The sequence below is a fragment of the Blastococcus sp. SYSU DS0541 genome (assembly GCF_054050875.1).
Map to the genome: position 1 here is coordinate 57,236 of NZ_JBJHAD010000004.1, position 115,343 is coordinate 172,578.

The 115,343-nt window shown below is 72.3% G+C and carries 92 protein-coding genes and 1 tRNA gene (1 of these 93 cut by a window edge); 62 read left to right on the forward strand and 31 right to left on the reverse strand.

Annotated features, from left to right (window positions below; genetic code table 11):
• Nucleotides 1-250: 250 nt before the first annotated feature.
• Entirely contained in the window at nt 251-466 is a 216-nt protein-coding gene (locus ACI794_RS06255) for a hypothetical protein (RefSeq protein WP_456615893.1), read from the forward strand.
• A 68-nt stretch (nt 467-534) separates the two neighbouring features.
• Here ACI794_RS06255 and ACI794_RS06260 read toward each other — a convergent pair whose 3' ends face one another.
• Together ACI794_RS06260 and ACI794_RS06265 are read right to left on the reverse strand one after the other, a co-directional pair.
• Nucleotides 535-1,056 carry a hypothetical protein gene (locus ACI794_RS06260; protein WP_456615894.1) on the reverse strand — a complete coding sequence of 174 codons (522 nt, stop codon included), beginning with the start codon at nt 1,054-1,056 and terminating at the stop codon, nt 535-537.
• A 29-nt stretch (nt 1,057-1,085) separates the two neighbouring features.
• Nucleotides 1,086-1,853: a hypothetical protein gene (locus ACI794_RS06265; RefSeq protein ID WP_456615895.1), complete on the reverse strand. Its 768-nt coding sequence runs from the start codon at nt 1,851-1,853 to the stop codon at nt 1,086-1,088.
• 310 nt (nt 1,854-2,163) lie between these two features.
• Here ACI794_RS06265 and ACI794_RS06270 point away from each other — a divergent pair, with 310 nt between their 5' ends.
• The 6 genes from ACI794_RS06270 to ACI794_RS06295 all read left to right on the forward strand — a co-directional run bounded on the left by ACI794_RS06270 (nt 2,164) and on the right by ACI794_RS06295 (nt 8,288).
• Nucleotides 2,164-2,628, forward strand: coding sequence for a hypothetical protein (locus ACI794_RS06270; RefSeq protein WP_456615896.1), 465 nt, complete (start codon nt 2,164-2,166; stop codon nt 2,626-2,628).
• Nucleotides 2,629-2,845: 217 nt separating this feature from the next.
• A complete protein-coding gene (locus tag ACI794_RS06275; protein WP_456615897.1) occupies nt 2,846-4,054 on the forward strand; it encodes a hypothetical protein in 1,209 nt (402 codons plus the stop codon).
• Nucleotides 4,055-4,206: 152 nt separating this feature from the next.
• Nucleotides 4,207-4,782, forward strand: coding sequence for a hypothetical protein (locus tag ACI794_RS06280; RefSeq protein ID WP_456615898.1), 576 nt, complete (start codon nt 4,207-4,209; stop codon nt 4,780-4,782).
• Between the two features lie 445 nt (nt 4,783-5,227).
• Nucleotides 5,228-6,424 (forward strand): hypothetical protein, encoded by a 1,197-nt coding sequence (locus tag ACI794_RS06285; RefSeq protein WP_456615899.1) that lies wholly within the window; start codon nt 5,228-5,230, stop codon nt 6,422-6,424.
• The gene (locus ACI794_RS06290) at nt 6,421-7,698 is read left to right on the forward strand and encodes a hypothetical protein (protein ID WP_456615900.1); all 1,278 of its coding nucleotides are present in this window, start codon (nt 6,421-6,423) and stop codon (nt 7,696-7,698) included. The genes ACI794_RS06285 and ACI794_RS06290 overlap by 4 nt, the downstream gene beginning before the upstream one ends.
• A gap of 71 nt (nt 7,699-7,769) precedes the next feature.
• Nucleotides 7,770-8,288, forward strand: coding sequence for a hypothetical protein (locus tag ACI794_RS06295; protein WP_456615901.1), 519 nt, complete (start codon nt 7,770-7,772; stop codon nt 8,286-8,288).
• Between the two features lie 363 nt (nt 8,289-8,651).
• On the opposite strand, the gene ACI794_RS06300 is transcribed toward ACI794_RS06295, so the two are convergent.
• Entirely contained in the window at nt 8,652-8,906 is a 255-nt protein-coding gene (locus ACI794_RS06300) for a hypothetical protein (protein ID WP_456615902.1), read from the reverse strand.
• 260 nt (nt 8,907-9,166) lie between these two features.
• Between ACI794_RS06300 and ACI794_RS06305 the strand changes: the two genes are divergently transcribed.
• Entirely contained in the window at nt 9,167-10,897 is a 1,731-nt protein-coding gene (locus ACI794_RS06305) for an NERD domain-containing protein (protein WP_456615903.1), read from the forward strand.
• A gap of 6 nt (nt 10,898-10,903) precedes the next feature.
• Nucleotides 10,904-11,932 (forward strand): hypothetical protein, encoded by a 1,029-nt coding sequence (locus tag ACI794_RS06310; protein ID WP_456615904.1) that lies wholly within the window; start codon nt 10,904-10,906, stop codon nt 11,930-11,932.
• A 105-nt stretch (nt 11,933-12,037) separates the two neighbouring features.
• On the opposite strand, the gene ACI794_RS06315 is transcribed toward ACI794_RS06310, so the two are convergent.
• The 6 genes from ACI794_RS06315 to ACI794_RS06340 form a co-directional block, all read right to left on the reverse strand.
• On the reverse strand, nt 12,038-13,267 hold the full coding sequence (locus ACI794_RS06315) for a 5-methylcytosine restriction system specificity protein McrC (RefSeq protein WP_456615905.1): 1,230 nt from the start codon (nt 13,265-13,267) through the stop codon (nt 12,038-12,040).
• Nucleotides 13,224-15,905: an AAA family ATPase gene (locus ACI794_RS06320; protein ID WP_456615906.1), complete on the reverse strand. Its 2,682-nt coding sequence runs from the start codon at nt 15,903-15,905 to the stop codon at nt 13,224-13,226. The genes ACI794_RS06315 and ACI794_RS06320 overlap by 44 nt, the downstream gene beginning before the upstream one ends.
• A gap of 2 nt (nt 15,906-15,907) precedes the next feature.
• Nucleotides 15,908-19,879 (reverse strand): Eco57I restriction-modification methylase domain-containing protein, encoded by a 3,972-nt coding sequence (locus ACI794_RS06325; RefSeq protein WP_456615907.1) that lies wholly within the window; start codon nt 19,877-19,879, stop codon nt 15,908-15,910.
• The gene (locus ACI794_RS06330; RefSeq protein ID WP_456615908.1) at nt 19,876-22,743 is read right to left on the reverse strand and encodes a helicase-related protein; all 2,868 of its coding nucleotides are present in this window, start codon (nt 22,741-22,743) and stop codon (nt 19,876-19,878) included. The genes ACI794_RS06325 and ACI794_RS06330 overlap by 4 nt, the downstream gene beginning before the upstream one ends.
• Nucleotides 22,740-27,956 carry a DEAD/DEAH box helicase gene (locus ACI794_RS06335; RefSeq protein WP_456615909.1) on the reverse strand — a complete coding sequence of 1,739 codons (5,217 nt, stop codon included), beginning with the start codon at nt 27,954-27,956 and terminating at the stop codon, nt 22,740-22,742. Before ACI794_RS06335 ends, ACI794_RS06330 begins: the two co-directional genes overlap by 4 nt.
• Before the next feature lie 271 nt (nt 27,957-28,227).
• Complete coding sequence (locus ACI794_RS06340) at nt 28,228-28,581, reverse strand: hypothetical protein (RefSeq protein WP_456615910.1); 354 nt, start codon at nt 28,579-28,581, stop codon at nt 28,228-28,230.
• A gap of 1,144 nt (nt 28,582-29,725) precedes the next feature.
• Between ACI794_RS06340 and ACI794_RS06345 the strand changes: the two genes are divergently transcribed.
• Together ACI794_RS06345 and ACI794_RS06350 are read left to right on the forward strand one after the other, a co-directional pair.
• Nucleotides 29,726-30,166 (forward strand): helix-turn-helix domain-containing protein, encoded by a 441-nt coding sequence (locus ACI794_RS06345; RefSeq protein WP_456615911.1) that lies wholly within the window; start codon nt 29,726-29,728, stop codon nt 30,164-30,166.
• Entirely contained in the window at nt 30,166-32,724 is a 2,559-nt protein-coding gene (locus ACI794_RS06350; RefSeq protein ID WP_456615912.1) for a hypothetical protein, read from the forward strand. Before ACI794_RS06345 ends, ACI794_RS06350 begins: the two co-directional genes overlap by 1 nt.
• A gap of 153 nt (nt 32,725-32,877) precedes the next feature.
• Here the strand turns inward: ACI794_RS06350 and ACI794_RS06355 are convergent, their stop codons facing one another.
• Nucleotides 32,878-34,203: a hypothetical protein gene (locus ACI794_RS06355; RefSeq protein WP_456615913.1), complete on the reverse strand. Its 1,326-nt coding sequence runs from the start codon at nt 34,201-34,203 to the stop codon at nt 32,878-32,880.
• A gap of 104 nt (nt 34,204-34,307) precedes the next feature.
• Between ACI794_RS06355 and ACI794_RS06360 the strand changes: the two genes are divergently transcribed.
• Nucleotides 34,308-34,502, forward strand: a complete 195-nt coding sequence (locus tag ACI794_RS06360; RefSeq protein ID WP_456615914.1) for a hypothetical protein — start codon at nt 34,308-34,310, stop codon at nt 34,500-34,502.
• Nucleotides 34,503-34,691: 189 nt separating this feature from the next.
• On the opposite strand, the gene ACI794_RS06365 is transcribed toward ACI794_RS06360, so the two are convergent.
• Together ACI794_RS06365 and ACI794_RS06370 are read right to left on the reverse strand one after the other, a co-directional pair.
• Complete coding sequence (locus ACI794_RS06365; protein ID WP_456615915.1) at nt 34,692-34,838, reverse strand: hypothetical protein; 147 nt, start codon at nt 34,836-34,838, stop codon at nt 34,692-34,694.
• 792 nt (nt 34,839-35,630) lie between these two features.
• Nucleotides 35,631-36,701 carry a tyrosine-type recombinase/integrase gene (locus ACI794_RS06370; RefSeq protein WP_456615916.1) on the reverse strand — a complete coding sequence of 357 codons (1,071 nt, stop codon included), beginning with the start codon at nt 36,699-36,701 and terminating at the stop codon, nt 35,631-35,633.
• A 56-nt stretch (nt 36,702-36,757) separates the two neighbouring features.
• On the opposite strand from ACI794_RS06370, the gene ACI794_RS06375 reads away from it, so the two are divergent.
• From ACI794_RS06375 to recD, 8 genes are all read left to right on the forward strand, one after another.
• On the forward strand, nt 36,758-36,979 hold the full coding sequence (locus tag ACI794_RS06375) for a hypothetical protein (protein ID WP_456615917.1): 222 nt from the start codon (nt 36,758-36,760) through the stop codon (nt 36,977-36,979).
• A gap of 819 nt (nt 36,980-37,798) precedes the next feature.
• Complete coding sequence (locus tag ACI794_RS06380; RefSeq protein ID WP_456615918.1) at nt 37,799-38,698, forward strand: PIN domain-containing protein; 900 nt, start codon at nt 37,799-37,801, stop codon at nt 38,696-38,698.
• A 438-nt stretch (nt 38,699-39,136) separates the two neighbouring features.
• A complete protein-coding gene (locus ACI794_RS06385) occupies nt 39,137-40,327 on the forward strand; it encodes a hypothetical protein (RefSeq protein WP_456615919.1) in 1,191 nt (396 codons plus the stop codon).
• Between the two features lie 252 nt (nt 40,328-40,579).
• Entirely contained in the window at nt 40,580-41,617 is a 1,038-nt protein-coding gene (locus ACI794_RS06390; protein WP_456615920.1) for a DUF2726 domain-containing protein, read from the forward strand.
• Between the two features lie 101 nt (nt 41,618-41,718).
• A complete protein-coding gene (locus tag ACI794_RS06395) occupies nt 41,719-43,509 on the forward strand; it encodes an SIR2 family protein (RefSeq protein ID WP_456615921.1) in 1,791 nt (596 codons plus the stop codon).
• Nucleotides 43,510-43,739: 230 nt separating this feature from the next.
• Nucleotides 43,740-46,961, forward strand: coding sequence for an exodeoxyribonuclease V subunit gamma (recC, locus tag ACI794_RS06400; RefSeq protein ID WP_456615922.1), 3,222 nt, complete (start codon nt 43,740-43,742; stop codon nt 46,959-46,961).
• Nucleotides 46,958-50,215: a UvrD-helicase domain-containing protein gene (locus ACI794_RS06405; protein ID WP_456615923.1), complete on the forward strand. Its 3,258-nt coding sequence runs from the start codon at nt 46,958-46,960 to the stop codon at nt 50,213-50,215. Before recC ends, ACI794_RS06405 begins: the two co-directional genes overlap by 4 nt.
• Nucleotides 50,212-51,957: an exodeoxyribonuclease V subunit alpha gene (gene recD / locus ACI794_RS06410; RefSeq protein WP_456615924.1), complete on the forward strand. Its 1,746-nt coding sequence runs from the start codon at nt 50,212-50,214 to the stop codon at nt 51,955-51,957. Before ACI794_RS06405 ends, recD begins: the two co-directional genes overlap by 4 nt.
• Nucleotides 51,958-52,351: 394 nt before the next feature.
• On the opposite strand, the gene ACI794_RS06415 is transcribed toward recD, so the two are convergent.
• From ACI794_RS06415 to ACI794_RS06430, 4 genes are all read right to left on the reverse strand, one after another.
• Nucleotides 52,352-53,593: a reverse transcriptase domain-containing protein gene (locus ACI794_RS06415; protein WP_456615925.1), complete on the reverse strand. Its 1,242-nt coding sequence runs from the start codon at nt 53,591-53,593 to the stop codon at nt 52,352-52,354.
• A gap of 118 nt (nt 53,594-53,711) precedes the next feature.
• Nucleotides 53,712-54,296 (reverse strand): SLATT domain-containing protein, encoded by a 585-nt coding sequence (locus tag ACI794_RS06420; protein ID WP_456615926.1) that lies wholly within the window; start codon nt 54,294-54,296, stop codon nt 53,712-53,714.
• 719 nt (nt 54,297-55,015) lie between these two features.
• Nucleotides 55,016-55,103 (reverse strand) — tRNA-Leu (locus ACI794_RS06425).
• 57 nt (nt 55,104-55,160) lie between these two features.
• Nucleotides 55,161-56,189, reverse strand: coding sequence for a GGDEF domain-containing protein (locus tag ACI794_RS06430; RefSeq protein WP_456601800.1), 1,029 nt, complete (start codon nt 56,187-56,189; stop codon nt 55,161-55,163).
• A 96-nt stretch (nt 56,190-56,285) separates the two neighbouring features.
• Between ACI794_RS06430 and ACI794_RS06435 the strand changes: the two genes are divergently transcribed.
• From ACI794_RS06435 to ACI794_RS06445, 3 genes are read left to right on the forward strand one after another with little or no spacing between them, the layout of a single operon-like run.
• Nucleotides 56,286-57,611, forward strand: coding sequence for a M20/M25/M40 family metallo-hydrolase (locus ACI794_RS06435; RefSeq protein ID WP_456601664.1), 1,326 nt, complete (start codon nt 56,286-56,288; stop codon nt 57,609-57,611).
• A 19-nt stretch (nt 57,612-57,630) separates the two neighbouring features.
• Nucleotides 57,631-58,440, forward strand: a complete 810-nt coding sequence (locus tag ACI794_RS06440; RefSeq protein ID WP_456601663.1) for an SDR family oxidoreductase — start codon at nt 57,631-57,633, stop codon at nt 58,438-58,440.
• Between the two features lie 38 nt (nt 58,441-58,478).
• Complete coding sequence (locus ACI794_RS06445) at nt 58,479-58,925, forward strand: SRPBCC family protein (protein WP_456601662.1); 447 nt, start codon at nt 58,479-58,481, stop codon at nt 58,923-58,925.
• Here the strand turns inward: ACI794_RS06445 and ACI794_RS06450 are convergent, their stop codons facing one another.
• A complete protein-coding gene (locus ACI794_RS06450) occupies nt 58,926-59,498 on the reverse strand; it encodes a class I SAM-dependent methyltransferase (RefSeq protein ID WP_456601661.1) in 573 nt (190 codons plus the stop codon).
• Nucleotides 59,499-59,665: 167 nt separating this feature from the next.
• Between ACI794_RS06450 and ACI794_RS06455 the strand changes: the two genes are divergently transcribed.
• Nucleotides 59,666-60,577, forward strand: coding sequence for an NADPH:quinone oxidoreductase family protein (locus ACI794_RS06455; RefSeq protein ID WP_456615927.1), 912 nt, complete (start codon nt 59,666-59,668; stop codon nt 60,575-60,577).
• 52 nt (nt 60,578-60,629) lie between these two features.
• Here the strand turns inward: ACI794_RS06455 and ACI794_RS06460 are convergent, their stop codons facing one another.
• Nucleotides 60,630-60,833, reverse strand: coding sequence for a DUF5703 family protein (locus tag ACI794_RS06460; protein WP_091934805.1), 204 nt, complete (start codon nt 60,831-60,833; stop codon nt 60,630-60,632).
• A 133-nt stretch (nt 60,834-60,966) separates the two neighbouring features.
• Here ACI794_RS06460 and ACI794_RS06465 point away from each other — a divergent pair, with 133 nt between their 5' ends.
• The 3 genes from ACI794_RS06465 (at nt 60,967) to ACI794_RS06475 (ending at nt 62,684) form a co-directional block, all read left to right on the forward strand.
• Nucleotides 60,967-61,239: a hypothetical protein gene (locus ACI794_RS06465; protein ID WP_456615928.1), complete on the forward strand. Its 273-nt coding sequence runs from the start codon at nt 60,967-60,969 to the stop codon at nt 61,237-61,239.
• A 257-nt stretch (nt 61,240-61,496) separates the two neighbouring features.
• Nucleotides 61,497-61,802, forward strand: coding sequence for a hypothetical protein (locus ACI794_RS06470; RefSeq protein WP_456615929.1), 306 nt, complete (start codon nt 61,497-61,499; stop codon nt 61,800-61,802).
• Nucleotides 61,803-61,880: 78 nt separating this feature from the next.
• On the forward strand, nt 61,881-62,684 hold the full coding sequence (locus ACI794_RS06475; RefSeq protein WP_456615930.1) for a DUF2470 domain-containing protein: 804 nt from the start codon (nt 61,881-61,883) through the stop codon (nt 62,682-62,684).
• Here the strand turns inward: ACI794_RS06475 and ACI794_RS06480 are convergent.
• Nucleotides 62,681-64,633, reverse strand: coding sequence for an AAA family ATPase (locus tag ACI794_RS06480; RefSeq protein WP_456615931.1), 1,953 nt, complete (start codon nt 64,631-64,633; stop codon nt 62,681-62,683). The genes ACI794_RS06475 and ACI794_RS06480 overlap by 4 nt on opposite strands.
• Nucleotides 64,630-65,610 (reverse strand): aldo/keto reductase, encoded by a 981-nt coding sequence (locus ACI794_RS06485; RefSeq protein WP_456615932.1) that lies wholly within the window; start codon nt 65,608-65,610, stop codon nt 64,630-64,632. The genes ACI794_RS06480 and ACI794_RS06485 overlap by 4 nt, the downstream gene beginning before the upstream one ends.
• Before the next feature lie 161 nt (nt 65,611-65,771).
• Here ACI794_RS06485 and ACI794_RS06490 point away from each other — a divergent pair, with 161 nt between their 5' ends.
• Nucleotides 65,772-66,638: an undecaprenyl-diphosphate phosphatase gene (locus tag ACI794_RS06490; protein WP_456601655.1), complete on the forward strand. Its 867-nt coding sequence runs from the start codon at nt 65,772-65,774 to the stop codon at nt 66,636-66,638.
• A gap of 54 nt (nt 66,639-66,692) precedes the next feature.
• Here the strand turns inward: ACI794_RS06490 and ACI794_RS06495 are convergent, their stop codons facing one another.
• A complete protein-coding gene (locus tag ACI794_RS06495) occupies nt 66,693-68,252 on the reverse strand; it encodes an AMIN-like domain-containing (lipo)protein (RefSeq protein WP_456615933.1) in 1,560 nt (519 codons plus the stop codon).
• A gap of 195 nt (nt 68,253-68,447) precedes the next feature.
• Here ACI794_RS06495 and ACI794_RS06500 point away from each other — a divergent pair, with 195 nt between their 5' ends.
• The 4 genes from ACI794_RS06500 (at nt 68,448) to ACI794_RS06515 (ending at nt 71,042) form a co-directional block, all read left to right on the forward strand.
• Nucleotides 68,448-69,146 carry a histidine phosphatase family protein gene (locus ACI794_RS06500; protein ID WP_456581391.1) on the forward strand — a complete coding sequence of 233 codons (699 nt, stop codon included), beginning with the start codon at nt 68,448-68,450 and terminating at the stop codon, nt 69,144-69,146.
• 70 nt (nt 69,147-69,216) lie between these two features.
• Complete coding sequence (locus tag ACI794_RS06505) at nt 69,217-69,768, forward strand: DUF3090 family protein (protein WP_456601652.1); 552 nt, start codon at nt 69,217-69,219, stop codon at nt 69,766-69,768.
• Nucleotides 69,738-70,517: an SCO1664 family protein gene (locus tag ACI794_RS06510; RefSeq protein ID WP_456601651.1), complete on the forward strand. Its 780-nt coding sequence runs from the start codon at nt 69,738-69,740 to the stop codon at nt 70,515-70,517. Before ACI794_RS06505 ends, ACI794_RS06510 begins: the two co-directional genes overlap by 31 nt.
• 141 nt (nt 70,518-70,658) lie before the next feature.
• A complete protein-coding gene (locus ACI794_RS06515; protein ID WP_456601650.1) occupies nt 70,659-71,042 on the forward strand; it encodes a VOC family protein in 384 nt (127 codons plus the stop codon).
• Nucleotides 71,043-71,060: 18 nt separating this feature from the next.
• Here ACI794_RS06515 and ACI794_RS06520 read toward each other — a convergent pair whose 3' ends face one another.
• A complete protein-coding gene (locus tag ACI794_RS06520) occupies nt 71,061-71,777 on the reverse strand; it encodes a maleylpyruvate isomerase family mycothiol-dependent enzyme (RefSeq protein ID WP_456601649.1) in 717 nt (238 codons plus the stop codon).
• Between the two features lie 106 nt (nt 71,778-71,883).
• Here ACI794_RS06520 and mshC point away from each other — a divergent pair, with 106 nt between their 5' ends.
• Together mshC and ACI794_RS06530 are read left to right on the forward strand one after the other, a co-directional pair.
• Nucleotides 71,884-73,134: a cysteine--1-D-myo-inosityl 2-amino-2-deoxy-alpha-D-glucopyranoside ligase gene (gene mshC / locus ACI794_RS06525; protein WP_456601648.1), complete on the forward strand. Its 1,251-nt coding sequence runs from the start codon at nt 71,884-71,886 to the stop codon at nt 73,132-73,134.
• The gene (locus ACI794_RS06530) at nt 73,134-74,219 is read left to right on the forward strand and encodes an HD domain-containing protein (RefSeq protein WP_456601647.1); all 1,086 of its coding nucleotides are present in this window, start codon (nt 73,134-73,136) and stop codon (nt 74,217-74,219) included. The genes mshC and ACI794_RS06530 overlap by 1 nt, the downstream gene beginning before the upstream one ends.
• A gap of 65 nt (nt 74,220-74,284) precedes the next feature.
• On the opposite strand, the gene ACI794_RS06535 is transcribed toward ACI794_RS06530, so the two are convergent.
• Nucleotides 74,285-75,154, reverse strand: coding sequence for a PAC2 family protein (locus ACI794_RS06535; protein ID WP_456601646.1), 870 nt, complete (start codon nt 75,152-75,154; stop codon nt 74,285-74,287).
• Nucleotides 75,155-75,369: 215 nt separating this feature from the next.
• Between ACI794_RS06535 and metH the strand changes: the two genes are divergently transcribed.
• Nucleotides 75,370-79,170: a methionine synthase gene (metH, locus tag ACI794_RS06540; protein WP_456615934.1), complete on the forward strand. Its 3,801-nt coding sequence runs from the start codon at nt 75,370-75,372 to the stop codon at nt 79,168-79,170.
• 28 nt (nt 79,171-79,198) lie between these two features.
• Here the strand turns inward: metH and ACI794_RS06545 are convergent, their stop codons facing one another.
• Together ACI794_RS06545 and ACI794_RS06550 are read right to left on the reverse strand one after the other, a co-directional pair.
• Nucleotides 79,199-80,575, reverse strand: a complete 1,377-nt coding sequence (locus tag ACI794_RS06545) for a copper resistance D family protein (RefSeq protein ID WP_456615935.1) — start codon at nt 80,573-80,575, stop codon at nt 79,199-79,201.
• Complete coding sequence (locus tag ACI794_RS06550) at nt 80,572-81,171, reverse strand: copper resistance CopC family protein (protein WP_456615936.1); 600 nt, start codon at nt 81,169-81,171, stop codon at nt 80,572-80,574. The genes ACI794_RS06545 and ACI794_RS06550 overlap by 4 nt, the downstream gene beginning before the upstream one ends.
• Before the next feature lie 294 nt (nt 81,172-81,465).
• Here ACI794_RS06550 and ACI794_RS06555 point away from each other — a divergent pair, with 294 nt between their 5' ends.
• From ACI794_RS06555 to ACI794_RS06565, 3 genes are all read left to right on the forward strand, one after another.
• A complete protein-coding gene (locus ACI794_RS06555; RefSeq protein ID WP_456615937.1) occupies nt 81,466-82,236 on the forward strand; it encodes a hypothetical protein in 771 nt (256 codons plus the stop codon).
• Between the two features lie 70 nt (nt 82,237-82,306).
• Nucleotides 82,307-83,026 carry a class F sortase gene (locus ACI794_RS06560; RefSeq protein WP_456615938.1) on the forward strand — a complete coding sequence of 240 codons (720 nt, stop codon included), beginning with the start codon at nt 82,307-82,309 and terminating at the stop codon, nt 83,024-83,026.
• A gap of 251 nt (nt 83,027-83,277) precedes the next feature.
• Nucleotides 83,278-83,982, forward strand: a complete 705-nt coding sequence (locus tag ACI794_RS06565) for an HAD family hydrolase (RefSeq protein ID WP_456615939.1) — start codon at nt 83,278-83,280, stop codon at nt 83,980-83,982.
• A 23-nt stretch (nt 83,983-84,005) separates the two neighbouring features.
• On the opposite strand, the gene ACI794_RS06570 is transcribed toward ACI794_RS06565, so the two are convergent.
• On the reverse strand, nt 84,006-84,953 hold the full coding sequence (locus ACI794_RS06570) for a RecB family exonuclease (protein WP_456615940.1): 948 nt from the start codon (nt 84,951-84,953) through the stop codon (nt 84,006-84,008).
• Nucleotides 84,954-85,048: 95 nt separating this feature from the next.
• Between ACI794_RS06570 and ACI794_RS06575 the strand changes: the two genes are divergently transcribed.
• Entirely contained in the window at nt 85,049-85,984 is a 936-nt protein-coding gene (locus tag ACI794_RS06575; RefSeq protein ID WP_456601638.1) for a tRNA (adenine-N1)-methyltransferase, read from the forward strand.
• A gap of 267 nt (nt 85,985-86,251) precedes the next feature.
• Nucleotides 86,252-88,027: a proteasome ATPase gene (gene arc, locus ACI794_RS06580; RefSeq protein WP_456581374.1), complete on the forward strand. Its 1,776-nt coding sequence runs from the start codon at nt 86,252-86,254 to the stop codon at nt 88,025-88,027.
• A gap of 215 nt (nt 88,028-88,242) precedes the next feature.
• On the opposite strand, the gene ACI794_RS06585 is transcribed toward arc, so the two are convergent.
• Nucleotides 88,243-88,851 (reverse strand): transglycosylase family protein, encoded by a 609-nt coding sequence (locus tag ACI794_RS06585; RefSeq protein ID WP_456615941.1) that lies wholly within the window; start codon nt 88,849-88,851, stop codon nt 88,243-88,245.
• A 290-nt stretch (nt 88,852-89,141) separates the two neighbouring features.
• Between ACI794_RS06585 and dop the strand changes: the two genes are divergently transcribed.
• From dop to pafA, 7 genes are all read left to right on the forward strand, one after another.
• Nucleotides 89,142-90,647, forward strand: coding sequence for a depupylase/deamidase Dop (gene dop, locus ACI794_RS06590; RefSeq protein WP_456615942.1), 1,506 nt, complete (start codon nt 89,142-89,144; stop codon nt 90,645-90,647).
• A 116-nt stretch (nt 90,648-90,763) separates the two neighbouring features.
• Entirely contained in the window at nt 90,764-90,973 is a 210-nt protein-coding gene (locus ACI794_RS06595) for a ubiquitin-like protein Pup (RefSeq protein WP_456615943.1), read from the forward strand.
• 22 nt (nt 90,974-90,995) lie between these two features.
• A complete protein-coding gene (locus ACI794_RS06600) occupies nt 90,996-91,655 on the forward strand; it encodes an endonuclease VII domain-containing protein (protein WP_456615944.1) in 660 nt (219 codons plus the stop codon).
• A gap of 99 nt (nt 91,656-91,754) precedes the next feature.
• Nucleotides 91,755-92,612, forward strand: a complete 858-nt coding sequence (gene prcB, locus ACI794_RS06605; protein WP_456601633.1) for a proteasome subunit beta — start codon at nt 91,755-91,757, stop codon at nt 92,610-92,612.
• Between the two features lie 3 nt (nt 92,613-92,615).
• Nucleotides 92,616-93,479, forward strand: coding sequence for a proteasome subunit alpha (gene prcA, locus ACI794_RS06610; protein WP_456601632.1), 864 nt, complete (start codon nt 92,616-92,618; stop codon nt 93,477-93,479).
• 27 nt (nt 93,480-93,506) lie between these two features.
• The gene (locus ACI794_RS06615; protein WP_456615945.1) at nt 93,507-93,854 is read left to right on the forward strand and encodes a hypothetical protein; all 348 of its coding nucleotides are present in this window, start codon (nt 93,507-93,509) and stop codon (nt 93,852-93,854) included.
• Between the two features lie 55 nt (nt 93,855-93,909).
• Complete coding sequence (pafA, locus tag ACI794_RS06620) at nt 93,910-95,268, forward strand: Pup--protein ligase (RefSeq protein WP_456581366.1); 1,359 nt, start codon at nt 93,910-93,912, stop codon at nt 95,266-95,268.
• A 151-nt stretch (nt 95,269-95,419) separates the two neighbouring features.
• Here the strand turns inward: pafA and ACI794_RS06625 are convergent, their stop codons facing one another.
• A complete protein-coding gene (locus tag ACI794_RS06625; RefSeq protein ID WP_456615946.1) occupies nt 95,420-96,541 on the reverse strand; it encodes a DUF3866 family protein in 1,122 nt (373 codons plus the stop codon).
• Between the two features lie 76 nt (nt 96,542-96,617).
• On the opposite strand from ACI794_RS06625, the gene ACI794_RS06630 reads away from it, so the two are divergent.
• The 8 genes from ACI794_RS06630 to ACI794_RS06665 all read left to right on the forward strand — a co-directional run bounded on the left by ACI794_RS06630 (nt 96,618) and on the right by ACI794_RS06665 (nt 104,655).
• A complete protein-coding gene (locus ACI794_RS06630; protein WP_456601629.1) occupies nt 96,618-97,610 on the forward strand; it encodes a helix-turn-helix transcriptional regulator in 993 nt (330 codons plus the stop codon).
• The gene (locus ACI794_RS06635; protein WP_456601628.1) at nt 97,607-98,590 is read left to right on the forward strand and encodes a helix-turn-helix transcriptional regulator; all 984 of its coding nucleotides are present in this window, start codon (nt 97,607-97,609) and stop codon (nt 98,588-98,590) included. The genes ACI794_RS06630 and ACI794_RS06635 overlap by 4 nt, the downstream gene beginning before the upstream one ends.
• Nucleotides 98,591-98,599: 9 nt before the next feature.
• A complete protein-coding gene (locus ACI794_RS06640; protein WP_456601627.1) occupies nt 98,600-98,806 on the forward strand; it encodes a hypothetical protein in 207 nt (68 codons plus the stop codon).
• Between the two features lie 111 nt (nt 98,807-98,917).
• A complete protein-coding gene (gene tatA, locus ACI794_RS06645) occupies nt 98,918-99,247 on the forward strand; it encodes a Sec-independent protein translocase subunit TatA (RefSeq protein WP_456581361.1) in 330 nt (109 codons plus the stop codon).
• A gap of 25 nt (nt 99,248-99,272) precedes the next feature.
• Nucleotides 99,273-100,187, forward strand: coding sequence for a twin-arginine translocase subunit TatC (tatC, locus tag ACI794_RS06650; RefSeq protein ID WP_456615947.1), 915 nt, complete (start codon nt 99,273-99,275; stop codon nt 100,185-100,187).
• Between the two features lie 5 nt (nt 100,188-100,192).
• Nucleotides 100,193-101,095: a diacylglycerol/lipid kinase family protein gene (locus tag ACI794_RS06655; protein WP_456601625.1), complete on the forward strand. Its 903-nt coding sequence runs from the start codon at nt 100,193-100,195 to the stop codon at nt 101,093-101,095.
• 105 nt (nt 101,096-101,200) lie between these two features.
• Nucleotides 101,201-104,038 carry a DEAD/DEAH box helicase gene (locus tag ACI794_RS06660; RefSeq protein ID WP_456615948.1) on the forward strand — a complete coding sequence of 946 codons (2,838 nt, stop codon included), beginning with the start codon at nt 101,201-101,203 and terminating at the stop codon, nt 104,036-104,038.
• Nucleotides 104,039-104,124: 86 nt separating this feature from the next.
• Nucleotides 104,125-104,655: a DUF4333 domain-containing protein gene (locus tag ACI794_RS06665; protein ID WP_456615949.1), complete on the forward strand. Its 531-nt coding sequence runs from the start codon at nt 104,125-104,127 to the stop codon at nt 104,653-104,655.
• Between the two features lie 8 nt (nt 104,656-104,663).
• Here the strand turns inward: ACI794_RS06665 and ACI794_RS06670 are convergent, their stop codons facing one another.
• Nucleotides 104,664-105,581, reverse strand: coding sequence for a 5'-3' exonuclease (locus tag ACI794_RS06670; protein WP_456615982.1), 918 nt, complete (start codon nt 105,579-105,581; stop codon nt 104,664-104,666).
• Nucleotides 105,582-105,717: 136 nt separating this feature from the next.
• Here ACI794_RS06670 and ACI794_RS06675 point away from each other — a divergent pair, with 136 nt between their 5' ends.
• The 4 genes from ACI794_RS06675 (at nt 105,718) to ACI794_RS06690 (ending at nt 110,198) form a co-directional block, all read left to right on the forward strand.
• Nucleotides 105,718-106,872, forward strand: a complete 1,155-nt coding sequence (locus ACI794_RS06675; RefSeq protein ID WP_456615950.1) for a M24 family metallopeptidase — start codon at nt 105,718-105,720, stop codon at nt 106,870-106,872.
• On the forward strand, nt 106,847-107,314 hold the full coding sequence (locus tag ACI794_RS06680) for an Lrp/AsnC family transcriptional regulator (protein ID WP_456601621.1): 468 nt from the start codon (nt 106,847-106,849) through the stop codon (nt 107,312-107,314). The genes ACI794_RS06675 and ACI794_RS06680 overlap by 26 nt, the downstream gene beginning before the upstream one ends.
• Before the next feature lie 90 nt (nt 107,315-107,404).
• Nucleotides 107,405-107,971, forward strand: coding sequence for a dihydrofolate reductase family protein (locus ACI794_RS06685; protein ID WP_456601620.1), 567 nt, complete (start codon nt 107,405-107,407; stop codon nt 107,969-107,971).
• A gap of 91 nt (nt 107,972-108,062) precedes the next feature.
• On the forward strand, nt 108,063-110,198 hold the full coding sequence (locus ACI794_RS06690) for an intein-containing Rv2578c family radical SAM protein (RefSeq protein WP_456615951.1): 2,136 nt from the start codon (nt 108,063-108,065) through the stop codon (nt 110,196-110,198).
• A 10-nt stretch (nt 110,199-110,208) separates the two neighbouring features.
• On the opposite strand, the gene ACI794_RS06695 is transcribed toward ACI794_RS06690, so the two are convergent.
• A complete protein-coding gene (locus ACI794_RS06695) occupies nt 110,209-111,054 on the reverse strand; it encodes a hypothetical protein (RefSeq protein ID WP_456615952.1) in 846 nt (281 codons plus the stop codon).
• Between the two features lie 156 nt (nt 111,055-111,210).
• Here ACI794_RS06695 and ACI794_RS06700 point away from each other — a divergent pair, with 156 nt between their 5' ends.
• The gene (locus ACI794_RS06700; protein WP_456615953.1) at nt 111,211-112,389 is read left to right on the forward strand and encodes a carboxylate-amine ligase; all 1,179 of its coding nucleotides are present in this window, start codon (nt 111,211-111,213) and stop codon (nt 112,387-112,389) included.
• A gap of 9 nt (nt 112,390-112,398) precedes the next feature.
• A complete protein-coding gene (locus ACI794_RS06705; RefSeq protein WP_456601616.1) occupies nt 112,399-113,259 on the forward strand; it encodes a lysophospholipid acyltransferase family protein in 861 nt (286 codons plus the stop codon).
• A gap of 9 nt (nt 113,260-113,268) precedes the next feature.
• Here the strand turns inward: ACI794_RS06705 and ACI794_RS06710 are convergent, their stop codons facing one another.
• Nucleotides 113,269-113,796 carry a GNAT family N-acetyltransferase gene (locus ACI794_RS06710; protein WP_456581349.1) on the reverse strand — a complete coding sequence of 176 codons (528 nt, stop codon included), beginning with the start codon at nt 113,794-113,796 and terminating at the stop codon, nt 113,269-113,271.
• A gap of 119 nt (nt 113,797-113,915) precedes the next feature.
• On the opposite strand from ACI794_RS06710, the gene ACI794_RS06715 reads away from it, so the two are divergent.
• Nucleotides 113,916-115,343 carry the 5' portion of an amidohydrolase gene (locus ACI794_RS06715; protein ID WP_456615954.1) on the forward strand. Its footprint extends 93 nt past the window's final position, so only the first 1,428 of its 1,521 coding nucleotides appear in the window; its start codon is at nt 113,916-113,918; its stop codon lies off the right edge, out of view.

Here is a 115,343-nt window from a genome sequence, read left to right on the forward strand (position 1 = left end):
GCGGCCCCTTCCATACGGCTGATCGCCGGGCCCCTCGACGTGCGCATGGCGCCGTGTTCGCACCGGCCGTGCGCCGATTCGGCGTGATGCACTGCGTGTGTCTCGTCTCCCGACGAGGGAGGCGGCTGTGCTTGAGCGAGTTCGGCAGCAGAATGAGGCGGTGGGTATAGATGCGGCCCAGCAGTCACCTGACCACAGGGCCCACGGCCGTGCCGGCTCGGCGCCATCCACCGAGGCCCGTCGCCGGGTCATGGCCGCAGTCGCCGGTGGGTTGGACGAGCGGGAGATGAACGCCGACGAGCGGGTAGCGTTCAACGCCGCGCTCGACGCGTCGATCTCCGAGGGGGTCAGCACCATCGCCTTCGGCGAGGTCCTCGCCGCCCGCGGTGTCACGACGGTCGGCCTCGACGAGCACGCCCGACTAACCCGCTACCACCCCGACGGCGCCGCCAGCCCGCTCGAGTAGCCCACAGCGAGCGTGGCTCCGTGCCGCCGGTGCTGAGGACTCAGCGCGGTGTGGTCAGGCCGCGACCGTCACGACCGGGGCCGGAACTTGTGCCAGCACCACAGCGCACGGTCGAGCTGGCGCAGATCGGTGCCGACCGCGTGCGCGATCGCACGGCAGCGCTCCAGATAGTCCACATAGCCGGGCCAGCCCGGGCCGAGCTCCCCATGCGCCTGAAGCGCCTCGACCGAGCGGTAGTCGATCACGGTGAACTGCTTCGGATCGGCGACCATGAGCAGGGCGCTGGCCGTCGGTGTCCGCACGCCGGCGAGCAGCGCGAGGATGCGGTGCCGGAGCCGTTCCGGCGCGGCCAGTGCCGTCTCGGTCAGATCTTGGACGTCCTCGGCGGTGTTGGTGGCGACGCTCCTGGTTGTGCGTCGTGTCTTCCATCGGCAGACGGCGAGGAACTCGTCACGGGTGTAGAAGTCACGCTCGGCGACGGCCGGACCGATCACCTTGAGGACCTGGTGGTCGTAGTCCGTCGCGTACCGGGCGCTCCAGGTGTCGGCGAACTCGCGAGTGATCCGCTGACCGGACCCGGACGCTGTCATGCGCTGATGTGACGGCAATGGGGCACCGGTCAGAGCCCCTGGAAGACGTCGACGTAGGTCTCCACCGTGGTGGTGCCGGCGGGCACCGACAGCCAGCCGGACAGCGACATGGTGGCCTGGCCGCCCGCCGGGACGCCCGCCGGTAGGTAGCCGCCAGCACCGCCGACGATGGCGCCCTGCGCGTCACGGAACAGCAGGTGCAACGGATTCCCGCTGTCCACGTCCCAGCTGAGGGTGGAGGCGAAGGTGGCACTCACCTGAGCATCGAAGCCGGGACCGCCGCGGATCTGCGTTGTGGCGGTGACCGTCCCGGTCACCGGAGGGTTGTTGGCTAGGTAGGACACCCCGGGGCCGGAGATGGTGACCTGCACGTCGGTGACGCCCGCGGCGTCGTTGAAGCTGCCGCCCACGGCCATCTGCCCGGTGGGCAGCCGTCGTACCGTCACCTGGTCAGTGCCGAGCGCGAAGCCGGTGGCGTCCACGGCGGTCGCCGAGACGTCCACCAGCCCCCAGTCCCCGCCGGTGTTGTTCAGTACCGCACCCCAGGACGCGGTGTCGAACGCCGAATCGTAGGACCAGCCGCTCTCGACGACGGCGATCGCCGGGCCCCCTGGCGTGCGGGTGGGCGTCGCGGTCGGGGTTGGGACGGGTACGGCGCTCGGCAGCGGAGACGGCGCTGTGCTGCTGGTCGTCGGGGGGCTGGTCGGGCCGGCTTCCGCGGCAGCGTCGCCACCACAGCCGGCCAATAGGGCCGCACCTACCAGTGCTGCGGTCATCAAGACCGTCCTGCGTGCCATCCACGTCCCCCGTCCTCGGCTGTCCGCGGCACAGCGTCCGGTGCCTAGAACTCATGGGTCCAGGGCTCCGTCGACGACGTCACCCGCGTGGGGTGGCAACGGTTCGAGAGGTCGCCCTGGAAGTGATCGGCGTCTCACCTGTGCGACATGGCTGAACGGGTTCTGGCTGCCCCCTGCGGCCCATTCGGGAAGGCGCAGCGCCACTACCTCGCGTCTCACCTGTCTGCCAGTGACTCGCTACGGATGACAACGCTGACGCACACGAGTATTATGTGGCCATAGCAACTCGCTACGAATCATAGGAGATCACGTGCAGATCGCGATCACGTTCGACCCCGAGCGGGACGCCGCCGAAGACGTCGCCCTGGCGCTCGCCTACGCGTACGGCTACGAGACCGTCGAAGACCTCCTGCAGGGGACCGACGAGTTCGAGCTCGTCGACGACGAGCCGGAGAGCCCACCCGCCACAGCCGGCACCGTCCACGGCTGGACGAAGCCGAAGATGAAGCGCTACGTCTCCGCGCTGCGCCCGACCGCCCGCAAGATCCTGCGCGCGATCGCCGAGGGGGCACCGGAGGTGAGCCTGGAGCAAGCGCAGGAGGCCGCCGGGCTGGACGCCTACAAGTACGCCGGCGCCATGTCCTCCTTCGGCTTCGCGGCCCGCAACACCCGCGGGGTCAAGGAGAAGCCGTTCACCAAAGACGGCAAGACCTACCTGATCCAGCCCGCGGTGGCCGATGTCGTGCTCGCGGCCATGGACGAGCTGGGCTTCTGACCGGCGAGCCCCGGGTGTCGTTGCCACTGCCCGGGGCCGCCGCCGTCCGGTTCTGTCCGGGCCGCACCGCTTCACGGGCCCCGGCCCACCCGGCACACACAGCACCGCCATCCCGTCAGCGCCTCGGCGAAGGGAACCGCTCATGCCTCGCACCCCGCAGCCTCCCGCCCCGACCCCCGGCACGTTGTTCGGCGCACCACCCGCCCGCCCTCGGCGGGTGTCCCACGAGCTCAGCACCGCCCACGCGGCCGAAGAGCGGGACTGGGCACACGGGCAGCTGCTCGAGCGCCACGGCGACAGCGGCGGTGCGCCGGTGCCCACATTCGGCGGCATTATCGCGCCGCTGGGCCCGCCGCCGGAGCGGCAGATCCGCCGCGTGTTCGTGGCGAAGTTCGACCCGTCGGCATCTGGCCCCACCGGCCGGTTCGCTGCGTCCGACCCGCTGGCGGTCGACGACCTGTGGGACTTCACCGCACCGCCGCAGAACTGGATCGGTGACGCCCCGGCCGCGCCGGGGCAGTCGCCGCGGACGCGACACACCGACGCGCACGACACCATCGCCGCCGGCGACCTCGTGATCGTGTTCCGCGGCGCCGTCCGCGGCGGACCGCGCACTGGCCGGCTAGACAGCGGGCCCCACCTGGTGGGGGCGTGGTGGGTCACCCATGTGCACCGCCGGCGGCTGGCCCGGCCGACGAACCGGTCGGTGACGGACGTCTGGCACGCCCCGCTGTCCCGATTCGCCAGCAACGAAGTCGACGTCAAGACCATCAGGACCAAGCATCCTGAGCTGACCCACCTGCCGGCTTTCATCGACACCCGCCAGCAGGCGCTGCTGGGCACCACGCCAGCCGAGGCGGCCGCGCTGACCGCAGCGTGTGGGCTGCCCGGCTGGGTGCTCACGGATCCCGACCCGGTGGTCATCGCCCACCGGCTCGGCTCGGTTCGCACCGGGATGCTGCCGGCCGACCGCAGGCACCTGTACCAATCCCGTGCCGCCTACGAGTTCATCCATGCGGTGGAGGTCGCCGCCAGTGACCGTGTGCAGGCTGAACTGCTCGATGCCGGCTGGTCGGTCATCAGCCGAGAGCGGTGCCCGCGCTGGGGCGCCGACCTCGACTGCTGGCGGACCGTCGCCGGCCGGAAACAGCGGCGAGCCGTGGAGGTCAAGGGCACCTCGGGCACGAACTGGCGCACCGTCACCGTGCAGCAGTCGCAGTACGACCGCGCACGGGGCAGCGCCGCCGCCGGCGATGACGAGTGGTGGCTGGCCATCTGCACGCAGGTGCTGGAGCCCGCGCCGCCGCCGATGCGGCAGCTGCCCGCCAGCTGGGTCGCCACCCACTGGCCGGCCAACCGGGTCCGAGTTGCCGCCCCCGCTCGCGGCCGGGCGCGCGCCGCGGCACCGGTCGCCGCCGCCGGATAGCCCGGCGAGCCAACACGAACGTCGACGCCTGCTAGCCCCACGGGGCCCGGCCGTGGGCGAAGTCCGTGTCCTACCCCGACGGGGGGATTGTGACCTGACCAGTCCGGCATCAGGGTCGAGCCCATGCCATGCGCAGTGCCGCTGAGGCCCCGGTGACGTTCGCCGAGGCCATGGGCTACACGCTGGCCGGGCTGGCCATCGCATTCGTCGTGGGACTGCTGCTTTGGCTGGCCGTGGCGGCGCTGCCGCTGGTGCTGGCTTTCCTGACGATCGCCGCGGTCGTGTGGGTGCTGAGCAGCGACGCGACGACTGAGGTGCTGGGGGCGGTCATCCTCGTCGGGCTCGCCGCGGCCGCCATCGTTTTCGTCGCAGCGATCGTCACGGTCGAACGGAACGCACGTGAGGACAAGCGGCGAGCCGCGGCCGGCGAGCCCTCGGTCGCCGAGGAACGCGCCGCTCGCCAGGCCTCCAAGGACGCCGACTGGATCCGCGGTGTGCAGGCCAAGCAGAAGCAGCTGCGCGCCAAGCACGGGGCGCCGGCCAAGGCCGCCGACTGCCGGCACTGCGAGCGCCGGATCAAGCACATGAGTGCCCACAGCGTGTGCCTGCAGCTGCACAAGCCAACCGAGAAGACGCCGGGGACGTACGTGCGGGCCGGCTTCTGCGCCGGCAGCGGCGGGGCTGGCAGGTGGCGGGACTACCCGCTCCGTGACGTGCTGCTCTCCTGACCGCGCACCCGCCGATCCCCCATCGGCCGCCCGACCCATCAAGCCTGATCGCCCGGGCAGTCGGGTGACCAGCCCGGCACGCAGTTCGGTGCACGTCTCGGGGGTCAGAATCGGCAGGCTGAGGGTCAGGTGGCGCGAGCCGACGACCAGCACACCGGACTCCCGCTGCGGCCGTAGCCGCGTACCTAGAACGATCAGCGCCTCGGGGTCCTCGGTGAGCAGGCTCAGCTGCAACACGGGCTTGAAGGGCCTCCTCGGTTCCGCGGCTCGTGGCCGGGCCTGGCGGCTTTGGGGCCGGGCGAAGCGGCCCGTAAGCCGCAGTGACCTCTGCGGCGACTGGGACGGCGGTGCGATGCGTGACCGCCGTGGACGATGTGCCTCGGAAGTGTGGCCAGCCCCCTCGATGTGGCCTGTTCCGTCGGGTGAGGTCATTAGCGTCAGCAACATGGACGCTGCGCAGGTGGGCACAAAGCTCGAACTCTCGGCGGATGAGGACTTCATCCTCACTGCGTGGCAGTACCGGATGATGCAGCGTGATGTCGCAGCTTCCAAGGGGAAGCACCTCACGGCCAAGCGCGAGGTCCGGAACCAGTTCCGCACGGCGGCCGTCGAGGCGATCGCACAACGCAACGGAGACGAGTGGTCGTCCGTTGTGGCGGAGGTCGTCGACCGGTTCGTCCCCGCAGGCACGGCCCCAGATTTCGAGACGCTCGAGGACGCCGGGCCGGAGATCTCGTCAGTCGTGCCCAGGCGGTCGCGAGCCCTCCTGCTCCTCATCGACTTGTACGGCTTCGAACCGTGGGGCGAAGGCAAGTGGGACAAGGGCGCGCGCGCCGAAACCCTCGCCGAAGCCCTCGGGGCGATGAAGGAACTTCATCCCCAGGACCTGGACGCAGTCGAGACCGCCTACAAGGACGCGATCAAGAAGCTGTCCAAATCAGTCTCGTGGGCGAGGGTCGCCCTTCTCGCCGGCGCCGGCCTGGGTCTCGGGGTCTTGACCGGGGGGCTCGCTGCACCGGCCATCGCCGGCGCATACGGAACCATCGTCCTCGGCTACTCGGGTGCGGTCGCCACCACTGCCGGTATGGCAGCCCTTGGTGGTGGATCCATCGCCGCGGGCGGTCTCGGCGTGGCCGGAGGCGCGGCCCTCATCACCGGACTCACCGGGGCGGCAGGCGCTGGCGCAGCAACAATCGGAGGCAGGGCGACCGGCTTCACCGCCGCCCGCGTCGCCGCCGACGCAGTGCGCCTGCACGTCGTCACCCAGCTCGTACTCCGCGACGTCGACGGGGACGAGGAAGCAGCCAAGGCAGTCATCGTCAGCCTCCGCGAGCGGGTCGCCAACATCGGTAAGACCGTCGCCGAGCTGGTCGAGAAGATCGAGGAACAGAAAGCGGAGCTCCGCACCAAGCAGGCAGAGGCCGACGCAGAGCGCCAACGGCGCTTGGCGGCCGAGGACCAGCTCGCCCGCTTCCGTGCTGTCACTGACCGGCTCAAGGAGCGCATCACCGGCCCCGCGGATGAAGAACTCCAGGCGCTGTTGGCCGGGCTGGAAGAACTCGAAGGCAAGAAGAAGGCAGCCGAAACTGTCGCCGAGGGCGTCGCGGTCCTGGCCGACGACCTCGAGGACAAGGCGGCGTGACCACCGGGGACAGAGGCCTCGAGGGTCGGAAGTCGCCGGTCGGTGCCGACTACATCGCGAACCTCGACGCCGTGACCAAGGATCTCGTCGACATCGAGGCGCTCGCGTCAGCCGCGCTCCGGGACGACCCCATCGACCCGACAGCCGTAGCACGTCTCGCGGCTGCCCCGACCGCCCTCACCTACGACGCGCTCACCGAATACAACGCTGAGCGCCGGCGGGCCGAGGCGTGGGGCGAAGCCGAGACGGCAGACATCCTCGACCCGATCGCCCTTGCGCAACTGGACGGATGGCAGCAGGCGCAGCGCCTCCCGTGGGAACGGAGCGACCTGGTGGTCGTCGGGGTCGCCGGGCTCGTCGGCGCTCTGGCGAACCTGTTCGACACTCAGATCGACGCCACCGTCCTCGATGGCCTGTCGTATCTGAAAGAGAGCGACCTCTTGCAGCAGTGGGAGAAGGATGCAGCCCGGCTGCCCATCGACCACACCGGACCGAACTTCGGCGGCCCAGCCCACCGGGTCCGATCAGCTGGCCACGACATCGGCCGGTTCTTCACTGCGCTCAACCAGATCCGCACCGGGACCTTCGAGGGAATCCGGTGGGAGGACGGTCGTCGGATCGTCGAACAGGTCACCACGACGCCCTCGGGACTTCCGTTCGCGCAGGCGTCGGAGCCTCATCTCGCAGTGGCGCTGCTGCTGAAGCACTGGGCGGCGGACTTCGTCACTCCCATGAGTCTCCCGCTGCCAGGCTGGTCATTGCTGTACGAGATGCCGAACCGCGATCTGCGGAAGTTCGCGCACGACGCCTACGCGGGCTCGAACTCAGGCGATGGCCTGAACCTGCGCTCAGGGTTGCTCAGTCCGGGGCTCGGGATGGTGGCGACGGAAGTGATCGTCCGAACGCACACGCATCTGGCGGCCTACCGCGAGAGCGGGAGTCCTCGTCTCGGCAAGCCTGCAGCCGCGAAGCGCAACGAAATGCTTCTGGCCGCCCACGCCGCTGCTGGTGCGGTCAGCCTGTCCAAGACCGCTGCGGTGGCCGTCGCGGGTGAAGGGGTCATGGCGGTCCGCCACCTCAACCTGCCGGTGCTGATGCGGGTCGGCATGCTCGCGCTGAAGGTCCGGTCAGACGCGGCCTTCCGCGCCGCCGCCGGAGCGCCGTCCTGGGGAGAACTTCTGGAGGACGATGCGGCGACCTGGACTCTCCCCGAGGCGGTCACGATCGCAGAACTGCTGGCGGATGCCGGGCCCGCGACGATCGCACCGGGCTGATTGCTGGTTCTGGCGGGCCGCGCACGGTGTCCGGCGTCGTGCACCATCCCGTCTGCTTGAGGAAGTCCGTCATGTCCGCGCTGTTTTCGCCGCTGACCCCCGAGGAGCGGCTCGCCGCCCGCGCTGCCAGCCGCCGCGCCCACGCCGTGGATCTGCGCTGGGCCGCCCGGTGCGAGGAGATGGAGGCCGTCCTCGACGACCTCGCCGCCGCGCTGCTGCCCCGCCCGGACATCACCCACGTCGTGGGCTACACCTGCGAGGGCATCGACTGCCGCTACGACAAGGGCTTCACCCCGACCGACCACGACATCTTCCCGCACCTGCATCTGGACGCCGTTGTCTGCACTGCCGCCGGCGGCGGCCTCATGCTCGTCGACGGGGACGAAGTTCCCGGCGCGCTCCGCGTCGCCGACCTGGAGGAGGACCTCGAGGGTCGCCACCCGGACAGCCGTGGCTGGCAGGTCGACGCTCCGTACCGCACCGACCCGCCGGCCGGCTTGGACGAGGTGGACGAGGCTGCCGTGGACGTCGACGAGGTGTGGCTGGACGCCGCAGCGCTGCGGGCCCGACTCACCTACCTGCCGACCTGATCGCAGCCCATCACAGCGCACACCGGCCCTGCCCCGGCCCTCGCAGGGGCGGGGTAGGGCCGGTGTGCGCGTCCGGGGGATTGAGTGGGAAGGCCGGCTGGACGAGGTCGAGGACGCGCTGCTGCTGATCACATGCGAGGGGAACCACGGACACGTCGTGGTGCCCCTTGAGGACGTCGACTCCGACCCGTCGCCGGTCCGGTCCGGTCGCAGGGTCCGGGGCCAATGCCGCAGCTGGCGCCGCCGACTCACCGGCCTCCGACTGGCAGGCGGGATCGGTGTCTGTCCGGCGCACCGCCCCAGTTCCGCACCCGGCCTCCGCTGCCCTCGCGGGTCCACCCCGCCGATGCCGCTGGCCGCCGGCTACGGGGTCCGGCATTGCAGGCCGGCCTCGACGGGGACCTTCAGCACGACGGCGCCCTTCGTGACTCGGTCCTCAACGTCGACGACGATGCCGTCTGCGAGCTCGCGCTGAAAATCGGGGGATCCGGTACCCGCCTCGTCATGCACCAGGTCGTCACGCGCACCGTTGATCAGCGAACGCCAGATGCCCCGTTGGTCGGTGAGCCGGTGCGGAACTGTCTCGCTTCCGATTGGGCCGACGTCGCTGGTAGTCACCGGCCACCAGCGACGTGCTGATAGTTGCTTGGCGGCTCAGGGCTCCGGTCTGCCCACAGCGGAGTCCTGACCAGTACATCCGTGCGTCCTCGCGCCCCTGCGATCACGCGAGAGAAGCCTCTCGTCTGCCGACACGCGGTCAGCCTGCCATGTCGCCGGTCCGCCGCTGTTCAGTATCGCTACACACAGTCCAGACGGTCGGAGGAACGGAGAGGGTTATGGCGCGACTGATTCCAGCCGCCTTGGGGCCGGATGCGCCCATGTCCGAGCGGGCCGTCTTCGCGGCCCTCGGCGGACTACCTGACTCCTGGACGGTGCTGTGGGATGTCCCGGTCGGCTTGTTCGGCCGACCTCGCGCGGATCTGCGCCAAATCGACTGCCTGCTCCTGCATGAGCGGCTCGGGCTGCTAGTTGTGGAGGTCAAGGGCGGCGCCATCAAGGTTGAGCGAGGGGAGTGGTCGACGCGGCCGATGGGGTCGCAGGAGTGGATAGCCCTGCAGCGGTCTCCGTTCAAGCAGGCCGCCGATCAGCGCTACAACCTGCAGCGCTATCTGTCGCGTGAACTGCGGATAGATCCGCGGTCGTTCGGGCATGCGGTCGCTTTTCCGGGGTGTGACATCACGGCGGACCTCGGCCCCGACGCTCCGCGTGAGCTGGCCATCGACGCAGGCGATCTTCGCAATCCCTCCGCAGCCTTGCACCGCGTGCGAGCGCACTGGGGTGATTGCCCGCCGTTGACTGGAGGGTTGATCGAGTCCGTTGTCGACAGGCTGAGGCCGTCGTTCGAAATGACCATTCTTTCCGCTTCGGCCGCCGCAGCCACGGCGGAGGCGCTGGAGCGGGAGACCCGCCGGCAGGCGCAGATGGTCGAGAACCAAATCGAGGCATACCGAACGCTACTGTCGACGGATCGGGTCGTGACGCTCGGTGGCGCCGGCACCGGCAAGACAGTCGTCGCCGCCCAGCTGGCTCGGCAGCTTTCCTCAACGGGCAGTCGAACACTGCTGTTGTGCCACCGCGGCGGTGTCCAGGCGTTCCTGTCGACCCTCCTAGGGATCCGGTCGACGCACCGCTCGTATGACGGGCAGTCACCCGAACCGCTCCACGTCGCTGCATGGATCAAGGTTGCCGGCGCCGTCGCCGAGGCCGTAGGTCGGTCTTCGGTGCGGCCTGCCGATCCAGCGTTGAGTGAGTACTTTCTCGAGTTCCGCGATGCCCTGCCCGCGCCCTATGACGCGCTGGTGGTCGACGAGGGTCAAGAGTTCACGCCGAACCAGATTGAGGCGCTCACTTGGCTATTGAGCGACCCGGACAGCAGTCCCGTCTACATCTTCGCCGACCCGTTCCAGCATAGTGGGATCTTCTCCACCCCCACCCGCGATCGGCTCGAGAAGAAGGTCCGCTACAAGTGGACGTCGCCTATCAGCAGCGAAACGGTGATGTTGACGACCAACTGTCGAAACAGCAGTCAGATCGCAGAAATATCCTCAAAGTTCTACCCCCATACCGCACCGCTCCCCGTCGCGGATGGTCCGGATCCGCAGTTTCACCAAGTTCAACAAACGAGTGTTCTGTCAGAGGCGTTCCGGCTGGTTGCGAAGCTGACGAACGAGGAGGGTCTCCGGCCGAATCAACTCTTGGTGGTGCTCATCGGGTTCGCGATGAAGGAGGCGGAGCAGGCGGCGCGGCGGTCGCGAGTATCGACGGTCGCGCTTGATCAGATCTTCCGGTTCCCGCTCACCCCCAAGGACCTGCGTGTGGCGTGCGGACGGCCCGATGACGCCCAGGGACTCGAGGCCGACGCCATCGTCGTCGCTTATCGGCCCGACCCAGGAACTCCCGGAACGCTGCGTGAGATGTACATTGCGACCAGTCGCGCCCGATCGGTCCTGCATGTGGTATCCAGTCTGTCGCCGGATGACATTCTTGCATCCGAGACGGCACGGACCGAGGATGCCGATCCTGCCGTGGCAGTCGGAGAAGCTGAGTGAGGCCAGGTGGCTGACTGGCGAATGACGTTTGTCGGAACGGGTTCGTTGGCGAGTGCCAGCCACCGGGCCTTTCCGGCAACGCTTCTGGAAGCGCCAGGCCTGACGGTGCTGGTCGATTGCGGCGATGGAACAGTGGCCCGTCTGCGGTCCCTGGGGAATCCGTCCATCGACGCCGTGGCCGTGACCGGGCTGTCAGTTTCTGAGCTCGGTGGGCTGCTGACCCTTGCGGAAGTTCAACGCCGATCACGACGTAGGGCGCTGCGTGTGTTCGGCCCACCCGGCCTCGAGCAGGCGCTGGCCAGCCTGTCGACCCTGTCGGCGATGAGCACGGGCGAGTTGTTCGATGCCGAGGAAGCCACAGCGGGTCGGGTTCTGTATGAGCAGGCCGGAAAACACCTCGAGGCGGTCGAAGTCGACTTAGGCGAAGGCTTAGCCGGGTTTGCCTACCTCATTTACGAGTCCCCCTTGCCCGGGCGGGTTGACGCGGCGAAGGCCGCGGCGCAGGGAATCAAGGGAAGTGATTTCTGGCGCCTGCAGGCGGGGCAGACGGTCCGGGGAGTTCGCCCGGGCGACGTGATCGGGCCTTTGCGCCCCGGTCGCCGTGTCATGGTCGCCGGTCGCGGCCGGGTGACGGACGCGCTGGAAGCTAACCTTGACGGCAGTGATGCCGCAGTCTTCGCTGCACCATTCATGGATGAGCGACTCGAAATGGCTGAAGATGCTCACTACTTCACCGGTTGGGAGGCGGCAGAGCTGGCCGCCCGGACCCGGGTTCGGGTGCTTCTCTTACAGCAACTCGGTCCCTATGCACCTATTCGGCATCAGGTAGACGAGGCTCGGCAGTTTCACGGACGGCTCTTCGCTCCCGATGATGGCGACGTGCTGCGAATCCCTCTTCCTGAGACGGGCCTGCCAGCCGCGTTCGACAGGGGGCGCTCGGCCGGATCGCACGGTGTACAGCAACGCGACAGGTCGGCGCGCAACAGTGAGCCTCGTTCTACTGCGGCGCCAAGACCTGGTGATCGCATGCGGTAGCGGCCTGCAGGGCCGTGGGGTTGAGGAACGCCGCGCCGCGGGCAGGACCCTGAGCCCTGTCCATACCTCGCCCGGTAGTCGCTGGGGGCTGCGCTCGGCGCAACGTCAGATGGACGGCACTGTGTTGGCGGCGGATGTAGCCAGCAGCACCCGCGCTAGATCCGCCACCTGGACCTCGGTCTCCGGTAGCGAGCGGCTGATGTCGACGGCGTGGATGAGCAAGGTGACGTCGGTGCCCACGATGTCGAATGGCTCGGGGTGTGGGTCCCCAGCGGCGTAGATCAGGTGCCCCGTTCGCAGGCCTAGCCGTGAGCAGTAGGTCACCAGTTGGTAGGCGTCGGCGTTCGGGAACTTGCCGCTGCCGTCGAGCAGCTTGTACTTGGTATCTGCGACCGCTACCGGCCTGTCGTTTCGGTAGAGGACGAGGTCGGGCTCAATGGTGAGCCGGCCGAGCGTGTCCAACGGCAGCGGCTGTTGAGTGACCAGCCCGGGAAGCTGCTCGCCGAGTAGCTGGCCGACGAGCTTCTCGAAAAGCCAGGCCATGTTGACGACGAAGCCGTGAGTCCGCGTGTCACCCGCGGCGTGCTCCACGCTGGTGTGGGTCAGCACGAGGTCACACAGGTGCAGCAGACGGTGCAAGCGGGCGTTCAGGCGGGTGGGCTGCCATGGCGTAAGTCGTACGCCCGGTGCGGGTAGGTGGACATCGGTCAGGACCCGGTCGAGACGCAACAGCGTGTTCCGCGCCGCCGCGGGCACGTCGGCAAGGGTGAGGAGTCGCCGGCAGGCCGCACGGATCCGGCGGTTGTCATCGGTGTCGAGGGTCCACTCGTCGACAGTCACCTCTAGCGGCACGGGCAGCCCGAAGCGCCGTAAGTGTTGGTCGCGCAGCCGAACCCGGCCGCGCAGCACTGGCAGGGTCTGGTCCTCGGTGCGGTAGCCGCGCAGTGGCCCGGCCGCCATCGCCGTCGCCACTTCCTGAGCGAATAGGACTGCGAGCACGCTGGAAAGGTCGGCGTCATCAGCGAGCCCAACCAGTCCGGGGTCGACCTTCAGACCGCTGATGCCGTGGGCGCGCGCCAGCAGGGTGAGGACTTGGGCAGTCCCCACCTTCGGGGCTACTCGGACGACGAGATTGCCACGTTGGAGGGCGCCGACGGCGTACTCAGCTGTGACCCGCCACCCGTCGACATCTGGCTCGACTGTGACGAGCCGGCTGCTGTTGAGTGCCGTGGCCTCCGACGGTGTCAGGTCTACGGGGTAGACGGACTGGCCCTCGCTGAGCGCGGTCAGTTCAGGCCGCGTCACCACTGCCAGCCCCTTCTTGGACCGGCACACCGATTCCAGCCTCAGCGATCCAAGATGCGAACGGGTACCAGCTGTCGACCTTGTCGTGGTCGCCGTAGTGGTGCTCCACCAGCATCGGCCGCAGCTCACGTCGCCACAGTCGGTCGAGGGCTGCCGGCTCGCCGAGTCCAGCCCGCATGAAATAGGACGGCCCAAAGGCCAGCGCGGAGTCGAGGCCGCGTTTGCCCATCTCCGCGTTGAGCCGGTCCCGCAGTACCGCTAGCGCCGTGGGGTGCCCGTTGGCCTTGCACCACCGGGCCAGGACGCCGGTCAACGCATGCTCGCCGGCGTCCATCGACAGGAACACGAAGCGGCGACGCATCGCGGCATCGAGGAGGGCGATGGAGCGGTCGGCAGTGTTCATCGTGCCGATGATGAAAAGATTGTCCGGCAGGCTGAACCGCTCGCTGGCGCTGTAGAGGAGCTCGATCTCCCGGTCGCGGTACTCCAGCAGGAAGTACAGCTCGCCGAACACCTTCGCGATGTTGGCCCGGTTGATCTCGTCGATGACCAAGACGAACGGCTTGCCCGGAGCGTTGCGGGCCTCCTCGGCGATCCGTTTGAGCGGGCCAGGCTGCACGGTCAGCGATGCCCCGACTCCGTCGCTAGTGGCGACCGGTCGGAACCCCTCGACGAAGTCCTCGTACGAGTACGTGGGGTGAAACTGCACCAAGGTCGATTGACCCTCCACAACGCCGCAAGCCTCCAGCAGGCGCTGCACAACGAAGGTCTTCCCGGTCCCTGGAGGGCCCTCGAGCACGACCTGCTTGCGTTCGTTCAGGCTAACCAGCAGCTCATTCAGCCAGCTGGTGTCGGCGTGATGCAAAGATTCCGCGAGGGCGTCGACGTCGCACTCAAGCGCTGCCGGGGCAGGGGGGTGCTCCTCAGCGATCGGGATGTCCGTCGGGGCGTCGACGTTGGGATCGTCGAGGTCGGCCGCGCCGGGGAGCTCGCCGTCGATTTCGGCCAACGCCTCAAGCGCAGCGTTGATCTCGGTCAGGTCCAGCACGTCTTCGCCCTTGAACCGAACTCGCGTACGCACTGGGGCCGGCAAGTCCTTCACCCTGGGGCTCGCCTCGACGCTCCAGGCCACCGGACGGGTGAGCAACGTCGATCCGCCGATTTGCTCCAGGGCCACGGCCCCGTCCTGCAGGCGCCCGAGGCGTATGTGCTCGCCATCGACGGTGACGACCAGGTCGCCGGGCTGCATGCCTAGGACGAAGGCAAGTACGTCGCGCTTCTTCCCCTCCCGCTTGACGACTTGAAGGTCCGTGTACCGCTCGTCGACCAGGCTGCTCAGCGCGTCCTGCGTAGGTTGCGGCGGCAGGTGGGTCAGCCGACCAGCGGTGACGGTGACCCGACCCTGGCTGACCCAGGCCGGGACCCGGTTCTGCTGGTCGAGCTCACCGCGGACGAGCCATGCGCGGCTGCCCTCGACGTCTTGACTCCATTCCTGTACCAGCGGCGCTGAGTCGTAGCGCACCGCCTTGCCGCCCTGCTGCTTCTGCAGATGAAGCGTGATCGCCTTCAGGTCGCGTTCCAGGTCGCCACTCGGCGAGGCGAGGTGCTCGCTGAACACCGCGACGACCCGCTGCCGGTCGGCCCGCCGGAGCAGCGTCGTGAACGACCCCGGGTGAGCCAACAGACACAACAAGGAAGCCACCCGGTCATCGGTGTCCGGGACATCGCTGACCAGGTCGCGGAACCGCCACGGATCCGTCCAGGCCTCCTCGCGGGCATCGGCCGACTGCTGCCACCAATCATCGAGGATGCGGACGCAGGAGGTCAGCATCGCGATCGGCCCCGCGATCAAGGCCTTCCCGCCGTGCACGAAGCCCTGTTCCAGGTCGGCAGACAGCTGCCAGGGAAGCCCCGGCGGATCTACCGCGGGAATCAACGGGTTGCGGATCCGGGCACGCTTCGTCCAGCCGTTCATGTCGCTAAGTGGCCCAACTAGCAGTACCAGGGCTTCGGCTGCGAGCGTCCTCGGGTTGAGGCCGGCGAGCCCGGGGAGCGTCGCTGGCGTGGGCTGCGGTGCCGCCTCCAAGTACTCGAGCAACGCCGCGGTCGTGGCCGCATCCCAGATCTGCGTACCGGAGAGGAGAGCCGACCCGCCGGACCGCCACGCCTCCAGCACCGGCCCGACTGCCCGTAATGAATGCGCCGCTCCCGGACCGGCATGCAGTACATCGGTCGCGGGGGAGAGGGGGACGTCGAGCAGGGGTTCGCTGCGTGCCGCGTCCCAAACTGCGTACGCCTCGTTGGCCGCCTCGAACAGCTGGACGGGGTCCTTGTGCTCTTCCAGGGCTGCGCGCCCTTCACGGGTGAGTCGGATCCCGCCGTCCGACGTCACGTGCAGCCACCCAGGGTGCTCCAAGGTGGTGGTGAGGTTCCAGCGAAGGTGGGTCCAGGCGCGTACGCCGCCGCTCGTGGTCGTTGAGGAGTCGTACTGAGTCAGTGGCACCCGTTGGGCAACCAGATCCTGCAGATCGTTGACCTTCAGAGGCTGGTCCTGTTCAGCCAGGACTTGCAGCGCCGCGCGCAACCGAACCCGGCAGCGCAGCGCCCAGTCCGGGTCCTGGATCGGCTCGCTGACGCCGGAGGAGATCGTCTGGTCGGGCGCTGCCACTGTCACACGTGCTCCTCATGTCGCGGCCCATGCCCAGGCGGCGGGTCGAGCGGGCTGACGAATGGCACACCGGTCCGGGCTGCCTCGGTCATCGCGTCGTAGGAGGCGAGTACTAGCCGCTTGGTGCGGAACTCGCCATGGTCACGCTCGTCGTACTTGCGCACTGTCGGGAACGAGTCGATGACGTGCTCGGCATCGTCCCGGTTCAGTCCGTACAGGTCCAGCATCGCGGCGTCGATCTCGGCCTTGATCTGCGCTCGCCGTTCCGGCAGCCATCGGTAGGGAGGACCGGGATCACCGCCCACGACATCGGCGGCGTAGGACTTGATCCGGTGGGACGTGTAGGCCAACTCGGCAACCCGCGGCCGGATGAAGGTCTCGAGGGGGGAGCTCCACCATGCGGGCTGCTCAGCGAACGCTTTAGGGGTTGGACACGCCAGCTGCTTGGTCGTGAAGTACTTCATGTGCGTCCCGCTCAACTTCTGCCGGGCGACGTAGTCGAAGGCGAGGGATGACCACGTCGCGTGAAGTAGCGGCGCCTTGCCTGGGGATTCGGGGAATGCGAGCAGGAATGGGTCGCCCACAGCAGATCTCGGCATGACGCTCGGGACGAAGGTGCGGACGTCGCTGGCGCGGGCGATGTCGCGCCAGCCGAGGAACCAGTCGCGGTCCCAGCCGTCCGGCACGGCTTCGTCGACGATCTTCGCGTCCACCCAGTACCGCGCCAACGGTTCGAGGTCCGGGTCGTCGAGCTGCTTGTCGTCGGGGCGGGGCAGAGATCCCACGTTGAGCTGAGCCTGAGTCGCTCCGGCGTACGTGCTGAACCGGTGGTTCCAGTGGCTCAACATCTTCGCTTCGTACAGCGGAAGCCAGCGCTGGCCAGCCTGGTGCCAGCCCCATCCGTCGAATCGCGCTCCCAGCTCTTGGAGTTCGTCCGCTGAGATGAAGCTGCCCGAGTCGTTCGCCATGTCGAGCAGTCGCCCGAACCTCAAGCCCCATGGGTTCCCGTCCACGGCGTCATCGCGGATGAGCACGGGATGGTGGCGGTAGCAGGCGAGGGTGATCTCCGCGTCGCGTCGGCTGCGGAACAGCGGCAGAGTGCCGGTGTTCGGGTTGACCTGTAGGACCTCGTGTGCCTCGAGCCGGAACCGGCGGCTCGGCACCTGGGGCACATGCCGGACCAGGAACGCGAGGTCGATCTCGGGCACCCGCTGGCCGCCGGTCATCGACGAGACGGCGAAGCGCACGGAGTGATGAACCCCCGGGAAAATCCGCGCCTCGTTGTCAAAGTCGTAGAAGGCGGCGACCCGCTCGGCTCGCAAGTTTTCAGCGAAGAAGGCGGCTGTCGTGGCATCCGTGGCGAGGCCGGTCGGCGTGATGATGCCGCTGCGACCGCTGGAAACCAGGCAGGTGCGGAAGTGCTCCGCGAAGACGCTGTAGGTGTTGACGTCACCGACCCCGCAGAGCGGGAAGCGCCCGCTGGTGCGCAGGAAGTGGCTCTCCGCCTCGGCCTGCCGCTTGGCAGCGTTGAACTCCGCGAAGAGCTCTGGGTGCTCGTGCTTGAGCGCGGCGATGGCTCGCTTGCGGGCAGCGGCATTCTTCGCCTCGGCGATGGCGGCGTCCCGGGCGGCGAAGAACTCCTGCTCCTGCAACTTGACCCGCTCCCACGGCGGGTTGCCGAGCGTGGCGGAGAAGCCTCCGATCCAGCCAGTCGCGCTGTTCGCGGGCCCGTCGTCAGGTACGGCGAAAACCTCGGGGAACTCCAGGTGCCAGTGGAAGAGTCGGTGGCGGGCGGCGATGGCGGCGATGGCGTCGACCACAGAGTCCGCCGCGGTCCCGTTGCCCAGCTGCTCGAGGGTCTCGTGCGTGATGGGCACGTCTTCGGCCGCCTTGCCACCGAGGAAGGCCGCACACCAACCGTCGGCCACCCGCCGTGCCCGTAAGGCGTGCTCACTGGTGTGCTCGGTTTGGTATCGCTGGCTGGCCCAGACGACGTCTGCGAGCGTGCGCGCGTTGGCCGCGCGAGCCGCCAGCTCTTGCGTGGCTGTCCGGTTGGCGGTATTGCCCACCGGAATGCCCGAGTCGCTGAACAGGTCGCCCTGGCCGCTGCGCTGCGCAGCGTTGAGCTTGCGCCAGGAGGTGGCGAACTTCTTGTCGTCGCCGGTCAATGCGACGTAGGCAGTGTCGGGGATGCCGGCGTGGAGCAGGGCCGGCGTGGTGCCGAGCAGCGCGTTGCCGACCTTGATGTGGTGGTCGAGGAAGGTGAGCGGCTTGCCGGGCGCCATCGACTCCAGCCAGAGGCTGACCTTCGCCAGGTCGGCCGCAAGCGGGTTGACGTCGACGCCGTAGATGCAGCGCGCCACGACGTCGTGTAGCGCCTGCTGCGTGTCAGCAGGCGTGGGGTCGACCTCCCCGGTGCGAACCATCGCCAGACGCTGCGCGATGCGACGGGCCGCAGCCACCATGAAATGCCCGCTGCCGATCGCCGGATCGCACACGGTCAGGCTCAGCAGGGCCCGCTCGCCGTCCGGCTGTTTCTCTGCGTCGTCAAGGACCGGGTCCAGCGCGGTATCCAGCACGAGGTCCACGAGGTCGGTCGGGGTGTAGTAGCTGCCCGTGGTCTTGCGGTCGTTGCCCGCCAGGTTCTCCAGCGTGAACACGTGCCGGATCGGATCGTGACGGGGCACGAGTTCGAGAAGGGACTCGTAGATGGACCCGAGTTCCTCGGCGCCGAGGTGGCGAAAGTCGACGAGCCGGCGGGGCTGACCCTTCGGCTGAACAATGGACAGCGAACGCACCGCGGACAGCAGCGGCTGGTTGCCCAGGCGCCGTCCGGTCAGGATGTCCGCTTGCGAGGCCGTAAACAGCCCGCCTAGGCCCGGCAGCCCGAGCCGCGGTTCGCCTTCGGTGCGGCCGAGGGCGTTCATGATGAGGTTGACGGCGTCCCACAGGTCGTGGTGTGCGCTGCCGTGGCGACGTAGCGCCAGGCGGCGAAGCCGGGCGGCAGAGAAGTGCTCGTGATAACGCTGCTGGACCGGTGCCGAGGCGGCGGGATCGAGCAGAGCATCGCGCTCCTCGGCCACGGCCCAGAACAGCAGGCGATAGACGGTGCGCAGCAGACTCTGGTGTAGGTCGTCGAGGCGGATGGAGCCATCGGCGAGCCCCTCGCGCAAGGGAGTGTTCGCGGGGTGCTGAAGGAGGCCGGTCCCTAGAGTTTCCAGCGCCTGCTGCACGCCATCGCGGAGCTGATCCAGCGCGCGCACGCCCTGAGTGACCGCGGTAGTACGCCAGCGCTCCAGCCAGCAGTCCGAGGGCTGGCCTCCGCTGGGAATCTCGACCCGGGACTGGTGGCACAGCAGGTACAGCAAGGCGAACTCGGCGAACAGTTCACCGTCGAACATCGCCTCGAGGTCGAACTCGACGTACGCCTGTCCGGTGAGCGTCGTGGAGTCGCGCAGCAGCCGGAGGAGCCGGCCGTTGGAGAGAAGAGCCCACAGGTAGTCGGGGGTGCGGTTGAGTGTTTCCTGCAGCATGGCGTGCGGGGCCCGGTGGGCGGCGCCTGAGACGCCCGGGCTGCGCTTGTCGAGGGGAACGCCCCAGCCGAGCAGGTGGATGGGGCTTGCGCCCCAGAGATGGCTGATCGGGTACTGCTTGTCCGCGACCGTGAGTCCGCCGGCGGGGGTTGTGGGCACGCGGCCGTAGCCGAGCTCGGACAGCACTACGGTCAGCCAGCGTTCCCGGGTGAGCCCGACGGCGGGGTCGTCATCGGGAAGGCGGGCAAGGTCGGTGCGGAATCGGCGGTAGACGCCGAGCAGGTGGGTCCACACCCTGGCGGCGGCCTCGCGTGGCTCCTCGCCGGCCAGGTGGTAGGTGCTGCTGCTCACGCCATCGAGGCCCCCGGCGAGGAGGGAGGAGAGCAGGTCGGCCGGGAGCAGCGCACCCGCGACCCGGACCGAGGTCAGCCCATCGCTCATGCCGCACCCCCCATGGCGGGCAGGAGGAGCTGGACGCTGAGTACGTCGACGGGCCGCTGGGCGGTGACGGTCAGGCCTCGACGGATAGCGCCGGCGCCGGCGCGGGCCCGCCGGTGGGCGCCGAGGAGCCGCTCGGCATGTTCGTCGGCGACTGCTTCCAGCTGGGGCATGAGTGACGGCAGTCCATCGAGGATCTTGCCGACGGCATCCTGTGCGACGCCTTCGACGACGTTGGCCGCTGCAGTGGCGTCGAGTAGCTCTTCAGCGCGGGCGTCGGCGAGCCATACAGCGTCGTGCGGCGCTCCCTCGAAGGCCAACACGCGCGCGTCCTCGGCGACGCGCTGCTGGATCCCGTCGGGGCCGGGCAGCGTGAGCTGGAAGCGGAAGCGGACCAGCATCAGGGTGGTGCGCGTGCCGACCGCTCGGGTGCGCATGACGCCGGCGCGGCGCGCGGGCCGCTCCTTGGCCGGGACGGCCGCGTCCAGCGCGCTCTCCAGCACGTAGCGAGCGATCGCCTGCACGGTGGGGTCGGTGCGGGCGATGACGGCCTTTCCGCGGCCGGCGGGCGGCTGGCTCCGCAGGAGCACTGGGTCGTGTAGGGCGACGGGCAGGCTCGTGCGCAGTCCGAGGGGAAGGGGTGCCAGCACAGCGGTGAGGCCCTCTTCAGCACGGGTGACGGTGGAGCCGAGCGCGCGCAGGGTCCCGGTGAGGAAGGTTTCCAGGTCACCGTGGCCGCCGAGTGCGGTACGGACCTCCTCGACCTCGGTGGCGACCTCCTCGGGCTTGATCGCGTGCTGGGCGTAGCGAGCGCGGGAGGCCTTCTCCTTCTCCGCCGCCGACGCCCAGGCGCGGTCCAGCGCCTGGGCGCGCTCGTCCATGCCCAGATCAAGGGTGAGCTGCTGGGCGTCCTGACCGCGGAGCAACAGCCCCTCGGCGAGGGCGTCGATGAGCCCTTGGCCATCGCCCGGCACGGGAACGGCGACGCCGGTGGCCTTCGCGATGGCGCGGTGCTTGCGGATCAGTACGTCAAGGACGATCCCGTCGATACCGTTGTCCTCCCCGTAGATCGTCAGAGCGCGGACGACGTCCTTGGGCTGGAGGTAGCGGTCGGCGCGGCCCTCGCGCTGCTCGTGTCGGGTGGGGTTCCAGGCCAGGTCGTAGTGCACCACGGCGGAGAAGTGCTCCTGCAGGTTGACGCCTTCGGACAGACAGTCGGTGGCGACGAGCACGTGACGGCCGCCGAGGTCGGTCAGTTCTCCGATGCGACGTTCTCGCTCGGCCGGGGGGATCTGTCCGGTGACGCTGGCCACGTGGACCGGGTCCTTGGATTTCGCCAGCACCGATGTCAGGTGTTCGGCGACGTATCCGGCGGTCTCGATGAAGCGGCAGAACACGATGGGCTGATAGCCGTCGGTCAGTAGCTGCTTGACCTGCGTGATGAGCACGGCGAGCTTGCGGTCCTGCGTTGCACCGGCGAGGTCGGCGGCCCGGCGGGCGAAGGCCAACAGCCGTCGCCGGTCCGCATCGTCGTGCAGCTCGCCAGCTGCTGGTGGCTCGCCAATGATGGCACCCGGCGTGGTGTCGATGCCTTCCAGAGACTCGTCCTCGCCGCTGTCGAGGACGGCGGCGCGGCCGATCGTGTCGGCCTCCTCGGCGTCCCGGGCATCAGCGTTGACCGTCCGCTTGCGCAGGGTGGCCGCCGCGGCGGCGGGGCTCGAGGCGAGAGCTCGCAGCAGGCCGAGCACCGTCCACCAGCGAACCCGCCCGCGGGTGCCGCTGACACCGTCGCGGACCTGCTCGCGGGCATAGGCCAGCACGTCATCGAAGAGGTCGCGATAGGCAGGGCCGAGCGTGTAGGGGACGTCGAGGGTGAGTCGGTCCTTCGGGAAGGGTGTGTCCTCGTCGAGGTAGTGGCGGATGTCGGCGCGCCGGCGTTGGACGAAATGCCGGGCCAGCAGCGCACGTCCGCGCTCGGTGGTCAGGTCGGCGGTCCGCAGCTCGGGATTGCAGAGGCCGATGAGATCAGCGAACGCGGCCTCGTCCCCGGAGTGTGGCGTCGCCGTAGCGAGAACAAGGTGGCGGTCGGCGTCGGCGGCCAGAGCCTGGAGGAGCTCGTAGCGCTGGTGCTGCCCACGTTGTCCAGCTCCAGAGCTGGTCACACAGGTGTGCGCCTCGTCGACGATCACCAGCTCCGGGCAGCGGAGCAGGAACTCGTGGCGTCGCCTGTCGGACTTGATGAAGTCGGTGGAGATGACGACGTGGGGGTACCGGTCGAACAGCGACTCGTTGAGCATGAGGCCGCGTTCGAGGTTGCGGACGGTACTGGTGAGCACGAGCGCGGCGTCGATGCCGAACTTGTCGTGCAGCTCCCGCTGCCACTGCTCGGCCAGCGCCGGGGAGCACAGGACGGCGAGGCGTCGCACGGTGCCCTGGGCCAGGAGTTCTGCGGCGATCAGGCCCGCCTCGACGGTCTTGCCGATGCCGACGTCATCGGCGATGAGCAGCCGGACGGTGTCCTGCCGCAGCGCCATCAGCAGGGGCACGTACTGGTAGCTGCGGGGGCTGACACTGATGCCTGCGAGCGAGCGGAAGGGGCCGGCGCTGGAGGAGAAGCCGACCCGAAGGGCGGTACGCAGCAGGCCGGTGGAGGCGCTGTCGCCGAGGTCGGCCGGCGACGGTGGAGGGAAGGTGGCGGGCTCCACGCCTTCATCGGGGAAGACACCGACGACGTCCTCTGCGCCGCCGCCCAGCGGCTGCAGCAGCAGGAACTCCGGTGTCGTCCCCGGTAGGACCACCCATTCGCGGCCCCGGGCGCGGACGAGACTGCCGACCGCGACGTCGAGGGTGGTGGGTGTTGCGGTCACCGTGTGGTCCTTTCAGGTCCGAAGAGCCAGGCGTGGCGGCTGGCGACCGCGGGCCAGTCGTCGTTGTAGCGCACGCGGACGACACTCCATCCGAGGTTGTCGAGTCGTTCGGCGGCACGCTGGTCACGCAGCTGCTGGACGGCATCGTCGTGGTGCGGGCCGTCGATGAACACAGCGACGGGGTTGCCCGGCAGGTCGTAGATGAGGTCGGGTCGCGCCCGGGCGTCTTCGATGGTGCGCTGCGCGTCGTCGGGTAGGCGGTGGCCGTGTTCGGTGAGCCAGTCGACGAACTTCCTCTCCAGCCCGGAGTCGCTGAGCTTGGTGAGCCACTCCTGCTGAGCTGCCCGGCCGCGACCACCCGCGCCACCGGCCACGCTCGCGGCCATGAGCTGCTGGAGCAGCGGCACGATGCTGTGCCGGTCGATCCGGCGGTGCTCGAACTGATTGGCGTAGGACAGCAAGCAGTCGTAGCAGCCGTGCTCGCACCTCTCCCGCGCGCCGGGGGCTTGGCCGAGGTCCTCCCCGGTGTCGGGGTCGTAGTGGACGATCGACAACGCCCGGCGGGCGACCCGAGCCAGCGCGTCCGGCTCGGCGATCAGGCGGGCCAGCACGCCGGCGCCACCCTCGGCGGCCTCGATGAGCAACAGGCGGCCGCGGCCGTCGAGGTCGGGCAGCTCTTTACTCTCCAGCTCGGAGTCTTCCAGCTGGAACTCCGCTTCGATGCCACGCTCCAGCGCCGTCCGCAGCGTGACGGCCGCCTGCTCGGCCACCGGGTCGCTCAGGCGGAGTACGAGAAGGTTGCGCCGGTCCTGTACGTAGGGAGTGACCTTCTCCTTTTCCCGGACGTCTTCGCTGGCCTCCAGCCCTTCGGTGTCCACCGGGCTGTCGGCGGCCTGCTTGTCGCTGAGCCACTTGCCCTCGCGCAGGTCCAGCCAGAACCCGTGGTCCGCGGGGTTCTTGCGCCGGCGCCGCCCGACGTTGGCGATCCGGATCTCGGCGGCATCGGCATGCACTAGCTCCAGCACCGGCCGGCCGGTGTCGATCGCTTCAGCGCGTGTGCAGCTGGGGAGCCCGCCGCGGTCGGCGAACCGAAAGGACACCTCCAGCTCGAAGCCGCTCTTGCGGCGTTCCTCCTCGTCGCTGCTGATCCGCTCGCGGCGGCGGGTGAACACCGTCTGCAACCGGAGCAGTCCGTACTGGGTCGCGCCCAGTGGGTGGTCGCAGTTCTGGCACCGGTCGATGCCGACCTTGACCGGATGGAGGTATCCGCAGCCCTCGCAACGCTTCGCCGTCTCGGTGATCGCGCCACCGCCGAAGGTGTTGCCCGGATCGCGAGGTAGCTGCACCCGGGTGACCTCGTAGCGGGCGCCCTCGTGGTAGATCAGCGAACCAGGGCCGAACTCGCTGATTGCCACGAACCGCGGCCTTTGCAAGTAGTCCCCGTCGGACTTGCCGCCTCGCCGGGCCGGGATGTAGGCAGCCAGCGGCAGCCGCGGGAACGAGTAGCCGGGCAGGAAACCTTCACTGGCCAGGTAGCGGTAGCTGTAGAAGTCGGTGGCGCCCTTTTCCTGGTCGTCGTTGCGCAGCAAGGTCAGCTGGTTGCGCGCATCAGCGCGTCGGCGCTCGGCCTGGCGGCGGTCCCACCGACTGGCGGTGGTGCTGATCGCCAGTCGGTGCTGCTCGTTGGCCTCGGCCAACGCGGCGCGGTAGAGCTGGCGCCACCGCTCGAATGCGGCATCGAAGGAGGTGGGTGCGTGCTTGATCTGGTCGTGCACCCAGGTGTCGGACCACCACGTCGCGTCGCCTTCGTCCAGCGCCCAGGTGCGCCGCAGCTCGGTCAGTACCCGCTCGGCAGTCACCTGTGCTCGGCGCTGCACGTCGGGGGCGTTGACTGCGTGCCACAGCTGTGGCAGCAGAGCGAGGCTGGGGATCTCCCCGCCGGCTTCGAGCAGGTCGGTGATGGACGAGTGCATCGACTCGTCGGTCTCGGCCAGCCAGATTGCGTGTACGTGGGAGCGGATGAGGTCCTCGTTGGTGAGATCAAGCCGCGGCGCGACTACCGAGCCGGCGACCATGTCCCGGGAACGGCGGAACCAGTAGCTGTCGTGCGCATTGCCGGTCGAGCAGTAGGTGAGGACCAGGGCTTGCTGGCCGCTACGGCCGGCGCGGCCGGAGCGCTGGGCGTAGTTGGCCGGTGTCGGCGGCACGTTGCGCAGTCCGACCGCATTGAGGTCGGAGATGTCCACACCGAGCTCCATGGTGGGCGAGCAGTACAGCAAGGGGAGGTCACCGGACCGGAAGTCGTGTTCGCGCTCGAGCCGATCCCGTTGGGGGACCTGCGCGGTGTGTTCGCGCGCGAGCATCCCGGCGTAGCCGCGCGCCAGGTCGCGGTACAGGTCCCGGAAGAAGGGGTTGACCCTGGCTGTTTCCTCACCGCTGAACGTCTTGCGCAGTGGGTCGACGGCGCCGTTGAGTCCGTCACCGGCGTGCCAACGCAGCGCTCCGGCGTTGATCCGGTACTCGGGGCCGTCTGCGCCGTTGGTGCGGTTGAGCACGCCGGCGTCGGTGAGGATGCGGAACAGGTCCTCGATCACCTTGCCGGCGTCGGCGGTCTGCAGCGGGCCCGGGAGGCCGGCGGCGTCCCGGCGGAGGTACTTGCCGAACGCGCCGCGTCCGGAGACAGCCAGCACCGACCGGCGGCCGCCGGCTCGACTAGGCCGGGGGATGGCGACGCCGACGTCGACCAGCTGCTCGTCCTCGCCGAGTGCCCATGGCTCGATCAGGTGGACGCGGGTGAGCCGTCTGAGCCGGTCGTACCCCTCCTCGGTCAGGCAGTCGACCTCGATGGCCCGGACACGGCGAAGCTCGTCGAGCAGGATGCGTGCGAGCTCTTCGCGTTGCGCGGGGCTGATGCGGTCGAGCAGGTAGCTGCCGGCCCACGATTCCTCGTCGCCGGCGAGCTCGGGAAGGTCGCGGTAGTCGACCTTGACGAGACCGGTCTGTTCGAGGTTGGGCATCGTGATGCGCCAGCCACGCTGCAGGTCGACGTACAGCTGGTACTCCACGATGCTGCGCAGGGCCCGCTCGGCGTCCTTTCGGGCGCCGAACTTGGCGTCGGGGGCCTGGGCGAAGTCGCGCATCTCCAGGCCGAGCATCTGGGTGACCGCATCGGCGAGGGACTCGTGAGTGAGTCCCTCTGGGCTGGCCTGCAGAGCGCCGTACAGCCCGGCGCGCAGCTGCGCGACCTGGACGAAGTCGTTGAAGTGACCGGCTTGCAGGCTGGCGTCCTGCCGGTTGTCCACGAAGGTCAACAGCTTGCGGGCCGACCGGGGCAGCTCGCTTTCGGGCACCGCGCGCAGGTTGCCGACGATCGAGGCGCTGAGCAGCGTCATCGCGCTCGAACGGCCTTCGGTGTCCAAGGTGGCGAGCTTCCCGAAGTCGTTGCCGCGAACCTGCTCGTAGGACACGCCGCAGCGCATGCAGAAGGCGAACGGGGTGGAGACGAACCACGCCGGCAGCCCGCTGCGCGCTTGGTCCTCGGTGCCGTCGGGCAGCAGGAAGACCTTGCTGGGCAGGTACTTGCGCTTGCTGTCCAGGATCTCGACTTGATCGGTGGCCGGGTCGGTGACCAGCCAGGGCTCCGGCAGTCGGCCGGCGGCGAGTGGGTCCTCGGGCCAGGGCAGGTCGCTGCTGACGTACAGGTAGCCCGTGACGCTGTCGCCGCCGCTGGCGTCGACATCCCGCCGGGACACGAACAGCGTCTGCCCATCCCGCGTCGTCTTCGCGACGATGAGGTACTCCTGGCCGCACTCCCGGCAGAAGCCGAGCGGCAGCAGCGCCTTTTCCGGCTGCCCTGGGACGTTGACCTGGTAGGCGCCGGTGATGTGCCGGTCGCCCTCGGATTCCAAGGAGACGTAGACGGTGTCGCCCTTGGACAGGAACTGGTGCAGCCGGAAGGCGAAGACGGGCCGCTCGGTTCCCGGCTGGCGGACCTGCGAGCCCTCCTTGAGGACGTTGCGCAGCACGGCCGCGCAGAGGCCGGGGTCCTCGCCTGTCGCGGCGGCGAGCTGGGCGGCGGCGTCGGGGATCGTGGTTGGTGCTCGGCGTACCAGGCGGCCGCTGGCCTCCTCGATCGCCAGTCCGAACGTCGTCTCCACCCAGCCGGCCAATGGGTCGACGGTGAACTCGGCGAACGAACGACCCTGCTGCGTGGCGTTGCGCGTGACGGCCGCGGCGAGCGCCGTCTGGGCGGGCGCCGAGGCGGGAGTGGCGCGAATCAGCGTCTCGCCGATGACCCGGTCAGGGGTGACCTCGGTACCGAACAGTCGGGTGGCCACCTGGGCGACCACCGCGTTGCGCTCCGCGGCGGTGCCGCCAGAGGCCATCGTGGCGCTGGTCCCGACGACCTGCAGGTCGTCGGCGGCGCACTGATCCCGCAGTCGCCGCACCAGCATCGCCACGTCGGCGCCCTGCCGGCCGCGGTAGCTGTGCAGCTCGTCGAGTGCGAGGAAGCGGAGGCCCTGGGCGGCGCGCACGAGGCGCTTACGCTCATCGGGCCGGGTCAGGACCAGCTCCAGCATCACGTAGTTGGTCAGCAGGATGTCCGGTGGATCGGCGAGGATCCTCGTCCGCTCGTCAGTGGATTCCTGACCGGTGTAGCGGGCGAAGGTGACCGGTTCGCCGCCCTCGGGATAGCCGAAGCTGAGGAACTTCTCCAGCTCACCCATCTGGGAGTTGGCCAGCGCGTTCATCGGATAGACGACGATCGCCTTCACCCCGGGGCGGCGCGCACCCCCGTGTTTGTCCCGTTCCCGCAGGACGGCGTCGACGATCGGCACGATGTAGGCCAGGGACTTTCCGGAGCCTGTTCCGGTGGTGAGCACGTAGCTCTTGCCGGTGCGGGCGACCTCGATCGCCTCACGCTGGTGTTGGTGCAGCACGATCGGGTCGCGGCCGGCGTCCTGGGGGTTGCTCTTCCGACGGAAAATCCGGGCGCATTCCTGGTGCAGCAGTCCCTGTTCGACGAGATCCGGTACCGCACCTCCAGAGGCGAAGGACGGGTTCAGGCTCACCCAGGGGTCCGGCCACTGAACGCCGTCGGCGAACTGCTGGTCGACGAAGCTCTTGATCCGCTCGTCCCGAACCGCCACGAAACCGGACGTGAAAGCTCGGTAGTCGTCGATTACCTGTTCGTGGACCTTGAAGACGTCCATTGCACCCCGTCGTTGATGGATCGCAGGGAGCAACCTAGTACGGGCCGTTGGATGCGGAACGTACGTGGGCTGATTCCTCGCGTTCGTCGCCCCAGCGGTCACAGCCATCACGGCCGAGCCGGGGCCGCCTATCCCTGCAGCATGCGAAGCTCCGGCCACGATTCACAAGTAGTCACCCTCCGAACGAGCGGTGTCGCTGATGGCGGAGCAACCAGCGGCGACGCCAATCGGTGTCCCGGGCAACTCGGGACCGAGAGCCGTTCGGCGGTGGCTACTTCATGGGCTCGACAGCCAGATCAACGCCGAGAGCTGCGGCCAGCCGTAGGGCGGTGAGGCTGTCCGGCCAGAGCAGCCCCCCTCGTAGTTGGCGTAGGCCCTTGGGCGTGATGCCGCCAGCCTCGGCTATGTCGCTGAGCCTTCCACCAACGCTGAGTCGTTCCGCGATCGCCGCCTCACACAGCCTCCAGATTGCGGCCCACTGTGCGACGGCGAAGACCTGGAGTTGGCGGCGTGGCGTGCGAGGAGGGTTCTCGGCTACTCGCTCAGGGGTGAGTTCGTACCAGATGCAGTCGTAGTCGTCGGCCGCATCGGCAGGTAAGTACCTGTAGAGGGGGCGCCTAGCCATCAGCTTTCCTGTAGCCCACAGCCTGGTACTCGATCGACCCGACGAGCGCCAGGAGGAGCTGCAGGTTCGGCCAGACCTGACCGTTCAAGACGTAGGAGATCGCGTCCTCCGAAACATCGGCGTCGTGTGCCAGGTCCGCTTGGCTGAGTCGGTCGCTGCAGTCAGGCAGAGCGCACTGATGAGGAGCGGCGAGCTTCTCTGCCACAGGCTGAAGGAGTCGATCCAGGGTCAGAGCCGCCTGGCGGTCACGCTGTTCCTCGGCGCTCAAGGTCCCTACGGGTGCTTCTCGAAGCTCGTCTGGACTCCTGCGGCGTCTGGGCACGACAGCATCGTCGCGAAGTGCTCAGAGTTCCCCGGAGCGACGCGCCGCTCTCGCACGTACTAACCGAACCTTTATTCGGGCTCCGTTGCCCTCTGGCGGCACCACAGGGGCATGACCACCCCTGAGACCGTGGCCGGTGCTCCTGACCGCGTCCGGCAGATGAGGCCGGGACCACCGTGCCTGATGGCCAGAGTCGCGGCGGCAGTTGCCGTTCTCCGCTGCCCTGAGCTCGACCCAAACCGCGTCACCGTGCCGCTGCGGTGGCGAACGCTGCTTGCCCAGGCGGCGCATGTCCTCGTCGGGTTCACCCCTACCTGTCCTGCTGCGGCGAGCGGAACGCCCGGTACCTCGAGAACGACGAACGCCCGTCTCAGGCTCCGGGGCCGTCTGACGGGCGTTCATCTGTGGTCTGGTCCTCACCGCGACTGCCAGTCGGCAGCGTCGCGGGTCTGGACCTCGCGCACCCGCCATCGTACGGACCGCACCGGGGTTGTCCTGGAAGCTCGGTGTTCGCTCGAAAGCGCGACGCCGACGGCCCCTGGATTTGCACGCTTCCTTGCACGCCCGGGTGGTGCCTCCCTGGTGCAGCCGCTGCCGAACGCGTCTCCCACCTGTACTTTCACCCTCGGCTGCGACTCGTACACGCGACGAAGGCCTCTCGTGTGGTGCCGCCTTTTCGGCGAATGCCACGCTCCTTACTGCAAGCACGCTGCAGCGCGCAGAGCGTTCGCCGGGACCGCGATTTGCACGCGTGCAACTCGCTCCCGGTGCACGTCCGCCGCGTGCCCCAGGGCACGCCCGACGCGAGAGCAGGTGCATGAGGTGAGGACCGCGCGGACCCCACAGGGGTTCTGGTTCACGCTCAAGGAGGCCGCCGAGGCGTGCGGCGTCAGCCGCGACACGGTCAAGCGCCGGCTGGCCGATGGCCAGTTCCCCGGGGCGGTCAAGGACGACGGGGAGAGCGGAGCCTGGCGCATCCCGCTGGTGGACCTGGTGCAGGCCGGCCTCGAGCCCGTCGTGCCCGGTCCTCCGGCACCTGCGTCGCTGGCGGTGCCCCTCACAGCCTCCCCGGAGGGGTGCCGGGCTTGCCGGGAGCAGCAGAGCGAGCTCGACCGGCTCCGCGAGCAGCTCGCGGTCGCCCAGGTCGAGGCGGTGTCCGCCCGCGAGCTCGCCGATGTGCACGCCGCCCATGTCCGCGACGTCATGGCCCTGGTCGGTCTGACCACCGCGTCGGCGGTGCCCGCTCCGCGGGTGGGTGCCTGATGCCCGCCCAGCGCAAGCCGGAGAACCGCACGCTGCCCAAGCACGTCTACCCGCAGGGCACGACCGGCAAGCTGTGGAAGACGATCATCCCGCTCGGCAACGGCAAGACCAGGACGGTCAGCGGGTTCACCAGCCCGACAAACGCCGCCAAGTACTACGACCTCGCCGTCGAGGAACTGCGGGCGGGCCGCCCGCTGCCGCCGAAGTCGATCGTCGAGCAGCCCCGGTCTGGCCGTTCACTGAGCTCGTACATCGAGGACATCTGGTGGCCGCGGTACAAGCGGCAGGGCGTCCCCGGCCCGCGTGGGCCCCGGTGGGGGAGACGACCTCAGAAGGGCACTCTCGAGGGCCGGCGCCGCATCATCGACCGGTACATCCTCACCGCGCCGTGGGCTGACTGGCCAATGCGGGCCATCAACCACGACCAGGTGCAGGAGTACCTCGACAGGCTCGCCGCCGAGGCGGTGGCGGAGGGCACCGACGAACCGCTCGGGAAGACGACGCTGAACCAGGTCAGCGGGACGTTGTGGCGGATCTACGACCAGGCCATCAACATGGACCGCGCCGAGCGGATCGTCGACCACAACCCGGCCGCGTATGTCGTCGTCGATGAGGAGACGATCGAGCGACGGCGCCGGGGAGGCGCCGAGAAGCAGCACGAGCATGAGCGCGAGGTGCCCGAGCGAGCGCTGGAGTGGGACGAGGTCTTCGCCGTCCACCAGCGGATGCTGCCGTGCGACCGCTACCTGTTCTGGGCCATCTCCGGCCTGAGCATGCGCATCGGCGAGGCGGCCGGCGTGTTCATCGCCGACTTCCTCGACGCCAGTGCCGCAGAGGGGGACGGGCACGGCTACCTGCACTGCGGCCACCGGATGCAGCTCAGCGAGAGGGACGACGAAACCGGCGAAGTGGCCCACATCGTCGACCGCGGCAAGACCCGCTCGGCCGCGCGACGGCTGACGCTGGGGCCGACGTCGACGACGTTCCTGCGCGAGTACATCAAGCGGTTCCACGGCTTCGACCCGTTCGAGCCCACCGTGCCGCGCAACGACCCCCGCCGGCGCGTCCCGATCTACGTCCTTCCGCAGGGAGGGCCACCGAAGGACAACGGCAGCGCGTTCCGGGGACGCCTGGAGAAGATCCTCACCGACCTCGGGCTGACCGAGAAGACGGTCGGCCACAAGGTCACCCCGCACTGGCTGCGCAAGACGGTCGCCACCCAGCTCCTGGACGACAGGCGGGTGCCGGAGGTCGCGCGGGCGAAGTACCTCGGCCACAAGCTCGATGGCATCGTCGACGACGAGCGGGGGGTCCGGGGCGCCGCGGTGACCGCCGCGGCCTACAGCCTCCTCACGCTGAAGGGCCTGTCGACCATCGCGAAGGTCATCGAGGAGGTCCTGCAGACCTACTACGGCGGTGACTTGTGGGCAGTCCCGAAGGGCACCGAGGGCCTGCTCACCATCCAGGAGGCGGCCGCCCTCCTGGATGTGCGCCCCCACAGCGTGCGCCGGCTCATCCACGAGGGGCACCTCCAGCGCCAGATGCACCCGGACTACCCGCACCGCCACTACGTCGCCGCCTCAGAGCTCGCGGGCCTGCGGGAGCGGTTCAGCGACGCCACCGGCCTGACCCGCGTCGAGACTGCGCGCCGGCTGCGCGTCACCAGCGGTGTCGTCACGACGCTCATCAGCCGGGGTGTGCTGGTTCAGGTGACCACCCCGTGGGGCAGCAACGGGACCCGGAACCGCGTGACCGTTGCGTCCATCGAGGAGTACGAGCGCAGGGTCGCCGCCGAGGACGGATCTGGCCTCGCGTGGGTGTCGCTCGAGGAGGCCGCCGGACAGCTGAACATCCCCCTGAAGAATCTGCGTGAGCGGGTCAGGGAGGGGGTGGCGCAGGGACGTCTGCGGGCGCGGAAGCGCGGCACCAGCGGGCGGACATCTGCGTACACGCACATCGCCGAGGAGGACCTCACCGCGTGGCGTGAACGGCTGAAGATCCCCGAGGGCTACGTCGGCGCGCGGAGGGCGAAGGAGCTCACCGGTGCCTCCAACCACGACCTCCGGAACTGGCGCCTGGCCGGACGGGTGCGGCACTGGACCGACGGCCGTCACCGGGGTGCTGGCGAGCTGTGGTGGTACTCGGTCGAGGATCTCAGGCGCATCGCGGCCGAGACCGCCTCACCTGGCGATGGCTACGTGCGGCTCCAGCAGGCCATCGACGAGTTGGGGGCCTCCTACAGGGTCGTGCGAAGGCTGCTGGAGAACGGCGTCGTCGAGCACGTCCGGCGTTCGCGGGGGCCTCAGAAGACCATCGTCTGGGTGCACCGGGAGCAGCTGCGGAAGGCGCTCGCTGTGCAGGGCGCACCGAACGGCTACATCACGGTGAGCGAGGCGGCTGCGCAGTACGGTCTCGCGCCGCAGTTGATCGCCGTCTGGGCTCGCAGGGGACGGGTCAAGGCACAGAAGCTGACCATGAACGGGCGCGACCAGTGGTACGTGCACGGGCGGTCACTGGCCCGCTGGATGCGCAGCTGGACCGGGGGGCTCGATGGGTGAAGTCCGTGAAGGACGCACGCCTGTGCCGAATCAGCAATCCCCCGGGGTGATGAGACACCTGCGGCACCGCCGCAAGCCTCTGAATACTCGGTGACCAGAAGCCGCAGAGACGAACTGGGAGGAGGAGCGGAATGCTCCTCCTCCCAGTCGTTCCTACGCGCTGCCGGCGTTGGGCTGCAGAGCGCGGACGGCCTCCTGCAGCTGCGCGGTCAGCGCAGCCCGCAGGCTGTCCGCGGTGCTGCGGATGCCTCCGAGCGCCCGTTCGGCTGTTCCCGTGTGCCTACTGACTTCGTCGAAACGGGTCAGTAGCTGGATTCCGTGGCCGATAGCGGCCTGTGCACGAGTCAGGTCGACGGCCGGGTCTCCGTCGCTTTGGGCGGTCGCCAGGAGGGTGAGTTCCCGGATTACGGCGAGTACCAGCTTCAGCAGCTCGGGGTCGTCGGCGGAGACGACCCATGCGTTGGGGTCGACCCGGTGGAACCGGCCCGGCCCCGGCACTTGATCCGGTGTCGGAACGACGGCTAGTGCCGCCCGCGCGCGGCGGACCCGCATGGCCTCGGCCAGCTCCTCACGGTGCTGCCGCGCCGTGAGAGCCCTGGCCCGCCGCTTCGCCTCGATGGCGATGGTGGGCTGGTTGCTGCCTGATGACAGCACACGGACGACGACGTCCCCGGTCTTCCGGGTCGTGCCGGCTCCGGGGTGGGCACCGACGTGCTCGACGCAGTCGCCAGTAGCCTTCGCCCACTCGTCGACGATGTCGGCGACGGCGTCCTCGAAGTCCTTCCCCGCCGCGCTGGACTTGCTGCGCGCCGCGGCCTGGGCCTGATCGGCCTGCACCAGCGCGCGCACCGCGGCGAGTCCTTCGACCAGCTCCCGCCGGGTGTTCTCGACGGTTGCTGTGAGGTCCCGGCGCAACGCCGCGATCGGCGAGCTGGGGTTCTCGGTGCTGACGACACTGCGCACCTCGGCGGTGTGCGAGCGCACCACCCGTTCGAGCTGGGCCAGCGCCTCGTTCTGGGCCGTGGCAACGGCCTGCCGGACAGCCTCGCGGACGTTGCCCGCACCACCGGCGAGTACAGCCGTCAGGCCCTGCTCGATCCGGGTGGGCAGGGCGCCCAGTACGTCCGTGGCAGCCTGCCGGGTGGCTAGCTCGGTGGCGTCGACTCGGGCGAGAAGGCCATCGAGCTGCGCGACGGTGGCCGTCGCGCGTGCCTGCACCGCTTCGTCGAAGCCCGCGAGGGCGCGCTCCATCACCGCAGTGGTGTCGCCGGTGCTGCGCTGCAGCCGACCGGCGATCATCCCGACGACGACGGCCGAGGCCACGTCGTCAACCAGCGCCGCGGGCCCGTGCTCGGCGAGTACGCGGCGGGCGAGCACGACCGTCTCCGGGTGCGTGATGCGCAGGTGCTGGACTTCCAGCACGTCGTCGATGACCGTGACGCGCCCGGTACTGGACCGCTGGGCGGGGATGGCGGTCATCGAACACCGTCCGTCTGCAGGACCAGCCGCCCGATGGAGATGGGTAGACCATCGACGAGTCGTCGGCAGATGAGGCATCCGGACGCCGGCGTCACGGCATCGCCATGGTGCTCGGCCTCGACCAGAGCGACGTGCAGCTCCGCCTGAACCGCCTGCCAGACCGCCGTGTGACGGAGCTGGAGGGCGTCCTCGATTGCGCCGAGCGTATCGGCGATCTCTACCTCGTCGTCTCCGCCGTGCGCCTGGGCGGCGATGTAGCGGGCGCCGAGTGCTCGCCAGACGGCGAGCAGTCGGCGTAGGTCTCGGTCCCGGTGCGCTGCGTCGCCGATGCGCCGCCGCGGGCCTGGGACCGATCGGATTGGTTGAGTTGACACGGGACCCTCCAGGGTCGCCGCGGCGCGGGGGACGTCCCCCCGCCGTCCCGCGGGGGTGGCTCACGTCCACCGCCACGGCACCGTCGCGGCGCCTCGACTGGAGACAAGCCCCAATCACCGGTCAGATTCAGGCTGCTGCTCGCGGACCCAGAGCAGGCCTACGAGGCCGCCCACCCAGAGCTGCTCGCCCCAGCCCATCAGCTGCTGCCAGTCCGACTCCGTGAGCTCGGCGGGCCCGACGGCGTCGTAGATCGCGTCCATGGCATCGGCGGCCTGTGTGGTGAGCAACCACGAGGGACGGCTGCAGCTGACGTCCAGCACAGAGCACGGGCATCTCGTCCCGGGCACGGTGAGTGAGCACGCATAACAGGTGCAGCAGGTGTCGAGCTGAGGGACGACCAGCGGCTCGATGGTGGGAACACGGTTCGCCACGGTGACGAGACACGTCTCGTCACAGACCATGACGACCGCTCCGCGGTCCAGAGGCACGAACAGCACAGGAGCCTCCTAGGCTCGGCCGGCCACCCGCCGGCGGGGTCAGCGCTGGGCAACGCCGCACGAGCAAGCTGCCGGCGCCATCCCCGGCTGCATTCGGCAAATGGCCGGCCGTACCTGGATCGTCGGGACGTCGCCCCCGCGGGACCGTGGGAGCAGATCCACGCTCACGCTGTCCGGATTGAGGGCATGCCAAGGACCCCCACATCGGGAGGTGGGGGAGTGAGCAATCGATGGCCGTGTGAAGTTGTTGGCCGGTGACACCTGCTGTAGCCGTCAGAGGCGGAGCAGCAGGCACTCCTTTCATGGGGACGAGGACGGGAGGGACGGTCACAGCAGGTGTCCGCTGGCCGTCATCGCCCGGCGGCCCACGAGCTCGCGAGGTGAGGACCTTGGCGTCGTAGGGCCCACGCCGTCGTCCGGGGCCATGCCGACGCTCGGAGCCGAGCGGCAAGACCAGCCGGCCCGAGGGCAGGCTCCGCCGCCGGACATGGTGGTCCTCGACGACATGCAGGCTGAGGACGGCCCGCAGCCACTGCATCAGCGCGAGAAGGCCGTTCAGCATCGCGACCCGAAGATGGCCTCGTACGCCGCAGCCAGCTCGTCGAAGGTGGGCTTGGTGTACCGGCCGATGGTGCCGGCGGCCTCGTCGCGGTGTCCGGCGTAGGACTGAGCCACGCGCACGTCGGCGACGCGACGGACGTCGTCGAGGGTGGTGTGCCGAATCCAGTGCGGGCCGACGTCGAGCGATTCGCTCCAGGTCGTGTGCTTGTCCAGCCGGTCGAAGAGGGTGTTGAACCGGCGCCGCGTCAGCGGACGGCCGTCCTTATAGCGGAAGACGGCATCAGCTCGGGTCTGGGCGCCGCGGCGAGCGGCGTGAGCGAGGAGACGCTCGAGGACGTCCCGACGGAGTGGAAGGTCGCGGCTCTGACCGTTCTTCTCCGTCACCGTGACGCGGCAGTCCTCGGTGTGCAGGTCTCCTACCCGGAGGTTGAGCGAGCCCTCCCGCCGGCACCCCGTGTGCCGGAGAAACTCGAACAGGAGCCCGTCGAGCTCTGGGTCGTCCCCGGTAGCAGAGCAGACGAACTGCAGCTCGGCGAGCTGCTCGTCGGTGAGCGGACGCTCCGGTGCGTTGGGGCGTTGCGGGGCCTGGAGGCCGGTCGCCGGGCTGACTTCCAGTCGTCCATCCAGGACCGCGCACTTGAAGAAGAAGCGGACTGCACGCACGAAGTTCTCGGCCGCTCCGCGGCCGTGGGCGTCCGGGTCGCTGGAGCGCAACAGCCGGCCTCGGGCGAGTGCATCTGCGACGCGACGCTCGCCGACCTGGCGGCGCACCTCGTCACGGAGAACGGCGAGGTCCAGCGGGGTCACGTCGCTGAGCAAGGACCCCCCGTGCGCGTCCACCAAGCGGCGGAAGCCGATGCTGTAGGTCGGCAGGGACTTTCGCGGGCACGCCGCGACGACCCGGGGGCAGAACTCCTCCACGGTTCGCCCAGGCGGGCCAGCGGGCGCGCTTGGCGTCGCCGAGTCGCCCAGCTCCTTGGCCAGTTCGACGAGGTCGGCAGCGGTCAGGTTGTGAGCATGGATGAGGCTGGCCATCACCTGACGCGTCAGCGAGCTCATCGTCATCGGGCGGCCGCCTCCGCCGGACCATCGTTGCGAGCCTTGACCAGTAGGACGCCCAGGTGAACCAGGGCCAGCTGCTGCGAGTCCTCGTCGCCGGCGACGAGGAGCTGGCGAGCCACGTGGCCGACGCCCAGACGGTGGGCGACACCAGGGGAGAGGAGCAGGCGCTGCTGCGAGTCGATGCGCAGCTGGACACCTGCAGCTTCACGAGAGCCGTCGGCGGCCACACCCAGCACCGCGAAACCGTCACCCAGCTCGAGGACGTCGAGGTGTCGCGGTAGCTGATTGCCCTGCAGTGCTGAGCGCAGACGGAGGCGGTTGCGGTGGTCCACGGTGACGAGCCGGCATGAGACCGCCATCAAGTCCGGCACCGCGGTGGCCGGCGCTAGCGTTCGAGCCGGCTTGCGGACGGTCACGGCCTGGGCTGGTACCCGAAGCGCTATGGCGGCTGCCAGGTCGGTCATCTGAGGCTTCACGCCGCCATGGGTGCCGCTCTCTCGGGCCAGCGTCCGTATAAAGGTTCGAAGGTCCGCGGTCGCGTCGAAGCGCCGATCGGCACCCGCTTCCGGGGCTCTTGCGATGAACTCCGGCGACCCCTGCTCCTGCACAGTGTCGTTTATAAACGACACTGCTCAGGATGTGCTGCCCAGCGCTTCCTATCCCATCCGATCAGGGGAACTCATCGGGCCATAGGCGAACAGCGAGACTGCTCTCGAGCTTCGCGAGCGAGACGACGTCGGGCCACGTGCGGCCGGTCATGAGGTCGTGCAGGGCGGATCGCGAGAGGTCGGCGCGGTCGGCGACCTCCGTGCGGCTTCGCTCGCCAACGGCGGCGAGGAGGCGTCGTGCGATCTCGCGGGCGTACCGCGCTGCTGCTGGCGCATCCGGCACCAGCGGACCATCAGGCCAGTTGCCGTCCGCGCTGTACGCGCGCGGTGGTGGCAGTGACTCCCGCCGCCGAGGCATACCGGCACTCTCGCCTACCGCGGCCCGCAAGGTCGGGAGGCGACCCGTCGCCACGCCGGTTTCTCCTGGCGCCCCGGGTCGTCAGGCGGGGGGCCTACATGGGCCTCTCCGGCTGATGACCCACCATGCGGGGCATGGCCGTGTCCCGCATCGCCCCGAAGCCCTACGCCGACGCCCTCCTGGAGGAGCTGGATGCCATCGAGGTTGCGTACATCGAGGTGCTTGAGGCGTCGGGCGTGGTCAACACAGATCCCAACCGCGGGAGCTATGCCAGCGGCATCGTCTTCGTCGGCTACGCCAGCTGGGACTGGGCGCCCAGCGACGGCCCCGGCGAGGCCGCGCGCATGCGGCTGCTCGGCCTGGTGGGGGACTTCCGGCCGCGCTTCGAGCTGCTGTTCCCGCACCCGACGCCGGCCATCGTCGAACGCCACAAGGACGCGTTCGACCTGCTTGAGCGCTGGCTGGAGCGCCCGGGCAATGACCACAGCGTGCCCTCGTCGATCCCCGCCGCGGTTCAGAGGCTGCGCCACATCGTGTCGGTCCTGCGCGACTCCCGCGCCTTGCTGCCCGAGGACCCAATCCGGGTGCGGCTTGTTGTCGACACCAACACCCTGATCGACAACCCGGACCTGACCGTCCACGCCGGACGGCTGGGAAACGGGTACCGCGTGCACCTGCTGCCGGTAGTGCTGCGGGAACTCGATGACCACAAGCGCTTCCACCGGCGGGAGGAGTTGCGTGAAGCTGCGAAGCGGGCCGACCGGCGGCTGAAGGGGTTGCGTGACAACGGCGACGTGCGCGTAGGCGTGCGCGTCGCAGGCGACATCTCGGCGGTGTTCGAGCACGTCGAACCCCGCGGGGAGGGTCTTCCCGGCTGGCTGGACTTGACCGTGCCCGACGACCGGTTCCTCGCCTCGGTCCTGCTGTTGCAGAGCGCGCACCCCGGCTCGGCCGTGTACGTCGCGACTGGTGATCTGAACCTGCAGACGAAGCTGGCGGCTGTGCGGCTGCCGTTCGTCGAGCTTCCCGACTGAGTCCACCGACAGTCGCGTCGGCCAGCAGAGGCCGCATCGGTCGTGGGGACAGCGGTCTTGATGGCCGGCACGCGCATCGGACGCCCGGTATGCACCATGTCGTCCCGAAACGCCGAGTGCCGTCGGCGGTAGCTGGCATGCTGCCGTCGACCGCAACACGCAGCCGGCACGGGCGTACTCGGCGCGTAGGAACGCCAGTCGGCGAGCCGACGGCGGTTCAGGTGCGGCAGGTGGTCCCGGCTGTGGTCGAGCGTGCAGGCCGCTGGAAGGTGCGGCAGCGACCAGGGGCTGCGGCCGGATCGGTCAGCCCCAGGGGGCAGCGCGCGCCGTCGTGGCCGGACCCCTACGTTGCGCCGAGCTTCGGCGCGCACCCGTCAACCTGCGGAGGTCGCACTGTCCACACCGGCGAACACCCCACCGGGCATCCTCGGCCACCTGGTGACGCACCTGGCCAGCCACCCCGAGAACACCGCCACCTTGGCCCTGAAGTACGTGCTCGACACTTCCTCCGCCGCCCGCGCGGCGTTCGAGAGCTACCTGCGGCAGGCGGTCGCCCTGCCGACCGGCTTGCTGCTCGAGCTGCAGTCCAGCGGTGAGGACCGTTCCATCCCCGACCTCGCCGGACTCGCCGAGGACGGCAGCAGTCCGCTGCTCGCGGAGGCGAAGTTCTACGCCGGCTTGACCGACCACCAGCCGGTCAGCTACCTGCACCGGCTGCGGGTCGGCGCGCCCGGGATGCTGCTGTTCATCGTCCCTTCCCAGCGCCTCGAACTCCTGTGGATCGAAGTCGCCCGGCGGGCCGCCCGGGAGGGCTTCCCGGTCGGGGAGGAGACCACCACCGCAGAGCTGCGGCACGCCGCCGTCGGCCACGGGCACGTGCTCGCCATGGTCAGCTGGCGAGCCCTGCTCAACGTGCTGACCGCAGCCGCGACCGCTGCCGGCGATCAGACGGCCGCCGCCGACCTCGACCAACTGCGGGGCCTGTGCGACCGGATGGACAGCGAGGCGTTCCACCCGCTGACCGGCGAGGAGCTGTCCGGATCGGTCGCGGTCCGGCTCAAGCAGTACGTCATGATGATCAACAAGGCGGTCGACCGACTCGTGCGCGATGGCGTGGCGACGCCTGGCACCAGCCAGTTCCCCCGGCTGCGTGGGCGCGGCGGCGACGGCTGGATGGGCCGGTGGCTCGGGCTCAGCGACGTCACCTGCCTGCTACGGGTGGCGCCGTGGCCGTGGGCCCGGGACCGCGCCACCCCCCTTTGGCTGCAGGTCGGCGTGTACAAGGGCGAGCACAAGCCTGCGGCGCTGCTGAAGGCACTCGGGCCGCTGGTCGCCGAGCGGGACCGGGTGTTCGAGCACCGCCACTATGTCGACGTCGCCATCGACTTGCCCACCGGCGTCGAGCAGGACGTCGTCCTCGCGGCGATCCGGCGCCAGCTGACCCGAGTTGCCGAGCTGCTGGCTCCGCTGCAGGTATCGGCCGCCGGGGTCACCGCTGCCACCGCGGCCGACACCGGGACCACCCCGCCGGACCCCGGCAACGACGGGCCGGACCCGGACGGCGGGGCCGCGCCGGAGGAAGAGGTTCTGCCGGGCGACGAGCCGGAGGACGACACCCGCGGCATCTGACGCGCCAAGAACCGAAGGCGGTCCTTGCGCCTACTGGTGCACGCCCAAGGACCCCGGCATCCAGGGGATGACGGTCGTCCCCTGCGGAGAAGCTGCGAATGGCCGTGCCCTGTCGCGCACGAGACCGCACCCAGTACTCGCCCAGGACATGCCGCCGCTCTCCCCGTGCGACACCGCTACCTGTCACCCCTGTCATGCACCATCGGAGGCAGGTCCGACCGGGCATCACCGGCGGGGTGAGGAGTCACGTACGTGCAGCTCAAGAAGTTCTGCCCCGACACGGAGACGCGGACTCGCAGGGTGCTCAGCCGGGTCGTGGAGGGCACCCTGTTCTGGATCAACGTCCACACCCGGCTGGAAGACGTGATCGAGCCCGGCCCGGACGACGACGCCGCCGACCGCAGGTTCCTGCGCGACGCTCACTTCGACTTCACGATCCACAAGCAGACCCGCGCCGAGGCCCTCTGGGCCTTCGAGTTCGACGGCCCCCAGCACCAGACTGCCGAGCAGCGCCGCCGGGACACTCAGAAGAACCGCATCTGCCTCCTCGCCGGCCTCCCGCTGCTCCGGATCGACGACCGCCACTTGAACGTCAACGAGAAGGAGGCCGTCCTCGACTGGCACGTTCGCCGGTGGCTGGCCTACGAGAAGGTCATGCCCGGTCTGCTGGATGACCGCGACCGCGAGATCGCGGAGATGACCGAGGAGGAGATCGCCGACGCGGGCATCTGGCTGCTCGCCGACCGACCCCACCTCGACGTCGAGATGCTGTTCGAGCTGGACAACCCCTACCAGCCCACCATCGACATCGCCCGACGGCTGCTGCACCAGTACGGCATCTATGCCACCGAGGTCCTCGGCCGCGATGAGCTGACCAGCAACGTCGACTACCTCGCCCGCTTCGACTTCCTCGGCGCCTTGTCCGATTCCGGCCGGTTGTCGGCATCCTTCGCCCGCTGGGTCTGCCCGTTCCGTGTCGAGCGGTTCGACGGCTACCTGACCAGCACCTCGCGACAGCCGCACGTCGAGCTGCGAAGCAACGGAGTCTGGGAGTCGCGGGTCGCCTATCCGGTGCACGACGGCCACGGACCCCTGCCTGATGCCCTGGCGCGGAGCGGCTGGGCCGCAATGACGACCTTCCTGCAGGGCCCCGACGCATGGGACTGGATGCCCGCAGGGCCCGCCGGCGGGGGCGCCGCGGAGGTCGGCAAGGCCCTGGCCGAGTACAACGCCCTGCGTGAGGTCGAGCTCTGGGCGCAGCGGAGCCTGCGCCCACGCCGGACCGGCTAGGGCATCCTCGAGACCACCACAGGCACACCCGACCCTGTCGGCGCGGTGATCGCCGACCTGCTCGTCTGACCAGTTTGTCGCAGAACACGGGGGCTTCACCGATGAACGCACTCGACCCGCTGATCATGCTCGCGGCGGGCGTGCACGCCCAGCCGGGGGTCTACGCGCTGCTGCTCGGCTCGGGCGTGTCCACGGGCGCGGGCATCCCGACCGGCTGGGGTGTCGTCACTGAACTCGTGCGCCGGGCCGCCGCTGCTGCCGCGCCCGACGACCGGCAGGCGGCGGATCGTGCCGCCGCCGACCCGGAGGCGTGGTGGGCCGAGCACGGCGACGGGCAGCCGCTGGGCTACTCGAACCTGCTGGCCGCGCTCGCGTCGACCCAGGCCGCGCGCCGCGACCTGCTCGCCGGCTTCTTCGAGCCCACCGAGGACGACGCAGAACAGGGACTGAAGGTCCCCAGCCGGGCGCACCGGGCCATCGCCGAGCTGGTCAAGCGTGGCCTGGTCCGAGTCGTGCTGACCACGAACTTCGACCGGCTGCTCGAGCGCGCCCTGGACGAGGCCGGCGTGCCGCCCCAGGTGGTCTCCCGGCCGGAGGCGGTCGCCGGCATGACCCCGTTGCCTCATGCGCGTGCGACCGTGGTGAAGCTGCACGGCGACTACGCCGACCTACAGTCCCGGAACACCGTCGACGAGCTGAGCGAGTACCCGCCGGAGTGGAAGGCGCTGCTGGCGCGCGTGGCGGACGAGTACGGCCTCCTGATCAGCGGGTGGTCCGCCGACTGGGACGTCGCGCTGGTCCGTGCTCTCGAGGAGGCACCGTCGCGGCGGTACCCGCTGTACTGGGACGCCCGCAGTAGCCGGGGGGACGCAGCCCGGCGGCTTCTGGCCCAGCACCGCGGCCAGGTCGTCGTCGCCGAGTCCGCCGACGACCTGTTCGGCCGGCTGGCGGCCAGCGTCGATGCGCTCGACCGGCTCACCGATCCGCCGCTGACCACCGCGATGGCGGTCACCCGGCTCAAGCGCTACCTGCCGGACCCGGTGCGCCGGATCGACCTGTACGACCTGGTGATGGACCACGTGGATCGGGTCGCCGCGCGAGCCGCAGCGCAGGACCTCAGCATCCTGGGGCTGGACCTCCCGCGGATGCAGGCGATCCTTGAGGACCGGCGGACCGACACCGAGCCGTTGATCCGGCTCCTGACCACCGGCGTCGCGCACGACCGGCGCGGCGACCACGCCGACCTGTGGGTTGCCGGGCTTCAGCGGCTCCTCCAGGCCCGGACGGTTCCAACGACGGCGGCCATGAACCACCTCGACACGGTCCGCCACTACCCGGCGCTCCTTGCCCTCCGCGCCATGGGCGTCATCGCCGTGCACACCGGCAACGACGCGCTGCTGCTGCGCCTGTTCACCGAACCGCAGTACCGCGACCCGCTGCGCAGCAACACCTACGTGCCGGCGGTCCACGCCCTCCACGAGTGGCGGGTTGTGCAGTCCGAGATCGTCAACGGCCTCCCGCGGTGGCAGGGCCAGCGCTGGCTCTACCCGATGAGCCACCTCGTCCGCGAAGACCTCCGCGAGCCGCTGGGCGACTGGATCCCGGACGACGACGATTACCGCCGCACCTTCGATGCCTACGAGTACCGCTCGGCACTGGTCATCCACAGCACCCGCCACACGCCGGCGGCGACCAAAGTTCCAGACGGCGAGTACGTCTACGAGGGGCGCTGGACCGACGACGGCCCCGTCGCGGAGCGCGACTTTCGCGCTGCGCTCGACCGCGCCGACGACGACTGGCCTTGGTGGCCCCTCCTTGGCGGACGCGACGGCTACGCATCGGTGCTCGATGGCTTACGCCAGGTGCTGGTCAAGCTCCTGCGAGACGGGTGAGCTGACGGAACAGCGGTCACAGCGCCCAAAGCGACCGCGGCCGGCGCCCCGGAAGGCACACACTGATCGGGAGTAGTTCTGGAGCCTCGGATGTCCGCCGCCCCGGCACGATCGCGGTCATGGAGGAGCTGCTTGCCCCGTACCTGGACCCCGACCCGCGACGGGCCCATCCGCCTGACGGGGGCGTGGCACCGCGGGGTTCTGTCGCACGAGTCAGGTAGACAACTCGGGTGCTCCACGTCCACCGGGCCGAACGGACGGCGCGTCTCGCCGACGGGCTGGCGGCTGTCCTCGCGACGCCGCTGGCCGACCCCTTCGCGTCCGAGGTCGTCGCGGTCCCGGCGAAGGGAGTGGAGCGGTGGCTGGCGCAGCGGCTGTCCACCGTGCTTGGCGCGGGGGCGGCCGGCGACGGGATCTGCTCCGGCGTCGTCTTTCCGTCGGCGGGTCGGCTGGTCGACGAGGCCCGGGCCGCCGCACGCGGCTCCGGCCTGCGAGACGACCCCTGGGTCAACCCGGTATGGCCGCTGCTCGAAGTGGTCGATCAGCACCTCGGCGAGCCGTGGTGCCGGGTCCTCGCGCAGCACCTCGGCCACGGCGCCGACGACCACCGGCGCGGCCGCCGGTGGGCCGCCGCCGCCCGCCTGGCCGGGCTCTTTCGCTCCTACGTGGCGCACCGGCCACAGATGCTGCGGGACTGGGCCGAGGGCCGCGACACCGACGGACACGACCCGCTGCCGGAAGACGTGATCTGGCAGGCGGAGCTGTGGCGGCGGCTGCGCGACCGGCTGGGACCCAGCCCGGCGGAGCGGCTCGACGTCGAGTGCGCCGCGCTGCGTGCCGACCCGGCGCTGTCCGACCTGCCCGAGCGGATCAGCATCTTCGGGCCGACCCGGTTGCACGCCGACGCGCTGGCGGTGCTGGACGCGCTGGCCGAGCACCGCGACGTTCACCTCTGGCTGCCGCACCCCAGCCCGGTGCTGTGGAAGCGGCTCGAGGGCCGTACCGCCGGTCGCCGGCGCGAGGACGACACGGCGACGCTGCCCGACCATCCGCTGTTGCGCAGCCTCGCCCGCGACGTCCGTGAGCTGCAGCTGCGGCTTCCGCCGCACGAGGACGAGCACCACCAGGACGCCGACCGGCCGGCGACCCTGCTCGGCCGCCTCCAGGCCGACCTCCGGGAGGACGTGCCCCCGGGTGCCGCCGACCTCGACGACAGCCTGCAGGTGCACGCCTGCCACGGTCCGGGCCGGCAGGTCGAGGTGCTGCGCGAGCTGCTCCTGCGCATGTTCGAGGACGACCCGAGCCTCGAGCCGCGCGACGTCCTCGTGATGTGTCCTGACGTCGAGACGTTCGCGCCGCTGATCTCGGCGTCCTTCGGCCTCGGTCCGGGATCACCGCACCCCGGCGGCGCCCTCCGCGTGCGGCTGGCCGACCGCAGCCTGCGCCGCACCAATCCGCTGCTCGACACTGTGGCCGCGCTGCTCGACCTGGCGCAGAGCCGGGTCACCGCCAGCCAGGTGCTCGACCTCGCGGCCACTCCTGGTGTGCGGCGCAGGTTCGGCTTCACCGACGATGAGCTCGAGCGCATGCGCGACTGGGTGGCGATGTCCGGCGTCCGATGGGGCATCGACTCCACCACCCGGCGTCCGTTCGGACTGGACTCGGTCGCGCAGAACACCTGGCAGGCCGGGCTCGATCGCATCCTGCTCGGGGTGACGACGTCCGAGGACGAGCCGGTCTGGCTCGACCGCGCACTGCCGCTGGACGACGTCGACAGCAGCGACATCGGCCTGGCCGGGCGGCTTGCCGAGCTGCTCGACCGGCTCGAGGACGTGCTGACGGCGTTGAGCGGTGAACACCCGGCCGGGCACTGGATCGACACTCTGACCGACGCCCTCGACCTGCTGACCGCCACCGACCCCGCGGACGCATGGCAGCTCGGGCAGGCACGCCGCGAACTGGCCGAGGCCGGCGAGGGCGGCGCCGCCTCGATCCGGCTCGCCGACGTGCGCGCGCTGATGGCCGATCGCCTGCGCGGGCGTCCCACCCGGGCGAACTTCCGCACCGGCAACCTGACCGTCTGCACGCTGGTGCCCATGCGGTCGGTGCCGCACCGCGTCGTCGTTCTGCTCGGCCTCGACGACGGCGTCTTCCCGCGCACGGCCGGCATGGACGGCGACGACGTGCTGGCACGCGACCCGTGCGTGGGCGAGCGGGACGTCCGCAGCGAGGACCGCCAGCTGCTGCTCGACGCCCTCATGGCGGCCGGCGAGCGGCTGGTCGTGCTCTACACCGGCGCCGACCCGGTCAGCGGCGCCCTGCGGCCGCCGGCCGTTCCGCTGGGAGAGCTGCTCGACGTGGTCGACGCGATGGTGCCCGGCGCCCGCAGCGACATCGTCACCCGGCACCCGCTGCAGCCCTACGACGTCCGCTCCTTCACCGGGACACCGCCGCAGAGCTTCGACCCGGTGAGCCTGGCCGGCGCCCGCCGCTCGGTGCAGCCCCGCGAGCCGGAGCCCGAGCGCCGCCCGCTCCGGCCGCTGACGGGACCGGTCGCCCTGGAGGACCTGGTCGCCTTCGTCGAGCACCCGGTCAAGGCCTACCTGCGGCAGCGGCTGCGCATCACGCTGCCCGGTGAAGACGAAGAGGTCGCCGACGCGCTCGCCTCCACCCTCGACGGCCTGCAGGAGTGGGCGGTGGGCGAGCGCCTGCTGGCCGCCGGCCTGCGCGGCACCCGCCCCGAGGACGCCCGGCTGGCCGAGTGGCTCCGCGGCACGCTGCCACCGCGCGGCCTGGGCGAGCAGGTGCTGCAGCGGGTCGGCGGCCGCGTCGACGCCCTGGTCGCCGCCGGCCGCGCCGCTGTCGCCCCCACGCCGCGGACGGTCGATGTCCGGCTCGACCTGGGCGGCCGGGAACTCTCGGGCACGGTCAACGGAGTGCGCGATGGCGCGGTGGTCACCGTCACCTACTCCAGCCTGTCAGCGAAGCACCGGGCGCGAGGCTGGGTGCTTGCGCTGGCCCTGGCGGCCGCGGAGGGCACGGGGCGAGCGATCACCGTCGGCCGCTCCCGCGACCGGGCGCGTACGTCGACCATCACGGCGCCGCCCGACCCGGTGACCGCGCTGACCGACCTGATGGATCTGTACGACCGCGGGATGTGCGAGCCGCTGCCGATGGCCGTGAAGACCTCGTGGGCGTACGCCGGGGAGCGGCTGGACGGCAGGCCGCCCGAGCGAGCGCTCGACACCGCGCGCAAGGAGTGGAACCGGGAATCCGGCGGCGAGCGCGAGGACCGGTCCCACCAGTACGTGTGGGGCGACAAGCCGGCGTTCGAGCAGCTCGTCGCGGCCGAGCCCGGCGACGGGGAGCAGTGGGCCGGCGAGACCACCCGCTTCGGCGCGCTGGCCTGCCGGCTCTGGACGCCGATCCGCGCGGCGGAGCAGTTCTCGTGAACGCCTTCGATGTCTGCGGCCCGCTGCCGACCGGCACGACGGTGCTGGAGGCGAGCGCTGGCACCGGCAAGACGTTCACCATCGCCGCGCTCACCGCGCGCTACGTCGCCGAGGGAGCGGCCGAGCTGTCCCAGATCATGCTGGTCACCTTCGGCAACGCCGCGTCGCGTGAACTCCGTGACCGGGTGCGCGAGCGCCTGGTGTCCGCCGAGCGCGGCCTGCGCAACCCCGACATCGCCCGGAGGAACGAGCGCGACCCGATTCTGCAACTGCTCGCCGACGTGCCCGACGACGAGGTGGAGCGCCGACGGCAGCGGCTCGCTCGGGCGCTGGCCGGTTTCGACGAGGCGACGATCGCCACCACCCACTCGTTCTGCTCGCAGATGCTGGCCGGGCTCGGCATGGCCGCCGACGCCGATCCCACCGCCGTGTTCGTTGAGGACATCGACGACCTCGTGCGCGAGGTGGTCGACGACCTCTACGTGCGCACCTTCGCCGGCTCCGCCGACCCGCCCTTCCTCTCCCACGCCGAGCTGCTGGAACTCGGCCGCCGTGCGGTGGGCAGCGACCGGCAGGCGACGCTGTGGCCGCTGACCGACGAGGGGCAGGCCGGCCGCCGCCGCCGCGCCGCGGCCGCCGTCCGCCGCGAGGTGGAGCGCCGCAAGCGAGCCATGGGGCTGGTCGACTACGAGGACTGGCTCTCGCTGCTGCGCGACGCCCTCACCGACGACACCTCGGGGCCGGTGGCGTGCGAGCGGGTGGCTGCCCGGTACCGAGTGGTGATGGTGGACGAGTTCCAGGACACCGACCCGGTGCAGTGGGAGATCCTGGAGCGCGCGTTCCACGGCCGCACCACACTGGTGCTGATCGGCGATCCCAAGCAGGCGATCTACGCCTTCCGCGGGGGTGACGTCACCACCTACCTTGCAGCCGCTGCCGAGGCGACCACCGAGGCAACCCTCGGCACCAACTGGCGCAGTGACGCGCCGCTGCTCGACGCGCTGGACCTGCTCTTCGGCGGCGCCGCCCTCGGGCACGAGCGGATCGTCGTCCGGACTGTCGCCGCCGCCCATCCGGAGGCGCGGCTGACCGGGGCCGGTGCACCGCTGCGGCTGCGCCGGCTGGAGCGCACCGGCCACGGACGGATGTGGCAGGGCCTGCCCTCGGTCGCCCGGCTCCGCGACGCCGTCGCCTGTGACGTGGCGGCCGACGTCGTCGACCTGCTGTCCGGCGGCGCCCAGTACGAGGGGCGGGCGGTGCGTCCCGGCGACCTGGCGGTGCTCGTGCGCACCAACGCCCAGGGACACCTCGTGCGCGAGACGCTGGGTCGCGCCGGGGTGCCGGCCGTGTTCGCCGGCGGCGGCAGCGTCTTCTCCACTCCGAGCGCCACCTCGTGGCTGCGCCTGCTGGAGGCGCTGGAGCAGCCGCACCGGGCCGGCCGGGTGCGCTCCGCAGCGCTGTCGGTCTTCCTCGGATACGACGAGCACTCCCTGGGCGCCGCAGGCGATGAGATCGCCGACGAGCTCGGCCCGCAACTGCGACGCTGGGCGGACGTGCTGAGCGACCGCGGGGTGGCCGCCTGCCTCGAGGTGCTGACCTCCGAGACCGGTCTGCCCGAGCGCGCGCTCGCCCGGCCGGACGGGGAGCGGGTGCTCACCGACCTCCGGCACATCGGCCAGGTGCTGCACGCGGCGGCGCAGCGCGAGTCGCTGGGCCTGACCGCGCTCGTGGAGTGGCTGCGGCGGCGCATCGCCCAAGCCTCCGTCGAGGGGGCCGACGAGCGCAGCCGGCGCCTGGAATCCGACGCGGCCGCCGTCCAAATCATGACCGTCCATGTGAGCAAGGGCCTGGAGTTTCCCGTCGTCTACGTGCCCTTCGGCTGGGACCGGTGGACGCCGGACAACCCACAGGTGCTGCGGTTGCACGACGACCAGGGGCAGCGAGTGCTCGACGTCGGCGGTACGACCGGCCGTGGCTACGCCGCAGCGCGCGCCCGGCATGAGGCCGACGAGTCCGGCGAGGACCTGCGGCTGCTGTACGTGGCGCTCACCCGCGCCCGATGCCAGGTCGTCGCCCACTGGGCGCCCAGCAGCAACACCGCCGCCGCTCCGCTGAACCGGCTGCTGTTCGGCGCGGCCGGTCCGGGCGCCGAGCCGGCCGCCCGGGTTCAGCCACCCGCCGACGACGACGTCGCGACGGCGCTCGCCGCGCTGTCGGTCCGGTCCGCCGGGCGCATCGAGATCGCCGACGTGGGCCGGCGCGCGGTGCCGCGGTGGGAACCGCCCCGCAGGCCCTCCCCGGAGCTGTCGGTCAGCAGCTTCACCCGGACGCTCGACGAGGAGTGGCGGCGCACCTCCTACAGCGCGCTCACCCGCGATGCTCATAACGCTGCGCACGAGCAGCACCTGGCCAGCGAGCCCGACGTCCCGGGCACGGACGACGAGCGGGACACGGAGGAGCCGATGCCCGAGGCGCCGGCCGCGGACGCGCTGCCGTCCCCGCTCACGCAACTCCCGGGCGGAGCCGCCTTCGGCACGCTCGTGCACGCCGTCCTGGAGGACCTCGATCCCGACGCGCTGGACGAGCGGTGCGCCGAGGCGGTCGCCCGGCACCTGGTGCCCGGCGTGACGGCCGCGGCGCTCGCCGACGGCCTGCGGCCGGTGCTGGCCACCCCGCTCGGTGACCTCGGTCTCCCGCTGGCCGCGATCGCCGCCGGCGACCGGCTGGCCGAGCTGGACTTCGAGCTGCCGCTGGCCGGTGGCGACGACGCGGTGGCGCACGCGACGCTGGCCGATGTCGTCGACCTGCTGCGGCGCCACGACCTGGGCCCGCTGGCCGGCTACCCCGACCTGCTGGCCGCGCTGGCTCCGCAGGCGCTGCGCGGATTCCTCACCGGCAGCATCGACGCCGTCCTCCGCCTGCCCGGGCCGGTGTTCGCCGTCGTCGACTACAAGACCAATCGGCTCGGCGCCGAGCCGCTGAGCACCTGGCACTACCGCCCCGACGCCATGGCCGAGGAGATGCAGCGCACCCACTACGTGCTCCAGGCGCTGCTGTACTGCGTCGCCCTGCACCGCTACCTCCGCTGGCGGCTGCCCGGCTACGACCCCGACCGGCACCTCGGGCCGGTGCTCTACCTGTTCGTGCGCGGCATGGCCGGCCCGGCCACCCCGGCCGGCGCCGGCGTCTTCACCTGGACGCCGCCGCCCGGACTTGTCCCCGAGCTCTCCGACCTGCTGGCGGGGCGACCGTGATCCCCGTCCGCGCCGACGGGCTGCTGCGGCAGTTCGCCGAGGGCGGCGTCCTCACCGCGGCGGACGTGCACGTGGCGCTGCGGCTGGCCCGGCTGGGTGGTGAGCAGCGGGAGCCGGTGCTGCTCGCCGCGGCCCTCGCCGTGCGCGGCGTACGCGCCGGCTCGGTGTGCGTCGAGCTCGCAACCGTCGCCGAATCCGTGGTGCCGGACGAGGACGCCGAGCCGGCCGAGCTGACCTGGCCGCAGGACTGGACCGCGCTGCACGACAGCCCGGTGGTCGCCGTCGGGGCCGACGCCCCATGGCGACCGCTGCGGCTGGTCGACGGGCTGCTCTACCTCGACCGGTACTGGCAGCAGGAGCAGCAGGTCCGCCGCGAGCTCGACGAGCGCGCCGCCCGGCCCGCCCCGCCGGTCGACCTGGCGCCGCTGACGACTCTCTTCGGCGGACCGGCGCCCGACCTGCAGCGGCTGGCCACCGCGGTCTCCGCCGGCCGGTGGGTCAGCGTGATCACCGGCGGGCCGGGCACCGGCAAGACGCACACCGTCGCCCGGCTGTTGCGGCTGCTGCTCGACCAGCCCGGTCCGCCGCCGCGGATCGCGCTCGCCGCACCCACCGGCAAGGCCGCCGCCCGCCTGCAGGAGTCGGTGCTGGAGCAGGCGGCCACGGTGGGCCTGCCGCTCGACCTCACCGCGCAGACGCTGCACCGGCTGCTCGGGTGGCGGCCCGACAGCCGCAGCCGCTTCCGGCACGACGCGACCAACCGGCTGCCCTACGACGTCGTCGTCGTGGACGAGTCGTCGATGGTGTCGCTGACGCTGATGGCGCGGTTGCTCGAGGCGTTGCGGCCCACCGCGCGGCTCGTCCTCGTGGGTGACCCGGACCAGCTGACGCCGGTGGACGCCGGTGCGGTGCTCAGCGACCTGGTGCACCGGCCCGCACCGCCCGGCGCGGTAGACGGCGTGCACGCGGAGACGGCCGCCGACGCAGCCGACCTCGCCGGCGAGGACCGTCGGCAGCTGCGCAACGGCGTCGTGCGGCTGCGGGTGTCACAGCGCTACGGCGCCAGCATCGCCGGGCTTGCGGAGGCGGTGCGCACGGGCGACGCCGATCGAGTCCTGGAGCTGCTGGATGGCGGTGATGGTCTCGTCCTGGATTCGACCACCGCGGCGCTCGAGGAGCAGGTCCGTGATGTGGCCGGCGAGATGCAGGCCGCTGCGGAAGCCGGTGACGCCGACCGCTGCCTCATGCTCCTGGGCCGCCACCGGCTGCTATGCGCGCACCGGCACGGACCCTTCGGCGTCTCCGCCTGGAACGACCGCATCGGCCGGCTCACCGGTGCGGCAGCGGGGGAGTGGGCGCCCGGGCTGCCGTTGATCGTGACCGCGAACGACTACGAGAACAAGCTCTGGAACGGCGACACCGGCGTCGTCGTGAGTACCCCCGGTGGAGTGCGGGCCGCGTTCCCGCGCGGCGCCGGACCGGTGCTTGTGCCGCTGTCCCGGCTGTCGGCGGTCAGCCCGGCGCACGCGCTGACCGTGCACCGCAGCCAGGGCAGCCAGTTCGAGGCGGTCACCGCACTCCTGCCCCCAGCGACGTCGCCGCTGCTCGCACGCGAGCTGCTCTACACCGCGGTGACCCGGGCCAGTCGCAGCGTGCGGGTCGTCGGCTCGGAGGAGGCGGTGCGTGCGGCCGTCGGCCGGCAAGTTGTGCGTGCCAGCGGCTTGCGGCGGAGGCGCCATTAGCCGAGCGAGTGGCGCTCAGCGCGCTAACCGGGAAACTCGATGTCTGTCCACCCCAGGGGGCGGCACTAGGCGCGAGTGGGACAACTGCGCTCCGTATGTCGCCGAGCGGAGCTGTTCAGCATCAGCCAAACGGGTCGCTGGCCGAGGCGGTTTGATCGTCTGCCAGCTCGATGACTCGCCGCGAGGACGCCCCGCCGGTGAGCGGCCTATCGTGCCTGCTGACACGGACGACCCTACCCGCAACGGCGGCCGCTGACGGTCTTCGCAGTGGCAGGCCCGCGTCTGAACCGAGCCAAGCGTGTCGCTCCCGACGAGGGGGTCGCACGGCGTCGCTCGACCGCCAAGTACCGCCGCTGTCCATCCCGACGCCTGTCAGACCTGCGCGACCACAAAACTACGACACGTCTCCGATGTCGTGCTCGAGGTCACGGACCGCCGTGCTGACGATCCGGTAGAAGGTGTCCTTCACCTGGTGTTCGGTCATGCCCGAGGTTGAAGTTCCCATGGACTCAAGTTCCTGCACCATTTGGCGGGTCTCGTAAAGATCGAAGTTCGGAATGTACGCCGTGCTACGGGACCTCGGGTGCTTGATTGCCCAGTAAGCCCTCATGAAGGTCTTGGGCCTAGGTGTGGGGGCTACTCCGTAGCGAAGTCCAAGCCGGGTCACGGTGGCATCAAGACGCTTCAGCAGCGTCAAATCGTCCAGTTGACGGAAGTATTGGATCCAGCCGCTCGCCACGCCCTGGAAGATGCAGCCCGTGATGGTGAGGTTTCGATGCCACAGAAAGCGCTGATGTGCTGCGGTCCTCGACATTCCGCGGGCAAGGTCCTGACGCCACGCGGTGTGGATGCTGGCGAGGTGTGATTCCAGTCTAACGATGCTCGACTGTCGCACGCTTACCCCTTGAGTGCTGAACGTGTAGCCCAGATAGTTGAACCCATCGCTGATCGACCCGATCTCAGACTTGCCGCCGGGTGTGCTGGGGTGGGCTGAGAGTTCGACTCCCGCGAGGGCGGCGCGGCAGGACGCGTCCGCCACGAGCGCGTCCGCTGCCGAGCACAAGATGAGGATGTCGTCTACGAACCGGTGATAGGACAGCGATGGGGTGCCACTCATCGCTCGGTCCACGGGCCGCATGTAGGCCTCGGCCAGCAGGTTGGAAATCGACAAGCCCTGGGGCACGCCAGAGGTGAGGAGTGCGCGAGGGCGTGGCGCGTGGTCCGGCGCGGTAGGGGTCGCGATGGCACGTCGTACTACGCGAAGGATCTCCTGCTTTCGGATCGCCGCGCCAAGCTCCTTGAGCAAGATGTCGTGGTTGATTGACGGGTAGAAGTTCTTGACGTCGATCCTGACGAAAGTGTCGTGCTTGCCAGCAACTAGTTCCTTCAACACACTCGAGACGCCAGCTTGGGGGAGCTTGCCTGCGCACTCTGGAAAGATTTCGGCCAAGAGTTCGGCGTATGCCCTCAGTGCGATCCGGTCGCGCACGCTAGGGATCGAGATCTCCCGAGGTGGCTTTCCGGCGCCCTTGATCAACAGCCGCTGCCGATAGGTGGTGAACCGGTAGGTGCCTGCCCGCGAATGCCTCGACACGTGTTGCGTGACGGCTTTCAGGTCTGCCCGAACTGCGGCCACGGACACGCCATCGCGACCGCGAACAGAGCCTCTCGCAACCCGCTCCTCGAAAATCGTCTGGAGATGCCTCAATGAGGTGACGCGTCGAAAAGCGTATGACGGCGCACTGGCGGGCCCGCTAGCCGGCACTGCTGATGACCCAATCTCCGAATCGCCAGAACAGCCAACCGGGAAGTGCGAGAGTGGCATACGGAAGCATCGTCAACGCGGAACTGCCCAGGAGTTGTCGAGACCGCTTCTTCACGTACGCATCTTGATCCGCCTCGGTGTGGTTCTCGGAGTGCCGAACGAGTTCGCTGTAGGTCCCGTACAGATCGTTGTAGTCGTCGATAGTAGGATTGGCAGTGGCGTTTCTCGCCGCTTGAACTCGCGAAGAAAGGTCCTGGATTCCCTTATAGCTCGACTCCATGCGAACAGCACGGCCCGGATAGTCGAGTGACGCAACGACGAGAGAGGCGGCAAGGCTGAGGATCGAGCACGCAGCCAAGAATGTTGGCCCAGAGTCGCCAAACATGGCCCCGTCAACCAGTAGGCCCACGGCGGCGATAGTCGTTGCCGTGGCCAGCGAAATAAGCGCGGTGTTCCACGCCCGACTCCTGGCGTGAATGCGCTCGAACGCCCGCACCCGGCATTTGAACGTTGTGAACGACCGGTCCTCGAGTGCTTCGAGAAGTTCATGAACGGACTTGGGGGGCTGGGCCACTAGTCTCCTTGTAATCGGAGCTGTACTGCATCAAGTCGACACTTCCGCCATGTCCCGCGAAAGCTTCACCTTCGGTGAAGGCATGAGCCTGCTTATCAGTCCTGCCCGCACGCCCAGGCATGCAAGCGAGTGACCCAGCCCGACGCCCATTCTACTGGCCCGTGGCCCTGCTGTGGCGCAGGCTCCGTACGTTGCGCGCCCCCTCGGCGATCAGGCGGCCAGGCGAAGGCGCGAGGGCGCCGGGTGGCTCCGCACTAGCGTGAGCAACGAGCACCTCTGGGACGAATGGAATGGAGGCCTGCTAGCTGCTGGCATGCTGATGTCGCACTGGGTGCTGGCAGGTGTGACGGCGCACTCCGGGCATGACCACGCCGGATCAGCGTGGTCAACAGTCGCGGGGGGTCGGGCTCGTGGCTGGTCCCGCGATGACGTTGGGCCTGGCCGTCGTGGGCGCCGGAGTGCAGCGCCAAGTCGTCAACGCAGAGTCGTACTGACCCGGTCAGGACCCGCGATGCAGGTGAGTCCCTTCGGGCGTCGTCACCGTGCTGGTGTTCGGGGGACGCCGCTGGCACCGACGTCACCGCCGCCCGCAACCTCTGCCTTGGGCAGCGGTGTCCGGCCGGCATCGCTAGCCGCCAACCGAGGGTGCCCGGGTAGTGGGAACCGGTTGTCCCGCAGGCTGTTTGGGCTGGTCATGCCGTGGGCGATTGCCCACTTCGTGGTGTCCGAGGGGGGACTTGAACCCCCACGCCCGATAAAGGGCACTAGCACCTCAAGCTAGCGCGTCTGCCATTCCGCCACCCGGACGAGTGCGAGCAGAAGACTACCTGACCGCCGGCGCCGGATCACGCACCCCCCGGCGGCTCAGCCGGCGGCCAGAGCCACCCGCCCGCGACCGGCCCGCTTGGCGTCGTAGAGTGCCGCGTCGGCCGACGTGTACAGCCCCCGCCGGTCGCGCGAGTGCCGCGGCAGGTGAGCCACCCCGAGGCTGATCGACAGCGAGAGCAGCGAGTCGTCGGGGAGCACGAAGGGCTCGGCCCGGACCGCCTCCAGCAGGTCCGCGGCGCGCCGGGCGGCGGCCTCCCGGTCGCACCCCGGCAGCAGCACGGCCAACTCGTCGCCGCCCAGCCGGGAGAGCACCGCGTCGTCGCTCCGGATGCGGCTGCGCAGCACCCCGGCCAGGTGCACCAGCACGTCGTCGCCGACCGGGTGGCCGTACGTGTCGTTGATCGTCTTGAACGAGTCGACGTCGATGAGCACCAGGGCGGTGCCGCCGGGCACGGGCCGGTCGAGCGCGGCCTCCAGCGCCTCGTCGAAGGCCCGCCGCGTGGCCAGCCCGGTGAGGGAGTCGACGGTGAGCTGGCGCTGCAGCGCATCCACCAGCACCTCCTGCGTCCGGTTGGCGCGCACGAGGAGGCTGGCCATGGCCACGAGCAGGGCGCCGACGAAGACGAAGTCGGCCAGCGCGGCGGCGGGTGGCAGCAGGACGAGCAGGGTGAGCAGCTCGGCGGCGAGCGCGACGGCGGTCACCACCACCACCGCCGGGGTCCGCAGGTGCACGGCCGTCCAGAGCACCGGGAAGGCGTAGAACGCCTGCGCCCCCGCCGACGTGTCCGCGGTGAGCAGGTTGAGCGAACCGGTGAGCAGGACGCCGGCCAGGCCCAATCCGAGGAACCCGTTCCACCGGTCGATCCGCTCGGGGGGCAGCACGCGGCAGGCCACCGCGGTGCCCAGCAGGGCGGCGAGACCCACCCAGTGGACGACCGCCGCCGCCGCGCCGCCGCCCGACTCGTAGAAGGCCGGCAGGACGAACAGGACCGCCGCGCTGACCAGCAGCAGGACCGCGGCGTTGGCGGCGGCGGCCTGCGGGTCACGGGCGCCGAACGGGCGCATCGTCCTCACGGATGGTCCATCGGCCGCAGGTTTCGGACGGCGGAGTACCGCATCACCCGCCGGGGTGAGCCCCGCCGGGGTGGCACGATCGCGGTCATGGCCGACACCCCCGCCCCACTGGCCGGCGCCCAGGCCGAGGTGGCCGAGCTGCTCAGCGACCTCATCCGGATCGACACCACCAACACCGGCAGCACGGCCACCAGCGCGGGGGAGCGGGCCGCCGCGGAGTGGGTCGCCGGCAAGCTCGACGAGGTCGGCATCGCCTCGGTCATCCACGAATCCGAGCCCGGCCGGGCCAGCCTGGTCGCCCGCATCCCGGGCGCCGACCGCAGCCGCCCCGCGCTCCTGGTGCACGGCCACCTCGACGTCGTCCCCGCCGACCCGGCGGAGTGGAGCGTGCACCCCTTCTCCGGCGAGGAGCGCGACGGCTACATCTGGGGCCGCGGCGCGGTCGACATGAAGGACATGGACGCCATGGTGCTGGCGCTCGTGCGCGACTGGGCCCGCACCGGCGTCCAGCCGCCGCGCGACATCGTGCTGGCCTTCGTCGCCGACGAGGAGGCCGGCGGCAAGCTCGGCGCGCACTTCCTCGTCGACGAGCACCCCGACCTCCTCGAGGGGTGCACCGAGGCGATCAGCGAGGTCGGCGGCTTCAGCATCACCGTCCGGGACGACCTGCGCCTCTACCTGGTGCAGACCGCGGAGAAGGGGCTGGCCTGGATGCGGCTCACCGCGGCCGGCAAGCCCGGTCACGGCTCGATGCTGCACGAGGACAACGCCGTCACCCGGCTCTGCGAGGCCGTCGCCCGCATCGGCGGCCACCGCTTCCCGCTCACGCTCACGCCGCCGATGCGCCAGTTCATCGCCGCGGTGGAGGACGCGTACGGCATCGAGATCGACCTGGCCGAGCCCGAGCTGGCGCTGGCCCGGCTCGGCAGCATCAGCCGGATGATCGGCGCGGCCCTGCGCAACACGGCCAACCCCACGATGCTCGATGCCGGCTACAAGGCCAACGTCATCCCCGGCACCGCGAGCGCCACCGTCGACGGGCGCTTCCTCTACGGCCAGGAGGAGGAGTTCGAGCGGCAGCTCGCCACGCTGATCGGCGAGGGCGTGCAGCGCGAGTGGCTGGTGCACGACCAGGCGGTGGAGACGACGTTCGACGGGCCGCTGGTCGACCAGATGGTCGCCGCGCTGAAGGCCGAGGACGGCGGCGCCCGGCCGGTGCCGTTCACCATGAGCGGCGGCACCGACGCCAAGAGCTTCCAACGCCTGGGCATGCGCTGCTTCGGCTTCTCGCCGCTGCGGCTGCCGCCCGAGCTGGACTTCGCCTCCCTGTTCCACGGCATCGACGAGCGGGTGCCCGTGGAGTCGCTGCGCTTCGGCGTCCGGGTGCTGGACCGGTTCCTGCGCAACGCCTGAGCCGTGGTGTGATGCCGGGGTGACCTCCACCACTCCCGCACCCCGCCCCGGTTCCGTCGCCCTCATCACCGGAGGGACGGGCGGCTTCGGCCGCGCCCTCGCCACGAAGCTGCGCGAGCGCGAGGTCACCGTCGTCCTCGCCGACCTCGACAGCGAGCGCAACCGCCAGGTCGCGGCCGACCTGGGCTGCGAGTTCGCCGTCCTCGACGTCACCGACCGCGCCGCCAACGAGGAGCTCGTCGCCCGCATCGAGGGCGACCACGGCCGCCTCGACGCCGCCTACCTCAACGCCGGCATCTCGGCGGCCAAGAGCGACGACGCCCTGGACCTGGACGAGTTCATGCGCGTCGTCGACATCGACCTGTTCGGCGTCGTCTACGGCGTCGCCGCGGCCCGCCCGGCGATCAAGCGGGCCGGGGGAGGGGCGATCGTCGTCACCGCGTCGCTGGCCGGGCTCTCGCCGATGGCCACCGACCCCGGCTACAGCGTCGCCAAGGGCGGGGCCATCGCCTTCGTGCGCTCGATGGCCCCGCGCCTGGCCGCCGAGGGGACGACGATCTCCGCGATCTGCCCCGGCTTCGCCGACACGGCGATCATCGACCGCATCCGCGACCAGTTCACCGCCGCGGGCTTCCCGGTGCTCACCGCCGACGAGGTCGCCGACGCGATGATCATGGCGTGGGGGCAGGCCGAGCCGGGAGCGGCCTACGTCATCCAGCCCGGCGTGGGCACGGTGCCCTACAAGTTCAAGGGCGTCCCCAGCGCCAAGACGGCGACCGGCGAGACCGCCGTCGTCCCGGAGGCGCTGCGCCCGCCGTCGATGCGGTAGGACGTCGAGGAACGCCCCGACGTGCTGGAGGCAACCCGATGAAGCACCGGATCCACAGCGAGATCGAGATCGCGGCCTCGCCGGGCACGGTGTGGGCGCATCTCACCGACCTGGCGTCCTACGTCGAGTGGAACCCCTTCATCCCCAGTGCCGCCGGCACCGCCGAGGTGGGGGCGCGGCTGTCGATGCGGTTGCAGCCGCCCGGCGGCCGCCCCCTGCCGATCAAGCCGCAGGTCACCGAGGTCGTGCCGGGGGAGGTGTTCGAGTGGCTGGGGCACCTCGGCGTCCCAGGGGTGTTCGACGGTCGGCACCGCTTCGAGCTGACCGGCGTGCCGTCGGGCACCCGGCTGGTCCAGAGCGAATCCTTCCGCGGCCTGCTGGTGCGCCCGCTGAAGGGCTTCCTCGACGGTGCCACGCTCGCCGGGTTCGAGGCGATGAACGCCGCGTTGGCCCGCCGTTCGGAACAGGGCCGGACGGGGCCCTGATCAGCTCTCGACCGGGTCGGTGCAGGCGAACAGGAAGGCCGGCGGGACGTTCCACGGGGTGACCCGCCAGCGCACCGCGGTGAACCGCTTCCGCAGCTCCGGCAGCAGCAGCGGTGAGTACTGGATGACCACGGTCGTGCCGCCCGGCGCCATCGACCGGGGGACGACGTCCAGGATCCGCCGCCGGAGCCCCGGCTCGAGCGAGGTGTAGGGCAGCGCGGAGACGACGACGTCGGCGCGCGCGTCGCCCAGGTGGGCGGCGAGGTTCTCCGCGGAGTCGCACACCACCTGCACCCGCGGGTCGTCGAACCGCTCGTCGAGGAGCTTGGCCAGCCGCGGGTCGATCTCCATCGTGATCAGCCGCGCGCCGGGGCGCAGCCGGGCCAGGATCTCCTGGGTCTGCGCCCCGGTGCCCGCCCCGAGCTCGACGACCAGGTCGGCGGCCGGCACGTCGGCCATGTCGAGCATGTCGCGGACCGCGGCGCGCGAGGTCGGCAGGACGGCGCCCACCTGCCGGGGGTGGGCCAGGAACGCGCCCAGGAAGCGCAGCCGGTCGGTCACGTGCTCGATCATGGGTTCCCCTCCTGAGGCCGCCCGGGAGGGCGACCACCGCTGCGCACCCTGGCACGGCGGGGCCGCCGGGGCCAAGCGGCCCCCGTGACGACGGTCACCGGTCGTCTGGCAAGGTCGGGCCCATGCGTGCATGGCGGGTACACGAACTCGGTGATCCCTCGAAGGTCATGAGCCTCGACGAGGTCGACCGGCCCACACCGGGCGAGGGCCAGGTGCTGGTCAAGGTGCGGGCGGCGGCCCTGAACTTCCCCGACGTGCTGATGGCCATGGGCATGTACCAGGAGAAGCCGCCGCTGCCCTACACGCCCGGCGTGGAGCTGTGCGGCGAGATCGTCGAGACCGGCCAGCGGGTCATCGGCTCGCCGGCCGGCGGGCCCGGTGCCTTCGCCGAATACGCCCTCATGGACGCCGCGGCCGCCTTCCCCGTGCCCGAGGGCATGACCGACGAGAAGGCCGCCTCGCTCTACCTGACCTACCAGACCGGCTACGTCGGCCTGCACCGCCGCGCGCACCTGCAGGCGGGGGACACTCTGCTCGTCCACGCCGGCGCCGGTGGCGTGGGCACCGCCGCGATCCAGCTGGGCAAGGCCGCCGGGGCGACCGTCATCGCCACCGCGGGCGGGGCGCGCAAGACCGAGGTGTGCACGCAGCTCGGCGCCGACCACGTCATCGACTACACGACCGAGGACTTCGTCCCCATCGTCAAGGAGCTGACCGGCGGCCGCGGCGCCGACGTCGTCTACGACCCGGTGGGCGGCGACGTCTTCGACAAGTCGCGCAAGTGCATCGCCTTCGAGGGGCGGCTGGTCGTCGTCGGGTTCACCAGCGGGCGCATCCCCGACGCACCGGCCAACCACATGCTGGTGAAGAACTACAGCGTCGTCGGGCTGCACTGGGGGCTGTACCGCAAGCACGACCCCTCCGTGTTCACCCAGACCCACGAGCAGCTGGTCCGGCTCTTCGGAGAGGGCAAGGTCGACCCGCTGGTCGGCGAGGTCCTGCCGCTGGACCAGGCCCCGCAGGCGCTGCTCAAGCTCGCCTCCCGCGACACCGTCGGCAAGGTCGTGCTCGTTCCCTGAGCCGGCCGGGCGGGGACCGGGCCTGGCCCGCCACTGCTGAGCGGCGCGCCGCCTAGACCAGCGGCTTGGGCAGGTAGGAGAGGCGGGCGCGGCGGCGCAGGATGACCTTGCGGGTGCCGTCGGCGTGCAGCTGCAGACGGGCAAGCTCCCAGCCGCCGACGTCCGACTGCAGGCTGAGCATCGTGGCGGCCGCGGACCGGGACGTGCCCGGCGGGATGCGCAGCGGCGCGAACTCGTAGTCCCCGGCGGTGTCCATCGCGTCGATTGTGCCCGGCGTTCGCGCCGCGGGCACGTGTTCGTCATCTCCCTCACACCGTCCCGCCCTGCCGGCTGCGCAGGTGGACGGCACGATGGGGGCAGACCGCAGCCGCTTCTCAGGGGAGGACGACGTGACCGAGCCCGGTTTCTCGAGCGACGTGCCCGACGCCGACCGCGCGGAGCAGGAGGCGCCCCTCCAGCCGCCCGCGCCGACCCGCGCGGCCGAGGCGAGCTCGCCCGCCGGAGACGTGCCGGAGGCGGATGCGCTGGAGCAGCAGCTGGCCGCACGCCCCGGCGAGGCCGGCGCCCCGCGCGGTCCGCTGGGTGCGCGCGAGGCCGACGACGCCGACGTCCTGGAGCAGGAGGCCGACGTGCCGCTGGACGACGAGGACCAGCCCGGCTGAGACGGCGCCGCGGCGCCCCGGAGCCGCCCGATCGGACGGCGCCCCGGGCGGCCGCCCAGGACTCCCTGGGACGTGGCTCTCTGCCCCGCCCCGGTGGGCAGAGGGCGACTGTCCGCGGGGCCTCATCGGCCGGACGGGGGCCGGGGGCGCGACGCCCACCCGGCCGGCGGACCGTCGGCCGGGTGAATCGGCCCTCCCGGGCTGCCCCGCGGCCCGCCGGCCACCAGAGTGGGCGGCGGACACCGGGAGGTGGATCGATGACCAGGGACGGCCACGGGTCGGCCGAGGCCGAGGTGCACGCCGCCGCCGAGCGGTGGGCCCGTGCCGCCGGGCACCCCACCCCGGTGCTGGATGCGCCGGGCCCGACCCGGTCGACGGCCACCCGGTTCCTGCGCGGGCTGCTCCTCGGGGTCGCGGTCGGCGCCGTGCTCCTCGTCTCGACCGCGCGGGGCCCCACCGCGGCGCTGTGGGGCCTGCTCGCGCTGGTGGGCGGTGTCCTCGTCGGCCGCATCCTCCAGGACCGGCGGCGTCCGTCGCCGCGCGCGGTCCCGCACCGGTCCTGAGCGCCGAGCGGCGATCACGCACGCTGGCCGGATCCGCTCTCGTTTGGTTAGGCTGCCCTAACTGATCGAGGAGGGGCCATGCCGAGCAGCCCGACCCACCCCGCACCCGAGCGCCGTCCCGAGGCCGACGCGCTGCGCCCGGAGCCGGCCGAGCGCGCCCGCACCATCGCCACCCGGATCGCGGCGACCGTCTGCGCCCCCGCCACCGGCGGCGGCCGGCTGCTGGCGCACACCGTCACGCGCGCCGGGCAGGTGCTGCTCGTCGTCCCCGCCGACGGGGACGTCGCCGCGGCCGTCCGGCAGGCCCCCGACCAGGACCTCTCCGCCCTGCTGTTGGTCAGCGACCACGCGCCCGTGCCGCTGCGCCGGCCGACGAGGGCGCAGCTGTGGCTCTCCGGGTGGGCGACCCCCGTCCGGCCCGAGGACCAGCGCGCCGCCCTGCTGGCCTTCGCCGAGACCCGGCCCACGGAGGCACTGCTCGACGTCGGCCGGAGCGCGCTGCTGCTGCGGCTCGACCTCGCGGAGGTGGTGCTGGGCGAGGGTGGGGCGGGGGTCGACGTGAGCCCCCAGGAGTTCGCCGCAGCGCGCCCGGATCCGCTGGCCGCCGTCGAGGCCGACCACCTGCGCCACCTCGCCGGCGCCCACGCCGACGTCCTCGAGCTGCTCGCCGCCCGGATCCCGCCCGAGGTGGTGGGCCCGGCCGGCGTCGTCCGCCCGCTGGGGCTGGACCGGTTCGGCTTCCGGCTGCGCGTCGAGCGGCCGTACGGGCACACCGACGTGCGCGTCCCCTTCACCCGGCCGCTCGCCTGCGCGGGGCAGCTCGGCGCCGCGGTGGGGCAGCTGCTCTGCGCCGCCCGGGCGGGACGGCGCGGCCACCGCTAGCCGGCGATCTCGCGCAGCAGCTCGGCCAGCCGGGTGCGCCGTGGCCGGACGTCGACGTCGCGCACCGCCCGCGCCAGGGCGGCGCCGCTGGCGTGCACGATCGACAGGTGCCGCTGCGCCCGCGTGAGGGCGGTGTAGACCAGCGGGCGGGACAGCATCCCGCCCGCCTCCGGCGGCAGCACGACGACGACGCCGGGCCACTCGGACCCCTGCGCGCGGTGCACGGTGATCGCCCAGCCGTGGCGCAGGTCGGGGAGCGCGTTGCCGCTCACCGTCACCGGGCCGGAGCTGAAGTCGACGTTCAGCGACCCGTCGCCGGTGCCGGTGACCACGCCCACCTCGCCGTTGGCGAAGCCGGTGGGTTCGAGATCCAGGTGGTTGGCGGTCGCCACGACGCGGTCGCCGACGTCGAAGCCGAAGACGGTCCCGTCACCCGGGTTCAGCTGGGCCTTGAGCGCCTTGTTGAGCTCGATCGTGCCCGCCGGCCCCCGGTGCACCGGGGTGACCACCTGCACCGCGCCCGGATCGATGCCGAGCGCGCGCGGGATCGAGTCGGTGACCAGCTGCACCACCCGCCGGGCGGCCTCGGCGCTGCCGGTGGCCGGCACGACGACGACCTCGCGGTCGGGGGAGTCGACCGGCGGCAGCTCGCCGCCGCGGACCGAAGACGCGAGCCGGGCGATCGCCCCGCCCTCGGCCTGGCGGTAGAGGGTGCTCAGCTCGGTCACGGGGACGACGCCGGAGTCGATCAGGTCGCCGAGCACGTGCCCCGGTCCGATCGAGGGCAGCTGCGCGGGGTCACCGACCAGCAGCAGGTGCGTGCCGTCGGGGCAGGCCTCCAGCAGCGCGGCGGTGAGCTCGACGTCGAGCATCGAGGCCTCGTCGACCACGATCACGTCGGCGTCCAGCGGCCACTCCTCGTTGCGGGAGAACCCGCCGGAGGCGCCTTGCGCGCCGAGCAGCCGGTGCACCGTCACGGCCGGGTGGTCGGTGAGCTCCTCCAGCCGCTTGGCCGCCCGCCCGGTCGGCGCGGCGAGGGCGACGTCGGTGCCCTTGGTCCGCAGCAGTTGCACGATCGCGGCGACGGTGCGGCTCTTGCCGGTGCCCGGGCCGCCGGTCAGCAGGCTGACCCCGGCCGAGAGCACCTGGGCCACGGCCTTCTTCTGCGCCTCGTCGAGCCCCTTCGCCACCGAGCGCACCGACGCGGGGTCGGCGATCCGCTCCGCGGCGGCGGCCAGCCGGGCCACGTTCTCGGCCACCGCCTCCTCGGCCATGCCGTAGCGCGCCAGTGACAGCATCCGCAGCGCCGGGTCCGGCTCGGCCGGCTCGTCCGCGTCCTCGTCGAACTCCGGTTCGGGCGGCTCGTGGTCGAGCACGTCACCGGACTCGACGGCCGCCACGATGGCGGCCGCCGGGTCGGCGATGCCCTCGGCCTGCAGCGCGGCGACGACCAGGTCGACCGGCAGCACGGTGTGCCCGTCGCGGGTCGCCGTCCGCAGGGTGAGCCCCACGATCGCGCGGCCGCGCCGGGCGTCCTGCCGGTCGGCGCCCTTGAGGACGGCGATGGCGAGCCGGTCGGCGTCGCCGAGGGAGACCCCCGAGAGGCCCAGCAGGGCCCACGGGTCGTCCCGCAGGCGGCGGGCGGCGTCCGGGCCGAGCGCGTCGGCGACCCCGGCGGCCAGCTTGGCCGGCAGGCCGGCGCCGACGAGCAGCTCGACCACCTCGTAGGTGGGGGCGGCGGCGAGGAAGCTGGAGAAGAGCCGCTCGGCCCGCTGCCGGCCCACCCGCGGCAGCTTCAGCAGCCTGTCGGCGGTGACGTCGTCGGGGGTGGTGATGCCCGCGGCCGGCAGCTCGGCCGCCGCGCGCTTGCCCAGCCCCGGCCACAGCCCGGCGGTGCAGAAGGCGGCGAAGACCAGGTCCGGGCCGGGGGTCGTCGGGTGCGCGCTCACCGGTCCGACCGGCGATCGGGGTAGCTGAAGTGCGGGGCGGAGACGTCCTCCAGCGCCGTGCGGATCGCCGCGGGCAGCCGGACGGTGTCGGCGTCGAGGGACGCCTGCAGCTGCTGGGCGGTGCGGGCACCCACCACGGGGGCGACGACGCCCGGCCGGTCGCGCACCCAGGCCAGCGCCACGGCGAGCGGCGTCGTCCCCAGCCCCTGGGCGGCGGTGATGACCGCCTCGACGATGCGGTCGGCGGTGGCCGAGCGGAGCCCGTCGATGAACCCCTGCCACTGCGCCGAGGCGCCCCGGGACTCCGACGGCGTGCTGTGCCGGTACTTGCCGGTCAGCAACCCGCGACCCAGGGGGGACCAGGCGAGCACGCCCAGCCCCAGCGCCTCGGCCGCCGGCACGACCTCCCGCTCGACGCCGCGCTGCAGCAGCGAGTACTCGACCTGGGTGCTGACCAGCGGGGTCCGCCCCGGCCAGGCCCGCTGCCAGGTCGCCGCCTGGGCGGTCTGCCAGCCGGTGAAGTTGCTGACGCCGACGTAGCGCGCGCGGCCGGAGGAGACGGCCAGGTCGCAGGCGGCCAGGGTCTCCTCCAGCGGCGTCGTCTCGTCCCAGGCGTGCAGCTGCCAGAGGTCGACGTAGTCCAGGCCCAGCCGCTCCAGCGAGGCGTCCAGCGCCGGGATCAGGTGCCCCCGGGAGGCCCCGCGGCCCATCGGGCCCGGGCCCGTGCGCCCGACGGCCTTGGTGGCCACGAGCACCTGCGACCGCGGCACGACGTCGGCGAGGAGGTGGCCCAGGGTGCGCTCGCTCTCCCCGTCGCAGTAGACGTCGGCGGTGTCGACCAGCGTGCCGCCGGCGTCGACGAAGGCCGTGAGCTGCATGGCGGCCTCGTCCTCGTCGGTGTCGCCGCCCCAGGTCATCGTCCCCAGCGCGAGCCGGGACACGACCAGACCGCTGCGCCCCAACGCCCGTTGCTCCACGACCGGCCAACCTACCGCCGCCGACCGCCCGGCACCCGGGAGCACCGGCCACCCGGGGCGGCGCGCCGGGTGGCGCAGGGGGCGACGCCTAGGGTGGGCACCCGTGCCCGAACGCTGCTGCTCCTGCCCGGCCGCCCGTGTCCCGACCGGGGGGTGCTGACGTGGGCTGGATCGAGGCGGTCGTCCTGGGCATCGTGCAGGGGCTCACCGAGTTCCTGCCGATCTCCTCCAGCGCCCACCTGCGCGTGGTGGGCGAGGCCTTCGGGTGGGGCGACCCGGGCGCGGCGTTCACCGCCATCACCCAGATCGGCACCGAGGCCGCCGTCCTCCTGTACTTCCGCCACGACATCTGGCGGATCGTCACCGCCTGGATCGCGTCGCTCGGCGGCCGCCGCAAGGGCGACCCCGACGCCCGCATGGGCTGGCTGATCATCATCGGCAGCCTGCCGATCGTCGTCCTCGGCCTGCTGTTCCAGGAGGAGATCGAGACGACCTTCCGCGACCTGCGGATCGTCGCGACGGCGCTGATCCTGTTCTCCCTGGTGCTGTTCTGGGCCGACCGCGCCGGGGCCAAGCGGCGGGAGCTCGACCAGCTCACCGTGCCGCACGGCATCGGCTACGGCTTCGCCCAGGCGATGGCGCTCATCCCCGGCGTCTCCCGGTCCGGCGGCACGATCACCGCGGGCCTCTTCCTCGGCTACACCCGGTCGGCGGCGGCGCGCTACTCGTTCCTGCTGGCGGTGCCCGCGGTCCTCGGCTCCGGCTTCTTCCAGACGTACGAGGCGCTCACCGGCGACGTGGAGGGTCCGGGCATCAGCTGGGGGCCGACCATCCTCGCCACGGTCATCGCCTTCGGCATCGGGCTCACGGTGATCGCCTGGCTGCTGCGCTACCTGGACCGGGGCAGCTTCACCCCGTTCGTCGTCTACCGCATCGTGCTGGGGCTGCTCATCCTCCTGCTGGTCTTCACCGGCGTCCTCGACCCCGTGGGGTCCACCGGTATCAGCCCCTCGCCCGCCCCGCGCTGAGCGCCACGGCGACCCGGAACCGGTCGGGCTCCGGGTCGCCGTGGGTGGTGGGGCTCAGGCCTCCGGGGCCGCGTCGAGGTCCAGCGTCTCGATCATCGCGTCCAGCACCGCGACGTTGCGCTCGTAGTCGAACCGGGGCAGCCCCACGGTGTCGGCGACGAGGGTCCGCGGGCCGTTCTCGCCGTCCTCGAGGGCGATGGCGTACCGGGTCGACGGCATGCCCTCCGGCCAGAAGCCCTCCCCGGTGGCGGTGCGCTCGATCCGCACGGCGTCCCGGTCGTCCACGGTCAGCTCGCGGCGCGCCTGCTCACCGGGCTGCCCCTGGGTCACCCGGTCGAAGGGGACCGGCTCGACGGACACGGCGATCGCCGCCACCCGGACGTCGGTGGCGTCGGGCACGTCGAAGTCCTGCGGCGAGAACCGGCTGCAGGAGGGCACGGTCTCCCCGGCGTTGACCGACCAGTCCGACGGATGGTCGATCGCGAAGCCCGCCGGGCTGGTGCAGGTCTCCCCGAGGGTGACGCCGTCGGACGGCTCGCGCGTGAGCACGTCGACGACGATCCGCTGCGGATCCGACAGCCGGGCCACGGCGAACGGGCGCTGCTGGTCCAGGCCGGCGTAGAAGGAGTAGCGCCCCTCGAAGAGGGTGTCGGCGATCAGGGCCTCCAGCGTGCTGGTCCCGGCGATCTCCAGGCGCTCCCGTCCCTCCCACGGCTCGACGCCCTCAGGGGCGTCGGGCGGGAGCAGCAGGTTGGACAGCGTGATCCCCAGCGTCGCGTCGCCGGGGACGTCCAGCGGCAGGCCCGACCCCGCGCTCCTCGGGTCCTCGGTGTAGCCGACCTGGTAGCCGGCCTCGCCGTCGCCGGCGAGCTCGAACACGATCCGGTCGAAGCCGTCGTGGGCGCCCAGCCGGACGTCGGTCAGCACGACCGGCGCGCCGGTGCCCTCGACGTCGACGTCGGCGCTGCCGCCCTCGCCGATCGGGTCCAGGCCGCCGGACCCGCCGTCCCCGCCGGGCTCGTGCAGGACGTCGACGACCAGCCGGGCCGGATCGGAGAGCTCCGCGACGCCGAAGGGCACCTGCTCCTCGAGGCCGATCGTCCAGGCCAGCATCGACTCGAAGTCGCCGGTCTCCACCGCCTCGGTGATCACCTCGCCGCCGGGGGCGGTGATGTGGTCCCGCCCGGTGTAGGTCTCGCGGGGCTCCTCGCCGGAGAGGTCGACGCCGCTGGCCGGGCTGACCCGCACCTCGAGGAAGGCGGAGCCGGCCACCTGCACCTCGCGGCCCGAGCCGTCCTCGGTGATCGGCGGCTCGACGTAGCCCACCCGGTAGCTGGGCACGTCGTCGCCCTCGAACTCGAGGACGAACCGGTCGAACTCCTCGTGCCCGGCGGCGCGCACGTCGGTCAGGTAGACCGGAGAGCCACCGGCCGGGAAGGCGTCATCCTGCACGGTCTCCGTGCCGGGCTCACCGACCGGAGGCAGCGGCGATCCGGCTGCCTGCAGCGTCCCCGGGAGATCCGGGACGACGGTCGGGGGAGGGGCGGGGGTAGCGCCGGCGGTGGTCACCAGCAGGGAGCTGGCGCCCAGCCCGGCGAGCAGCAGTCGCATCATCGCGATCTCGCTTCCGGTCTCGGGTGTCCGGTCCCCTGGGGCCTGCCCACTCGCCCGTGCAGCCGGAACCCGGGTCGGCCTCCCGTCACCGGATCGTCACGTGCGCCGGGCGGGAGGTCCCTCCGTCGACGTTCCGGGGCGCCGCCCGACCCGGCGGACGAGGAGAACGTGCTGGTACCACCTACGCTCGGCGCCGTGACCACCGTCATCCTCCTGCGCCACGGCCGGAGCACCGCGAACACCGGCGGCGTGCTCGCCGGGTGGACGCCCGGTGTCCAGCTCGACGAGACCGGCCAGGCGCAGGCGCGGGCGGTGGGGGAGCGGCTGGCGCCGGTGCCGCTGGCCGCTGTCGTCAGCAGCCCGCTGGAACGCTGCCGGCAGACCGCGGGTGCGGTGCTCGCCGGGCGCGACCTCGAGCCGGCGACCGACGACCGGCTGGGCGAGGCCCGCTACGGCGACTGGACCGGCCGGCCGCTCAAGGAGCTGGCCAAGGAGCCGCTCTGGAAGGTGGTCCAGCAGCACCCCTCGGCCGCCGTCTTCCCCGGGCCGGACGGGGAGGGGCTCGCGCAGACCCAGGCGCGGGCCGTCGCCGCCGTCCGCGAGTGGAACGCCCGGCTCGGCCCCGACGCGGTGTGGCTGGCCTGCAGCCACGGCGACGTCATCAAGGCGATCCTGGCCGACGCCCTGGGGCTGCACCTGGACTCCTTCCAGCGGATCGTCGTCGACCCGGCCTCGATCTCGGTGGTCAGCTACACCGACACCCGACCGTTCGTCGCGCGGGTCAACGACACCGGTGGCGACGTCGCCGCGCTGATCCCGCCACCGCGCAAGGGCCGACGCCGCAAGGCCGCCTCCGACGCCGTCGTCGGCGGTGGGGCGGGCGCGAGCGCCTGACCTCGCGGACCCCTCCGGAGGGTGCGAGGCGTGGGGAGGACGGGGTCCTTCCACCGCGTAACCTGGGCGCGTGCCCCGCCAGGTCCATCTCTTCGATCGCCCCAGCCGGTTCGTCGCAGGGACGGTGGGGCAGCCCGGGGACCGCACCTTCTACCTCCAGGCCAGTGACGACAGCGGCCGCACGGTCAGCGTCGCGCTGGAGAAGACCCAGGTGCAGGTCCTGGCCGAGCGGATGAGCGACCTGCTCGACGAGGTCGCCGGCCGGGCGGGCACGGTGATCCCGCCGGAGGCCGACGTCGACGACCTCGAGCCGCTCACCGCCCCGGTCGACGAGGAGTTCCGCGTCGCCGCGATGGGGCTGGCCTGGGACGGCACCGAGGAGGCCGTCGTCGTCGAGGCGGTCGCCGCCGGTGAGGAGCCGATCGAGGAGGACGCCATCCTCTCCGACAGCGAGGAGGGGCCCGACGCCCTGAGGGTGACCATCACCCCCATGGCCGCGCGCGCCTTCATCGCCCGCGCCCGCCGGGTCGTGGCGGCCGGCCGCCCGTCCTGCCCGCTGTGCTCGCTACCGCTCGACCCGGTGGGCCACGTGTGCCCGCGGCAGAACGGCTACCGCCGCTGAGCGGCGACCCCGCGGAGGACACCGTCCTCCGGCCGCCCGCCGGCGACGAGGAGGCGCGGCGGCTCCTCACCGAGGGCGTCATCGACCTCGAGGGGCGCATGCTCGACGCCTCGAACGTGACTCTGGTCGGCGCCATCCGCGCCGGTGACCTGGTCGCCGAGTGCGTCTACAAGCCGGTCGCGGGGGAGCGGCCGCTGTGGGACTTCCCCGACGGCACCCTCGCCGGGCGGGAGATCTCGGCCTACCTGGTGTCCGAGGCGACCGGCTGGCGGATCGTCCCGCCCACCGTGCTGCGCGAGGGGCCGTTCGGGCCCGGGATGGTGCAGCTGTGGGTGGACGGCGACGAGGAGGTCGACCTCGCCGCCTTCGTCCGCCGCGACGACCCGGCGCTGCGCCGCATGGCCGTCTTCGACGCGGTGGTGAACAACGCCGACCGCAAGGGCGGCCACATCATCCCGATGCCCGGCGGCCACGTGCACGGCATCGACCACGGCATCTGCTTCTCCGTCGACCCCAAGCTGCGCACCCTGCTCTGGGGCTGGGCCGGCAAGCCGCTGACCGCCGAGGCGATCGAGGTGCTGGAGCGGCTCGGCGACGAGCTGCGCGGGGACCTCGGGGACCGGCTGCACGAGCACCTGACCCGCGCCGAGGTGCGCTGCACCCAGCGGCGGGTGGCCGAGCTGCTGCGCACCGGCCGGCACCCCGAGCCGAGCGGGGAGTGGCCGGCCCTGCCCTGGCCGCCGTTCTGAGCACACTGTCGCCCTCCGGGCTCCCACCGCGGCCAGGTGCCGTCCCCCCGTTGCGCAGAGCCGGCCCCTTCGCCGCCTCGGGAGGCCTCCGGCCCCCGCTCGGCGGCTCGCCTCGCAGGGCGGCTCACTACCCTCCGGCGCATGCATCGCAGCCGGCTGTCGATCCTCCTGCTCGACCTCCCGCCGGAGCACCACGCCGCCGGCACCGCCTTCTGGGCCGGCGCCACCGGGCGCACCGCGCAGCCCGATCCCGCCGACGAGAAGTGGGCGTCCCTGGGCTCGTTCGCCGACGGCTGGCACGTGGAGGTCCAGCGGACGGGCGAGGGCACGCCGCCGCGCTGGCACGTCGACGTCGAGACCGACGACATCCCCGCCGAGGTGGCCCGGCTCGAGGCCCTGGGCGCCACCCGGCACCGCGACATGGGCCGGTTCTGGCAGATGCTCGACCCGGCCGGGCTGGTGTTCTGCGTCGTCGGCGTCCAGACAGGCGAAGAGTTCGACCGCCACGCGGTGACCTGGCCGTGAGCCGGAGGCGCCGGCCCCTCAGTCCAGCTTCACGAGGTCGATCATCGCGGCCGCCTGGAGGCCGTCGCCGTCGACGGTGAGCACCTCCAGCGGCACCCGGCGCCACACGGCCAGGAGCAGGTCACCGGCCGTTCCCGTGAGCGCGGCGATCGGGAAGGGCTTCGTGCCGGGGAAGAGGGTGCGCTCGGCATCGGCGTCCACCGCGTGCAGGACTACGGGGTGGGCCTGCTCGGGCGGGCCGTCGGGGAGGGCGCCGGGAACCATGACCTCCAGCCACTCGTCCAGGCCGTCCATCGCCACCGCGGTGGGCACCGGGCGCACGTCGCCGAGCACCTGCTCGACGTCGACGGTGTGCACGGTGGCCTCCTGCAGCTGCCGGCGCAGGACGAACGCCACGTCCTTCTGCGGCGCCCAGGTCCACACGCGCTCCGCGGGGTCGGCCCCGGCCAGCGCCGTCTCCAGCTCCGCGCTCTGCGCCGCCACGTACCCCAGCAGCTCGTCGTCCTCGATCCGTCGCGGCTGGGGGTAGGCCGAGGGGTCCTGGGCACGCGTGCGCACCACCCACGCCCAGAAGTGCTGCACCTCGCCCAGGTGCCGCACCAGGTCGGCGAGCGTCCAGCCGGGGCACCCGGGCACGGGCGCCTGCCACCCGCGGTCCAGGAGCGCCTCGGCCGCGGCGTCGGCGAACCGGGCGTCGACCCGCCGCAGGGCCGGGAGGTACTCGGACAGCTGCATCGCTCCTCCTCGTGGGCCGCTGCGGTGCGCACCCGGCCCTCCGACGTGATGACCCGCACGGACGTGCGGGCGGGGTGCCGTCGGACCACGCCTCTAGGCTCGTGCCGTGCTCTCCTGGCCCGCCCCGCTGCTGCCGACCCTGCCCGGCACCGGCCCCGTCCTCAAGGTCTACGACACCGCCCGCGGCGAGATCGTGGCGACGACGCCGGACCGGACGGCGCGGATGTACGTCTGCGGCATCACCCCCTACGACGCCACGCACCTCGGCCACGCCGCCACCTACCTGGCCTTCGACCTCGTCAACCGGGTGTGGCGGGACGCGGGGCACGCCGTCCACTACGTGCAGAACGTGACCGACATCGACGACCCGTTGCTCGATCGCGCCGAGCGCGACGGCGAGGACTGGATCGTCCTGGCCATGCGCGAGACGGCCCTGTTCCGGGAGGACATGACGGCGCTGCGCGTGCTGCCGCCCGAGGACTACGTGGGTGCCGTCGAGTCGATCCCGCGGATCGTGGCGCACGTCGAGCGGCTGCTCGACGAGGGGCTGGCCTACGTGCTCGACGACGGCACCGGCGACATCTACCACGACGTCGCCCAGGCGCCCGGGTTCGGGACGGAGTCCGGCTACGACGAGGCCACGATGCTGGCGTACTCCGCCGAGCGCGGCGGCGACCCCGACCGGGCAGGCAAGCGCAACCGGCTGGACCCCATGCTGTGGCGTGGCGAGCGCGCCGGAGAGCCGGCGTGGCCCGGCCCGCACGGCCGGCGGGGCCGCCCCGGCTGGCACATCGAGTGCGCCACGATCGCCCTGGACACCATCGGCATGGGCTTCGACGTCCAGGGCGGGGGCAGCGACCTCGTCTTCCCGCACCACGAGTTCTCCGCCGTGCACGCCGAGGCGCTCACCGCCACCAAGCCGTTCGCCCGGGCCTACGTGCACGCGGCGATGATCGGCCTGGACGGCGAGAAGATGAGCAAGAGCCGGGGCAACCTGGTGTTCGTCTCCAAGCTGCGGGGGGAGGGCGTGGACCCCATGGCGATCCGGCTGGCGCTCCTCTCGGGCCACTACCGCACCGATCGGACCTGGACCGGCGACCTCCTCGCCGAGGCCCAGGAGCGGCTGGCGACGTGGCGGCAGGCGGTCGGGCGCGAGGCGGGCGCCCCCGCGGGGCCGGTGCTGCACGGGCTGCGCGAGCGGCTCGCCGACGACCTCGACAGCCCGGGTGCGATCGCGCTGGTCGACGCCTGGGCCGCCCGCACCCTGGCCGGCGGGGACGACCTGGAGGAGCACGCGCCGCAGGTGGTGAGCGACGCCGTCGACGCGCTCCTGGGCGTCGATCTGCAGGAGGCCTGATGACCAGCGCGCCCGGCGGATCCTTCCGGCTGACCGACCGGGCGGCCCGCCAGCGGGCCGAGGAGCAGCTCGCGCCCGCCGCGACCCGGGCGTCGGCCACCCGCGGCCGGGCCCGCCCGGAGCCGGAGGACGCCCTGCGCACCGCTTTCGAGCGCGACCGCGACCGGATCCTGCACGCCAAGGCCTTCCGCCGGCTCAAGCACAAGACGCAGGTCTTCCTCCACCCTGACGGCGACCACTTCGTCACCCGGCTCACGCACACGCTGCAGGTGACGCAGGTGGCGCGCTCGCTGGCCCGGGCGCTGGGGCTCAACGAGACGCTCGCCGAGGCGATCGCGCTCGGCCACGACGTCGGGCACTCGCCGTTCGGCCACATCGGCGAGGACGCCTTCGACCCCTACGTCCCCGGCGGGTGGCACCACGCCGCGCAGGGGGTGCGGATCGTCGAGGTGCTCGAGGACCTCAACCTCACGTGGGAGGTGCGCGACGGCATCCGCGCGCACAGCTGGAAGATCGACCCGCCGCCGGCCACCCGCGAGGCGGAGTGCGTGCGGTACGCCGACCGGATCGGCTACCTGTCCCACGACGCCCTGGATGCCGTGAGGGCGGGGGTGATCCGCGTCGCCGACCTGCCCTCGCGCGCCCTCGCCGTCTTCGGGCAGCCGGGCAGCGAGATGGTCGGCGCGATGATCGACGCCGTCGTCGAGGGCTCGCTGGCCGACGGCGGCCGCGTCGTCATGACGCCGGAGCCGCTCGCGGCGATGCACGAACTGCGGGACTTCCTGTTCGCCCGCGTCTACGCCTCCGACGTCGCCGCCGGGCAGAAGCACCTCGCGATCGACGTCATCCGCCGGCTGGTCGACCACCACCTGGCGCACCCGGAGCTGATCCCGGCCAGCTACCGCGACACCGAGGCCGACCCGCTCACCCAGGTCGTGGACTACGTCTCCGGGATGACCGACCGGTACGCCCTCGCCACGCACGACCGGCTCTTCGATGCCGACGCCTCGGCCCAGATGCGACCGCTGCTGCATGGCGAGCCTCCGGACCGCACCGCGACCAACGGCCGTCCCGGCTGCCGCTGAGCCCCACCGTCGCGACGACGCCGACCCCCTCCGGGGCCCACTCGCCGCGACCATGCCGAGCGGGGTCAGGCGCCGCCGGCGGGGCCTCCGCGGCGGCGGAGGTAGCGCTCGAACTCGCGGGCGATCTGGTCGCCGTTGGCCTGCGAGAGGTCGACCTCGGTGGCGCGCTCCTCCAGCGAGCGCACGTACTCGACCACCTCGGCGTCCTCGCTGGCCATCTCGTCGACCGTCTTCACCCAGTCCTCGGCCTGCTGCGGCAGCACGCCGAGCGGCACGGTGACCTCCAGGACCTCCTCGACCCGCTGGAGGAGCGCGACGGTGGCCCGGGGCGACGGCGGCTGCGACACGTAGTGCGGGACGGCGGCCCAGAAGCTGATCGCCGGGAGGCCGGCCTGCACGCAGGCGTCCTGGAACACGCCCAGGATGCCGGTCGGGCCCTCGTAGCGGGAGGTCTCCAGCCCGTACGCGCGGGCCGACTCGCCGTCGTAGGCGGAGCCGGTGACGGGGGTGGGCCGGGTGTGCGGGGTGTCGGCGAGCAGCGCGCCGAGGGCGACGACGATCGAGGCGTCGAGCTCGTCGAGGATCTCCAGCAGCTCCTCGCAGAAGCTGCGCCAGCGCATGTTCGGCTCGATGCCGCGGATCAGCACGACGTCGCGGTCCAGCCCCTCGGGCCGGGCCACCGAGATGCGGGTGGTCGGCCACTCGATGCGCCGGCTCACCCCGCCCACCAGCGAGACCGTGGGCCGGTTGACCTGGAAGTCGTAGTAGTCCTCGGGGTCCAGTGCCGCCAGCGGCTTCGCGTCCCAGATCAGCTCGAGGTGCTCGACGGCCCCCGTCGCGGCGTCGCCGGCGTCGTTCCAGCCCTCGAACGCCACCACGACCACCGGGTCGGTGAGCTGCGGCAGGTCATCTGCGTCGGGCTTCGGATCGATCACCTCTGCCAGCCTACGTCGATCCCGCCGTCCCGCCCGGCGCACGCCCGCGGTTCTCCCACCGTCGGGTTGCCCGGTCCCCGACGCCCGCTGCAGCTGGGGGGACCCGGGTGCGAGAATGGGCGCCGACATCGGGAACGCCCAGGCCTGGGCCAGCCCGCCGGGGTGACGGAGCGCGAGGCCCGCACGCCCATCGAGCAGAACCACTGGGGATCACCGTGTCCGAGTCACCCGACCTCCGCCCCGATGCCACAGCGGCGCTCACCGCCCTGATGCAGCAGCGGATCCTGGTGCTCGACGGCGCCATGGGGACGGCCATCCAGCGGGACCGCCCCGACGAGGCGGGCTACCGCGGCGAGCGCTTCGCCGACTGGCCGAGCGACGTCCAGGGCAACAACGACCTGCTCAGCATCACGCAGCCGGAGATCATCGCCGGCATCCACCGCGAGTACCTCGAGGCCGGCGCGGACCTGATCGAGACCAACACCTTCAACGCGACGTCGATCTCGCTGGCCGACTACGGCATGCAGGAGCTGGCCTACGAGCTGAACCTGGCCTCGGCCCGGCTGGCCCGCCGCGAGGCCGACGCGATGGCCGCCCGCACTCCCGGGAGGCCGCGCTTCGTCGCCGGAGCGATCGGCCCCACCAGCCGGACCGCCTCGATCTCCCCGGACGTCAACGACCCGGGGGCCCGCAACGTCAGCTTCGACGAGCTCGTCGAGGCCTACCTCGAGCAGGCGGACGGCCTGGTCGACGGTGGGGTCGACGCCCTGCTGATCGAGACGATCTTCGACACGCTCAACGCCAAGGCGGCGATCTTCGCGCTCGAGACGCTGTTCGAGCAGCGCGGCCGCCGCTGGCCGGTCCTGATCTCCGGCACGATCACCGACGCCTCCGGGCGCACCCTGTCCGGGCAGGTCACCGAGGCCTTCTGGAACTCCGTCCGGCACGTGCGGCCGCTCCTGGTCGGGCTGAACTGCGCGCTCGGGGCGAAGGAGATGCGGCCCTACGTCGCCGAGCTCTCGCGGGTCGCCGACACGTTCGTCTCCTGCTACCCGAACGCCGGCCTGCCCAACGCCTTCGGCGAGTACGACGAGTCGCCGGAGGAGACGGCGGCGATCGTCGCCGAGTTCGCCGAGTCCGGATTCGTGAACCTCGTGGGCGGCTGCTGCGGCACCACGCCGGCGCACATCGCGGCGATCGCCCGGTCGGTGGAGGGAGCGTCGCCCCGCACCCCGGCGCAGCCCCGCCCGGCGCTGCGGCTGTCCGGCCTCGAGCCGCTCGCGGTCAGCGAGGAGTCGCTGTTCGTCAACGTCGGCGAACGCACCAACATCACCGGGTCCGCGCGTTTCCGGAACCTCGTCAAGGCCGGCGACTACCCGGCCGCGCTCGCCGTCGCCCGCCAGCAGGTGGAGGCGGGCGCGCAGGTCATCGACGTCAACATGGACGAGGGGATGATGGACGGCGTCGAGGCGATGGACCGCTTCACCAAGCTGATCGCCGCCGAGCCCGACATCTGCCGCGTGCCCACGATGATCGACTCCTCCAAGTGGGAGGTGATCGAGGCAGGGCTGAAGAACGTCCAGGGCAAGGCGATCGTCAACTCCATCTCGCTGAAGAACGGCGAGGAGGAGTTCGTCCACCAGGCCACGCTCTGCCGGAGGTACGGGTCGGCCGCCGTGGTCATGGCCTTCGACGAGCAGGGCCAGGCCGACACCCTCGAGCGGCGCATCGAGATCTGCCGCCGCGCCTACGACGTCCTCACCACGCGGGTGGGCTTCCCGGCCGAGGACATCATCTTCGACCCGAACGTCTTCGCCGTCGCCACGGGGATCGAGGAGCACGCGAACTACGGCGTCGACTTCATCGAGGCGACGCGCTGGATCAAGCGGAACCTGCCCGGCGCGCTGGTCTCCGGCGGCGTCTCGAACGTCTCGTTCTCCTTCCGGGGCAACAACCGCGTCCGCGAGGCGATCCACGCGGTCTTCCTCTTCCACGCCATCAGGGCCGGCATGGACATGGGGATCGTCAACGCCGGAGCCCTCGAGGTCTACGACGAGGTGCCGGCGGAGCTGCGGGAGCGGATCGAGGACGTCGTCCTCAACCGGCGCCCGGACGCCACCGAGCGGCTGCTGGAGATCGCCGGCGACTACGCCGGGGACGGCGGGGCCCGCGAGGTCGCCACCGAGGAGTGGCGGGCCCTGCCGGTGGGGGAGCGGATCACCCACGCGCTCGTGAAGGGCATCGACGCGCACGTCGAGGACGACACCGAGGAGCTGCGCCGGGAGATCGCCGCGCGCGGTGGGCGGCCCATCGAGGTCATCGAGGGTCCGCTGATGGACGGGATGAACGTCGTCGGCGACCTGTTCGGCGCCGGGAAGATGTTCCTGCCGCAGGTGGTGAAGTCCGCGCGGGTGATGAAGAAGGCCGTCGCCTACCTCATCCCGTTCATCGAGGCGGAGAAGCAGCCCGGCGACGCCGAGCGCAGCAACGGCAAGGTGGTCATGGCCACCGTGAAGGGCGACGTCCACGACATCGGCAAGAACATCGTGGGCGTCGTCCTGCAGTGCAACAACTACGACGTCGTCGACCTCGGGGTCATGGTGCCGGGGCAGCGGATCCTGGACGCCGCCAAGGAGGAGGGCGCCGACATCATCGGGCTCTCCGGGCTGATCACGCCCTCGCTGGACGAGATGGTCGGCCTCGCCTCGGAGATGGAGCGGCAGGGCTTCGAGATCCCGCTGCTCATCGGGGGCGCCACGACCTCGCGGGCGCACACGGCCGTGAAGGTGGCGCAGAAGTACCACGGCCCGGTGATCTGGGTGAAGGACGCCTCCCGGTCGGTCCCCGTGGTCGCCGCGCTGCTGTCGGACGAGCAGCGGCCCGGCCTGCTGGCCGAGACCGAGGCCGACTACGCGGCCCTGCGGGAGCGGCACGCCGCCCGGCAGGACAGCCGGACCCTGCTGCCGCTGGCGCAGGCACGGGCGAAGGCGACCCCGGTGGACTGGAGCGGCTACACCCCGCCGCGGCCGCGGATGCTCCTCCAGCAGGCGAAGGACGTCTGCGACGGCCCCACCTGCGACCACCGGCACGGGCACGCCACGCAGTTCGTGAAGACCTTCCCCGACTACCCGCTGGCCGAGCTGCGGGAGTACATCGACTGGCAGCCGTTCTTCAACGCCTGGGAGATGCGCGGGCGGTTCCCCGACATCCTGCACAACCCGGCGACCGGTGAGGCGGCCCGGCGGCTGTACGAGGACGCGCAGGCGATGCTCGACCGGATCGTGGCGGAGCGGTGGCTGCGGGCCAGCGGCGTCTTCGGGTTGTTCCCGGCCAACCGGGTCGGGGGCGAGGACATCGAGGTCTACACCGACGAGTCACGCACCGCCGTCCGCGCCACGCTGCACCAGCTGCGGCAGCAGACCGAGGGCCGCGACGGCTCCGCGCGCAAGTCGCTGGCGGACTTCGTGGCGCCCCGGGAGACCGGTCTGCGCGACTACGTCGGCGCCTTCGCGGTGACCGCCGGGCTGGGCTCGGCCGAGCGGGTGGCGGCGTTCAAGAAGGACAACGACGACTACAGCGCGATCATGCTCGAGGCGCTGGCCGACCGGCTGGCCGAGGCGTTCGCCGAGCGGCTGCACCAGCGGGTCCGCCGGGAGTTCTGGGGCTACGCCGCCGACGAGTCGCTGGACAACGAGGCGCTGATCGCGGAGAAGTACCGCGGCATCCGCCCCGCCCCGGGTTACCCGGCGTGCCCGGAGCACACCGAGAAGCTCACCATCTGGGACCTGCTCGACGTCGAGGCCGCCACGGGCATCCAGCTCACCGAGAGCCTGGCCATGTGGCCCGGCGCGGCGGTGAGCGGGCTGTACTTCGCCCACCCGCAGGCGCAGTACTTCGTGCTGGGCCGGGTGGGCCGCGACCAGGTCGAGGACTACGCCGCCCGCAAGGGCTGGACGGTCGCCGAGGCGGAGCGGTGGCTCTCGCCGAACCTCGGTTACCGCACCGAGGACGAGTAAGGACCCCGGCTGAAGGGCCCCCGTCCCCTCACCGGCTGACGACCAGGACGTCGGTCAACTCCGCCGAGTGGCGGCTGGCGAAGGGGTGGGCGCCTGGCTCCGTGGGGGCCAGGAAGGTGGTCAGCGTCCCGCCGGGGACGACGACGTCGAAGGACCCGTCGGCCGCGGTGAGGGTCACCTCCGCGGCGCCGGCGTTGAACACGCTCACCCGGGACCCCGGGGCGACCGGGCCGGCGACGTGGAAGCGCTCGTCGTCGACCAGCACCCCCACCGACAGCTCGCCGTGGTCGTGGCCGGCCATCGGGTCGGCGCTGCCCGCCGGTGCCGTGGCCGACGCGGCGGTGTGCGTGGCGCCCGCCGGGGGAGGGGAGGCCGCGAGCGCGACGGCCAGCGTCACGGTGGCGAGCATCAGCACGACCTCGCCGGCGGCGAACCGGCGGAACTCGCGCCCCTGGCCCGCGCGCAGCAGGGGGAGGGTGTGCCGGCGGTGGTGCAGGCCGAGCACGCCGAGCACGGTCAGCCCGGCGGTCTTGGCCAGCAGCAGGGCGCCGTAGCCGGTGCCCAGCGCCGTCACCGCCGCCTCGGTGCCGCCGAGCAGGAGCACGGCGGAGAGCACCCCGGAGACGGCCGTGGCCAGGAAGCAGCCCAGGGCGAGGCGGCTGAACCGGGACGCGGCCTCGGCCACCGCGGCGCCGCGGCGGGCGTAGGCGAGGAGGGCCAGCAGACCACCGACCCACGCGGCCGCGGCGACGACGTGGATCCCGAGGGTCGTGACGGCGAGCAGCCGGTCCTCCGCCGCCGAGGAGTGGCCGGTGAGCACGACCGGGACGACGAGCGCCGCGCCGGCCACCAGCAGGAGGAGCCCCGCGGCGGGAGCTCCTGCGCTGCGGCGGGCGGCGATGCCGACGAGGCCCGCGAGCGCCGCCACCAGCAGGCCCGCGCGGCCGGCGCCGGTCTCCTCGAGGAAGACCCGCAGCGAGGCCCAGGTCAGCGACGTCGGGGGTGTGCCGACCAGCCGGCTGACGGTGAGCAGCGCGCCGAGGGCGGCCGCTCCGGCCCACGCGAGCGCCCAGGTCGATGCGGCGCGGAGCGCCCGTCGGACCTCCTCGGGCGGGCCGGCCCGCCGGGGCAGCAGGACGGCGGCGAGGAGGAGGGCGCCGACCGTCCCCACCGCCGACACCCGGCCGGCCAGCGTGATCACCGGCAGCCCCCAGCCGACCAGCGGGCCGGCGCCGGGGAGCCCGGAGGGAGCCGGCTCGGGAGCCCCGCCCCCGACGACCAGAGCGCCGAGGAGGAGGGCGGCCAGGCCCGCGGCCGTGAGCCCGACGGCGCGTGGCGGCCGCCACCGGGTGCGTGCGCGGGCGTCGTCGACGGCGACGGCACGCGCGGGCACGGCGAGGCTCACGGACGTCCGCGCAGCCGGCCCGCGACGAGGATGCCGAGCCCGACCAGCACGACGGCGCCGACGGCCACCCACACCCCGCCGGGACCGGCGGCGTCCACGTCGGCGGCCGCCGCCGCGGGCGACGGCGTCGCGGCCTCCGGTGACGGTGCTGCGGGGTCCGGCGTCGGCGCCGCGGGCCCGGCAGAGGACGCGGCCGGGGTCGTCGCCGTGGCCACGGCGAAGTCGAAGGTGCCCGTGAGCGGGTGCCCGTCCGAGGACGTGCTCCGCCAGACGACCTGATAGGTCCCGGCGGGCCGGTCGGCGATGAGGCGCTGGACCACGGAGGTGCCCCGGACCTCCGCGTCCCCTTTGGAGAGGACTGCGCCGTCGGCGTCCGTCACCACGACGAGCGTGCCGAGCGGCAGCGGTTCGCCGGAGAAGACGAGCCCGACCGTGGACGGGGAGGAGTCCACGGTGGCGCCCGCCGCCGGTGTGGTGCCCACCAGCCCGTCGTGGGCGAGCGCGGACGGCGCCGTGGCCAGGAAGAGCACGCCGGTCACCAGGGCCAGCAGCAGCGCCGTGCCCCGCCGGTGGCGGACCTGTCGCGAAGCAGTCATGCCCGTCCTTCGTTCCGAGCCGGGCTTCCGGTTGCCCGGGCCCCACGAGCCTCGGCGAGCACCGACGCGGCGGTCAACCACCACCCCTGTGCCCACGGCCTCCCCAAAACCGGGTGAACCGATCCGGCCCCGGCTCCCGAAGGCAGGACGGACAGCGCGGCCGGGGACCGGTCCGCTGCTCCGGGTCTCCGGACCGGAACCACGGCCGGCGCAGAGGCGCGCCGGCCGGCGCGACGGGTGATCGGCGCTCTCGCCGGCGCCCACCGCCACCACTCCGAACACGAGGAGCACACCTTGCGCAAGGCACTCGCACTCCCGACCGTCGCCCTGGCCGCCGCGGCCTTCCCGCTGCTGGCCGTCTCCACCGCCTCGGCGCACGAGGGGCCGCACAGCTACCAGGCCGACCTCGGCGCCCTCAACCAGTCCGGCGTCCAGGGCACCGGCATGGTGACGCTCGACGGCACCACGGCGACCGTGATGATCGAGGCCTCCGGGCTCCTCGCCGGCGCGCCCCACGCCCAGCACTTCCACATCGGCGCCCAGGGCACCTGCCCGACCGGCGCCGCCGACGAGAACGGTGACGGCTTCGTCAGCGTGACCGAGGGGGCGCCGTTCTACGGCGCCATCGGCTCCTCCCTCACCACCACCGGCGACACCGGTCCGGACAGCGGCCTGGCCATCGACCGCTTCCCGACCGCCGAGGGCGGCTCCGTCAGCTACGAGCGCACCTTCGAGGTGAGCGAGGACGTGCACCAGGCGTTCGAGGACGGCACCGCGGTCCTCGTCGTGCACGGCGTCGACCAGAACGGTTCCGGCACCTACGACGGCGACGTCATGAGCGACCTCGACCCGTCGCTGCCCATGGAGGCGACCGCGCCCGCGGCGTGCGGCACCCTGGCGGTCGCGCAGATGGGCGCCGCGCCCGCCGGTGGCGCCGAGACCGGCGGTGGGAGCACCGTGGGTGCCGAGCAGCAGACGGCCATGGGCGTCGGCGCCCTCGCGCTGACCGGCGCCGCGGTCGCCGGTGGGCTGGCCTACCGGCGTCGGCAGGCCGAGCAGGCCTGATCCGTCCCCGGGCCGCGCGGGAGGATCTCCTCCCGCGCGGCCCGGCCCGCACACCCCGGAGGGAGCCCGCGTGACCGAGCAGAACGGCCGTCGGCCGAGCACCCGCACGTGGACGGCGCTGGCCGTCGGGCTGGCCCTCGTGGCCGTCGTGGCCCTCGCCGTGGCGGTGACCGGGCAGCGGCAGGCCCCGCAGCCGGTGGCGTCGGCCGACGCGTCCGCCACTGCCTCCGCGCCCGCCAGCCCGTCCGCGCCCGCCAGCCCGTCCGCGCCCGCTCCGCCCGGCCCGGGGACCGCGGCCGCGGAGTCGGCAGCCGGGGCCGATGCCGTGGCCGAGCCGGTGGCGGTGAGCATCCCGGCCATCGGGGTGACCAGCGACCTGCTCCGCCTGGGGCTGAACGGCGACGGCACCGTGGAGGTGCCGCCGCTGGAGCCGGACGACCAGGCCGGCTGGTACGAGCGCGGTCCGGCGCCCGGCGCGGTCGGCCCCGCGGTCGTCCTGGGGCACGTGGACTCCGCCGAGCACGGCCCGGGGGTGTTCTTCGACCTCGGCGCGCTGGCAACCGGTGACGAGGTGGAGGTGGCCCGCGCCGACGGGACCGTCGTGGTCTTCGCCGTCGACCGGGTCGAGCGGCACCCGAAAGCCGACTTCCCGACCCTCGAGGTCTACGGCAACACCGACGACGCGCAGCTGCGGCTGATCACCTGCGGTGGGGACTTCGACTCCTCCGTGCGCAGCTACGAGGACAACGTGATCGCCTTCGCCACCCTGGTGCGCACCGAACCGGCCTGATCCCGGCGGCTCGGGACCCGGTGATCCAGCGGCCCGAGGACACCCGGCCGCCACCGGTCACGCAGCCGTGACCAGCACCGCGTCCGGGCTCGTCCGGTGCCACCACTCCGGTGGCACCACTCCGGTAGGGCGCCGCTCCGGCTCCGCCCCCCGGGCTGGGACACTCGGAGCCGCGGACCACCCACCGCGTGGACGGCTGCCCTGCGCGCCGTGCCTCCTCAGCCGGATCACGAAGGAACGTCGCAGCCCTGATGCCGAACGACCTCGCCGCCGTCCTGTTCGACATGGACGGCACGTTGGTGCAGACCGAGGAGTACTGGGGCGAGGCGATGTTCGAGCTCGCCGCCTCGCTGGGCGGGCGCATGTCACCCGAGGCCCGGGCGGCGACGGTGGGGACGAGCATGCGCCGGTCGATGCAGGTCCTCCACGCCGACCTGGGGGTCGTCCGCACGCAGCAGCAGCTGCAGGCCGACGCCCGATGGGTCGAGGACCGGGTCGGCGAGCTGATGGGGCGCGGGATCGCGTGGCGGCCAGGCGCCCGCGAGCTGATCTCGGCCGTCCGTGCCGCGGGGCTGCGGATGGCCCTGGTGACGACGACGCCGCGCCGGCTCGCCGACATCGTCCTGGGCAGCATCGCGGCCGACCTCGGGAACAGCCCGTTCGAGGCCACCGTGTGCGGCGACGAGGTGCCCGCGCGCAAGCCCGACCCGGCGCCGTACCTGCAGGCGGCCGTCGCCCTGGGCGTGGAGCCCGCGGCCTGCGTCGTCGTGGAGGACTCGATGGTGGGCGTCACCTCCGGGCTGGCCGCCGGCATGGCGGTGCTCGGGGTGCCGGCGTTGCAGCCGGTCCCGCCCGCGCCCGGGCTGACCCTGCGCGACACGCTCGCCGGCGTCGGGGTGCGCGAGCTCCTCGAGGTCCTCGCCGCCGGGCGGTCGGCGTTGCTCGCCGGCCGCTGAGCTGGACGAGCGTCAGCCGGGGCTCAGACCGGTGTGACCGGCAGCGTCGTGCGCCAGCCGGCCGCCGCGGCGGCGTCGGCCGGGAACGGCGGGGGAGTGCCCCCGAACGCCGGGCACAGCGCCTGGTGGTCGCACCAACCGCACAGCCGGCTCTTGTTCGGCCGGAACTCGCCGGTGGCGACGGCGCGCTCGATCGCCGACCAGATGGCCAGCAGCGTCCGCTCGAACCGGACCAGCTCCGCCTCCTCCGGGGCGTAGGTGAGCGCGTCGCCGTCGCCGAGGTAGAGCAGTTTGAGCTGGGCGGCGACGACCCCACGGGTGCGCCAGAGGACCAGCGCGTAGAACTTCATCTGGAACAGCGCCTTGGACTCGAACGCCTCGCGGGGCATCGAGCCGGTCTTGTAGTCGACGACCCGCAGCGCGCCGTTCGGGGCGACGTCGAGCCGGTCGACGTAGCCGCGCAGCAGGAGCCCGTCGGGCAGCGTGACCTCGACCAGCTCCTCGCGGCCGGCCGGCTGGATGCGGCGCGGGTCCTCCAGCGTGAAGTACTTCTCGACGAGCTTGCCGGCCGAGGCCAGCCAGGCGGCCACCGACTCCGGGGCGTTCGCGTCGGTCTCGGCGCCCTCCTCCTGCCCGGTCTCGAACAGCTCGGCGATGCCCGGCTCCTCGCGCAGCTCCGCCCAGGCCGGCTCGACCAGCTCCAGCGCGCTCTCGGGGGTGCGCCGCGCGGGGGGCAGGTCGTAGAGCCGCTCCAGCACGGAGTGCACCAGGGTGCCGCGGACGGCGGCCAGGCTCTTGCGCTCGGGCAGCCGGTCGATCGTGCGGAAGCGGTAGAGCAGCGGGCAGGTCTTGAAGTCGGCCGCGCGGCTGGGGGAGAGCGACGGGCGACGCGGTGCCGCCGCCTCGCCGGGCGTCGCCGCGCCCTCGGCGGGCGTGTCGGTTCCCGTGCCGGTCTGCACCATCGCCGTCATGCACCCGAGGCTAGGTGGCGCCTCCGACAGTTCCGAGCGCCCGCGCCGCATCGGCGTCCCGGGTCACACCAGCACCGTCCGTACCCTGGTCGCCCGTGACCAGTGAGCAGGAGCCCGTGACCGACGTCGTCGACGAGGCGCAGCCCGCGCCGGCCGGGACGCCGGAGGACGCGGGGGAGCAGCCGGCCGCCCAGCGGGCCGAGCCCGTGGAGGGCGCGTTCGTCGCGGGGGACCGCGTGCAGCTCACCGACCCCAAGGGACGGCTGCACACCGTCGTCCTGACCCCGGGCAAGCAGTTCCACACCCACCGCGGCGCCATCGAGCACGACGACCTCATCGGCGCGCCCGAGGGCTCCGTCGTGCACTCCACGGCGAACACCGGCTACCTCGCGCTGCGGCCGCTGCTGGCCGACTACGTGCTCTCCATGCCGCGCGGCGCGCAGGTCATCTACCCGAAGGACGCCGCGCAGATCGTCGGCTTCGGCGACGTCGGCCCCGGCATGCGCGTGCTGGAGGCCGGGGCGGGCTCCGGGGCGCTGAGCTGCTCGCTGCTGCGGGCCGTGGGCTCCGAGGGCTCGCTGACCAGCTACGAGCGGCGCGAGGACTTCCTCGACGTGGCCCGGGCCAACGTCGGCGCCTTCTTCGGCGAGGTCCCGGGCAACTGGGACCTGCGGCTGGGCGACCTGGCCGACCACCCGGCCGAGGAGGTCGTCGACCGCGTCGTCCTGGACATGCTGGAGCCGTGGGCGGTGCTGCCCACCGTCGCCGCGGCGCTGCGGCCGGGCGGCGTGCTCGTCGGCTACGTGGCCACCGTGACCCAGCTCTCCACCTACGTGGAGGCGCTGCGCGCGCAGGGCGTCTGGACCGAGCCCTACGCCTGGGAGACCCTCCTGCGGCCGTGGCACGCCGTCGGCCTCGCCGTCCGCCCGGAGCACCGGATGGTCGCCCACACCGCCTTTCTCGTCACCGCCCGCCGGCTCGCCGAGGGCGCCGTCGCACCGATCCGCCAGCGGCGCGCTCAGAAGCACTGAAAGGACCCTCCTGCCCCCCGCCGCTCGCACGCTCGCGGCGGGGCCCTGCAGGAGGGCCGTTCCAGCACGTCCCGAGGCTCGGCGCGGGTCCCTGAAGGGTTGCCGTTCCAGCACGACACGCGGCTTGCCCCGGGATCCTGCGGCGGTGGCGAGGGGTCACGAGGGCGTCACTAGCAGCCCGTCACGACCTCCGCGAGCCCACGGCGAACTGTCCCTCCGCGTGTATAGATTTGCGTCCTGGCTCCCCCGACTGTGCGGAGGTGCGCGATGGGCCTGGGTCCTGACGAGCTGAGGGCGCGGCGCGAGCGTGACGTCGCCTCGCTGCTCAGCCAGATCTCCTACCTCGAGGAAGAGATCGGCCTGCTCCGCCGCAAGGTGGCCGACAGCCCGCGCCAGGTGCGCGCGCTGGAGGAGCGGATCGCCGAGGCCGAGGGGCGTGCGGCCTTCCTCTCCGAGCGCAACGACAAGCTGGCCGGCACCCTGCGCGAGGCCCGCGAGCAGCTGGTCACGCTCAAGGAGGAGGTCGACCGGCTGGGCCAGCCGCCGTCGGGCTACGGCGTCTTCCTCACCTCCTACGACGACGGCACGGTCGACGTGTTCACCGGCGGCCGCAAGCTGCGGGTCTCCGTCTCGCCGAACGTCGAGGTCGAGGGCTTGCGAACCGGCCAGGAGGTCATGCTCAACGAGGCGATGAACGTCGTCGAGGCGCGCGACTTCGAGCGGCAGGGCGACGTCGTCATGCTCAAGGAGCTGCTCGAGCCGGTCGACGGCGTCACGCCGCGCGCGCTGGTCATCGGCCACACCGACGAGGAGCGCGTCGTCTACCTCGCCGACTCGCTCAGCGACCAGCCCCTGCGCGTCGGCGACTCGCTGCTGCTGGAGAGCCGGTCGGGCTACGTCTACGAGCGGATCCCCAAGAGCGAGGTCGAGGAACTCGTCCTCGAAGAGGTCCCCGACATCGACTACGCCGACATCGGTGGGCTCTCGCGGCAGATCGAGCAGATCCGCGACGCCGTCGAGCTGCCCTTCCTGCACGCCGACCTGTTCCGCGAGTTCCAGCTGCGCCCGCCCAAGGGCATCCTGCTGTACGGCCCGCCCGGCTGCGGCAAGACGCTGATCGCCAAGGCGGTCGCCAACTCGCTGGCCAAGAAGGTGGCGGCGGTCAAGGGCGAGGGCGTCAACCAGGCGAAGTCCTACTTCCTCAACATCAAGGGCCCCGAGCTGCTCAACAAGTACGTCGGGGAGACCGAGCGGCACATCCGCCTGGTGTTCCAGCGGGCACGGGAGAAGGCCAGCGAGGGCACGCCGGTCATCGTCTTCTTCGACGAGATGGACTCGATCTTCCGCACCCGCGGCTCCGGCGTCTCCTCCGACGTCGAGTCGACGATCGTCCCGCAGCTGCTCAGCGAGATCGACGGCGTCGAGGGCCTGGAGAACGTCATCGTCATCGGCGCCTCCAACCGCGAGGACATGATCGACCCGGCGATCCTGCGGCCCGGCCGGCTCGACGTGAAGATCAAGATCGAGCGGCCCGACGCCGAGGCGGCGCGTGACATCTTCAGCAAGTACCTGGTGCCCGAACTGCCCCTGCACGCCGACGACCTCGCCGAGCACGGCGGCAACCGCGAGTCGACGATCGCCGGGATGATCCAGCGCACCGTCGAGCGGATGTACACGGAGAGCGAGGAGAACCGCTTCCTCGAGGTCACCTACGCCAACGGTGACAAGGAGGTCCTGTACTTCAAGGACTTCAACTCCGGCGCCATGCTGCAGAACATCGTCGACCGCGCGAAGAAGATGGCGATCAAGGAGCGGCTGGAGACCGGCACCGGCGGGCTCCGCGTCGGCCACCTGATGCAGGCGTGCCTCGACGAGTTCAAGGAGAACGAGGACCTGCCCAACACCACCAACCCCGACGACTGGGCGCGGATCTCGGGCAAGAAGGGCGAGCGGATCGTCTACATCCGCACGCTCATCAGCGGCAAGGGCAACGAGGCCGGGCGCGCCATCGACACGGCGACGAACACCGGCCAGTACCTCTAGCGCCGACGACGGACGGCCCGGCCACCTGCGCGGTGGCCGGGCCGTCCGTCTGCCTGCCGGCAGCCCGTCCGTCGGGGCTCGTCCGTCGGGGCTCGCGACGATCAGGGGACCTGATCGCGGCGTGTCCTCCCTCACCGCACACCGCGAGGACGGACACGTCACGGTGAGGGAGGACGGCGTGAGGAGTCCGGAACCCCGGACGCCGGTCGGGCGGGTCAGCCCAGGGAGAGGACCTGGCCGGGGTAGATGAGCCCCGGGTCGGCGCCGATGACGTCGCGGTTGGCGTCGTACACGGCGCGCCAGTCCAGGCCGGCGGCGGCTGCGATCCGCGAGAGGGTGTCACCGGCCTGGACCGCGTACTGCTGTCCGGCGTCGGCCGGAGCAGGGGTGGGCGCGGGGGCAGCCGGTGCCGGGGCGGGTGCCGGTGCGGCGGCGCTGCCGGCCTTGTCGGCCTCGGTGAGCCCGAGCTTCGCCGAGCAGGCCGGCCATGCGCCCCAGCCCTGCGCCGCGAGGGTCTTCTCGGCGATCGAGATCTGCTGCTCACGCGTCGCCAGGTCGGCCCGCGCGGCGTACTCCAGGCCGCCGAACGCCTCCCAGGTGGGCTGGTAGAACTGCAGGCCGCCGTAGTAGCCGTTGCCGGTGTTGATCGCCCAGTTGCCGCTGCTCTCGCACTGCGCGAGGCGGTCCCAGGTCGCGCCGTCGGCGGCCGCGGCGGTGCCCGTGCCGAGGAACGGGGCGATCAGCGCGGCGCCGGCGACGGCGACACCCGCGGCGCCGCGGCGGAAGGGGCGGGTGGACGGGCGGGGAGTGCTGCGGTTGGTCATGACCCTCTCGAACGGCGGGCGCCCACGCGACCGACCCGCGACGGGGCAGCACGGTCCACCCACGGTGCCGGATCGATGGAGAAGGAGCGCGGCCGCTGGGCGGAGAGGGCGCGCGGCGCGTCCTGAGGGTGCAGCGGATCGGCTCGACGGCCGACATCCGTGCACGACCCCGATGACCGCTCGGTGCGGCCGGGGCGTCACCGAGGCTACGGAAGGGTTCCGGCATCCGCCAGGCCGCGGGCTCGATGCCGGCGCCGGGCCCGCGGACGGGACCGGCCTAGGGTTGGGCCATGAGCGTGCGGCGGGTCATGGGCACCGAGGTCGAGTACGGCATCTCGGTGCCGCGGCAGCCGGGGGCCAACCCGACGACGCTGTCCAGCCTCGTGGTGAACGCATGGGCGGTGGCCGAGGCGCCGACACCCCGTCGTCCCCGGTGGGACTTCGAGGAGGAGTCGCCGCTGCGGGACGCCCGCGGCTTCGACCTGACCCCCGCGCAGGCGCTGGACCACAACGACCTCGACGAGGACTCCGGGATGGCCAACGTCATCCTGACCAACGGCGCCCGGCTCTACGTCGACCACGCCCACCCGGAGTACTCGACGCCTGAGGTCACCACCCCGCGCGACATCGTGCTGTGGGACAAGGCCGGGGAGCGGGTCATGGCCGAGGCCGCCCGTCGCGCCGCGCAGATCCCCGGCACCCACCCCATCCAGCTGTACAAGAACAACACCGACGGCAAGGGCGTCTCCTACGGGGCCCACGAGAACTACCTGATGGACCGCCGGACGCCGTTCATCGACATCATCCGCGGGCTCGTGCCGTTCTTCGTCACCCGCCAGGTGTTCGCGGGGTCCGGCAAGGTCGGCATCGGCGTGGAGAGCCGGACGGCGGGCTTCCAGCTCTCGCAGCGCGCCGACTTCTTCGAGGTCGAGGTCGGCCTGGAGACGACGCTGAAGCGGCCGATCATCAACACCCGCGACGAGCCGCACGCCAACCCCGACGAGTACCGCCGTCTGCACGTGATCATCGGGGACGCCAACCTCGCCGAGCTGTCGACCTACCTCAAGGTCGGGACGACGTCGCTCGTCCTCGCGATGATCGAGGCGCGCGTGCTGCCGCCGGACCTGGCCGTCGAGGAGCCGGTGGCCGAGCTGCAGGCGGTCAGCCACGACCCCTCGCTCACCCACCGGGTGCGGCTGCGCGACGGCCGGCGGCTGACCGCGATCGAGGTGCAGCGGCTGTACCTCGAGCGGGCCGAGCGCTTCGTCGAGACCCGCGGGGAGCGCGACGAGCAGACCGACGACGTGCTGCGCCAGTGGGCCGCGGTCCTCGACGACCTCGAGGCGGACCCGATGCGGCTGGCAGACCGGCTGGACTGGCCGGCGAAGCTCCGCCTGCTGGAGGGCTACCGCTCGCGCGACGGCCTGGAGTGGAACGACTCGCGGATGCAGCTGGTCGACCTGCAGTACTCCGACGTCCGGCCGGACAAGGGGCTGTACAACCGGCTGGTCGCGCGCGGTGCCATGAAGCGCCTGGTCACCGACGAGGAGGTGACCCGGGCCATGGTGATGCCCCCCTCGGACACCCGCGCGTTCTTCCGCGGCGAGTGCCTGCGCCGCTTCCCCGCGCAGATCGCCGCGGCCTCCTGGGACTCGGTCGTCTTCGACCTGGGCCGGGAGAACCTGGTCCGCATCCCGACGATGGAGCCGTTGCGCGGCACGCGGGAGCACGTGGGCGCGTTGTTCGAGGCCTCGGCGACGGCCCAGGAGCTCGTCGACACGATCACCGGCCCCTGACCGGTCGTCCACAGTCCGGGGAGCCGTCCACCGGTCCCGGTCGGCGGACGCCGGATGTCGGTGCCGGCGGGTAGTTTCCTGACCAGCACCAGCCACTTGACGGACCGGAGGGCAGCATGGCCACCAGGGACACCGGCGGGCAGCAGAAGGCGACGCGGTCGCGCGAGGAGAACGAGGAGATCGAGGCCTCGGTCGACTCCGACGTCGCCGAGCGCCACGAGAAGATGTCCGAGGACGTCGATTCTTTGCTGGACGAGATCGACGACGTATTGGAAGAGAATTCCGAGGAATTCGTCCGCTCTTATGTGCAAAAAGGGGGCCAATAGGCCTCTCTCGCAGGAATGCTGAATGGCCAACGAGAAGTTCTGCCGGGATTGCGGTGAGCTGAGACCGGTCGCCGAATTCACACGTGACCGCCGGAGGGCGGACGGCCTCAGCTTCTACTGCAAGTTGCACGCCCGGCGCCGGCTCTTGGCCTCGAAGGACGCCCGACAGGGGCCGCCGAAGCGTCGCCACCGCCGTGAAGTCGACGTGCCGGAGGGGTCCAAGTGGTGCCCGGACTGCGGAGTGGTCAAGCCGGTCGCTGACTTCGTCCGCAATGCCACCCAGCCGTCCGGGCGAGCGCCCTACTGCAAGCCCTGCCACAACGCGCGCGGCGAACGCTCGAAGGAGAGGGTCGGCGGTGCACGGACCTATCACCTCAAGCGGCGTTACGGCATCACCGCCGCAGAAGCCGACGTCATGCTCGAGGAGCAGAACGGCGTGTGCGCCATCTGCCGTGCGGCGCCGGCCCAGCATGTCGACCACGACCACGCCACCGGCGCGATCCGGGCGCTGCTGTGCTTCAACTGCAACGGCGGGCTCGGTCAGTTCCGGGACGACCCCTGGCTGATGCGCATGGCCGCCTTCTACGTGGAGCACCACATGCAGCAGCAGGCGATCGCCGTGCTCCAGGCTGCCGGCGCCGAGGACCCGGACGGCCAAGCCGACGTCAGTGGCCGCCGGTAGGGTCCCTGGGGACGTCCGGGACCGCATCCGAGCACTACGGCGCGGCGCCCGGCAGAGCAGCGGTGCACGCCGGCGGGAGCAGGCGGGAGAGGCGGATGGGTGAACGAGTCGTCAGCTGGCCGGAGCGGGTTCCCGCCCGCCTACCTGGACCGGGTGGGTTCCTCGTTCACCGACTTCCTGGCCGCCTCGTCTCCCGACCTGCTCCCGGGCCGCCGGCCGGTCCCGCAGCTGCCCGTGGGTGACATCGCGCCGCACGGCACCACGATCGTCGCCGCCACCTACGAGGGCGGCGTGCTCATGGGCGGCGACCGCCGGGCCACCATGGGCAACTACATCTCCAGCCGCGACATCGAGAAGGTCTACCCGGCCGACTCCTACAGCGTCATCGGCATCGCGGGTGCGGCGGGCATCGCCATCGAGATGGTCAAGCTCTACCAGGTCGAGCTCGAGCACTACGAGAAGATCGAGGGGCTCACCATGTCCCTCGACGGCAAGGCCAACCGGCTCGCCCAGATGATCCGCGGCAACCTCGGCGCGGCGCTGCAGGGGCTCGCCGTCGTCCCGCTGTTCGCCGGTTTCGACCTCGACGCCGCCCCGGGCGCGCTCCCGGGCCGCATCTTCAGCTACGACGTCACCGGTGGGAACTACGAGGAGCGCGGCTACGCGGCCGTCGGCTCGGGCTCGCTGTTCGCGCGCAACAGCCTCAAGAAGACCTGGCGCCAGGGCCTGGACGCGGCGGCGGCCACCCGCACCGTCGTCGAGGCGCTCTACGACGCCGCCGACGACGACTCCGCCACCGGCGGCCCCGACCCGGTCCGGCGGCTCTACCCGATCGTCTACCGGGTGGACGCCGAGGGCGCGATCCGGCTCACCGACGCCGAGATCGCCGCCGTCGCCGACGCCATCGTCACCGAGCGCGCCGCCGCCGAGCGCGAGAACTCCGCCGGGGAGGCCTGAGCCATGACCATGCCGTACTACGCCTCCGCCGAGCAGGTCATGCGCGACCGCTCGGAGTACGCCCGCAAGGGCATCTCCCGCGGTCGCAGCGTCGCCGTGCTCACCTACGCCGACGGCGTCCTGCTCATCGCCGAGAACCCCAGCTCCACGCTGCACAAGATCGGCGAGATCTACGACCGCATCGGCTTCGCCGCGGTGGGCCGCTACAGCGAGTTCGAGAGCCTGCGGGTCGCCGGCGTCCGCCTCGCCGACGTCCGCGGCTACTCCTACAACCGGCGCGACGTCACCGGCCGGGTGATCGCCAACGCCTACGCCCAGACCCTCGGCGCGATCTTCACCGAGCAGATGAAGCCCTACGAGGTCGAGCTGTGCGTCGCCGAGGTCGGCGAGACCCCCGAGCACGACCAGCTCTACCGCCTCACCTTCGACGGCTCGGTCGTCGACGAGCCCGACTTCGTCGTGATGGGCGGGCAGGCCGAGGCCGTCACGGCCCACCTGCGCGAGAACTTCCACCCCGGCATGGGGCTGGCCGACGCGCTGCGGGTCGGGGTCGACGCGCTCTCCGCCGTCAGCCCGGCCACCGCCGGGGCCGGCGACGGCGGGCCGACGCGGCTGACCGCGCACCAGCTCGAGGTCGCCGTCCTCGACCGCCGGCGGCCCAAGCGGGCGTTCCGACGGATCGTGGGCGCCGCCCTGCACAGCGTGCTCGGCGACGGCGAGACCGGCGACGGCGGGACCCCCACCTCGGGTCACGTGCCGAGCCACCCGGCACCCGGCACGCCCGCGGGGCTCGGCGACCCGGCCGCCCCCGACACCGCCGGCGGCGTCACCGACACCGGTGAGGGGCACCCGCAGACCGAGGGCTGACCCGCTCCGGCGGGGTAGGGGAGGGGCATGCCCCACTACGACCTCAACGACGACGCGTTCGCCCAGGCGAAGAAGCTCATCGACCGGGGGGACGTGGACGACCGGACCGAGTGGTCCGACGCTGCGCCCTCCGCCGACGACGGGAACGCCGAGATCGAGGCGCACGGCTGGACGGGTTACGCGGCCTGGCACCTCGCCGTCGACCCGGACGCCGGCGAGGAGACCAAGAAGCGCTACCACTTCCCGTACGGCGACTTCTCGAAGGTGAACCGGGCGGCGCTGATCCACGGCAAGCAGCGGGCGTCGCAGAACGGGCACGACGAGATCGAGCGCGCGTTCGACGACCTGCTGCAGCGGCTCGACGCGAAGCGGTAGCGGCCCGCCGGTCCGGCGGTGGGCCGCTGTCGCTCCCGGCGCCTAGTCTCGGAGCGTGGACCGACGGATCTTCGGGATCGAGACCGAGTACGGCGTCACGTGCACCTTCAAGGGGCAGCGCCGCCTCTCGCCGGACGAGGTCGCCCGGTACCTGTTCCGGCGCGTGGTGTCGTGGGGGCGCAGCTCCAACGTCTTCCTGCGCAACGGCTCCCGGCTCTACCTCGACGTCGGCAGCCACCCCGAGTACGCGACGGCCGAGTGCGACGACCTCTCCGAGCTGGTCGTCCACGACAAGGCCGGCGAGCGGATCCTCGAGGGCCTGCTCGTCGACGCCGAGCAGCGGCTGGCCGAGGAGGGCGTCACCGGCGACATCTACCTGTTCAAGAACAACACCGACTCCGCGGGCAACAGCTACGGCTGCCACGAGAACTACCTCGTCGGCCGGCACGGGGAGTTCGGCCGGCTCGCCGACGTCCTGATCCCGTTCCTGGTCAGCCGGCAGATCGTCGTCGGCGCCGGCAAGGTGCTGCAGACCCCGCGGGGCGCCCTGTACTGCGTCAGCCAGCGCGCCGAGCACATCTGGGAGGGCGTGTCGTCGGCGACCACGCGCTCCCGGCCGATCATCAACACCCGCGACGAGCCGCACGCCGACGCGGAGCGCTACCGGCGGCTGCACGTCATCGTCGGCGACTCGAACATGAGCGAGACGACGACGCTGCTCAAGGTCACCATGACCGACCTCGTGCTGCGCATGATCGAGGCCGGCACCCCGATCCGGGACATGACGCTGGAGAACCCGATCCGGGCCATCCGCGAGATCAGCCACGACATGACCGGACGCCGCAAGGTGCGGCTGGCCGGCGGCCGCGAGATGTCGGCCCTGGAGATCCAGTCGGAGTACCACAGCCGGGCCATGGAGTTCGTCGACCGCGAGGGCTGCACCCCGGTCCACCGGCAGATGCTCGAACTGTGGGGCCGGGTGCTCAAGGCCGTCGACAGCGAGGACCTCGGTCTCATCGACCGGGAGATCGACTGGGCGATCAAGTACAGCCTGCTGGAGCGCTACCGGGCCAAGCGGGACCTCCCGCTCTCCTCGCCGCGCATCGCGCAGATGGACCTCGCCTACCACGACATCAGCCGCACCCGCGGGCTGTACTACCTGCTCGAGCGCGCCGGCCAGGTCGACCGCGTGGCCCACGAGCCGCGCATCTTCGAGGCCAAGAGCGTCCCGCCGCAGACCACCCGCGCCCGCCTGCGGGGCGAGTTCATCCGCAAGGCCCAGGAGAAGCGCCGCGACTTCACCGTCGACTGGGTGCACCTCAAGCTCAACGACCAGGCCCAGCGCACCGTGCTGTGCAAGGACCCGTTCAAGGCCGTGGACGAGCGCGTCGAGAAGCTCATCGCCTCCATGTGATCTGGCGCGCCGAGTGGGCCCGGAGGGTCCGCGCAGGCGCGACAGGGAGACGCCCTGCGAGGGACGTGCTGCGACGCGGGGGCCGGAGGCTCCCCGGCGCGGCACGTCGGCTGGGCTCAGCGCAGCGGGGGGACGGCTCGTGGCCGCGGTGTCAGCCGGAGGCTGACGAAGCGAGGGGTGCTTGCAGGGCGGCGTAGCGGCCGGCTGCCGCGGCCGCCAGGAAGTAGGCGCGCTCCTCCGGGTAGCCGCGGCCCATCGTCCGCAGCGGCACCGGCGAGAGCCCCAGTGCCGCGTCCAGCCCGTCGGTGTCCACCCAGACGACGGTGTTGCGCTCGGGCTGGCCCGCGAGGTCCTCGTCCACCTGCCCGCCCATCTCGGACGAGAGCCCGCGCGGCGCCACCAGCGCCACCCCGCCCAGCGCCACCCGCCCGAAGGCGGTCAGCGAGTGGTGGGAGACCCCGCGGTGCCGTGGGCGGGGGTCGGCGTCGGAGATGCGCAGCGCTCCGACCGGCACCCCGCCCAGCACGCTGACGGCGTTGCAGGCCTCACCGGCGGCCACCCCGGAGAAGCCCCACGGCGTCCCCGTCCCCAGGTTCCCGGGCCCCTGGGTGACGATCGCCAGGTCGGCGCGGAGCACGTGCCGGGCCGCCAGCAGCCCGGTGTGCAGGGTGACCGCCTCCAGGTCGCCGCCGTAGGCCTGCCCCACCGTGACGACGCCGGCCAGCGAGGGCTTGAGCGCCCCCACGGTGCGGGAGAACGCCGCCGGCAGCGCCCCGCCGTCGGTCATCACGTAGGCGACCCTGAGGTCGGGGTCGGTGGCGAGCATCCCGATGAGGATCGCCGGCAGCGCCGAGTGCAGGTCGGCCACCACGACCGGCATCCCGCCGAGGTCGTCGGCGTCGGCGATCGTCGCGTGGTGCTCGGTCTCCTGCTCGTCGACGCCCTGCACCATCACCTGCAGCGGCGTGTACCGGGCCTTCACCAGGTGCCCGGGGCCCTCGGGGTCCGGCGGCAGCCGGTCGGGGACGGCGACCACCAGCGCGTAGCCCCCGGTACCCAGGCCCCGCGCCAGGGCGGTGGTGTTCAGCAGCACGTCGTCGCCCACCTCGGGGACGCCGACCAGCGAGGGGTGGGCCAGTGCGCGGAGCTCGCCCTCACCGCCCACCTCGACGGTCAGCTCCAGCGCGTCGGGCCAGGACCGGCCGGTCGCGGTGACCCGGCCGCGCCGCCAGCGGATCCGGGACGCGGGCGCGGAGGCAGCAGCACGGGTCATACCGGCAGGCTATCCAGCGGGCCGCGGACCGGCCGGGCGGCGACGGGGCGCCGGCGGGCTGACTAGCCTGAGGGCCATGGCGGCCAAGCGGGCGGAACGACTGGTCAACCTGGTCATCGCGCTCCTGAGCACGCGCCAGTACGTGACGGCGGCGCGCATCCGCGCCACCGTGCCGGGCTACGAGGCCGACGACGGCACGGACCGGGCCGACGAGGCGTTCAAGCGCATGTTCGAGCGCGACAAGGCCGAGCTCCGCGAGATGGGGGTGCCCCTGGAGACCGGGCGCACCAGTGTCTTCGACACCGAGGACGGCTACCGCATCGCCCGGGCCGACTACGAGCTCCCCGAGATCCACCTGACCGGGGAGGAGGCAGCTGCCGTGGGCCTGGCGCTGCGGCTCTGGGAGTCCGCGCAGCTCGCCGGCGCCGCGCAGGGCGCCCTGGTCAAGCTCCGGGCGGCCGGGGTCGACGTCGACTCCTCCCGCGCGTTGCCGATCAAGCACCGGCTGGACCGCGGCGAGGCGGCGTTCGAGCCCTGCTACGCCGCCGCCCGCGACCGGCGCCGTCTCCAGTTCGACTACCGGCGCCCCGACGAGGACACCGCCGTCCGCCGGGACGTCCAGCCCTGGGGCGTCGTCGCCTGGCACGGCCGCTGGTACATGGTCGGCCAGGACCTCGACCGCCAGGCGCCGCGCGTGTTCCGGCTCTCCCGCGTGGTCGGCACCCCGAAGGCCGTCGGGCCGGCGGGCGCCTTCGAACCGCCGGCCGACCTGGACCTGACCGCGGTCGTCGCCGGCCAGCAGGTGCAGGGGGAGGAGCACCTGGTGGTCGTCCGGGCACGCCCGGGCACGGCCGTGGGGCTGCGCCGGCACGCCACCTCCCTCGGCCCGGCCGACGACGGCACCGGCCAGGTGGAGGACCGGCTGCAGCTGCGCACCACCGAGCCCTGGGCGCTCGCCGACCAGATCGCCGCCTACGGCGCGGACGTCGTCGTCGAGGCCCCGACCACGATGCGGGAGGCCGTGATCGCCCGGCTGACCCGCCTGGCCGCCATGGAGGTGCACGCGTGACCGCCGGCGGGACCACCGACCGGATGACCCGGCTGCTGGCCCTCGTCCCGTACCTCACCGCCCGCCCCGAGGGGGTGCCGCTGGCCGAGGCCGCCCGCGACTTCGGCGTCCCCGAGCGGCAGCTGCAGCGCGACCTCGAACTGCTGTGGATGTGCGGGCTGCCCGGCTACGGCCCGGGCGACCTGATCGACGTCGCCTTCGAGGGCGACCGGGTGCGGGTCACCTTCGACGCCGGCATGGTGCGGCCGCTGCGCCTGACGACGGACGAGGCGGTCGCGCTCGTCGTGGCCCTGCGCACCCTGCTGGAGCTGCCCGGTCTCGCCGAGCGGGAGGCGGTGAGCCGGGCCCTGGCCAAGGTCTCCGCGGCCACCGGTGACGCTGCGGCGCGGACGGCGCCCCTGGCGGTTAGCGTGGACGCACAGGAGGAGACCCTCGCGATCGCCCGCCGCGGGCTGCAGGAGGGGCGCGCGCTCCACCTGCACTACTACGTGCCCGCCCGCGACGAGCGCACCGAGCGCACCGTCGACCCGATGCAGCTGCTGTACGTGGACGGCCACTGGTACCTGGAGGCCTGGTGCCGGCGGGCCGAGGGCGTCCGGCTGTTCCGGCTGGACCGGGTCGACGAGGCCACGGTGCTCGACGAGCCGGCCGCGGCACCGCCCCAGGCCACCAGCCGCAGCATCGACGACGGCCTGTACCAGCCCGGGCCCGAGACGCCCGCCGTCCGGCTGCGGCTGTCCCGCAGCGCCCGGTGGGTCGCCGACTACTACCCGACCGAGGACCTCACCCCCGTCGACGACCCACCCGGCGGGCTCGCCGTCACGGTCCGCACCGCCGACCTGGCGTGGGCCCGGCGGCTGGTCGCCCTGCTGGGCGGCAACGCGGTCGTGGAGGAGCCGGCCGAGCTCGGGGCGCAGGTCGCCGCCGAGGCCCGCGCCGCCCTGGCCCGGTACGGGGTGCCCTCCGGCGGCGCGGGCTAGGGTTCCGCCGTGGTGTTCTGGATCGTCCTCGCCGTCGTGGTCCTGCTGGCGCTCGTCGTCCTCGGCGTGCTCGTCCACGGCGTGCTGGGGTCGTTCGGCCGGCTGGCGCGCGAGCTGACGGCCGCGCAGGACGACGTCGCCCCCGTGCGCGCGGAGCTGCAGCAGTCCGCCGACCACGCCGCCCGGCTGCGCGACGCCCGGACGACCGCCGGCTGAACGGCCGGCGAACTCGACCGGCCGGCGGCTCCACCTCGCGCGCAGACCTCTGGGAATCGCCGCAAGGCGGCGTAGCATCACCGCAGCAACCACACCTCTGGAGGACGCGCCATGGCCGGACTCGGCCCGCTGGAGATCGGTCTGATCATCCTGGCCATCCTGTTGCTCTTCGGCTACAAGAAGCTGCCTGACGCCTCGCGGTCCCTGGGCCGTTCGCTGCGCATCTTCAAGGGCGAGATGAAGGGCATGAAGGACGACGACGTCCGCACCAAGGACGCCGCGCGCACCACGCCGGTGCGCGGGGAGATCGTCGCGCCCGCGTCGCCGGCGTCGGACGACCTCGGCGCCCAGCTGCAGGAGGAGGCGCGGCAGGCCGAGCTCCGGGCCGCGGAGCTGCGGGCGCAGGCCGAGCAGGCCCGCGCGGCCGACCGCTCCCGCTGACCGCACCGCACCCGGGGGGACGGCGGTGAGCGAGGCGACCCGTGGCGCGCGCCGGCGCCGGCGGCCGCCGCGCGACGCGCAGGCCACGATGAGCCTGATCGCGCACCTCACCGAGCTGCGCAACCGCATCCTCAAGGCCGGGCTGGCCATCCTCGTCGCCACCGCGATCTCGTTCTGGTGGTACGGGCACGGCCTCGGGGAGTTCATCCGCGCCCCGTACTGCGGCCTCCCCGAGGAGCTGCGCTACGGCGGGGACGACGCCGGGGGCTGCGGCCTGCTGATCACCAACGTCTTCGGTGGCGTGTTTATCCGCCTCAAGGTCGCCTTCCTGGCCGGCGTGGTGCTCTCCGCCCCGTTCTGGCTCTACCAGCTGTGGGCGTTCATCACCCCCGGCCTCAAGCGCAACGAGAAGCGCTACGGCGTCGGCTTCGTCGCCGTCTCCTCGACGCTCTTCGCCCTTGGCGCCGTGCTCGCCTACGTCTCGCTCTCGGCCGGCCTGGAGCTGCTGCTGAGCCTCGCCGGCGACGGCGTCGTCGTCGCGCTCACCGCCCAGGACTACATCGGCTTCGTGCTGTCGCTGCTGGTCGCCTTCGGCGTCAGCTTCGAGGTGCCGCTGATCGCCGTCGCGCTGAACCTCGCCGGCGTGCTGAGCTACGAGGTGCTGTCGAAGAGCCGCCGGTGGATCTTCTTCCTCACCATCGTCTTCGCCGCGTTCGTGACGCCGACGCAGGACCCGTTCACCATGCTGCTGATGGCCGGCCCGATGATCGTGCTGTTCGAGCTCGCCATCCAGCTCGCCCGCGTCGTCGACCGGCGCCGGGCCCGGCGGGCCGCCGTGGAGCACTTCCACGACCTGGGTGACGACGAGGCCTCGCCGCTGGACGCCCGCCCCTCGGAGCTGGAGGAACCGGTCGAGCACTCGCCGTCGGCCCGCGGCTGACGGCGGTGGATGCCGCGGTCCTCATCAGCCCGGCGGCCGGGCGCGGCCGCGCCCTCACCGCGAGCCGGTCGGTCCTCGACGCGCTGCGCGAAGAGGGGGTGGTGCCCCGGGTGCTCGACGCCACCACCCGGCCCGACGCCGAGCGCCAGGCGGCGGAGGCGATCGCCGAGGGCGCCGGAGCCGTCATCGCGGTGGGGGGTGACGGCGCCGCGCACGCGGCGCTGCAGGCGGTCGCGGGGTCGGCCGTCCCGCTCGCCGTCGTCCCGGCGGGCACCGGCAACGACCTGGCCCTGGCCCTCGAGGTGCCGGCCGATCCGGTGGCGGCCGCCCGCGCCGCCGCCCGGGACCTGCTGGCCGGGCGCCACCGGGCGGTGGACGCGGGGCGCGCCGCCGGCCGCTGGTGGGCCACCGTGCTGTGCTGCGGGTTCGACTCGGCCGTCACCGACCGCGCGAACCGGCTGCGCTGGCCCCGGGGCCGGCGCCGCTACGACGTCGCCGTCCTGGCCGAGCTGGCCCGGCTGCGCCCCTATGACGTGACGCTCTCCCTGGACGGCGAGACCCGCACGCTGGCCGCCACGATGGTCGCCGTCGGCAACACCGCCTGGTACGGCGGCGGTCTGCGGATGTGCCCGGGCGCCGACTGCGCCGACGGGCTGTTCGACGTCACCGTGGTCGGGCCCGTGACGCGCCGCGAGCTGGTGCGCACCCGACCGCGGCTGGCCGACGGCAGCCACGTCGGGCACCCCGCGGTGACGGTGCACCGGGCGGCCCGCGTGGAGCTGTCGTGCGCCGGCGTCAGGACCTACGCCGACGGGGAGCTGATCGGGCCCCTGCCGGTGGTCGTCGAGTGCGTGCCCGCCGCCGTCCGGATCGCCGGCGCGGGGCCCGGCGACGATCAGCTGACCTGATCATGCGGTGTCCTCCCTCAGCGCATGCGCTGAGGGAGGACGCGCCACGATCAGGGAAGCTGATCGTGGCGAGCCGATGACCCGGGGCGCGCCTAACGTGGGGGCATGTCCAGCCCCGCTGAGCGGTACGCCGCAGCCCGGCGGCGGACCTCCCACCCGACGCTGGCCGACTTCACCGCCGAGCTCGGCTTCTCCCTGGACCCGTTCCAGGTGGAGGCGTGCGAGGCGCTGGAGGAGGGCTCCGGCGTCCTGGTCTGCGCGCCCACCGGCGCCGGCAAGACCGTGGTGGGCGAGTTCGCCGTGCACAAGGCTCTCGCCGAGGGGCGCAAGGCCTTCTACACGACGCCGATCAAGGCGCTGTCGAACCAGAAGTACAACGACCTGGTCGAGCGCTACGGCGCCGACCGGGTCGGCCTGCTGACCGGCGACAACGCGGTCAACGGCGACGCCCCGGTGGTCGTGATGACCACCGAGGTGCTGCGCAACATGCTCTACGCGGAGTCCCCGGCGATCCACGGCCTGGGCTACGTGGTGATGGACGAGGTCCACTACCTCGCCGACCGGTTCCGCGGCGCCGTGTGGGAGGAGGTGATCATCCACCTGCCCCAGTCGGTCACCCTGGTCTCGCTCTCGGCGACGGTGAGCAACGCCGAGGAGTTCGGCGACTGGCTGGTCACCGTGCGCGGCCACACCAAGGTGGTGGTCAGCGAGGTCCGGCCCATCCCGCTGTGGCAGCACATGCTCGTGGGCAACCGGGTGTTCGACCTGTTCTCGCTGCGGCCCGCGGCGCACGCCGGGGAGCAGGGCGAGGGGCCCCGGCCGCTGTCCACGCGGGAACGCGGCGCCTCCGTCGTCGACCCGGAGCTCGTCCGCTACGTGCGGGAGCACGAGCGCCGCCTGGACACCTGGGGCGGCAACGGCCGCCGGGAGGGCCACCACCGGCCCCGGTACCGGCCACCGGCGCGGTCCGACGTCGTCGAGCGCCTCGACCGGGCGGGGCTGCTGCCGGCGATCACCTTCGTGTTCAGCCGCAACGGCTGCGACGCCGCGGTCCACCAGTGCCTGCTCAGCGGGCTCCGGCTCACCGACGAGGCCGAGCGCGCCGAGATCGCGGCGATCATCGACGAGCGCACCGGCTCGCTGCCGGAGGAGGACCTGCACGTCCTCGGCTTCTGGGAGTGGCGCGAGGGCCTGCTCTCAGGGCTCGCCGCCCACCACGCGGGGCTGGTCCCGGCGTTCAAGGAGACCGTCGAGGAGTGCTTCGTGCGCGGCCTGGTCAAGGCCGTCTTCGCGACCGAGACCCTGGCGCTGGGCATCAACATGCCGGCGCGCACCGTCGTGCTCGAGCGGCTGGTCAAGTGGAACGGCGAGGCGCACGTCGACGTCACCCCGGGGGAGTACACCCAGCTCACCGGCCGGGCGGGTCGGCGCGGCATCGACGTCGAGGGGCACGCCGTCGTCATCTGGGCGCCCGGCATGGACCCGAGCGTCGTGGCGGGGCTGGCCAGCACCCGCACCTACCCGCTGCGGTCGTCCTTCCGGCCGAGCTACAACATGGCGGTCAACCTGGTCGGCTCGTTCGGGCGGGCCCGCGCCCGCGAGCTCCTGGCCAGCTCGTTCGCGCAGTTCCAGGCCGACCGCTCGGTCGTCGGGCTGGCCCGGGCCGCTGCCCGCCACGAGCGGGACGCCGAGGAGTTCGCCGCCCAGATGCACTCCGACCGGGGCGACGTGGGCGCCTACGCGCTGCTGCGCCGGCAGATCTCCGAACGCGAGAAGGAGCTGTCCCGCGACTCCCAGGCCAAGCGGCGGATCGAGGCCGCCGACGCGCTGGCCGCGCTGCGCCCCGGCGACGTCATCCGGGTACCCACGGGACGTCGGCAGGGGCTGGCCGTCGTCCTCGACCCCGGGATCACCGACCTGGCCGATCCGCGGCCGCTGGTGCTCACCGAGGACAAGTGGGCGGGCCGGCTGGGCTCGGTGGACTTCCCGACGCCGGTGCAGGCGCTCGCCCGGGTACGGGTCCCCAAGAACTTCAACCACCGCAGCCCGCACGCCCGCCGCGACCTGGCCTCGACGCTGCGCAACGCCCGGGTGGAGCACGACCTGGGCGCGCGGCGGGTGAAGAAGGGCCGCTCCGCGGCTGCGGACGACCCGGTGCTGGAAGACCTGCGGCAGGCACTGCGCAACCACCCCGTCCACCAGCTGCCCGACCGGGAGGATCGGGTGCGGGTGGCCGAGCGCTGGCTGCGCGCGGTGCACGAGGCGGAGGCCCTGCAGCGGCGGATGGCCGAGCGCACCGGCTCGCTCACCCGGCAGTTCGACCGGACCTGCGACGTCCTGGAGGAGCTGGGCTACCTGGTGCCGGAGGTGGCGCCGCTGGTGCCGGCCGACACCGAGGTGCTCGGGGCGGTCGACGACGTGCCCGTGATGACCGACGACGGCCGGCGGCTGGCCCGCATCTGGTCGGAGTCCGACCTGCTCGTCGCCGAGTGCCTGCGCGAAGGGGTCTGGCGCGGGCTCGGCCCGGCCGAGCTTGCGGCCTCGGTCTCCACGCTGGTGTTCGAGGCCCGGCGGGACACCCCGGGGCTGCCCTCCGTGCCCGCCGGCAAGGTCGGCGCCGCCATCGGCGAGATGCGCGGCATCCGCTCCCGGCTGCAGGACGTCGAGCTCGACCACGACGTGCCCCCGAGCCGCGACCTCGACCTCGGGTTCGCCTGGGCCGCCTACCGCTGGGCCGACGGCCAGAGCCTGGACCGGGTGCTCGCAGGAGCCGAGCAGGCCGGCACCGAGCTCTCCGGCGGCGACTTCGTCCGCTGGGCGCGGCAGCTGCTGGACCTCCTGGACCAGCTCGGCAAGGTCGCCGACGAGCCGGTGGCGCGCACCGCCCGGGCCGCGGTGGAGCGGGTGCGGCGGGGCGTCGTGGCGGTCGCCGTCGGCGGCTGACCCGCGGCGCCGCCGGTCCCGCCGGGAGCCGGTGCGGCAGGATGCGAGCGGCCCCGAGGGGGCACCCCACCGACCCGGGAGCGACGATGACCCACCCGCCGTACGGCGAACGGCCGCACGAGGGGACCGGGCGGCTCCCGCAGCCGGGCTGGCAGCCCTCGTCGCAGGGCCCGGGGCCCGCACCCCACCCGGCCTCCCCGCCGCCCGGGGCACCCGGGTACGGGGGAGCTGCGTACGGGCCCCCCGCACACGTCGCACCCGGCTCTGAAGGCCCCGGGCACGGCTCGTCGGCGCAGCCGCCGCCGGACGGCCGGCGCCGGGCCACCCTGCTGCTCCTGCTCGCCGCTGTGGTCCTCGCGGTCGTCGCGGGGGTCGCGCTCCTGGCGACGGCGACCGGCCCGGTCGTGCTCTCCCGGTCGGCCGTCGAGCGGGACGTGGCCGCGCAGTTCGAGCAGCGCGAGGGCGTCGCCGTCGACCTGGACTGCGACCAGGAGATGCGCGTGGAGACCGGCGCCCGCTACGAGTGCACCGGCGTCACGGCGGACGACGAGGAGGTGACCCTGCGCATCGAGATCACCGACGCCGACGACGCCCGCTACACCTGGAGCGAGCGCTGACCGGGGGCTCAGCCCAGCACGTCGGCCGACCAGCCCAGCGCGGCGCCCAGGCGGCCGATGGAGGACTGCAGGCCGTGCTGCTCGGCGAGCGTGGCCAGCGTCTCCGGATCGGCGGGGGAGCGGGGAAGGGCGCCGTCCACGGCGGGCAGGTCGACGTCCCGCGCGACGGCGACGACCACCGGCGCGGCGTCGAGGTAGTCCGCGGCCGCGTGCATCTTCTTCAGCACCGCTGCGGTCAGCGGCGGCGCCGGGACGACGGTCCGCGCCACGGCCGCCCGGATCCCGGCCAGGTCCCCGTACCCGTTGATCAGCGCGGCCGCGGTCTTCGCGCCCACCCCGGCCACGCCCGGCAACCCGTCGCTGGGGTCACCGCGCAGCACCGCGAAGTCGGCGTAGGCCCGGCCGGGGATGCCGTACTTGGCGGCCACGCCGGCCTCGTCGACGTACTCGAGGTCGGAGATGCCGCGGGCGGTGTAGAGGATCCGGATCCCGCGGGCGTCGTCGACGAGCTGGAAGAGGTCGCGGTCACCGGTGACGACGTCGACGGGCCCGCGGGCCCGGGTGGCGAGCGTGCCGATCACGTCGTCGGCCTCGTAGCCGGGGGCGCCCACCCGGGCGATCCCCGCCGCGGCCAGCACCTCGACCAGGACCGGCACCTGCGGGCCCAGCTCGTCGGGGGTCTCCTCACCGCCGTCGGGCGCCAGGCGGTGCGCCTTGTAGGAGGGCAGCGCCTCGACGCGGAAGGCCGGCCGCCAGTCGTCGTCCCAGCAGGCGACCAGCCGGTCGGGGCCGTGGGCGGTCACCAGGCGCGCCGTCATGTCCAGGAACCCGCGGACGGCGTTGATGGGCCGCCCGTCCGGGGTGGTGACACTGGTGGGGACGCCGTAGAACGCCCGGAAGTACAGCGACGCGGCGTCTAGGAGCATGGTGGTCACGCGGCCGCCCCGATGCCGCCGGGTGCCGTCGTCCGCTGAGACCTCGCGCGCTCGCCCACGTCCGCGGACGGTAGCGGTCTGGCAACGATTCAGGAGCAGCGCCGTCCCGCCTGGCTACTCTGCGCCGGTGGGAACCGTGACAGAACCGGCCGGCAGCGGCCCGCTGGTGAGCCTCGACCGCCTGCACGCCGCCCGCGCGGTCGCCGGCGAGCTGGGGATCGACCTCCTCGTGCTCACGCCGGGCGCCGACCTCCGCTACCTCTGCGGGTACGCCGCCCACGCGATGGAGCGGCTCACCGCGCTCGCGGTGCCGCGCAGGGGGGAGCCGTTCCTGGTGGTGCCACGGCTGGAGGCCCCGATGGTCGACGCCGGGCCGGCGGGAGCGCTGGGCCTCGAGGTCCTGGCGTGGGACGAGACCGACGACGCCTTCGCCGTCCTGGCCGGGGCCGCCGTCGGCCGCCTGGGCGCCGCGCCCGCGCGCGTCGCCGTCGGCTCCCGCACCTGGGCCGAGCACGCCCTCGGGGTGCAGCGCGCGCTGCCCGGCGCGGTGCTGGAGCTCGCGTCGCCGGTCGTCGACCAGCTGCGCATGGTGAAGACGCCGGCCGAGGTCGAGGAGCTGTCCCGGGCGGGCGCGGCGATCGACCGGGTGCACGCGCGCATGGGGGAGTGGCTGACCGTCGGCCGCACGGAGGCCGAGGTGGGCGCCGACGTCGCCGCGGCGATCCTCGCCGAGGGGCACGTCGCCGTCGACTTCACCATCGTCGGGTCGGGCCCGAACGGGGCGAGCCCGCACCACGAGCTCTCCGATCGCGTGATCGAGGCCGGCGACCTCGTCGTCGTCGACATCGGCGGTGAGACCGCCACCGGCTACCGCTCCGACTGCACCCGCACCTACGTCGTCGGCGGCAGCCCGGACGCCGAGGTCGCCGAGTGGTACGCGGTCCTGCACGCCGCCCAGCAGGCGGCGACCGCGGCGGTCCGCCCCGGCGTTCCCGCCGAGGAGATCGACGCCGCCGCCCGCCAGGTGATCGCCGACGCCGGATGGGGCGGGTACTTCATCCACCGGACCGGCCACGGCATCGGGCTGGACTCCCACGAGGCCCCCTACATCGTGGCCGGCAACCCGCTCCCGCTCGAGCCCGGCATGGCGTTCTCCGTGGAGCCGGGCATCTACCTGCCCGGCCGCCACGGTGCCCGCATCGAGGACATCGTCGTCTGCACCGACGACGGCGTCCGCGTCCTGAACAACGGTCCCCGTGGGCTCGTCGAGCTCCCCGGCTGAGGGCGGCGCCGTCGACGTCGACCGGGCGCTCCTGGCGGCGCTGGCGCGCGACGGCCGCGCCAGCTTCACCGAGCTCGCCGAGCGGGTGGGGCTCTCGGTGTCGGCCGTGCACCAGCGGGTGCGCCGGCTCGAGCAGCGCGGCCTCATCACCGGGTACCGGGCGACGCTGGACGCCACGAAGATCGGGCTGCCGCTGACCGCCTTCGTGTCGATCACCCCGACCGACGCGCAGACCGACGACGCCCCGACGCTGCTGGCCCACCTCGACGCCATCGAGGAGTGCCATGCGGTCGCCGGGGTGGAGAGCTACATCCTCAAGGTGCGGGTCGCCTCACCGGACGCCCTGGAGAACCTGCTCAAGGAGATCCGCTCCGCCGCGAACGTCACCACGCGGACCACGGTGGTGCTCTCCACGTCCTACGAGGCCCGGCCGCTGATCTGACCGGTGTGATGGCCGGGTGTGGCCGGACCGATGATTTCCCACCGCCGTGCTGGTCGGTACGCCGAACACCGACTCCGGAGAGGCCGACGCATGCGGAGACTGGCCTTCGGCATGAACCTGTCCCTGGACGGCTACATCGCCGCGCCCGGCGGGGACCTCGGCTGGGGCGTGCCGAGCGACGAGCTGTTCCAGTGGTGGTCCGACCGGGTGGGGGCGACGGGCACGGCGCTGTACGGACGCAGGCTGTGGGAGGCGATGAGCTCCCACTGGCCCACCGCCGACCAGCAGCCCGGCGCCACACCGGCGGACATGGAGTACGCCCGCCGCTGGCGGGACATGCCGAAGGTGGTGTTCTCCTCGACGACCAGCGCGGTCGACTGGAACGCCCGCCTGGTCACCACCGGCGACGCGGTTCCCGAGATCACCCGGCTCAAGACCGAGGACGGCGGCCCCATGGACGTCGGCGGCGCCACCCTGGCCGCGGCGGCCATGCGGGCCGGGCTGATCGACGAGTACGCGCTCGTCACCCATCCGGTCCTGGTGGGCCGAGGCATGCCGTACTTCGCGGCCCTGGACAACTGGGTCGACCTGACCCTGGTGGAGACCCGGACGTTCCCCGGCGGCGTGCTCCTGACCAGGTACGAGACCAGGCGCTGAGCGCCCGGTGCCGGTTCGAGGCGGGCTCCCGGCGCACACGACGTCCGTCGCCCCCGTGGACATCTGTTCGAACGTGTGTTCGGATGGGCGCATGCGGTGGGACGCGCAGCGGCTGGACCTCGAGGAGCCCGGGGCGCTCCCCGGCATGCCGAGCACCCGGGGGCTGCTGCGCAGCGTGCAGGTGCCGGAGTTCCCGGGGCTGACCTTCCACGAGGTGCGGTCGAAGAGCGCGCTGAACCGGGTTCCGGGGGAGTCGGCCATGCCGTTCCCGTGGACCATCAACCCTTACCGTGGCTGCTCCCATTCGTGCGTCTACTGCGTAGGCGGAGACACGCTCGTCCTCACGGCGGACAGCCGCCAGGTCCGCATCGCGGACCTCGCGGTCGGCGACCGGATCGTCGGGACGGTGAAGCGCGGCCCGTACCGCTTCTACGTGGAGACCAAGGTGCTCGCGCACTGGTCGACCCTCAAGCGCGCCTACCGCGTGACCCTCGCTGACGGGACCACCCTGGTCGCCAGCGGCGACCACCGCTTCCTCACCGGTCGCGGGTGGAAACACGTCGCGGGTACCGGTGCGGGCGCCGGCCAGCGCCCGCACCTGACCTGCAACGACGAGATGCTCGGTTTCGGCAGCACCGTCGTGACGCCCGACGAGACGGTCGCGTACCGGCGTGGCTACCTCACAGGGATGATCCGTGGAGACGCGACACTCACGACGTACGGGTACCGGCGGTCCAACGGACGGCCGGGCGTCGTCCACCAGTTCCGACTCGCCCTGATCGACCTGGACGCCCTCCTTCGCACCCAGAGGTTTCTGCAGGAGGAGGGCGTCACGACTGCCCGCTTCGACTTCTCCCCGGCGTCGGAAGGGCGCCAGGCCATGCACGGCATCCGCGCCGCGCGCGGTCGTGCGATTGCGGACATTCAAGCTCTGGTGCGCTGGCCGGCCACCCCGCCGGCCGAGTGGAGGCGTGGCTTCCTCGCCGGCATCTTCGATGCGGAGGGGTGCCGCAGCCGACACGTCGTCCGGGTGAGCAACGCGGACGACGAGATGCTGGCGCAGACGAGCGCAGCGTTCGCCGCGCACGGGTTCGACAGCGTCCTCGAGGACCCAGGACGGCCCGACCGGGTCCGCACCGTTCGCCTGCGCGGTGGGCTGAAGGAGCACGTGCGGTTCATCCACCTCGTCGATCCCGCCATTCGCCGGAAATGCCGACTGCAGGGCACCGCGATCAAGAGCACGGCCGACCTGCGCGTCGCCAGCGTGGAGGACCTCGGCCTCCAGATGCCGATGTACGACATCACCACGGGCACCGGTGACTTCATCGCCAACGGCGTGGTCAGCCACAACTGCTTCGCCCGCCGGACGCACGAGTGGCTGGAGCTGGACTCGGGCCGGGACTTCGACACCCAGGTCGTGGTGAAGACCAACCTGGTCGAGGTGCTGCGGCGGGAGCTGGCCCGGCCGGCGTGGCAGCGGGAGCACGTCGCCCTCGGCACGAACACCGACCCCTACCAGCGCGCGGAGGGCCGCTACCGGCTGATGCCCGGGGTCATCGATGCCCTCGCGCGGTCGGGCACGCCGTTCTCCGTCCTGACGAAAGGCACCCTGCTGCGCCGGGACGTGCCGCTGCTCGCTGCGGCGGCCCGCGACGTACCGGTCGGGCTCGGCGTCTCCATCGCCATCTGGGACGACGACCTGCACGCCGGCCTCGAGCCCGGTGTCCCCACACCGCGGGCGCGGCTGGAGATGGTCCGCGCCCTCGCCGACGCCGGGCTCCCCTGCGGGGTCTTCCTCGCGCCCGTCCTGCCGGGCCTCACCGACTCCCCGGAACGCCTGGACACCGCGCTCGCGGCGATCGCCGCGGCGGGCGCCACCGGGGTGACGGTCATCCCGCTGCACCTGCGCCCGGGGGCCCGGGAATGGTTCATGGCCTGGCTGCGCCGCAGCCACCCCGAGCTGGTCCCGAGCTACGAGCGCCTCTACGCGCGCCGGGCCTACGTGCCGGCGGAGTACCGCACCTGGCTCGCCCGGCAGGTGGCCCCGCTGCTCGCCCGGCACGGGCTGGACCGCCAGCGCGGCGGCGCGGCCCGGAAGGTCGAGGTGGCAGGCGTCCCGGGCGACGAGGAGGTCGGCTTCCCCGCAGGCAGCCTGCCGTCGCGGGCCACGGGTGGGCGCCCCCCCGACGCACCGGCCGGCCCGGCCGAGCAGCTGACCCTGCTGTGAGGTGGCGGGGTCAGCCGCCGGTGCGCGCCGCCCGGGCCGTCGCGCGGGCGGCACGCACGACGCCGCGCGCCCCCACCGGGGGTGCGCCGGCCGCCAACGCCAGCCGGCGGTAGCTGTCGTAGGACAGCTGGCGGTAGGCAGCGGCGAGCTCCTCCACGGCCTCCCGGCGGGAGGGCGCAACCGTCGCCCGCAGGTGCCCGACCGTCGCGCGCACATGCTTGGTGAACGTCGCCTGCAGGGCCTGGTTGGACAGGCGGCCACCGATGCGCGAGTCCAGGCCCGGACCCCGGCGGAGCGCCGGCAGCACCCAGGGGCTGGCGGCCAACGCCGGGAAGGCCTCGCGCGTCGCCTCCCACGCGTGCCAGGCGGTCACCGCCCCGGGCACGGCCCACTCGCCGTCGTCCGTGGAGATGAGCAGGCGGCGCGCGGTCGCCCGCACCTGGTCCCGGCGCAGGGAGCGGAACGTCCCCACGGGGGCGGGCCAGCCCAGCGCCAAGGCGCACCAGGCCACCGACCGCAGGTGCTCGGGGTCCTCGGCCCGGATCTGCGTGAGCGGGCGCAGGTCGAGCTGCGGAGGATGCGGCTCGGGCGTCACCGGCAGCGCCAGCGCCAGGCCGCCGTAGCGGGCCACCTTGCTGTAGAGCGCCACGGTCGCCGGCTTCCACCCCCGCGCGGCAGCCAGGTCACCGAGGCCGCCGGCCGCCAGCTCCTCCGGTCCCAGGCCCAGCTCGAGGGCCGCATCGGCCAGTCGCCGCCACTGGGTCTCGTACCCGGGTGGTGGGCGCAGCCGTGACCAGGCACGCGCCGGGGGGAGGGCGGGCATGTCGGGCAGCGGCTGCTGCCATGCACGAGGCATGGCTGGATACTACCGTTATCCCCAACAAACATACGGCTCACGACTGTGGGCACGTGACGAGACCACCGTCACGGCACCCTCCGGGCGCCGAAGCACCGACGGACGACCCTGCCGGTTGACCGTGCACCGGAGGACCACCCTCCGGATCATGGGGCGGTGCGAACGGTGGGCGTCGAGGAAGAGCTGCTCGTGGTCGACGCGGACGGCGTCCCCGTTCCCCGGGGACCGGAGGCACTCTCGGTGGCAGCCCGCCGCGGCGAGGGGGAGGACGTGCACCAGCACGACCTCGAGGAACAGGGTGCCGACGTCGCCGTCCCGGAGACCGCGCACCTGGTGCCCGAGCTGAAGGCCCAGCAGCTGGAGCTCGGGACGCCGGTGTGCACGACGCTGGCCCAGGTCGGGGCCCAGCTGCGGTACTGGCGCGGCCGGGCCGACGCGGCGGCATCGGCCGTCGGCGCCCGCGTGGCCGCCCTGGCCAGCTCGCCGGTGGACGTCGCACCGGTGCCGACGGACGGAGAGAGGTACCGGCGGCTGCTGGAGATTTTCGGCCGCACCGCCGAGGAGGTGCTGACCTGCGGGTGCCACGTGCACGTCTCGGTCGCCGACGACCGCGAGGGGGTCGCGGTGCTCAACCGCATCCGCGTCTGGCTGCCGGTGCTGACCGCGCTGAGCGCCAACTCGCCGTTCTGGCAGGGCCGGGACACCTCCTACGCCAGCTTCCGGTCGCAGGTCTGGCACCGGTGGCCCTCGGCCGGCCCCAACGGACCGTTCCGCGACGCGGAGGACTACCACCGGCTCGTCGAGGCGGTCCTGGCGACGCGGACGGTGCTCGACGACGGGATGGTCTACTTCGACGCCCGCCTGTCGGCGAGCTGGCCCACCGTCGAGGTGCGCACGATGGACGTGGCGCTGCGCATCGAGGACGCCGTCACCCTCGCCGGCCTGGTGCGCGGCCTGGTCGAGACCGCCGCCCGCGACGCCCGGGCCGGGGGAGCGGTGCCCGAGATGCGGCCCGAGGTGCTGCGCCTGGCGGGCTGGCGCGCCTCCCGCTCCGGGCTGTCCGGAGAGCTGGTGCACCCGCGCACCGGCCGGCCCGCGCCCGCGGCCGACGTCCTCGCCGATCTGCTCGACCACGTCCGGCCGGCGCTGGCCGACGCGGGCGACGAGGCCCTGGTCGGCGACGGGCTCCGGGCGATCCTCGACCGCGGCACGGGAGCGGACCTGCAGCGGCAGGTGCACCGGGAGACCGGCGACCTGACCGCGGTCGTCCGGGCGGCCGTCGCCGCCACCGCGGGGGAGGAGACCGCCCGGGCAGCAGCCGGGGTCAGCCGCTAGATTCCCGCCATGTACACCGCGAGCTGGCGCGACGTCGTCCGTCCCGGGCTGTTCGGCCCCTCGCCCGATCCGCGGGACAAGCCCTACCGCGCCATCATCCGGCTCGCCCTGGTCGTCTTCCGGCTGCTCCGCTTCCGGTTCGACGTCCGCGGCTCGGAGCACGTGCCGCCCACCGGTGGCGCCATCATCTGCAGCAACCACGTGAGCTTCTTCGACTTCACGTTCCTCGGGCTCGGGGCGCTGCCGCAGCACCGCCTCGTGCGGTTCATGGCGAAGTCGCCGGTGTTCGAGCACTGGTTCGCCGGGCGGTTCATGCGCGCCATGAAGCACATCCCCGTCGACCGGAAGGCGGGCTCGGCGGCGTTCGAGGCGGCCGTCCGCGCCCTCAAGGACGGAGAGGTGGTCGGCGTCTTCCCCGAGGCGACCATCAGCACCAGCTTCACGGTCAAGGAGCTCAAGGCCGGCGCCGCCCGCATGGCGATCGATGCCGGGGTCCCGATCATCCCCGCCGCCGTCTGGGGCGGGCACCGCGTGGCGACGAAGAACCACGAGGTCGAGCTGCGCCGCGGGGTGCCGGTGACGGTGATCCTCGGCGAGCCCATCGCGGCCGAGCCCGGGGAGCAGATCGCCTCGCTGCTGGGACGCACGCGCACCGCCATGGAGGCGCTCCTCGACGAGGCGCAGCGCAGCTACCCGGACCAGCCGGCCGGGGACGACGACCGCTGGTGGCTCCCGGCCCACCTCGGGGGGACCGCCCCGACGCCGTCGGAGGCCGCGGCCGCCGACACCCTGCGCGCCACCGGCCGGGCGACCAAGCCGCCGAAGCGGACGGCGGTCAGCCGGCTGACCGGGCTGCTCCGCCGGCGCTGAGCACCGGGATCACTCGACGACGACCGGCGCCATCAGGCGGAACGCCTCGAGCTCGACGTCGTACCAGCGGCGCATCCGCCCCAGCGGCGTCATGCCCAGCCGCCGGCACACCGCCATCGACGGCTCGTTGCCGGGGCGGACGACGGCGTACACCTCGGGGAGGCCGCAGGCGAAGGCCCGGTCGATGACCGCCCGCGCCGCCTCCGTGGCGTAGCCGTGCCCCCACGAGTCCGGGTGCAGATGCCAGCCCACCTCCACCTCACCGACCCCGTCCGGCAGCGGCTTGAGCAGCACCGTGCCCGCCGGCACGCCGTCGGCTCGCTCGATCGCCCAGCACAGGTGCCGCTCGTCGCGCCGGTGCACCTCCGCCCAGCGGTCGACCAGCTCACGGGGCGGGATCGACGGCGTGCCGCCCAGCCAGCGCGTCACCTCGACACGCCCGTAGAGGTCGCAGAGCCGGGCGAGGTCCGCCGGCGCCGTCGTCCACGGGCGGAGCCGCAACCGCCCGGTCCGCAGCCCCGTCTCCTCACCGCCCATCGTTCCTGCCTACCGCCGGCCGCCAGGACCGGCCACCCGGACGCCGGCCCGGCGGGTCGTGGTCTCCTACTCGTCGGCCCGCCGCCCCGGCAGGCGACGGGACGGGAGGAGGAGCGAACGTGAGCCTGCTGCTCACCGACGTGCGGGTGGGTGACCGGCCCGGGCGTGCGCTGCACGTCGTGGACGGCCGGATCGCCTGGACCGGCGCCGCGGCGGACGCCCCACGGGCGGACCGGGTGATCCCGGGGGAGGGCGCCCTGCTCACCCCGGCCTTCGTCGACGCGCACGTGCACGCGACGGCGACGGGGCTCGCGCTGACCGGTCTCGACCTCCACTCGAGCCTCAGCCTTGCGGAGGCCATGGCCTCCCTACGGCAGCACGTCGCCGCGACCCCCGCCGGGATCGTCCTGGGCACCGGGTGGGACGAGACCGACTGGCCCGAGCGCCGGGGACCGACCCGCGCCGACGTCGATGCCGTGGCCGCGGGCCGGCCGGTCTACCTGGCGCGGGTCGACGTCCACTCCGCGACCGTCTCCACCGCGCTGCTGGACCTGGTCCCCGGCATCGCCGCCCTCCCGGGCTTCTCACCGGACGGGCGGCTCCGCCTGGACGCCCACCACGCCGCCCGCCAGGCCGCCTACGGGGCGGTCGGCACCGTGCAGCGGGCCGACGCCCAGCACGCCACCCGCACCACCGCCGCCGCGCTGGGGATCGGCAGCCTGCACGAGATGGCCGGCCCGGAGGTCTCCTCCGCCGACGACCTCCGAGAGCTGCTGGCGCTGGCGGCCGAGATCCCCGGGCCGCGGGTCGTGGGGTACTGGGGCGAGCTGTCCGAGCGCGGCGGCCTGGACCTCGTGCGGGAGCTCGGGCTCGCCGGCGCCGGGGGGGACCTGTTCTGCGACGGCGCCCTCGGCTCGCACACGGCCGCGCTGAGCACTCCCTACAGCGACCGGCCCGAGACGTCCGGGGCTCTGCGGTTCGACTCCTCGTCGCTGGCCGAGCACGTGCGCGCCTGCACCGCGGCGGGGATCCAGGCCGGCTTCCACGTCATCGGCGACGCCGCCGTCGAGCAGGTCCTGGACGCGGTGGGGGTCGTCGTCGCCCAGCTCGGCGTCGAGGCCGTACGCGCCTGCCGCCACCGCCTCGAGCACCTGGAGATGCCCTCCGCGGAGGCCATTGCCCGGATGCGGAACTGGCGGATGGTGGCCAGCGTGCAGCCGGCCTTCGACGCCGCATGGGGCGGGGACTCGGGGATGTACGCCGAGCGGCTGGGCGTCGAGCGGGCGCTGGCGACGAACCCGCTGGCCGACCTCGCCGACGCCGGCGTCGTCCTGGCGCTCGGCAGCGACGCGCCGGTCACGCCGCTGGACCCCTGGGGGGCGGTGCACGCCGCCGTCGACCACCGGAGCCCCGACTCCGGGATGCGCCCCTTCGACGCCTTCGACGCCGCGACGCACGGCGGCTGGGCCGCCGTCCGCGCCGAGCACCCGGCCGGGCCGCTCGCCGTGGGAGCGCCCGCGGACCTGGCCCTGTGGGCCACCGACGAC

Coding starts and splice junctions, on each gene's coding strand:
- ACI794_RS06255 (WP_456615893.1), top strand. CDS start 251: ATGGCCGCAGTCGCCGGTGGGTTGGACGAGCGGGAGATGAACGCCGAC.
- ACI794_RS06260 (WP_456615894.1), bottom strand. CDS start 1,056: ATGACAGCGTCCGGGTCCGGTCAGCGGATCACTCGCGAGTTCGCCGAC.
- ACI794_RS06265 (WP_456615895.1), bottom strand. CDS start 1,853: ATGGCACGCAGGACGGTCTTGATGACCGCAGCACTGGTAGGTGCGGCC.
- ACI794_RS06285 (WP_456615899.1), top strand. CDS start 5,228: ATGGACGCTGCGCAGGTGGGCACAAAGCTCGAACTCTCGGCGGATGAG.
- ACI794_RS06295 (WP_456615901.1), top strand. CDS start 7,770: ATGTCCGCGCTGTTTTCGCCGCTGACCCCCGAGGAGCGGCTCGCCGCC.
- ACI794_RS06305 (WP_456615903.1), top strand. CDS start 9,167: ATGTCCGAGCGGGCCGTCTTCGCGGCCCTCGGCGGACTACCTGACTCC.
- ACI794_RS06325 (WP_456615907.1), bottom strand. CDS start 19,879: ATGAGCGATGGGCTGACCTCGGTCCGGGTCGCGGGTGCGCTGCTCCCG.
- ACI794_RS06335 (WP_456615909.1), bottom strand. CDS start 27,956: ATGGACGTCTTCAAGGTCCACGAACAGGTAATCGACGACTACCGAGCT.
- ACI794_RS06340 (WP_456615910.1), bottom strand. CDS start 28,581: ATGGCTAGGCGCCCCCTCTACAGGTACTTACCTGCCGATGCGGCCGAC.
- ACI794_RS06350 (WP_456615912.1), top strand. CDS start 30,166: ATGCCCGCCCAGCGCAAGCCGGAGAACCGCACGCTGCCCAAGCACGTC.
- ACI794_RS06355 (WP_456615913.1), bottom strand. CDS start 34,203: ATGACCGCCATCCCCGCCCAGCGGTCCAGTACCGGGCGCGTCACGGTC.
- ACI794_RS06360 (WP_456615914.1), top strand. CDS start 34,308: ATGGTGCTCGGCCTCGACCAGAGCGACGTGCAGCTCCGCCTGAACCGC.
- ACI794_RS06365 (WP_456615915.1), bottom strand. CDS start 34,838: ATGGACGCGATCTACGACGCCGTCGGGCCCGCCGAGCTCACGGAGTCG.
- ACI794_RS06370 (WP_456615916.1), bottom strand. CDS start 36,701: ATGACGATGAGCTCGCTGACGCGTCAGGTGATGGCCAGCCTCATCCAT.
- ACI794_RS06380 (WP_456615918.1), top strand. CDS start 37,799: ATGGCCGTGTCCCGCATCGCCCCGAAGCCCTACGCCGACGCCCTCCTG.
- ACI794_RS06395 (WP_456615921.1), top strand. CDS start 41,719: ATGAACGCACTCGACCCGCTGATCATGCTCGCGGCGGGCGTGCACGCC.
- ACI794_RS06430 (WP_456601800.1), bottom strand. CDS start 56,189: ATGCGCCCGTTCGGCGCCCGTGACCCGCAGGCCGCCGCCGCCAACGCC.
- ACI794_RS06435 (WP_456601664.1), top strand. CDS start 56,286: ATGGCCGACACCCCCGCCCCACTGGCCGGCGCCCAGGCCGAGGTGGCC.
- ACI794_RS06445 (WP_456601662.1), top strand. CDS start 58,479: ATGAAGCACCGGATCCACAGCGAGATCGAGATCGCGGCCTCGCCGGGC.
- ACI794_RS06450 (WP_456601661.1), bottom strand. CDS start 59,498: ATGATCGAGCACGTGACCGACCGGCTGCGCTTCCTGGGCGCGTTCCTG.
- ACI794_RS06455 (WP_456615927.1), top strand. CDS start 59,666: ATGAGCCTCGACGAGGTCGACCGGCCCACACCGGGCGAGGGCCAGGTG.
- ACI794_RS06460 (WP_091934805.1), bottom strand. CDS start 60,833: ATGGACACCGCCGGGGACTACGAGTTCGCGCCGCTGCGCATCCCGCCG.
- ACI794_RS06470 (WP_456615929.1), top strand. CDS start 61,497: ATGACCAGGGACGGCCACGGGTCGGCCGAGGCCGAGGTGCACGCCGCC.
- ACI794_RS06475 (WP_456615930.1), top strand. CDS start 61,881: ATGCCGAGCAGCCCGACCCACCCCGCACCCGAGCGCCGTCCCGAGGCC.
- ACI794_RS06495 (WP_456615933.1), bottom strand. CDS start 68,252: ATGATGCGACTGCTGCTCGCCGGGCTGGGCGCCAGCTCCCTGCTGGTG.
- ACI794_RS06515 (WP_456601650.1), top strand. CDS start 70,659: ATGCATCGCAGCCGGCTGTCGATCCTCCTGCTCGACCTCCCGCCGGAG.
- ACI794_RS06520 (WP_456601649.1), bottom strand. CDS start 71,777: ATGCAGCTGTCCGAGTACCTCCCGGCCCTGCGGCGGGTCGACGCCCGG.
- ACI794_RS06530 (WP_456601647.1), top strand. CDS start 73,134: ATGACCAGCGCGCCCGGCGGATCCTTCCGGCTGACCGACCGGGCGGCC.
- ACI794_RS06550 (WP_456615936.1), bottom strand. CDS start 81,171: ATGACTGCTTCGCGACAGGTCCGCCACCGGCGGGGCACGGCGCTGCTG.
- ACI794_RS06565 (WP_456615939.1), top strand. CDS start 83,278: ATGCCGAACGACCTCGCCGCCGTCCTGTTCGACATGGACGGCACGTTG.
- ACI794_RS06570 (WP_456615940.1), bottom strand. CDS start 84,953: ATGACGGCGATGGTGCAGACCGGCACGGGAACCGACACGCCCGCCGAG.
- arc (WP_456581374.1), top strand. CDS start 86,252: ATGGGCCTGGGTCCTGACGAGCTGAGGGCGCGGCGCGAGCGTGACGTC.
- ACI794_RS06585 (WP_456615941.1), bottom strand. CDS start 88,851: ATGACCAACCGCAGCACTCCCCGCCCGTCCACCCGCCCCTTCCGCCGC.
- dop (WP_456615942.1), top strand. CDS start 89,142: ATGAGCGTGCGGCGGGTCATGGGCACCGAGGTCGAGTACGGCATCTCG.
- ACI794_RS06595 (WP_456615943.1), top strand. CDS start 90,764: ATGGCCACCAGGGACACCGGCGGGCAGCAGAAGGCGACGCGGTCGCGC.
- ACI794_RS06600 (WP_456615944.1), top strand. CDS start 90,996: ATGGCCAACGAGAAGTTCTGCCGGGATTGCGGTGAGCTGAGACCGGTC.
- prcA (WP_456601632.1), top strand. CDS start 92,616: ATGACCATGCCGTACTACGCCTCCGCCGAGCAGGTCATGCGCGACCGC.
- ACI794_RS06615 (WP_456615945.1), top strand. CDS start 93,507: ATGCCCCACTACGACCTCAACGACGACGCGTTCGCCCAGGCGAAGAAG.
- ACI794_RS06625 (WP_456615946.1), bottom strand. CDS start 96,541: ATGACCCGTGCTGCTGCCTCCGCGCCCGCGTCCCGGATCCGCTGGCGG.
- ACI794_RS06630 (WP_456601629.1), top strand. CDS start 96,618: ATGGCGGCCAAGCGGGCGGAACGACTGGTCAACCTGGTCATCGCGCTC.
- tatA (WP_456581361.1), top strand. CDS start 98,918: ATGGCCGGACTCGGCCCGCTGGAGATCGGTCTGATCATCCTGGCCATC.
- ACI794_RS06660 (WP_456615948.1), top strand. CDS start 101,201: ATGTCCAGCCCCGCTGAGCGGTACGCCGCAGCCCGGCGGCGGACCTCC.
- ACI794_RS06665 (WP_456615949.1), top strand. CDS start 104,125: ATGACCCACCCGCCGTACGGCGAACGGCCGCACGAGGGGACCGGGCGG.
- ACI794_RS06670 (WP_456615982.1), bottom strand. CDS start 105,581: ATGCTCCTAGACGCCGCGTCGCTGTACTTCCGGGCGTTCTACGGCGTC.
- ACI794_RS06685 (WP_456601620.1), top strand. CDS start 107,405: ATGCGGAGACTGGCCTTCGGCATGAACCTGTCCCTGGACGGCTACATC.
- ACI794_RS06690 (WP_456615951.1), top strand. CDS start 108,063: ATGCGGTGGGACGCGCAGCGGCTGGACCTCGAGGAGCCCGGGGCGCTC.
- ACI794_RS06695 (WP_456615952.1), bottom strand. CDS start 111,054: ATGCCTCGTGCATGGCAGCAGCCGCTGCCCGACATGCCCGCCCTCCCC.
- ACI794_RS06705 (WP_456601616.1), top strand. CDS start 112,399: ATGTACACCGCGAGCTGGCGCGACGTCGTCCGTCCCGGGCTGTTCGGC.
- ACI794_RS06710 (WP_456581349.1), bottom strand. CDS start 113,796: ATGGGCGGTGAGGAGACGGGGCTGCGGACCGGGCGGTTGCGGCTCCGC.